At 67.8% G+C, this 115343-nt stretch carries 79 protein-coding genes (2 of these 79 only partly in view); 49 read left to right on the top strand and 30 right to left on the bottom strand.

The annotated features are described in order from the left end of the window. Positions 1–297, top strand: partial view of a transglutaminase family protein gene (locus tag QZ951_RS17465; protein ID WP_293002942.1) — the final stretch only. It extends 579 nt beyond the left edge of the window; the window shows 297 of its 876 coding nt (coding positions 580–876); its start codon lies beyond the left edge, outside the window; it ends in the stop codon at positions 295–297. A 57-nt stretch (positions 298–354) separates the two neighbouring features. Here QZ951_RS17465 and lipA read toward each other — a convergent pair whose 3' ends face one another. The 7 genes from lipA to QZ951_RS17430 all read right to left on the bottom strand — a co-directional run bounded on the left by lipA (position 355) and on the right by QZ951_RS17430 (position 8807). Further along, a complete protein-coding gene (lipA, locus tag QZ951_RS17460) occupies positions 355–1308 on the bottom strand; it encodes a lipoyl synthase (protein WP_366943977.1) in 954 nt (317 codons plus the stop codon). A gap of 146 nt (positions 1309–1454) precedes the next feature. Continuing rightward, the gene (locus tag QZ951_RS17455; protein WP_293002940.1) at positions 1455–2222 is read right to left on the bottom strand and encodes a 1-acyl-sn-glycerol-3-phosphate acyltransferase; all 768 of its coding nucleotides are present in this window, start codon (positions 2220–2222) and stop codon (positions 1455–1457) included. Continuing rightward, the gene (locus QZ951_RS17450) at positions 2206–3003 is read right to left on the bottom strand and encodes a GNAT family N-acyltransferase (RefSeq protein ID WP_293002938.1); all 798 of its coding nucleotides are present in this window, start codon (positions 3001–3003) and stop codon (positions 2206–2208) included. The genes QZ951_RS17455 and QZ951_RS17450 overlap by 17 nt, the downstream gene beginning before the upstream one ends. Positions 3004–3076: 73 nt before the next feature. Continuing rightward, entirely contained in the window at positions 3077–5584 is a 2508-nt protein-coding gene (mdoH, locus tag QZ951_RS17445) for a glucans biosynthesis glucosyltransferase MdoH (RefSeq protein ID WP_293002936.1), read from the bottom strand. A 17-nt stretch (positions 5585–5601) separates the two neighbouring features. Beyond that, positions 5602–7155, bottom strand: coding sequence for a glucan biosynthesis protein G (locus QZ951_RS17440; protein WP_366943973.1), 1554 nt, complete (start codon positions 7153–7155; stop codon positions 5602–5604). A 106-nt stretch (positions 7156–7261) separates the two neighbouring features. Next, on the bottom strand, positions 7262–7933 hold the full coding sequence (gene rnt / locus QZ951_RS17435; RefSeq protein ID WP_293002931.1) for a ribonuclease T: 672 nt from the start codon (positions 7931–7933) through the stop codon (positions 7262–7264). Between the two features lie 127 nt (positions 7934–8060). Beyond that, positions 8061–8807: a transposase gene (locus QZ951_RS17430; RefSeq protein WP_293002929.1), complete on the bottom strand. Its 747-nt coding sequence runs from the start codon at positions 8805–8807 to the stop codon at positions 8061–8063. A 177-nt stretch (positions 8808–8984) separates the two neighbouring features. Here QZ951_RS17430 and QZ951_RS17425 point away from each other — a divergent pair, with 177 nt between their 5' ends. From QZ951_RS17425 to QZ951_RS17410, 4 genes are all read left to right on the top strand, one after another. Continuing rightward, positions 8985–10073 carry a hypothetical protein gene (locus tag QZ951_RS17425; RefSeq protein ID WP_293002927.1) on the top strand — a complete coding sequence of 363 codons (1089 nt, stop codon included), beginning with the start codon at positions 8985–8987 and terminating at the stop codon, positions 10071–10073. Between the two features lie 645 nt (positions 10074–10718). After that, a complete protein-coding gene (locus QZ951_RS17420; RefSeq protein WP_293002925.1) occupies positions 10719–11105 on the top strand; it encodes a hypothetical protein in 387 nt (128 codons plus the stop codon). Further along, the gene (locus QZ951_RS17415; protein WP_293002923.1) at positions 11102–11269 is read left to right on the top strand and encodes a hypothetical protein; all 168 of its coding nucleotides are present in this window, start codon (positions 11102–11104) and stop codon (positions 11267–11269) included. The genes QZ951_RS17420 and QZ951_RS17415 overlap by 4 nt, the downstream gene beginning before the upstream one ends. 75 nt (positions 11270–11344) lie before the next feature. Then, positions 11345–11923 carry a SprT-like domain-containing protein gene (locus QZ951_RS17410; protein ID WP_293002921.1) on the top strand — a complete coding sequence of 193 codons (579 nt, stop codon included), beginning with the start codon at positions 11345–11347 and terminating at the stop codon, positions 11921–11923. 107 nt (positions 11924–12030) lie between these two features. Here QZ951_RS17410 and QZ951_RS17405 read toward each other — a convergent pair whose 3' ends face one another. Then, positions 12031–13308, bottom strand: coding sequence for an NAD(P)-binding protein (locus tag QZ951_RS17405; RefSeq protein WP_293002919.1), 1278 nt, complete (start codon positions 13306–13308; stop codon positions 12031–12033). A gap of 66 nt (positions 13309–13374) precedes the next feature. On the opposite strand from QZ951_RS17405, the gene QZ951_RS17400 reads away from it, so the two are divergent. After that, complete coding sequence (locus QZ951_RS17400; protein ID WP_293002917.1) at positions 13375–14196, top strand: hypothetical protein; 822 nt, start codon at positions 13375–13377, stop codon at positions 14194–14196. 24 nt (positions 14197–14220) lie between these two features. Here the strand turns inward: QZ951_RS17400 and QZ951_RS17395 are convergent, their stop codons facing one another. Continuing rightward, positions 14221–15846, bottom strand: a complete 1626-nt coding sequence (locus QZ951_RS17395) for an HDOD domain-containing protein (RefSeq protein ID WP_293002915.1) — start codon at positions 15844–15846, stop codon at positions 14221–14223. Between the two features lie 103 nt (positions 15847–15949). Continuing rightward, positions 15950–16219 (bottom strand): metal-sensing transcriptional repressor, encoded by a 270-nt coding sequence (locus tag QZ951_RS17390; protein WP_293002913.1) that lies wholly within the window; start codon positions 16217–16219, stop codon positions 15950–15952. A gap of 123 nt (positions 16220–16342) precedes the next feature. On the opposite strand from QZ951_RS17390, the gene QZ951_RS17385 reads away from it, so the two are divergent. The 5 genes from QZ951_RS17385 (at position 16343) to QZ951_RS17365 (ending at position 19795) form a co-directional block, all read left to right on the top strand. Next, positions 16343–16780 carry a YeeE/YedE thiosulfate transporter family protein gene (locus QZ951_RS17385; protein ID WP_293002911.1) on the top strand — a complete coding sequence of 146 codons (438 nt, stop codon included), beginning with the start codon at positions 16343–16345 and terminating at the stop codon, positions 16778–16780. Further along, entirely contained in the window at positions 16777–17244 is a 468-nt protein-coding gene (locus tag QZ951_RS17380; protein WP_293002909.1) for a YeeE/YedE family protein, read from the top strand. Before QZ951_RS17385 ends, QZ951_RS17380 begins: the two co-directional genes overlap by 4 nt. After that, the gene (locus QZ951_RS17375; protein ID WP_293002907.1) at positions 17241–17936 is read left to right on the top strand and encodes an MBL fold metallo-hydrolase; all 696 of its coding nucleotides are present in this window, start codon (positions 17241–17243) and stop codon (positions 17934–17936) included. The genes QZ951_RS17380 and QZ951_RS17375 overlap by 4 nt, the downstream gene beginning before the upstream one ends. Before the next feature lie 234 nt (positions 17937–18170). Further along, on the top strand, positions 18171–18986 hold the full coding sequence (locus tag QZ951_RS17370; RefSeq protein ID WP_293002905.1) for a glucose 1-dehydrogenase: 816 nt from the start codon (positions 18171–18173) through the stop codon (positions 18984–18986). A gap of 32 nt (positions 18987–19018) precedes the next feature. Beyond that, positions 19019–19795, top strand: coding sequence for a glucose 1-dehydrogenase (locus QZ951_RS17365; RefSeq protein WP_293002902.1), 777 nt, complete (start codon positions 19019–19021; stop codon positions 19793–19795). A gap of 46 nt (positions 19796–19841) precedes the next feature. Here QZ951_RS17365 and QZ951_RS17360 read toward each other — a convergent pair whose 3' ends face one another. Beyond that, a complete protein-coding gene (locus QZ951_RS17360; RefSeq protein WP_293002900.1) occupies positions 19842–21398 on the bottom strand; it encodes a long-chain fatty acid--CoA ligase in 1557 nt (518 codons plus the stop codon). 152 nt (positions 21399–21550) lie between these two features. On the opposite strand from QZ951_RS17360, the gene QZ951_RS17355 reads away from it, so the two are divergent. From QZ951_RS17355 to QZ951_RS17325, 7 genes are all read left to right on the top strand, one after another. Next, positions 21551–22774, top strand: coding sequence for an acyl-CoA dehydrogenase family protein (locus tag QZ951_RS17355; RefSeq protein WP_293002898.1), 1224 nt, complete (start codon positions 21551–21553; stop codon positions 22772–22774). A 122-nt stretch (positions 22775–22896) separates the two neighbouring features. Next, complete coding sequence (locus QZ951_RS17350) at positions 22897–24429, top strand: CoA-acylating methylmalonate-semialdehyde dehydrogenase (RefSeq protein WP_293002896.1); 1533 nt, start codon at positions 22897–22899, stop codon at positions 24427–24429. A gap of 173 nt (positions 24430–24602) precedes the next feature. Beyond that, entirely contained in the window at positions 24603–27320 is a 2718-nt protein-coding gene (locus QZ951_RS17345) for a LuxR C-terminal-related transcriptional regulator (RefSeq protein ID WP_293002894.1), read from the top strand. Positions 27321–27453: 133 nt separating this feature from the next. Continuing rightward, positions 27454–28593 carry a fatty acid desaturase gene (locus QZ951_RS17340; protein ID WP_293002892.1) on the top strand — a complete coding sequence of 380 codons (1140 nt, stop codon included), beginning with the start codon at positions 27454–27456 and terminating at the stop codon, positions 28591–28593. Between the two features lie 29 nt (positions 28594–28622). Then, positions 28623–29711, top strand: a complete 1089-nt coding sequence (locus QZ951_RS17335) for a 2Fe-2S iron-sulfur cluster binding domain-containing protein (RefSeq protein WP_293002890.1) — start codon at positions 28623–28625, stop codon at positions 29709–29711. A gap of 145 nt (positions 29712–29856) precedes the next feature. Further along, positions 29857–30648, top strand: a complete 792-nt coding sequence (locus QZ951_RS17330; protein WP_293002888.1) for an enoyl-CoA hydratase-related protein — start codon at positions 29857–29859, stop codon at positions 30646–30648. Positions 30649–30663: 15 nt separating this feature from the next. Continuing rightward, positions 30664–31794: an acyl-CoA dehydrogenase family protein gene (locus QZ951_RS17325; protein ID WP_293002886.1), complete on the top strand. Its 1131-nt coding sequence runs from the start codon at positions 30664–30666 to the stop codon at positions 31792–31794. Between the two features lie 98 nt (positions 31795–31892). Here the strand turns inward: QZ951_RS17325 and QZ951_RS17320 are convergent, their stop codons facing one another. Further along, positions 31893–32240, bottom strand: a complete 348-nt coding sequence (locus QZ951_RS17320) for a hypothetical protein (RefSeq protein WP_293002884.1) — start codon at positions 32238–32240, stop codon at positions 31893–31895. Positions 32241–32391: 151 nt separating this feature from the next. Further along, entirely contained in the window at positions 32392–33432 is a 1041-nt protein-coding gene (locus QZ951_RS17315; protein WP_293002882.1) for a sigma-54 dependent transcriptional regulator, read from the bottom strand. A gap of 344 nt (positions 33433–33776) precedes the next feature. Here QZ951_RS17315 and QZ951_RS17310 point away from each other — a divergent pair, with 344 nt between their 5' ends. The 8 genes from QZ951_RS17310 (at position 33777) to QZ951_RS17275 (ending at position 41174) form a co-directional block, all read left to right on the top strand. Then, entirely contained in the window at positions 33777–34295 is a 519-nt protein-coding gene (locus QZ951_RS17310; protein WP_293002880.1) for a BON domain-containing protein, read from the top strand. Positions 34296–34396: 101 nt separating this feature from the next. Then, positions 34397–34747 (top strand): hypothetical protein, encoded by a 351-nt coding sequence (locus QZ951_RS17305; protein WP_293002878.1) that lies wholly within the window; start codon positions 34397–34399, stop codon positions 34745–34747. 4 nt (positions 34748–34751) lie between these two features. After that, the gene (locus QZ951_RS17300) at positions 34752–35216 is read left to right on the top strand and encodes a phage holin family protein (protein WP_293002876.1); all 465 of its coding nucleotides are present in this window, start codon (positions 34752–34754) and stop codon (positions 35214–35216) included. Beyond that, positions 35213–35800, top strand: coding sequence for a hypothetical protein (locus tag QZ951_RS17295; protein WP_293002874.1), 588 nt, complete (start codon positions 35213–35215; stop codon positions 35798–35800). The genes QZ951_RS17300 and QZ951_RS17295 overlap by 4 nt, the downstream gene beginning before the upstream one ends. Before the next feature lie 93 nt (positions 35801–35893). Then, positions 35894–37297, top strand: coding sequence for a sigma-54 dependent transcriptional regulator (locus QZ951_RS17290; protein ID WP_293002872.1), 1404 nt, complete (start codon positions 35894–35896; stop codon positions 37295–37297). Between the two features lie 95 nt (positions 37298–37392). Next, positions 37393–39465, top strand: a complete 2073-nt coding sequence (locus tag QZ951_RS17285; RefSeq protein WP_293002870.1) for a PAS domain-containing protein — start codon at positions 37393–37395, stop codon at positions 39463–39465. Between the two features lie 137 nt (positions 39466–39602). After that, a complete protein-coding gene (locus QZ951_RS17280; RefSeq protein ID WP_366943976.1) occupies positions 39603–39923 on the top strand; it encodes a BON domain-containing protein in 321 nt (106 codons plus the stop codon). 93 nt (positions 39924–40016) lie between these two features. After that, entirely contained in the window at positions 40017–41174 is a 1158-nt protein-coding gene (locus tag QZ951_RS17275) for a glycosyltransferase (RefSeq protein ID WP_293002866.1), read from the top strand. A gap of 64 nt (positions 41175–41238) precedes the next feature. Here the strand turns inward: QZ951_RS17275 and rpoN are convergent, their stop codons facing one another. Continuing rightward, positions 41239–42837, bottom strand: a complete 1599-nt coding sequence (gene rpoN, locus QZ951_RS17270; RefSeq protein ID WP_293002864.1) for an RNA polymerase factor sigma-54 — start codon at positions 42835–42837, stop codon at positions 41239–41241. A 298-nt stretch (positions 42838–43135) separates the two neighbouring features. Continuing rightward, a complete protein-coding gene (locus QZ951_RS17265) occupies positions 43136–43336 on the bottom strand; it encodes a CsbD family protein (protein ID WP_293002862.1) in 201 nt (66 codons plus the stop codon). Between the two features lie 350 nt (positions 43337–43686). On the opposite strand from QZ951_RS17265, the gene QZ951_RS17260 reads away from it, so the two are divergent. The 6 genes from QZ951_RS17260 (at position 43687) to QZ951_RS17235 (ending at position 58217) form a co-directional block, all read left to right on the top strand. After that, positions 43687–44106, top strand: a complete 420-nt coding sequence (locus QZ951_RS17260; RefSeq protein WP_293002860.1) for a BON domain-containing protein — start codon at positions 43687–43689, stop codon at positions 44104–44106. A 91-nt stretch (positions 44107–44197) separates the two neighbouring features. Continuing rightward, positions 44198–44722: a hypothetical protein gene (locus QZ951_RS17255; RefSeq protein ID WP_293002858.1), complete on the top strand. Its 525-nt coding sequence runs from the start codon at positions 44198–44200 to the stop codon at positions 44720–44722. Positions 44723–44793: 71 nt separating this feature from the next. Next, positions 44794–45264, top strand: a complete 471-nt coding sequence (locus QZ951_RS17250) for a hypothetical protein (RefSeq protein WP_293002856.1) — start codon at positions 44794–44796, stop codon at positions 45262–45264. A gap of 28 nt (positions 45265–45292) precedes the next feature. After that, positions 45293–54205: a glycoside hydrolase family 94 protein gene (locus QZ951_RS17245; RefSeq protein ID WP_293002854.1), complete on the top strand. Its 8913-nt coding sequence runs from the start codon at positions 45293–45295 to the stop codon at positions 54203–54205. Positions 54206–54477: 272 nt separating this feature from the next. Then, on the top strand, positions 54478–55638 hold the full coding sequence (locus QZ951_RS17240; RefSeq protein ID WP_293002852.1) for an AI-2E family transporter: 1161 nt from the start codon (positions 54478–54480) through the stop codon (positions 55636–55638). Continuing rightward, positions 55635–58217: a cation-translocating P-type ATPase gene (locus QZ951_RS17235; RefSeq protein ID WP_293002850.1), complete on the top strand. Its 2583-nt coding sequence runs from the start codon at positions 55635–55637 to the stop codon at positions 58215–58217. The genes QZ951_RS17240 and QZ951_RS17235 overlap by 4 nt, the downstream gene beginning before the upstream one ends. A 33-nt stretch (positions 58218–58250) precedes the next feature. On the opposite strand, the gene QZ951_RS17230 is transcribed toward QZ951_RS17235, so the two are convergent. Both QZ951_RS17230 and QZ951_RS17225 read right to left on the bottom strand, forming a co-directional pair. Beyond that, positions 58251–60071 (bottom strand): DUF1302 domain-containing protein, encoded by a 1821-nt coding sequence (locus tag QZ951_RS17230; RefSeq protein WP_293002848.1) that lies wholly within the window; start codon positions 60069–60071, stop codon positions 58251–58253. Positions 60072–60121: 50 nt separating this feature from the next. Then, positions 60122–62488 (bottom strand): hypothetical protein, encoded by a 2367-nt coding sequence (locus QZ951_RS17225; protein WP_293002846.1) that lies wholly within the window; start codon positions 62486–62488, stop codon positions 60122–60124. Positions 62489–62730: 242 nt separating this feature from the next. Here QZ951_RS17225 and QZ951_RS17220 point away from each other — a divergent pair, with 242 nt between their 5' ends. After that, positions 62731–63345: a hypothetical protein gene (locus QZ951_RS17220; protein ID WP_293002844.1), complete on the top strand. Its 615-nt coding sequence runs from the start codon at positions 62731–62733 to the stop codon at positions 63343–63345. 32 nt (positions 63346–63377) lie between these two features. On the opposite strand, the gene QZ951_RS17215 is transcribed toward QZ951_RS17220, so the two are convergent. From QZ951_RS17215 to QZ951_RS17180, 8 genes are all read right to left on the bottom strand, one after another. Further along, positions 63378–64532 carry an acetate kinase gene (locus QZ951_RS17215; protein WP_293002842.1) on the bottom strand — a complete coding sequence of 385 codons (1155 nt, stop codon included), beginning with the start codon at positions 64530–64532 and terminating at the stop codon, positions 63378–63380. Next, positions 64529–66943, bottom strand: a complete 2415-nt coding sequence (locus QZ951_RS17210; protein WP_293002840.1) for a phosphoketolase — start codon at positions 66941–66943, stop codon at positions 64529–64531. Before QZ951_RS17210 ends, QZ951_RS17215 begins: the two co-directional genes overlap by 4 nt. Before the next feature lie 101 nt (positions 66944–67044). After that, positions 67045–68502: a phospholipase D-like domain-containing protein gene (locus tag QZ951_RS17205; protein WP_293002838.1), complete on the bottom strand. Its 1458-nt coding sequence runs from the start codon at positions 68500–68502 to the stop codon at positions 67045–67047. Further along, complete coding sequence (locus QZ951_RS17200; RefSeq protein ID WP_293002837.1) at positions 68499–69302, bottom strand: endonuclease/exonuclease/phosphatase family protein; 804 nt, start codon at positions 69300–69302, stop codon at positions 68499–68501. The genes QZ951_RS17205 and QZ951_RS17200 overlap by 4 nt, the downstream gene beginning before the upstream one ends. 51 nt (positions 69303–69353) lie before the next feature. After that, a complete protein-coding gene (locus QZ951_RS17195) occupies positions 69354–70229 on the bottom strand; it encodes an OmpA family protein (protein WP_293002835.1) in 876 nt (291 codons plus the stop codon). After that, a complete protein-coding gene (locus tag QZ951_RS17190; RefSeq protein ID WP_293002833.1) occupies positions 70226–70750 on the bottom strand; it encodes a DUF4398 domain-containing protein in 525 nt (174 codons plus the stop codon). The genes QZ951_RS17195 and QZ951_RS17190 overlap by 4 nt, the downstream gene beginning before the upstream one ends. A 151-nt stretch (positions 70751–70901) precedes the next feature. Continuing rightward, the gene (locus QZ951_RS17185) at positions 70902–71720 is read right to left on the bottom strand and encodes a GGDEF domain-containing protein (RefSeq protein WP_293002830.1); all 819 of its coding nucleotides are present in this window, start codon (positions 71718–71720) and stop codon (positions 70902–70904) included. 115 nt (positions 71721–71835) lie between these two features. After that, complete coding sequence (locus QZ951_RS17180; protein ID WP_293002828.1) at positions 71836–71982, bottom strand: lmo0937 family membrane protein; 147 nt, start codon at positions 71980–71982, stop codon at positions 71836–71838. A 266-nt stretch (positions 71983–72248) separates the two neighbouring features. Between QZ951_RS17180 and QZ951_RS17175 the strand changes: the two genes are divergently transcribed. Then, on the top strand, positions 72249–72974 hold the full coding sequence (locus QZ951_RS17175) for a Crp/Fnr family transcriptional regulator (RefSeq protein WP_293002826.1): 726 nt from the start codon (positions 72249–72251) through the stop codon (positions 72972–72974). A 174-nt stretch (positions 72975–73148) separates the two neighbouring features. Continuing rightward, positions 73149–73829, top strand: coding sequence for a Crp/Fnr family transcriptional regulator (locus QZ951_RS17170; protein ID WP_293002824.1), 681 nt, complete (start codon positions 73149–73151; stop codon positions 73827–73829). A gap of 90 nt (positions 73830–73919) precedes the next feature. On the opposite strand, the gene QZ951_RS17165 is transcribed toward QZ951_RS17170, so the two are convergent. Together QZ951_RS17165 and QZ951_RS17160 are read right to left on the bottom strand one after the other, a co-directional pair. Further along, positions 73920–75302: an NAD-dependent succinate-semialdehyde dehydrogenase gene (locus QZ951_RS17165; RefSeq protein WP_293002822.1), complete on the bottom strand. Its 1383-nt coding sequence runs from the start codon at positions 75300–75302 to the stop codon at positions 73920–73922. Next, on the bottom strand, positions 75299–75892 hold the full coding sequence (locus tag QZ951_RS17160) for a DNA starvation/stationary phase protection protein (RefSeq protein WP_293002820.1): 594 nt from the start codon (positions 75890–75892) through the stop codon (positions 75299–75301). Before QZ951_RS17160 ends, QZ951_RS17165 begins: the two co-directional genes overlap by 4 nt. Positions 75893–76188: 296 nt before the next feature. Here QZ951_RS17160 and tagH point away from each other — a divergent pair, with 296 nt between their 5' ends. The 7 genes from tagH to QZ951_RS17125 all read left to right on the top strand — a co-directional run bounded on the left by tagH (position 76189) and on the right by QZ951_RS17125 (position 103527). After that, positions 76189–77529 carry a type VI secretion system-associated FHA domain protein TagH gene (gene tagH, locus QZ951_RS17155; RefSeq protein WP_293002818.1) on the top strand — a complete coding sequence of 447 codons (1341 nt, stop codon included), beginning with the start codon at positions 76189–76191 and terminating at the stop codon, positions 77527–77529. A gap of 153 nt (positions 77530–77682) precedes the next feature. Continuing rightward, complete coding sequence (locus QZ951_RS17150; RefSeq protein WP_293002816.1) at positions 77683–78405, top strand: PP2C family serine/threonine-protein phosphatase; 723 nt, start codon at positions 77683–77685, stop codon at positions 78403–78405. A 35-nt stretch (positions 78406–78440) separates the two neighbouring features. After that, positions 78441–82760, top strand: a complete 4320-nt coding sequence (locus QZ951_RS17145; RefSeq protein WP_293002814.1) for a bifunctional serine/threonine-protein kinase/formylglycine-generating enzyme family protein — start codon at positions 78441–78443, stop codon at positions 82758–82760. Further along, positions 82757–83488 carry a hypothetical protein gene (locus QZ951_RS17140; RefSeq protein WP_293002812.1) on the top strand — a complete coding sequence of 244 codons (732 nt, stop codon included), beginning with the start codon at positions 82757–82759 and terminating at the stop codon, positions 83486–83488. The genes QZ951_RS17145 and QZ951_RS17140 overlap by 4 nt, the downstream gene beginning before the upstream one ends. A 485-nt stretch (positions 83489–83973) precedes the next feature. Next, positions 83974–85791, top strand: coding sequence for a ShlB/FhaC/HecB family hemolysin secretion/activation protein (locus tag QZ951_RS17135; protein WP_293002810.1), 1818 nt, complete (start codon positions 83974–83976; stop codon positions 85789–85791). A gap of 68 nt (positions 85792–85859) precedes the next feature. Next, entirely contained in the window at positions 85860–102692 is a 16833-nt protein-coding gene (locus tag QZ951_RS17130) for a filamentous hemagglutinin N-terminal domain-containing protein (protein ID WP_293002808.1), read from the top strand. Next, positions 102685–103527 carry a SapC family protein gene (locus QZ951_RS17125; RefSeq protein ID WP_293002806.1) on the top strand — a complete coding sequence of 281 codons (843 nt, stop codon included), beginning with the start codon at positions 102685–102687 and terminating at the stop codon, positions 103525–103527. The genes QZ951_RS17130 and QZ951_RS17125 overlap by 8 nt, the downstream gene beginning before the upstream one ends. Positions 103528–103659: 132 nt before the next feature. Here QZ951_RS17125 and QZ951_RS17120 read toward each other — a convergent pair whose 3' ends face one another. From QZ951_RS17120 to QZ951_RS17110, 3 genes are read right to left on the bottom strand one after another with little or no spacing between them, the layout of a single operon-like run. Continuing rightward, positions 103660–103836: a rubredoxin gene (locus tag QZ951_RS17120; RefSeq protein WP_293002804.1), complete on the bottom strand. Its 177-nt coding sequence runs from the start codon at positions 103834–103836 to the stop codon at positions 103660–103662. Between the two features lie 22 nt (positions 103837–103858). Beyond that, positions 103859–104791 (bottom strand): fatty acid desaturase, encoded by a 933-nt coding sequence (locus tag QZ951_RS17115; RefSeq protein ID WP_293002802.1) that lies wholly within the window; start codon positions 104789–104791, stop codon positions 103859–103861. Positions 104792–104816: 25 nt separating this feature from the next. Further along, positions 104817–105506 (bottom strand): TetR/AcrR family transcriptional regulator, encoded by a 690-nt coding sequence (locus tag QZ951_RS17110; RefSeq protein WP_293002800.1) that lies wholly within the window; start codon positions 105504–105506, stop codon positions 104817–104819. A 367-nt stretch (positions 105507–105873) separates the two neighbouring features. On the opposite strand from QZ951_RS17110, the gene QZ951_RS17105 reads away from it, so the two are divergent. The 7 genes from QZ951_RS17105 to QZ951_RS17075 form a co-directional block, all read left to right on the top strand. Next, complete coding sequence (locus QZ951_RS17105; RefSeq protein WP_293002798.1) at positions 105874–106935, top strand: LacI family DNA-binding transcriptional regulator; 1062 nt, start codon at positions 105874–105876, stop codon at positions 106933–106935. 64 nt (positions 106936–106999) lie between these two features. Continuing rightward, positions 107000–107455 (top strand): MAPEG family protein, encoded by a 456-nt coding sequence (locus QZ951_RS17100; protein ID WP_293002796.1) that lies wholly within the window; start codon positions 107000–107002, stop codon positions 107453–107455. 258 nt (positions 107456–107713) lie between these two features. After that, positions 107714–110209 (top strand): TonB-dependent receptor, encoded by a 2496-nt coding sequence (locus tag QZ951_RS17095; RefSeq protein WP_293002794.1) that lies wholly within the window; start codon positions 107714–107716, stop codon positions 110207–110209. Between the two features lie 133 nt (positions 110210–110342). Continuing rightward, the gene (locus QZ951_RS17090) at positions 110343–112262 is read left to right on the top strand and encodes an alpha-amylase family glycosyl hydrolase (protein ID WP_293002792.1); all 1920 of its coding nucleotides are present in this window, start codon (positions 110343–110345) and stop codon (positions 112260–112262) included. A gap of 105 nt (positions 112263–112367) precedes the next feature. Continuing rightward, positions 112368–113690: an MFS transporter gene (locus QZ951_RS17085; protein ID WP_293002790.1), complete on the top strand. Its 1323-nt coding sequence runs from the start codon at positions 112368–112370 to the stop codon at positions 113688–113690. Further along, complete coding sequence (locus tag QZ951_RS17080; RefSeq protein ID WP_293002788.1) at positions 113687–114673, top strand: glucokinase; 987 nt, start codon at positions 113687–113689, stop codon at positions 114671–114673. Before QZ951_RS17085 ends, QZ951_RS17080 begins: the two co-directional genes overlap by 4 nt. Further along, positions 114670–115343: the 5' portion of a carbohydrate kinase gene (locus QZ951_RS17075; RefSeq protein WP_293002786.1), read on the top strand. Its footprint extends 247 nt past the window's final position; only the first 674 of its 921 coding nucleotides appear in the window; its start codon is at positions 114670–114672; its stop codon lies off the right edge, out of view. Before QZ951_RS17080 ends, QZ951_RS17075 begins: the two co-directional genes overlap by 4 nt.

Below are 115343 nucleotides of genomic sequence, written 5' to 3'. Positions count from 1 at the left end.
CGCAGCCTCGGGCTCGCGGCGCGGTTCGTGTCCGGCTATCTGTACGACCAGAACCTGATGGGCGCCGATGTCGGCGTGGTCGGTGGCGGCGCGACGCATGCGTGGGTGCAGGTCTATCTGCCGGGCGCTGGCTGGGTCGAGTTCGATCCGACCAACGCGCTGTTCGGCGGCCACAACCTGATCCGCGTCGCGGTGGCGCGCGATGCCTCCCAGGCCGTGCCGCTGGCCGGCAGCTACACCGGTGCGGCCGAGGACTACGTCGGCATGACGGTCGACGTGAAGGTGACCGTCGCCTGACGCCCGCGCCGCGGCGGCGGAATGCCGCTGCGGCGCGAGACGCGAACTACCGGACGCTCAGCCCTGCGCCGCGGCCTCCGCCAGCACGCCGTGCGCCTGCTGATCGGCATGGTAGGACGAGCGCACCATCGGGCCGCTGGCCACGTGGTCGAAGCCCATCTCTTCGCCGAGCACGCGCAGACGCTCGAATTCGTCCGGGTGCACGTAGCGCACCACCGGCAGGTGGTGCTTCGACGGCTGCAGGTACTGGCCCAGAGTCAGCATGTTCACGCCGTGCGCGCGCAGGTCGCGCATGACCTGTTCGATTTCCTCGATCTCCTCGCCCAGACCGAGCATCAGGCCGGACTTCGTCGGCACGGTCGGATGCAGGCCCTTGAAGCGTTCGAGCAGGTCCAGCGACCAGTCGTAGTCCGAACCCGGGCGGGCCTGCTTGTACAGGCGCGGCACGGTCTCGAGGTTGTGGTTGAAGACGTCCGGCGGGTTGTCCTTGAAGATCGCGAGTGCCGGGTCCATGCGGCCGCGGAAATCGGGGACCAGCACTTCGATCACGAGCTTCGGCGAAGCCTTGCGCGCCTCGGCGATGCACGCTGCGAAGTGCGCGGCGCCGCCGTCGCGCAGGTCGTCACGGTCGACGCTGGTGATCACGACGTAGCGCAGGCGCATGTCGGCGATGGTGCGGGCGAGCTTGGTCGGCTCGTCGGCATCGAGCGCGTTCGGGCGGCCGTGGGCGACGTCGCAGAACGGGCAGCGCCGGGTGCAGATGTCGCCCATGATCATGAACGTCGCCGTGCCCTTGCCGAAGCATTCGGACAGGTTCGGGCAGCTCGCTTCCTCGCAGACCGTGTGCAGGCCGTTGGCGCGCAGGGCCTGCTTGATCTTGGCGACTTCGGTCGATTCACCGAGCTTGGCGCGGATCCAGGCCGGCTTGCGCAGCGGCGTGACCGTGGGTTCGATCTTGATCGGCACACGCGCCATCTTGTCGGCGGCGCGGAGCTTGACGCCGGTGACGATCGACGCCAGCGGAACGGCAGGGGGCTGAACGGGACGCTCGTTGGGAGGCTGGGACACCAGAGAACTCGGGAAGCCGGGATGCCGCGTAGTTTACGCCGCCGTTTCCGAACGAGGACCCGCAACAGCGTCCCCGAGCCCGTCGAACCTCAGGCCGCGATGGCCTTGCGGGCGTCGCGCGGGGTGACGGTGCGGACCGAATCCGGCGCGATCGCGAGACAGATCGCGGTGTGGGTCTCGTGCGCGAGCGCGGCGCGGTCGAAGCCTTCCGGCGAAATCACCGGGCAATAGATGATTTCGGCCGTGATCGGACCGTTCTTCAGCAGCCGATAGATGTTGCTGACCAGATCGTCGTCGCCGACAAACGGTGCGGTCTTCGTGCCATTGGCGGCCGGGCTGTAGCGCAGCGCCACCGGCTGCACCGGGCGCTGGGTCTCGATGGCCGTCGCGAACAGGCGCGGCTGGAACTTCAGGACGATCGAACCATCGGTCGTCGTGCCTTCCGGGAAGAACACGATCGAATCGTGGCCGAGATGGTCGTCGATCGCCTCGATCAGCTGTTTGGTGCCGCCCGAGCCGCGACGGATGTAGAACGTGCCGGCGGCGTTCGCGAGCCAGCCGATCACCGGCCACTCGCCGACCTCCGCCTTCGACACGAAGCGCGTGGCTTCGAACGCGGCGACCACCGGGATGTCGAGCCACGAGATGTGGTTGCAGACGATGACGCGGGTGCCGGTCATCGGCGTGCCGCGCACTTCGAGCTTCACGTCGAGGATGCGCAGCAGCACGCGATGCCACCAGGTGCTGAGGTTCTCGCGCGAGAAGCGACCGCGGCCGTCGAGGTTGACGAGGGCTGCGAGAAACAGCCCGACGATCAGGTGCGAGACGATGCGGAGGCTTTTAAGCGTGACCCGCAACAATCGTGTTCTCCTCGATCTTCGAGCGGTCCATGAAGTGCCGGGCGTAGCGGGGATGCAGGTCGGACACGTTCAGCAGCACGAAGACATCGGCGCAGTTGAAGTCGCGATCCCAGTACGGCTCGCCGCAGGCCTTGGCGCCGAGGCTGAAGTAGGCCTTCAGCAGCGGCGGCAGGCGCGGCGCGCGGTCACCGGCCGGGCGGGCATCCGCCACCGGCAGCGGAATCAGCGGGCGGACGCGCTGCCACGGCTCGGCCATGTACTTCTGCTTGATCTGCTCGAGCAGGGCGTGGGCGTTGGCGCCACCATCTTCCAGCCCGATCGACGCGCAGCCGAACAGGTAGTCGAACTCGTTGCGGATGATGAATTCGGCGAGCGCCTGCCACAGCACGGCGATCACGGCACCGCTGCGATATTCGGCGTCGACGCAGGTGCGGCCCACTTCCATGACTCGGCCGCGCAGCGAATCGATCATCTTCAGGTCGAATTCGCCGGCCGAATAGAAGCCGCCCGCGAGCGGGGCCTTGTCGTCGGTCAGGATGCGGGTGCAGGCGACCAGCCGGTTGCTGCCGCCTTCGCGCACGGTGAGGTGGCGGCAGTAGGCGTCGTAGTGGTCGGTATCGAGGCCTTCGTCGCCGCCGTCGATGTCGGCACCCATCTCGCCGGCAAAGATGCGGTAGCGAAGGCGCTGCGTTTCGGCAATTTCCGCCGGCGTGACGGCAAACCCGGCATAGAAGCGGGGCGTGCTTTCGGCGTTGCTGGTTTCAATCACTGCGGACATGAATCGCTCCGACGAACGTAGGCTGCACTCTATGAACGTCGCGTTGAATTGTGATGACTTCGGCTTGAAGCATTTATGACACGGCCGGGTGCGGTTTGGTGCCCCAGCTCTCGTTGGCCTCAGCCGATGTCCAGACCAGGTGGTGCAGTCTTGATAAAGCGATTGAATCCGTCAACAGCGTGTTCTTTTGCATCAAGCTGAGCGATTCCGGCCCGTTGACCAGTGCGGTGTGCAGCAAATCGCGCCGCTGGGCCTTCGTCGCCTCGGACTGGAAGGCCCGCGCCGTGCCGGCGGCGCAGACCAGCGCGTTGGCGATCGGGTCGGCGACGGCGGCCTTGAAGTCGCCGTATTCCGGGGCGCGCTTGAAGCCGAGCGCGGTCCAGCGCAGTTCGCGCGGCGGCACGGCTTCTTCGGGGATCAGGAAGAAGCGCCCGGCCCGGAAGCGGCGGCCGAGCGTGACCTTGCTCGACCAGACCGACAGCGGGATCGCCAGCATCAGGGCGCCGACGACCGGCAGCAGCCACCACAGGAATGCCGGTTCCAGGTAATAGACGAGCGCGGCCCAGGCGATGCCGAGCACCGTGCCGGAGCCGTGGCGGGCAATCGCTTCGGACCACGGCGTCTGCGAATCCTCGCGCGGCGGCGATTTCCACTGGATGCCGATGCCGAGCAGCGCTGCGGTGACGAAGTGCGCGTGGAACAGCATGCGCACCGGCGCCAGCATCGCCGAAAAGATCAGTTCCATCAGCATGCTGACGGTCAGCGTGACGCCGCCGCCGAAGTTGCGGGCGCCTTTTGCGAGGATGACGACCACGGCGAGGATCTTCGGCAGGAACAGCAGGGTCGCAGTCGCCGAGAACAGCGCGATCGCCCACTCCGGATGCCATTCCGGCCACGATGGGAACAGCTGGTTCGGCTCGGTGAAGTACTGCGGCACCGCCAGCGTCTGGACCGCCAGCAGCGCCGTCGACAGCACCAGCGACGTGAACCACAGCGGCGCCGACAGATAGGCCATGACGCCGGTCATGAACACCGCGCGGTGCGCCGGGTGCAGGCCGGAGGTCAGAAACAGCCGGAAATTCATCAGGTTGCCCTGGCACCAGCGGCGGTCGCGCTTCAGTTCGTCGAGCAGGTTCGGCGGCATTTCCTCGTAAGAACCGTCGAGGTCGTATGCGATCCACACGGCCCAGCCGGCGCGGCGCATGAGTGCCGCTTCGACAAAGTCGTGGCTCAGGATCTCGCCGGACAGCGCACCGCGGCCTTCGAGGCGGGGCAGGGCGCAATGCTTGATGAACGGGGCGACGCGGATGATCGCGTTGTGGCCCCAGTAATGGCTTTCGCCAAGCTGCCAGAAGTGCAGGCCGGCGGTGAACAGCGGGCCGTAGACGCGGGTCGCGAACTGCTGGATGCGGGAATACAGCGTTTCGCGGCCGGCGGCGCGCGGCGCGGTCTGGATGATGCCGGCGCTCGGGTTCGCTTCCATCAACTGCGCGAGGCGCACGAGGCAGTTGCCGCTCATCACCGAGTCGGCATCGAGGATGACCATGTACTTGAAGCGCGAACCCCAGCGCCGGCAGAAGTCGGCGATGTTGCCGCTCTTGCGCTTGATCCGGTGGATGCGGCGCCGGTAGTGGATGCGGCCGAAACCGCCGACCTCGCGGCACAGCGTCAGCCAGGCTTCCAGCTCGGCGACCCGGATGTCCGGGTCCGACGTATCAGAAAGAATATAGAAATCAAAGGCATGGCCTTGCCCGCTGCGCATGACGGAATCATAGGTCGCGCGCAGGCCGGCGAACACGCGGGCGGTGTTCTCGTTGCAAATCGGCATCAGGATCGCGGTCATCGCGCTGTCCGGCAGGCGCGTATCCGGCACCGACGACGAGTTGATCGTGTAGCGGTCCTGCCCGATCAGCAGTTGCAGGAAGCCCATCATCGCGGTCCAGAACCCGGCCGAGACCCAGCCGAACAGCACGGCATACAGGATCAGCATCAGCACTTCGAGGAAGTGCGTGCCGTGATACGGCAGCACCGCCGTCATGTAATACGTGGCGACAATCGTCTGGGCGATGACGAGGAAGACAAGGATGAAGCGGCGGATCGACGCCGCGACATGCCAGCGGCCGACCGGCTCCGGCGAATCCGGGGCCGGCACCGTCGCCGCTTCCACCGCCGCGATCGGCCCGCGATTGCCGAGCAGCAGCCGGCCGATCGCCCGGAACAGCTGCTTCATCGGATTCGGCGACCACGGCCGGGTACTGAACGACGCCCGCTGCACCGGCGGCATCGTCGCCAGCCGGACGCGTCCCTGGACATCGGACGTGAATGCGAGATTTTCGTGGACCTCGCTGCCGCCGCGCTTGGCGCCGACGAGTGCCTGCTTCAGGCGCGGGGCGATCGAGCCGAACGACGGGTTCTGCGAATCGAAACTGTCGCCGGCCAGCTGCGCATGGATGTAGGCCAGCGGATCGGCCGCCTGCTCAGCGCCGGCCAGCAGCGCGTCATGCAGGTCTTTCGGCAGCCGCAGCCGATCGAGATAGGCGGCAGCGGCAGACGCGGGCGGCGACGAGGGCAGGGCAGTCATGAGGCGAGCGGTCCGCGTCAGTTCGCGGGCAGCACGTAGCTCCAGGTTTCGGACAGCGTGTTGTTGTCGCCGCGGAGGTAGGCCCGCATTTCCACCGGCTTGTCGTTGTCGACGCGTTTCAGGCGCAGGCTCACGCGCCAGCCGCCGGTGGCGTCATTGCGATAGGTCTGACGTTCGAGCAGCTCGCCGTTGCCGTCGACCGAGACCACACCTTCCACCTTGGCGTCCGGCCCTAGCTTGTCGAGCGCCGGTCCGGCGAAATCGATGACGAAGCCGATGCTGCCGTCGTTCTGCTTCTGGTAGCCGCCGCGGCCACGCCGGGTCTGCTGCACCCAGGCCGTCGGTGGCCGACGATCCTTCTCCATCTGCCAGCGCATCGTGTAATCGAAACTGATCGGCGCCCCGGCGGTGGCCGGCGCATCCGGCACCCAGTAGGCCACGATGTTGTCGTTGGTTTCGTCCGGCGTCGGAATCTGCACCAGTTCGACCCGGCCCGTGCCCCAGTTGCCCTTCGGCTCGATCCACAGGCTCGGCCGCAGTTCGTGGCGCACTTCAAGGTCTTCGTAGTGATCGAACTCGCGGTCGCGCTGCATCAGCCCGAAGCCCTGCGGGTTCGACATCGTGAAGCTCGTCACCAGCAGTCGCTTCGGGTTCACCAGTGGTCGCCAGATCCACTCGCCGGTGCCGGAAGCGATCGAAAGACCGTCGGAATCATGCACTTCCGGGCGATAGTCGTCGTTGTCCGACGGCTGGTTCTCGGAGAAGAAGAACATGCTGGTCAGCGGCGCCACGCCGAGCTTCGACACGTTTTCGCGCAGGAACAGGCGGGATCTCGCGTCCATCACCGTCTCGCCGCCCGGCTTCAGCACGAAGCGGTAGGCGCCGGCCGCACGGCGCGAGTTCAGCAGCGCGTAGATCACCAATTCCTTGGCGTTGGCTTCCGGCTTGACGATCCAGAATTCGGTGAAGCGCGGGAACTCCTCGCCGGAAATCAGCCCGGTGTCGATCGCGAGCCCCCGAGCCGACAGGCCGTAGCGCTGGTTCTTGCCGAGCGCCCGGAAGTAGCTGGCGCCGAGGAACACCAGCACCTCGTCCTTGTACTTCGGCGTGTTCAGCGCGTAATGCACGCGGAAACCGGCGTAGCCGAGGTCGCGGAACGTTGCCGGGTCGACCTTGTTCTCGCCGTAGTCGAAGTCGTCCGGATTGAACTTGAGTTCGCGCACCGCGCGGCCGCTGACTTCGTGGATCTTCACCGGGCGGTCGTAATACAAGCCCTGGTGGAAGAACTGCAGCTCGAACGGCAGTTTTTCGGCACGCCACAGCGCCCGCTCGCCCTTGAAGCGGATGTCGCGGTAGCGGTCGTAGCCGAGTTGCTGCAGTTCCTTCGGCAAGCGGCCTTCCGCACGCTGAAAAGGCTGTGCCGCCAAGGCCTTGGCGCGGGTGGCGACATCATTCAGATCGAACGCGGACGCAAGACCGGGCAGCAGCAAGGCGCAGCACAGCGCGGCTGCGCGAACGATTCGGCCGCAGAAAGCGGGCGGCGGGGGGTTCCGTCGGTCGGATGGGGTCATCGGGAGGTGTCGGAAACCGGGTTGCAATCCCACATTTTACGGCAAGGCGTGCGCCGCATCGCAGTGCAGCAAGGCGCCCGTCGCTGGTTATTTCAACCTTCGAGGGCTAGCCCGCGTCGCCCGCCGCTGTCACGAACGATTCATGCACCGGCCGCAGCCGGTTGATCAACAGACAGAAAAGATCGGCCGTTCGTTCCGCATCGTAGATCGCCGAATGCGCTTCCTTATTACTGTAGGGCAGGCCAGCCGTTTCCAGCGCCCGCGCCAGCACCGTCTGCCCGAGCACCGCGCCGCCGAGTGTGGCGGTATCGAACGCCGAGAACGGATGGAAAGGATTGCGTTTGACATCGCACCGAGCCACCGCCGCATTCAGGAAGCCGAGATCGAAGTGCGCGTTGTGCCCGACCAGGATCGCCCGGGTGCAACCATGCTCCGACACCGCCTGCCGGATCGGCTTGAACACCTTGGCCAGCGCCTCACGTTCCAGAATCGCGCCGCGCAACGGGTTGGTCGGGTCGATCCCGTTCACTTCCAGCGACGCCTTCTCGATGTTCGCGCCCTTGAACGGCTCGACATGCGCCGCGTGGGTCTCGTCCCGTACCAAGTCGCCATTGCGATCGAACTTCAGCAGCACCACCGCGATTTCGAGCAAGGCATCGGTCGCGTTGTTGAACCCCCCGGTCTCGACATCGACCACCACCGGCAGAAACCCCCGGAACCGCTGACCGATGCGCGGGGCAGGCTTGAACGCTTCGAGCAAGGCAGGCGGGAGTTCCATGGGCGGCCGGGGTGGGAGACGGCGGCACTATAGCGGATGAGGGTGGTCGGGCTGGCTGGGCTTGCCCGCCGCCTTCTGCCCGGCGCGCCGACGGACTCGGTCTCACGTCGGCGCGCAATGGCAACTGTCAGAACGTCACCAGGGCCTGCCGTTGGGACTGAGCTTGGGACTCGGATTGGGACTGCGCGACAGCGCCCGTGAGCTTCCTCGGCCGCCCACGCGGCCGAGCCTCCCGCCGGACCCCCATCATCTGCTCGATCCGATCCAGAAACAGCGAATCCCCCAGCGGCTGTGACTGGTTCAGCGCCAGCCGAATATTGTTGATCGCCTCTCGATCCAGTTCCGACTGGAACAAGGCTCGATAAGCCGTCTGCCGCGATTCCGCATCCGTCCCCAGTCCGAGATACAGCGGATGCGGCGTGACCAAGGGCTGCGATAGCGCAGAAACCGGATCGCCCGCACCCAGCGCATGGCCGCGATAACTGCTCCACCGGTAATGGGCCGGGTCATCCATTATTCCGGCGCGCACCGGATTCAGCTCGATATAACGCTGGCAGCTCAGCAGGTAAGCCTCGCTCTGGATGCTCGACGACTTGTAACGGCTATCCCACAAGGTGCCGGTCCGCCGATAAGCCTTGTTGATGTACTGCACGTAGCGCCGCCCGAGCATGATCAACAGTCGCGGCACGGACTCCACTTGCGCTGGCGGCGTCAGCAGCAGATGCACGTGATTGGTCATCAATACGTAGGCGTGCAACTGGCAGCCGGTGTTGCGCAGCCCATCGGCTAGCCAAGTCAGGTAGGCGCCGTAGTCCTCATCGCAGAAGAAACAGGCGTCCTGGTTGTTGCCGCGCTGCGCGATGTGCAGCGGCACTTCGGGCAGGTGGGTGCGGGCGGCGGGGCATAGTTGAACCCTAGCACCGGGGTTTGAGGGTGGTCCTCTTCTGGGCGGTGCAGAATGTGAAATCCGTCACGGATTTTCGGATTTTGGGGTGAGGGTACTTGCTTTTTGGCAGTGACACGCTGAGTTGAGTCATTGTACGGTCGAGACGTGGGAAAAGAAGTTGCGGATTTAATTGAACCTGCCTCCTTTAATCCGGCCAAATCGGGTCTGGCTCCTTTAATCCGCATCGAGAAACCGTGTCGAAATTTGTGGGGAAAGAGCAGAGCCTGGCCCTTATTATTACTTCATATATCATCGTCAACTTCTGTTCAACAGGGAGAATATAAAATGAAATATCTTGTATTTTTTATATTTTTTGGCATTGCTGGCTGTTCAAACTTAAGCAAATACCAACCGATAGCTATTTCGCATTATCCTGACTTTGAAGCAACTACTGAGCTTCTCCAAGGTGCTGATGATGCCGAAAAGAAAGACATAAGAAAGAAGGTAAAAAATGCTGGGTCTGTCTATGTCTGGCAGCCCTATACAAGCGCCGCTATTGTTGACGCGCAAGGTAATAGATGCGTCCTTGCAGCCAGCGGCGCCAAGACAATTGATGCATCAAGCGAAGTTCTTATAAAATTAGCGGCAAAGATTAAGTCGGTAGACATCACTGAGTTTGATAGCAAATTTAGCGAAGAATTGAAAGAAGCGTTTACAAAGACATCTGAAGCGGATGCTCGATCAGCGTTTGCCGACATCGCCCTTTTTCACTTGTGCCTACTCGATCAAAACGGAACATTTGGGGTAATCGAGAAGCCAGATTGTAAGGCTCCAGATGTAAAACTCCAAAATGACCCTAATATTATTAAAGCATGGAGTGAGTGCGTTGTTGCTGATTATGACTCCCAACGCGGTATGTTGAAGCCAAAAGCTTTACTTGTCCTCAAAGCGTATGAAGAGACTATCAAGACTGCAGCTACCTTGGTCGTAGGATCGTCATCGACCTCACAATCGTCGACAACGCCGACATCGACTACAACGCCGACATCGTCGACAACGCCGACATCGACTACAACGCCGACATCGTCGACATCGTCGACAACGCCGACATCGACTACAACGCCGACATCGACTACAACGCCGACATCGTCGACATCGTCGACAACGCCGACATCGTCGACAACGTCGACAACGCCGACATCGTCGACAACGCCGACATCGACTACAACGCGGTCGACGGCCCCGCGTCCATAATTGCTTAGCACCAATTAAAGAAGCTCTGGGGGAGTTAAACCCAAATAAAGAGGCCAAGCTGAATTTAGTTTAAGGAAATTAAAGGGGCCAGGCTCAACTAAATTCTGGCGAAACATAAAACGCCCGCACCTACGGGCTCTTTTTTATCGAATGGCATTTTTGACTCTGAGTCTTGATTAAGCTCTTGGTGTAGACGGGCCGCTGAAATTGTCTTCACCGACAGGCTTGTTCGGGGTTCCAAACGTCCGCGCAGCGCGGCATCATCGCAGGCAACCCCGAGCCGTGAAACTTGAATGATCCGGTCGCAAAGATCTCATCGCGATTGCCCGTCGCCCATCCGTGCCGGATAACGCCGGTTGCGAGCTGTAATTATAAGGGGCCAGGCTCAATTTAAATTGAAGTAGAATTAAAGGGACCAGGCTCAATTTAATTCTGGCGAAACATGAGACGCCTGCGCATACGGGCGTTTCATGTTGATCGAATGGTATTGCCGACTTTGAGTCTTGATGAGGCTCCCGGTGTAGATGAGCCGCTGAAATTGTCTTCACCGACAGGCTTGTTCGGGGTTCCAAACGCCCGCGCTGCGCTGCATCATCGCGAAACGGTGATGCATCACCGCAGGCAGCCCCAAGCCGTACAACTTGAATGATCCGGTCGCAAAAATCTCATCACAGTGCCAGCGATGCAGCCGCGAGCGATCACATCGTGATTGCGCGTCGCCCGTGCGTGCCGGATAGCGGCGGTTGCGAGCTGTGTACGCGGCCACTGGAACTGACCTTCCACCACCTGATCCCCCGCCATCTTCATCACCGGCGCTGGTTTCGCGAGCGGTACACGGTGATGGAGATGCGGTTGCGGGGGGCTTGGCTGTGTCGGGAGTGCCATGCGTTCATTCATGAGCATTTCGATGAGGCGACCTTGGGGCGGCGGTTGAGTACGGTCGAGGCCTTGAAGAACGAGCCATTGATCGCGCGGCATGTCGAATGGGCGGCTCGGCAGCGGGTAGCGGGTCGGGGGAAGGCGCGTCAATGAAGACCAAGGCTTGCGATCGCTGTCTGCAGGAGGTTCGGATCGCGTATCGCTTCCAGATCGCGCCGAGCAAGACCTGGCAGTTCGCGTGTGCGGAGTGCCTGAAGCTCGAGAAGGCGCGGCCGGGATATCGCTATGGCGGGACCTGGAATGGGGCTCGGCATTGAGCGCGGCGAGGCTGTCTGCGGGCTCTGCTGATCGATTTACCGCCGGGTGTCGTTTTTCGGCATGATCCGCGCCGAATGACGCGACGACCTGCCCGCCCCGACGATTTCTGGAACCAGCCGCTGACGGCGCCGTGGGCGACCGTGCCGCTGGTTCGCGATGCCGGCGGAACCGAGTGGGAAGCAGGTGCCGACGGTCGCAACCCGTTGAAAGTGCGCGGAAGGTTGGAGGCAGCGGTCGATCACTGGATCGACCGGGCGCGGGCGATTCCGCATCTGTCGCAGCTCGGCGCGCCGATTCCTCGGCCGAAGGTGCATTACGACCTGAAGGGCGGCATCGCCGGCATGGCGGCGACTATGGTGCGACCGCGGGCGCTGCCCGAGCAGTGGATCCGCATCCACCCCGAGCTGCTGAACCGCTATCCGGTGCGGATGATCCAGCAGACGATCCCGCACGAAATCGCGCATCTGGTGGTCGACTGGTATCTGCCGAAGGTCCGTGAGCCGCATGGCCCGGAGTGGATGGCAGTGATGATCTACTTCGGCCGCCCGCCGGTTGCGTTCCACGACATGAAGCCGGCGGCGCCGAGGCGCGGGCGAGCGTCGGTCACGGCGGCGCAGTCGGTGCTGTTCGAGGCGCCGCACGGGCGGCGATGACCTTGCTTGGCAGTCCGTTTAACTGACGGATCCCATTGGGTTTATTGCTGCAGTTTCAGTACAGATCGGATAAATCCGGGCCAGCGAATAACGCGCTACTTATCGTGTCAGGCGTTATCGATGTTGGCGCCGATGAGCGCTGCAGCGGCTTCACCGGCGCTCAGGGCCTGCGCGACATTGCTGCCGAGACAGGCGTCGCTGGCGTAATACAGCCCCGGGGCGAGTTCGAAGGCGGCAACACCGATCGGCTGTTCGACGAAGGCGTAGCGCCAGCGGTGGGCGGAGGCGTAGATCGGTCGGGCGTCTGCCGGCAGACCGAGCACTTCCGCGGCGATGCTGATCAGTCGTGCGGCGACTTCATCAGCGGGACGCTCGAGGTGCTCGATCGACCACGCTGCGCTCGCCTGGATCGTCAGCCGGGGCGGGCCAACGCGCCCGGGTTTCAGGTCTTCGCGGGCGAGCCAGGCAATCGGGTCGTTGGCAGTGCCAGCCCAATGGTCAGCGGTCGGCGGAAGCGGGATCGACGGGGTCCACATCACGGTCCAGTTCGGCTGGTAGCGGACGGCGGACAACGCCGCGTTTTCGATACCGGCCGTGCCAAGCAGGGCAAGCGCCTGCGGCGTCGGGATGGTCAGCAGCACCTGATCGAACAGCGCGTCGTCCTGTTCGCGATCAAAGCCGAGCCGCCATTGATGACCGTCGCGGGCCAGGCCGGTCACGGTGACGCTGCAGCGGCAGTCGAGGCCTTGCGACCAGGCTTGCGCCAGCCGATTCATCGTCGGCTCGGCAATCCATGACGGGCTTTCAGACAACGAATCGGCCGCGGGCCAGGCGCGCAGGGTGCCCGCGCCATGAATCTGTGCCGCGGGCTCGCCGAGCAGCGCGCGCTGCACGCCGTGATCGAAGCTGCCGAATTCGGTTTCGCGCGAGGCGAGGCGACCGCCGGGGCGTCGGCCCTTGTCGAACAGGCACAACGAAGCCGCGCCGAAGGCCGGGTGCGCAGCGAGCGAGCGGGCGGTGCTGAGGCCGGTGATGCCGGCGCCGATGATGGCGAGACGGGGCATGCGGAACGTGGGCGACGAAGGACCGTGGGATTGTCGCTGATCGTCAGCGTCGCACGCGGTGGCGCGCTCTTTTTTTGCCGCAGCGATTCGGTCAAAGTCCGTCTGCCGTGATGGCGCGGCCATGCCGACCATTGCGATCTGAACCTGTCTGCAAACCCGTTGACGAGTCACGCCATGCGACCGAACACCCGCCTGCTGTCCCTTGCCGCGCCGATGCTGGCTGCAACGCTGCTGGTGGCAACGACCGTCACGATTGCCGCGCCCGCGCAACCGGACGCATCGCCAGCCGGAATCGAAAGCGTTCGCCGCGGCACGGCGCACGACGCGGTCTTTGCGATGTCGATGGCGGCCGACGGGCGGGGTCTAGCCGTCGGAGCGGCAGGGACGATGCTGACGACCGCCGATCATGGCCAGACCTGGGTCGAGCAGAAGCCGGTGACCGGTCTCGGCCTGCTCGGCGTGGCGACCGCGGGCGCGCGGCAGATTGCGGTCGGGCAGGGCGGCACGGTGCTGGTGCGCAGCGGCGGCGGCGACTGGCGGACGGTCGACAGCGGCAGCGATCAGCGCCTGTTTGCCGTGGCCATCGACGAGGCAGGCGTTGCCATCGCGGTCGGCGCGTTCGGCACCATCCTGAAGTCGGCCGATGGCGGCGGCACGTGGTCGGCTTTCAAGCCGGACTGGGCGGTGATGTCCGAGCAGGGCATCGAGCCTCATCTCTATGCGGTGTCGCTCGGCACCGATGGCACCGTGACCGTGGCGGGCGAAGGCGGCTTCATCCTGCGCAGCGCAATTAGCGGCGCGGCAGAGTGGAAAGTGCTGCATGTCGGCGATCTGGCGAACCAGAAGGGCGACGCCTCCCTGTTCGCGCTGAGCCTGACGCCGGGCGGACGTGGCTATGCCGGCGGACAGGATGGTGCGCTGCTGATGACGGCCGATGGCGGCGCGAGCTGGCAGCCGATCGATTCCGGCACCCGCGAAATTCTGCTCGGCGTTGTCCCGGTGGGTGACGGCGTGCTGGTCTGCACGACCTATGGCCTGCGCCGCGGCACGCCGGACGATGCCGGCAAACTGCGCTGGCAGGCGGTGGCGGACGACCGCATCGGCGGCGGCTGGTATGCCGCGATGACGCCGGCCGGCGACGGGAATTCGGTGCTGCTGGCCGGTCACGCGGGCCGCATCGTCCGGGTCTCGCCGGCCGCGCTGCGCTGAACCTCCAGCGCTGCGCGAGGCTGCTCAGCGCTGCTGCTTGATCGCGAGCACCAGCTGATTGCGCAAGGTGCGCAGCAGCGCGAAGGTTTTCGGCGCGATCTGCAGGGCGCCTGCCGCCGCGACATCGGCATAGAGCATCGCGACGCTCGACTGCCGCAGCCGCATCGGCATCACCAGAAAGCTCGGCGCATCGAAGTGCGCGCGATACCAGTCCGGCAGCCGCTCGCGGATCTTCGCGTCGGCCGCGTTCGCGACCAGCACGTCGATGTCCTGCGCCAGGATCAGGTTGAACAGTGGCGCATCGGCGGCGTTCTCGGCCGGCAGCGGGAACTGGAAGCGGCCGGGCGGCTGGGCGGGGTCGTCGCCGAACGCGAGGCGGCCGACCATGCGCTGCGTGCGACCGTCGCGCAGGCACAGGATCACCCGGCGCACCGTCAGCGCCCGGAAAACCGTTTCCGCGCCGATGCGCAGGATGTCCGCCAGCGGGCCGTCATCGAGCAGGGCGTTGCTCAGTTCCTGGATGCCGGCAGTCAGCAGCGCATCGCAGTCGTTGATCGGCTCGGCGCGCAGCGGCTCGTCGTGGACCAGCGCCGCGTCCGGTTCCGGTTCGGCCGGGACCGCGAACGGCGGTGATGCCGGCGGTGCGGCGGCGGTCCTGCGCGCCTGCCGCAGCGGTTCGCCGAGCGGGCTGCGGGCGATGTCGAGATTGAAGATCGCGGCCAGATCGAACAGTCCGTCGATCGCGGCTTCGGTGGCGCCGTCGACCTGTTTCGGCGTCAGGGTCAGATAGTCGCGATAGCGCCGGCACAGGCGCTCGATCGCCGCGCTGCGCTCGGCCGGGAGGGTCGATTCGATCAGTTCCGCCACGGTGGCGCTGAAGCTGCTCAGCGCACGCAGGCCATCGAGCGGATGGCCGGGCGACGGATCGCGGCCGGGCACGAGGCGCTGCAGGCTGTGCACGATGCTGTCCGGAAAGCCCCAGCCCTGCGCCACCGCCATGCCGAGCGCCTCGTAGCTGACGCCGAGCACGCGGGCCGCGGCCTGATCCTCGTCCAGATGTTCGCGTTCGCGCAGGTGGCGGATCGACTGCGCCTCGTCATGGAAATAGCAGCAGGCGATGATCCGGCCGAGCGAATGGAACAGGCCGCACAGATAGGCTTCTTCGGCGTTGCCGCGAATCGCGATCGGGCACAGCGCGCGGGCAATCAGTGCGGCGAGGCTGGCGCGCAGGAACTCGATGGCCAGCGACTCGGCGCGCGCCCGGTCGCGAATCTGGTCGAACAGCAGCAGCGACACCGTCATGCTGCGGATGGTGTCGACGCCGAGGATCACGATCGCGCGCGAAATGGTCGAGACCCGCTGGCCGGCGAACTGCCCGTACGGCACCGAGTTCACCAGCCGCAGGATGCGCTTGGTCAGCGCGTAGTCCTTGAGGATCGCCGACGCGAGCGTGGTGGCATCGCCGTCTTCCGACGACGCGACACGGTTGATCGCGACGATGGCGGCAGACGCCGCCGGAAAGTCGCTGCGGCGCTGCATCTGCTGCAGCAGCGCAGCCAGCGCGCCAGAAGCCGCACCCGTGGCGGCGCCCGTGACGGCGACCTTGGCGACGGCAATTCCGGGCGCGGGCGAGGCTGGCGCTGGCTTCATCGGGCGGGGTGACCGCGTGGCGACGCGAACGCGCGTCAATCCGGGCGTATCGGCCGCGATCAGTGCAGCTTGAGCGCCGGATGCTGGACTGGCGTCGGGTGCTTCAGCCTAAGCGCGCCAGCATTCGCGTCATCTGTCCGGCCACGGCCTGGGCGGAAGCGAGGTCGGGTGCCGCATCCATCTGCGCGCGCATCGCGCAGGCCATCATCTCGTAGAACGCCTTGTCCAGCGCCTTGCGTGCAGCGGCGAGCTGCTGAGCAACCTTTTCGCAGTCCGCACCGCCGTCGATCATCGCCTGGATGCCGCGCACCTGACCTTCGACGCGCTTGAGCCGCGTGATGATGGCCTTGCGGTTGTCGTCATCGAATGTCATCAGAACTTCCTCGCGCGGACGCTACCGTCGGCTTGCATTTTCAGTATACCCCCCTGAGTATATTTCCGTACCGCCGGATGGCCCGGCGGGGCCGGCCGACCTGATTCCGGAGTGAACCCCGACATGAATGTCCTGATCGATTTCGACGCCTGGCAGCGAGGCCTGATCGGCGGGCTGCTGATCGGCCTGTCCGCTGCGATGCTGATGCTGTTCAGCGGCCGCGTGGCCGGCATCAGCGGCATCGTCGGCGGGCTGCTGTTCAATCGCGATCCGGCCGACGCGCTGTGGCGCAAGCTGTTTGTCGTCGGTCTGCTGCTCGGGCCGCTGCTGCTGGCCGCGTTCGCCGGTGCGCCTGCGGTGAGCCTGCCGACCGGCTGGCTGGCGCTCGGCCTCGGCGGCGTGCTGGTCGGCTTCGGCACGCGACTGGGCAACGGCTGCACGTCCGGGCACGGGGTCTGCGGCATGGCGAGGTTCTCGAAGCGCTCGATCATCGCGACGCTCACGTTCATGGCCTTCGGCTTCCTGACCGTGTTCGTGCTGCGGCACGGGGTGACGTCATGAACGCGTCGATCGAGACGCCGGCTGCCGTGCCGAACGTCGCGCTGCGCAACGGGCTGGCGGCGCTGGTGGTCGGACTGCTGTTTGGGCTGGGCCTGAGCTATTCCGGCATGACCGATCCGGCGCGCGTGCAGGGTTTCCTCGATCTGGCCGGGCGGTGGGACCCGACGCTGGCCTTCGTCATGGGCGGGGCGCTGCTGGTCAACATCCCGGCGTACTGGCTGACGCGGCGCACGCGCACGCAGCCGCTGTTCGATACGCGCTTCACGCTGCCGACGCGCCACGATCTCGATGGCCGCCTGCTGCTCGGTGCAGCCTGTTTCGGGATCGGCTGGGGCCTGTCCGGCTTCTGCCCGGGGCCGGCGCTGGCGTCGCTGTCGAGCGGCGCGCTGCCGGTGCTCGGTTTCTGCGCGGCCATGGTCGCCGGCATGGCGCTGGCAGCATTCGTGCAGAAGACACCGGCATGATCCTGCAGCAATTCTTCGATCCCGAATCGAGTACCCACACCTATCTGCTGGCCTCCGGGCGCGGCCGCGAGGCGGTGCTGATCGACCCGGTCAAAGAGCGCGCGGCGGAGTATCTGGCGGCGATCGCGGCGCTCGACCTGAAGCTGGTCAAGGCGATCGACACGCACACGCACGCCGATCACATCACCGCGCTGGGCGACCTGCGCAGCGCAACCGGCTGCGTGACGGTGATGGGGGCGTACACCAAGGCCGAATGCGTGTCGATGCAGGTCCATGACGGCGACGTCCTCGACATCGACGGCGTCCGCCTGCAGGCGGTCTACACGCCGGGCCACACCGATGAATCGTTCAGTTTCGTGCTCGATCCGGCGCAGCCGAAAGGCGTGTTCACCGGCGACGTGCTGCTGATCGGCGGTACTGGCCGCACCGACTTTCAGGGCGGCGATCCGCGCAAGAGCTGGGATTCGATCGTCAACAAGCTGTTCCGCCTGCCGGATGAGGTGATCGTCTATCCGGGGCACGACTACAAGGGCCGGCTGGCGTCGACCATCGGCGCGGAGAAGCGCGACAACCCGCGCCTGGCCGGCAAGACCGAGGCCGAGTACATCGCGATCATGAACGCGCTGAACCTGCCGAATCCGCGGCTGATGGATGTCGCGGTGCCGGCCAATCTCGCCTGCGGACGGGCCTGAGCCGGCACCGCTGTCGCGCCGCTTCCCGCGCTGCGCGATCTGGGCAACACTAGTCGGGCATGAATCGAAGAGCCGGTGCCCACGAGCACCGCCCGACGGTCACGCTTCACCACAGAAGCGTGCCGGTGCAGGAGGAGAAGCCCGAATCGCGATGGCCTGCCGCGCCGCGGCAGGCCTGCGCTCGCCTACCGAATGCCTCGGCCGCACAGCCAGCACTCTTGCGGAGCAGACACGATGAGCGATTACAGCAAGGCCTTCCGACTCGACGGCAAGGCAGCCCTGGTCACCGGCGGCGCACGCGGCATCGGTGCCGCCATTTGCGAGGCACTGGCGCAGGCCGGGGCTGCCGTGCTGGTGACCGATGTCCTCGAAGCGGAGGGCCAGGCCACCGTCGCGAAGCTGCGCGCGGCCGGCGGCAAGGCCGCCTTCCTGCGGCAGGACGTCACCGATGAAGCGCAGTGGGAAGCGGCCACCGCCGCGGTCATCGCCGAATTCGGCCGCTACGACATTCTCGTCAACAACGCCGGCATCGAAACTGCGGCGCTGATCGCGAACTGCACGCTGGACGACTTCAAGCGCGTGCAGGCGGTCAATGTCGACAGCGTGTTCCTCGGCATGAAGCACGCGGTGCGGGCGATGTCGCCGGGCGGCGCAGCCGGCCACGGCGGCGCCATCGTCAACCTGTCGTCGGTCGCCGGCATCATCGGCACGCCGGCGCACGTCTCGTATCACAGCTCCAAGGGTGCGGTGCGCCTGATGACCAAGGCCACGGCGATCGAGTGCGCGGCGCTGAAGTCGGGCATCCGCGTGAACTCGGTGCATCCGGCGATCGTGGAGACCGACATGGGCGACAAGTTCGTCGCCGATTTCGTCACGCTCGGGCTGGCCCCGGATGTCGCGACCGCCCGCGCCGGCATGGAGGCGATCCACCCGATGGGCTTCGGCCGGCCGGCGGATGTCGCCTGCGCCGTGCTGTATCTCGCCTCCGACGCCGCGCGCTGGGTCAATGGCAGCGAGCTGGTGATCGACGGCGGCCTGACCGCCGCCTGAGCCACGACCATCCCGCGAACGGAGCGAACGACATGGCTGGACGGGTTCAGGACAAGGTGTGCGTGATCACCGGCGGCGCGCGCGGGCTCGGCCTCGCGTCGGCCGAGCGGCTGCTGCAGGAAGGCGCGAAGGTGCTGCTGACCGATCTCGATGCGACGGTCGGCGAACAGCAGCGCGAACGCCTCGCCGCGCTCGGTTTCGACGTCGCGTTCCAGCGCCACGACGTGACGGTCGCGGCCGACTGGGAGGCGGCGCTGGCGTTCGCGCAGGCGCGCTGGGACCGGATCGATGTGCTGGTCAACAATGCCGGCGTGGCCTGGCTCGGCACGGTCGAAAGCCTGAGCTTCGAACTCTGGCGCAAGACGCTCGGCGCGAACCTCGACGGCGTGTTTCTCGGCATCCAGCAGGTGATTCCGGCGATGAAGGCGAGCGGCGGCGGCTCGATCATCAACATCGCGTCGATCGAAGGCCTGATCGGCGAGGCGCAGCTGCCGGCCTACAACGCCAGCAAGGCGGCGGTGCGGCTGCTCAGCAAGTCCAGCGCGATCCACTGCGCGCGCACCGGCACCGGCATCCGCGTGAACGCGGTGTGCCCCGGCTTCGCGGCGACGGAGATGGTGTCGAACGGGCTCGCGCAGCTCGGCGACGACGGCGCGGCCGCGTTCGCCGCGGCGACCTTGGCGCGGATTCCGCTCGGCCGCTTCGCCGAGCCAGTCGAGATCGCGCACGCCGTGCTGTTCCTGGCGTCCGACGAAGCCAGCTATGTCACCGGTGCCGATCTGGTGGTCGACGGCGGCTTCACCGCCTGACGAGGCATGACTGAGCAGGCGCCGGCCATCGGGGCCGGCGCCGGATTCAGCTGACCGCGCGCTCGCGGTTCTCCCAGTGCGGCTTGCGCAGTTCGGTCTTGAGCACCTTGCCGGCGCCGGAAATCGGCAGGCTGGCACGGATTTCAAGACTGCGCGGGCACTTGTAGCCGGCGATCAGCGACTTGCAGTGCGCGTACAGCTCGTCCTGCGTCAGGCTGGTGCCCGGCCGCAGCACGACGGCGGCGTGCACCTTTTCGCCCATCTCCGCACACGGAATGCCGATGACGGCGACCGCCGCGACCGACGGATGGCGCGCGACGGCGTTCTCGACCTCGACCGAATAGATGTTCTCGCCGCCGGAGATGATCATGTCCTTCAGGCGGTCGACGATGTAGACGTAGCCGTCGGTGTCCATGTAGCCCATGTCGCCGCTGTGCATCCAGCCGTTGCGCAGTGCCGCGACGGTGGCATCCGGCTTGTTCAGGTAGCCCTGCATCACGTTCGGGCCGCGCGCGATGATCTCGCCGACCTCGCCGCGCGGCAGCTCGCGATCGTCACCGTCGACGACCTTGACCTGCACGTGATAGCTGGCTCGGCCCGCGGCGCGCAGCCGATTGCGGGCGCGGCCTTCCGGCGTGTGCATCAGCGGCGGCAGCACGGTCATCACCGCCGATACCTCGGTCATGCCGTAGACCTGCGACAGCGCCGCGGTCGGCAGCGCCGCCATGGTCCGGTCGAGCAGCGCTTCCGACACCGGCGAGGCGCCGTACAGCAGCCGCTGCACCGACGCGGTGTTGCGGCTGCGGATGCCCGGGAAATCGACCAGCATCTGCAGCATCGTCGGCACCAGCAGCAGATCGGTGACCTGGCGCGATTCGATCAGATCGATCACGGACTCCGGCCGGAACATCGGCAGCATCACGTGCTGGCCGCCGCGGAGCAGCAGGCCGGTGGTCATCATCATGCCGGCAAGGTGGAACATCGGTGCGGCATGCAGGCCGACCGCGCCGTCCGGAAAGGCCCCTTCCGCCAGCAGCGACAGCGCCGAACTGGTGATGTTCAGGTGCGTCAGCATCACGCCCTTCGGCGCGCCGGTGGTGCCGCCGGTGTAGAAGATGCCGAACAGCTCGTGGCCGCCGATGCCGAGATCGGCGATCGGCGCATGGCCGGCGACCAGCGCGTCGAGCGAATGCGCGCCGTCCGGCACGGCACCGTCTCCGGCGTGGATCACCGTGCGCAGCGTCGGGCAGTCGTTGCGGATCGCCGCGAGATGGCCGGCGAACTGGTCGTCGACGATCAGCGCGACGCATTCGGAATCCTGGATCGAGTAGCTGATTTCGGCCGCGCTCCAGCGGAAGTTGGCCGGGTTGACCACGGCGCCGATCCACGCCAGCGCGAGGTAGCTTTCGAGGTAGCGGTCCGAATTCAGGGCGAGGATGCAGACGCGGTCGCCGCGGCCGATGCCGAGCGTGCGCAGGCCCCCGGCAAGGCGCGCGACCCGGTCCTCGAGTTCGATGAACGTGTGGACGCGATCCTGGCAGACCGTCGCCACGGCATGTGGCGTCTGCTGCACGGCACGGTGCAGTCCCTGAGTGAATTGCATGCGGCACCCCCTCGCAGTTCTCGCTTGACAGCGCTTGTTGGACGCTCATGTTCGTCGCGGCGTGCGCGCGGCAGGCCGAACCTAAGTCGGGTGTCGCCCATCCGTTCGTCGATACAGTGCTCGCTCCCTTCGTGGCTCTTCTCCCGTTCTCCATGACCTTGCCCCGCCGCCGCGCCGACAGCCTCTACAGCGACATCTTCCTGCCCGAGGAGACCCAGGCGATCCGGCGTGAAGTGCGGGCGTTCTGCGACGCCGTGCTGGCCCCGGTCGCGCATCGGCTGAACACGACGCCGGAAGCCAAGGAAAACTTTCCGCACGAGATCATGGCGGCCATGGCCAAGGCCGGCATCTACGAGATTCCGTTCGCCAAGGATGTCGGCGGCCGCGGCCTCGCATATCCGACCCTGGCCACGCTGACCGTGCTCGAGGAACTGGCCTACTACTCGCCGTCGCTCGCTTCGGCGCTGTACGACGGACAGGCGATCCTCGTCGGCAAGACGCTGGATCGCGCCCCCGAGCACCTGCGCAGCCGCTATCTGCCGCAGCTGATCCGCGGCGAGTTCGTCGGCTGCTTCGCGACCAGCGAGCCGGAAGCGAGCACCGATCTGTCGGTCGCGTCGATGCAGACCACGGCGACGAAGGTACCGGGCGGCTACCGGGTCAACGGCGTCAAGCGCTGGATCACGAACTCCCCGGTCGGCGACCGGATTCTGGTGCTGTGCAAGACCGGCGAGACGCTGACCATGCTGCTGGCCGACATGCACGACCCCGGCATCAGCGTCTCCGCACCGGACCAGAAGATGGGCAACCACGTGCAGCTGACCGCGGATGTCACGTTCGACAACGTGTTCGTCGCCGACGATCACGTCGTCGGGGCCAAGGAAGGCAGCGGCCTGCGGACCGCCATCGGCGCGCTGGTGCAGGGTCGCATGGGCATCGGCGCGGTGGGCGTGGCGATGGCGCAGGCGGCGTTCGATTTCGCGACCGACTACATGAGCCGGCGCAAGGTCTTCGGCAAGGAACTGGCGCGGATGCAGCACTGGCAGTACAAGTTCGCCGAATACGCGATCCAGCTCGAAACCGCGCGCAGCCTGTACCAGAAGGCCGCGATCCGGTTCGACAAGGAAGGCGGTGCCGACATCGAGGCGGCGATGTGCAAGGTCGTCGGCTCGCGGCTGGCCTGCGACATGGCACGCGACGCGATCCAGGTCTGCGGCGCCTATGGCTTCGTCAAGACTTTGTCCGGCCCCGGCACGCACTTCCCGCTGGAATCGATCTATCGCGACGCCAAGATCGGCGAAATCTACGAAGGCGCGAACGAGATCCAGACCTGGGTCATCGCGCGCCACGTGTTCGGGCGCGAATACACCGGCTGAACCCAGCCGAGCCTCGGGCCGCGACCCGCGCGGCGGCGGGCGGGTCAACGGCCGCTGGTTGTCGGCACGCGGCATCGGTACATTCGACGGGCCGCGCCGTGAGCGCCCTGCCGAGATTGCCGATGAACGCTGCCGCCCCGCCAACCCTGGCCGCCGTGCCGACCGTCAAGCTACTGATCGACGGCGCGTTCGTCGAATCGCGCAGCACCGTCTGGCGCGACATCGTCAACCCGGCGACGCAGGAAGTGCTGGCGCGCGTGCCGTTCGCCACCGCCGAGGAGGTCGACGCGGCCGTACAGTCGGCCCGGGCCGCGTTCCGCAGCTGGCGCAAGACGCCGATCGGCGTGCGCGCCCGCATTTTCCTGAAGTACCAGCAGCTGATCCGCGAGCAGATGAAGCCGCTGGCGATGCTGCTGACGGCCGAGCAAGGCAAGACGCTGCCGGATGCCGAGGGCGACATCTTCCGCGGCCTCGAAGTGGTGGAGCACGCGGCGAACATCGGCAGCCTGCAGATGGGCGAGCTGGCGAACAATGTCGCCACGGGCGTCGACACCTACACCTTGCTGCAGCCGCTCGGCGTCTGCGCCGGCATCACGCCGTTCAACTTCCCGGCGATGATTCCGCTGTGGATGTTCCCGATGGCGATCGCCACCGGCAACACCTTCGTGCTGAAGCCGTCCGAACAAGACCCGCTGGTGACGATGCGGCTGGTCGAGCTGGCGCTCGAAGCCGGCATCCCGAAAGGCGTGCTGAACGTGGTGCACGGCGGGCCGGACGTGGTCAACGGCTTGTGTGATCACCCGGACATCAAGGCGATCTCGTTCGTCGGCTCGACCCGCGTCGGCACAGAGGTGTACCGGCGCGCCACGCTGGCCGGCAAGCGCGCGCAATGCCTGATGGGCGCCAAGAACCACGCCGTGGTGCTGCCGGATGCGAATCGCGAGCAGGCGCTGAACGCGCTGGTCGGCGCTGCATTCGGCGCGGCGGGCCAGCGCTGCATGGCGGTTTCCGCCGTGGTGCTGGTCGGCGCGGCGCGCGACTGGATCCCGGAACTGGTGGCCAAGGCGCGCCGGCTCAAGGTCGATGCCGGCTTCGTGCCCGGCGCCGACCTTGGCCCGCTGATCTCGTGCGCGGCGCGTGACCGCGTCGTCGGCCTGATCGAACAGGGCGTGGCCGATGGTGCGGTGCTCGAACTCGACGGCCGCAACCCGGTCGTGCCCGGACACGAGCGCGGCAACTTCGTCGGGCCGACGATCTTTTCCCGCGTGCAGCCCGGCATGTCGATCTACCGCGAGGAAGTGTTCGGCCCGGTGCTGGTGATCCTCGACGCGGCGACGCTCGATGACGCCATCGCGCTGGTCAACGCCAACCCGAACGGCAACGGCACCGCCGTGTTCACGCAGTCCGGTGCGGCGGCGCGCAAGTTTCAGGAGGAGATCGACGTCGGACAGGTCGGCATCAACGTGCCGATCCCGGTGCCGGTGCCGCTGTTCTCGTTCAGCGGCTCGCGCGCCTCCAAGCTCGGCGATCTCGGTCCGTACGGCAAGCAGGCCATTGCGTTCTACACCCAGACCAAGACGGTGACGCAGCGCTGGTTCGAAGACGACGGCAACGCCGCCGCTGCCGGCCCGAACACCACGATCAGCCTGCGCTGACGGCAGGTCGCGACGGACGCTGCCGTGCCATCGGGAAGACAGTGCCGTTACAATCGGCGACCGAGGACATATAAAGGGCAGGTCAGATGGCAAACGACCTCACGATGCCCGCGCGCGACGTGCGTGGAGGGAACGCCGGACAATTGGAGCCACCGAGCTTCGCGTTCTCTTTGGTGCGGACCCGCCTGCTCGATGAACTGACCCGCAGCAACCAGCCGCCGGTGAAGCTGGTGTCGGTGATCGCGCCGACCGGCTACGGCAAGACGGTGTTCTCCACCGCGCTGTTCAATGCCTTCCGCGCCCGCGGCGGCCATACCTGCTGGGTCGCGCTGGAAGATCGCGACACCACGGTCGAGCGCGTCATCGGCCTGCTCGAAGCGAGCCTCGGTGCGCGCGATCGGGCCGAACATCCGACGCAGGCACTGATCCGCGGCGATGAACTGCTCGAAAGCCGCATCGCCGTGCTGCTCGATCGCGTCGCGCGGCTGCCGGATCCGGCGCTGATCTTCATCGACAACCTCGGCTACTGCACCGACGACACGATTGGCTACCTGCTCGATCGCCTGATCTTCCGCACGCCGTCGACCGTCCGTTTCATCTTTTCGAGCACCGACCGGCTGCCGATCAACCTGACCCGGGCCAAGCTCGAAGGCCGCGTGCGCGAGATCGGCCTGACGGACCTGAGCCTGCGGCCGACCGAAATCCGCGAACTGCTGGGCCCGGAGCTGTGCCTGCAGCTTGGCGAGGCGGCCGTCGAAGGCATCGTCCGCCAGACCGAGGGCTGGCCGGCCGCAGTGCGGCTGGTGCAGATCATCCTGTCCGGCGCCGATCGGCCGATGGACGTGCTCGCGCGGTTTTCCGGGGCCGACGAGGACCTGTCGAACCTCCTGAACCGGCAGGTGCTGGCCGGCTTTTCGCCGGAAATCCGGCAATTCCTGCTGCAGATCGCGCCGCTGCGCAGCTTCTGCGTCGATCTCTGCCGCGCCGCCACCGGCGATGGCGAAGCGGTCCGGCATGTCGATTTCCTGCTGCGGCGCAACGTCTTCATGATCCCGCTCGATCGCAACCGGAGCTGGTATCGGCTGCACGGCCTGTTCCGCGAATTTCTGGTCGAAGAAAGCCAGCGGACCTTGGCGGCCGAGCAGCGCAACCGGGTGCTGGTGGCGGCGGCGGCGTGGTGCGAGCGCAATGGCCAGTGGCAGGACGCGGTCGACTACGCGCTCGCCGCCGGCGACGCGGACGCCGTCATCGCGATCCTCGAACGCGTCGCCGCGCTGTTCGTGCGCGATCGGGGCGATCTTCGCCAGTACATCGAATGGATCGACCGGATCCGGGCCGATGGCCTGAACGTCGGCTGGGAAGCGGATTTCTGGTACGTCTGGGCGCTGGTCATGCACCGCCGCTACGACACCGCGCGGCGCGAGAACGAACGGCTGCTGGCGCGGGTCGAGCGCGAGCGCGAAGCGGTCGGCGATGCCCTGCAGATCGCCGACATCCAGCGCCGCACGGCGATGATCGCGGTCTGCATCGACGTGCTGTCCGATCAGCTTCCAAGCGGCCTCGAACGCGCCATGCAGTGGCTCGGCGACCGCGGCACGGCGCATCCGTTCGATGTGGCCACCGTTGCCAGCGCCGCCAGCATCGCGCTGAACAGCCACCATCGCTTCGTCGAGGCGCGCCAGGTCATGCGCACTGCGCAGGCCGCGATCGCGCAGGCGGAAAGCGCGTACGGCATCGGCTGGGTGTCGGTGCTGTCGGTGATGGTGCCGCTGTTCGAAGGCGACTACGCCGGCACCTGGAACGACATTTCCGCAGCGCTGTCACGAGCTCGCGCGAGCCTCGGCGACAACGCCGGCATCACCGGCACGATCGCGCTGGTCGCGGCCAAGTGCGCGGTCGAGATGGGGCTGGACGACGAGGCGCGCAGCCTGCTGCTGCTCGGCCTGCGCTGGCCGCAGCCGCACGGCATCGTCGATACCGCCGCCGTGGGCCTCGATGCCGCCGTCAAGCTGTGGAGCGGTCGACCCGACGATGTCGTCTCGGTCGGCCAGCTGCGCGAGATCGCCAGCGCCTACCCGCCGCGGCTGGCGCTGATGCTGTCGTGCCTGCTGATCCAGCGGCTGGTGCGTCTGGGCCGGCTGGAAGACGCGCTGGCCGAAGCAGCGCAGATCGGCCTCAGTGCCGGGCAGACGGCGGCGGTCGGCGGCGGCCAGATCGTGGCACCGATCAGCGAATCGACCCGGCTGGCGCTGCAGGGGCTGGAATCGCCTCACGCGCGCGACCTGTACGCCGCGGCCGAGATCGATCTGCTGATCGCGGCCGGGCAGCTTCGGCAGGCCAATCTGCAGATCGCCGACGAAACCCGCATCGCCCGGCAGGAAGGGCGCATCGCCCGGCTGGTGGAACTGGCGCTGGCCGAGATGGCGACCGCGAACTGCTCGCACAACCCGCAGCCGGCCGCGCGGCATTTCGTGCGCGCGATCGGGCTGGCGGCGCGGCGGCGCATCATCCGGCCGTTCCGCGACCGCGCCGAAACCATTGCCGGGCTGGTCAACGAGACCAAGGCCAGCGCCTGGGGTTTCGCACTCGATGAGGAGCGCAAGTTCTTCGCCGAGATCTGCGCCGGCCTGCCGCTGACCAACTCGTTCCTCGTCGAGCATCTCGACCAGCTGCAGGGCGAGAGCCCGCTGCTGGAAACGCCGACCGCGCGCGAACTACAGCTGCTGAGCCTGATCGAAGCCGGCCTGTCGAACCCGCAACTGGCCGATCGCCTGAGCCTGTCCGTGTCGACGGTGAAGTGGCATCTGTACAACCTCTACACCAAGCTCGGCGTGTCGAGCCGCTCGGCGGCGCTGGCCCGGGCGCGCGCGCTGAACCTGTTGTCGCGATAGGGATTTCCGGCGGTCGCTGCGGCCGCAGACCGGGCCGTCAGTCCCCGCCAAACTATCGGATGGCCCCGCTCGACAGGCATGCCCTGACAATCCACCGACCTTATTTCAGGCGATCGTCACGGGAGTTACCGCCATGCTGATCAAGCTCGACTACTTCAAGTACCTGCTGTCTCCGGTGATTCTCGCGTCGCACGCCTATGGCCTGTGGCTCGGCGGCAACCACACCTGGGTCGGCCTCGGACTGCTGCTCGGCGTGCTGTTCTTCGATGCCTTCCTGAAGCCGGACTATTCGGTGCGCGATCTGACGCACGCGTGGATCTACGACGTGATCGTCTCGATCACGGTGCTGGCCAGTTTCGTCAACATCTTCTTTTACTCGTGGCTGGTCGGCATCGATCATTTCGCGACGACCTCGTCCGCCGTCGGCGCCTTCGTCAGCACGCTGTTCATCGGCTTCGTCATTGCGGCGCCGCCGGTGCACGAGCTGTTCCACCGCGAAGGCCTGTTCCTGCGCTGGCTCGGTCGCATCGGCCAGTGCCTGGTGTTCGATCCGTGGCGCGAGATCACTCACGTGGTGACCCATCACATGCGCGTGTCGACGCCGGACGATCCGGACTACGCGCGTCGTGGCGACACCGTCTACGGCCACTTCCTGCGCACGTTCCCGGCGCAGTGGAAGGAGTCCTATCACCTCGAAAAGATGATGTGGACCAAGCGCGGCCGCAAGTGGTACGACCCGCGCAATGCCTGGGTGTTCAAGGCCGGCTACTTCAGCCTGTTCCTGTTCGCGCTGTTCGCCGTCGGTGGCCTCAAGGGGTTGGTACTGGCGTCGGCCACGCTGTTCTTCGGGCCGCGCGTGCTGCTCGAAGTGTTCAACTACTGCAACCACTACGGCCTGATCTCGGCGACGCCGGGCCGTTTCGAGAAGCACCACACCTGGAATCACATCACGCCGCTGGTGCGCATCCTCGCGCTGGAAATCACCAACCACGCCGGCCATCACGACGACAGCTACAAGCCGTTCTACGCGCTGGAACCGGATCCGAACGGTCCGCAGCAGCCGCAGTTCCTGATGTGCGTGCTGCTGGCGCTGGTGCCGCCGCTGTTCTTCATGATGATCAAGCCGCTGCTGAAGGATTGGGATCGCCGCTATGCCACGCCGCAGGAGCGCGAGATCGCTCGCCGCGAGAACGCCCGCGCCGGCTGGCACGAGCTGAACGACGACGAGCCGGTCGAGACTTCGACCCGCCGTCCGGCGATGGCCGCAGCCTGATCGCGAATTCCGCTCACAGGACGCCTGCCATGTCGGTTGTCGAAGTTCCGCCGCCGGTCACCGCGCCGACGCGCAGCGGCCACTGCCGCATCACCGTCCGCGGTCGTGACGGCCGCGAGACCACGTTCGACGTCAAGAAGAACGACATGCTGCTGAAGGCGGCGGTCGAGCAGGGCATCGACTACCCGCACAACTGCCGGGTCGGCGTCTGCGGGACCTGCAAGACGCGTCTGGTCGCCGGCCGGGTCAGCCCGATGGTCGATCTGGCGCTGTCGCCGCTGACCAACGAGCAGATCGAGGCCGGCTTCGTGCTGGCCTGCCAGGCCAAGGTGCGCAGCGATCTGGTGATCGAGGCCAAGCTGGGCAATGGCACGCAGCTGCCGGTCAAGACGGTGTCATCGCGCGTCAGCCAGTGGCAGAAGCTGCCGGGCGACGTCATCGACCTGCGCCTGACGCTGGACGAGCCGGTCGCCTTCAACGCCGGCCAGTACTGCACGATCGCCGAGTCCGGCTCGTTCACGCGCCGCAACTATTCGTACTACGACGTGCCGCCGACCGGCGACAGCGCCGGCGCGCGCGAAATCGGCTTCCTGATCAAGCGTCTGCCCGGCGGCAAGTTCTCCGAGTGGCTGTTCTCGGAAGACCGCCGCGACACCAAGATCTGGGTCGAAGGCCCGTTCGGGATCATGGGCATCGACGATCTCGATCGCGATGGCCTGTGCGTGGCCGGCGGCACCGGGCTGGCGCCGATCCTGTCGATCGTCGGCGATCGCCTGCGCCGTTCGAAGACCGCGAAGTTCACCATCGTGTTCGGCGTTCGCACCGCGAATGATGTCTTCGCGAACGCCCGCCTGAACGAACTGCTGGCGGAAGGCGAGGGTCGCGTGCGGCTGATCACGATCCTGTCGCACGAGCCGGCCGGCTCGTCGTGGACGGGCCCGCGCGGGCTGGTCACGGCGGCGCTGACGCCGGAGCTGGGTGTCGATTTCACCGAAACCGCCGCCTTCATCTGCGGCAATCTCGGCATGGTCGAGGCGGTCGAACGGCGCCTGCTGGAACTGGGCGTGCAGCCGGACCGGATCCACGCCGACAAGTTCGTGCCGTCCGGCACGCCCTGAGCCGTTCCGGATTCGCTCGGGCGCACCGGTTCCGGTCGTTCGACCGGTCGATGCGCGCCGAACCCCTTCCCCGCGAGTCTGCCGTCGCCGCCGGGCAGTCCCGGCAGCGAGGCACCCGCCTGTGCCGTTTTCACTGGAGTTGCCGATGAGCCTTGCCGAACGATCCCTCGATGCCGCCACCGGCATCGTCACGATCACCCTCAATCGTCCCGAGGTGTTGAACGCCATCGACGTGCCGCTGGCCGAGGCGCTGCGCGATGCCGTCGTGCCGCTGGCGGGTGACCCCCGCGTGCGCGCCGTCGTGCTGCGCGGCAATGGCCGGGCCTTCGTCGCCGGGGGCGATCTCACCGGCTTCGCCAAGGACTTCGACGCAGCACCCGGCGTCGTCGATGCGCTGCTCGATTCGCTGCATGCGGTGGTCGAAACCCTGCGCGGTATCGACGCGCCGGTCATCGCCTCCGTGCACGGCGCGGTGGCCGGCGCCGGCTTGTCGCTGATGGCGGCCTGCGATCTGGTGGTCGCCGCCGCCGGCACCCGCATCCTGCTGGCGTACGACCGCATCGGTGCTGCGCCGGACTGCGGCGGCACCTATTTCCTGCCGCGTCTGCTCGGCCTGCGTCGCGCGGCACAGCTGATGTTCCTGAGCGAAACCCTCGATGCCGATGCCGCGCTCGCGGCCGGTCTGGTGACGCGCGTGGTGCCGGCCGATCAGCTGGCAACGGCCACCGACGAGCTGGCACGCCGCATCGCCAGCGGGCCGACGCAGGCCTTCGGCAACTACAAGCGGCTGGTCGAAGGCACTTTCGACCGCAGCCTGCCGGAGCAGCTCGAAGCCGAGCGCGCCTGCTTCAAATCCGCCACCCTGACCGCCGACTTCCGCGAAGGCGTCAGCGCCTTCCTGGCGAAGCGTCCGGCGACGTTCAAGGGTTCCCACTGACCGAGGTTGCGCACCATGCTCACCGCTGACCAGATCCAGATCGAAGATGCTGCCCGGCGCTTCTCGCGCGAGGTGCTGGCGCCCGGCGCCGCCGCCCGCGAGAAGGCGCAGGCGATCGAACCCGCCGTGCTGTCCGGCCTCGCCGAGATGGGGCTGCTCGGCATGACGGTGTCGCCGGACTGGGACGGTGCCGGCGCCGACTACGTGTCCTATGCGCTGGCGCTGATGGCGGTCGCCGAGGGCGATGGCGCGGTGTCGACGATGATGTCGGTCCACAACGCGCCGTTCTGCGCGATCCTCGAGCGCTACGGCTCGGACGCGCAGAAGGAGGCGGTGCTGAAGCCGGCTGCACGCGGCGAATTCATCGGCGCCTTCGCGCTGACCGAGTCCCATGCCGGCTCCGATGCCAGCGCGCTGCGCACGCGCGCGGTGCTGAAGGGAGACCGCTACGTCATCAACGGCGCCAAGCAGTTCATCACCTCCGGCAAGATCGCGCGCTACGTCATCGTGTTCGCGGTCACCGACCCGGAAAATCCGAAGCGCGGCATCACCGCGTTCCTGGTGCCGACGTCGAGCCCGGGCTTCTCGGTGTCGAAGCTCGAGCACAAGCTCGGGCAGAAGGCGTCGGACACCGCGTCGCTGAACTTCGATGACCTGGAAGTGCCGGTCAGCCTGCGCATCGGTGCCGAAGGCGAGGGCTACCGCATCGCGCTGTCGTCGCTGGAATCCGGCCGCATCGGCATTTCGGCGCAGGCGGTCGGCATGGCGCAGTCGGCGCTCGATGCGGCGATCCGCTACGCCGGCGAGCGGCGCTCGTTCGGCAAGGCGCTGCTGGAACATCAGGCGGTGAGCTTCCGGCTGGTCGACGCCAAGACCAAGCTCGAAGCCGCGCGGCAGCTGGTGCTGTCGGCGGCGCGGATGAAGGACGCCGGCGTGCCCTGTCTGGATCAGGCCTGCATGGCCAAGCTGTTCGCATCGGAAGTGGCCGAGGAGGTCTGCTCGATCGCGATCCAGACCTTCGGCGGCTACGGTTACGTCGAGGATTTTCCGGTCGAGCGCATCTATCGCGACGTGCGCGTGTGCCAGATCTACGAAGGCACGTCGGACATCCAGAAGATCATCATCGGCCGCAGTCTCGCCGCGTAAGGCACTGCGACCGCCGCACCCGCGCCGCGCCGACAAGCCTGCCGGCGCGGCGCGAGCGTCACGCTGGTATGAGCGCGGGACGCGCGGCCCCGCGTGCTTCAGAACGCTGCGCCGTACAGCAGATACAGGCCAAGACTGCCGGCACTGCCATGGACCGCGACCAGCGCCAGCGGCGTGCGGTCCTTGAACAGCACGCGGAACAGCAGCAGGCCGCCGATCAGCCCGCCGAGAAAGACCACCAGCGCCCACCACGCCAGCGTCGGCGTGGCATCGCCACCGTGCAGGTTGGCGTAGAACAGCGTGCCCAGCGCGGCCAGACCGCCGAGGCCGTGGCCCGGTCCCATGAACGACGGAATCTTCAGCCCGATCGCGATCATCGCGGCCATCGTCGCGCCGCCGGCAGCGATCGCGGCAAAGAAATAGAAAGCGATCTGCAACAGTGACATGCGGTTCTCCCCGGCTGGCATCTGGCCGCGTCCGGCAGCGCCGGTCGGCACTGCAGCGCGGCGCTGGTATGAGTCGTGAGGCTAGAAGCTGGTCGGCATGCGATGACAGATCAAAAGTCTGGCAGTGCGTCGATCGCGCGACATTCGCGCCTCAGCCCGGCGATTCGCGCCCGGCCGGGGCGCTTCCGCCGCGATAGCTTTCGAGGCGGTTGTACAGCGTCTTCAGGCTGATGCCGAGTGTCTGCGCAGCGAGGCGCTTGTCGCCACCATGGTGATCAAGCGTCGCGACGATCATCGCCTGCTCGGCGTCTGCCAGCGGCGCGCCGATGCCGATCCGCAGCCGGCCGTCCTGCAGGCTCGCGGCGCTGGCGGCCGATGCCGCGGCAGCGCCGGCGAGATCGTGCCGCGACGGGGCTTCGAGCGTGTCGTCGCCGAGGATGAACGCGCGGCTGACGGCATTCTTCAGCTCGCGGACATTGCCGGTCCAGGTCTGGTGCCGAAGCTGTGCCAGCAGGCGGCGCGAGAAGGTCTTGCGGGTGCCGGCGCGCTGGTTCAGCTCATCGAGGAAATGTTCGGCGAGCAGCAGCACGTCGTCGCCACGCTCGCGCAGGCTCGGCACCGACAGCGGAAACACCGCGAGCCGATACATGAGGTCCTCGCGGAAGCGGCCATCGCGGACAGCGCGTTCGACATCGCGATTGGTCGCGGCGAGCACGCGGACATCGACCGTCACCGGCAGGCTGCCGCCGACGCGCTGGAAGGTGCGCGACTCCAGCACCCGCAGCAGCTTGACCTGCATCGGCAGCGGCATCTCGGTGATTTCGTCGAGAAAGATCGTGCCGCCGTCGGCGCGCTCGAAATAGCCGGCGCGCTGGCGCTCGGCGCCGGTGAAGCTGCCTTTCTCGTGACCGAGCAGTTCGGCTTCGATCAGGCTTGGCGAAATCGCGCCGCAGTTCACTGCCACGAACGGCCGATCGGCCCGGCGGCTCAGCGCATGCAGGCCTTCGGCGACGCGTTCCTTGCCGGAACCGCTTTCGCCGACGATCAGCACCGTGGCCTCCGTCGGCGCCACGCGTCGCATCTGCTCGTACAGCGCGCGCATTGCCGGCGAGCGGCCGACCAGCGCGACGGTCGGCGATGCGGCGTTGGCATCGGCATCCGGGGCGGACGGAGCAACGGGGGTATCAGCCATGCCGATCACTCCAGATAGACGCGGGGCCCGCTGCGTCGCGGCGATCATAGAGCATTGCTGTCGCGGGGCCGCCACGGGGGCAGCCGCGCACGGCAAGCGTGCCGGTAGGAATTACGCGCCGCCGGTGTTCGCGGCATCGCGGCGTCGATGCACGCGTTCCCAGCGCCGCCAGCAGGCGCCTTCAGCGCGGGCACGGCGGCTGCGAACTCGGGTTCAGCGCCGTCATTGCGGCGCGCCCCGAGCCCCCTTCGATGAATCGATCCCGCCGGTCCGCAGTTCCCAGCATCGCCAGCCGTGCCCTTGCACGGCCTGAGCCGGAGGCCCGCGGGCATCGGACGACCGCCTTGCTGGCGCTGAGCGGTCTGGTGCTGTGGCTGTGGCTGGCCGCCTGCGAAGCCGAGCCGCAGCCGAACCGCTACGTGCTGCCGCCGACCGTGGCGATCGCAGGTGACGGCACGCCGCCGATCCAGGCGGGTCGCACCCTTGGCAGCCGCGTCTACTCGGACACGCAGGACATCGGCATCTCGGTGCCGGCGCCATTTCGCGCCACGCCGGAATCCCGCAGTGGCGGCGCTGCCGCCACCGACCCGTACGTGCCGCTGGCACTGCGCGAGGGCACGCCGCCGGACGATGCCAGCATCACCGCCAGCGCCGAAGCGATGCTGCGGGCCACCCCCGGGCTCGATGGCGGCACGATCCGCGTGGAAACCCATGACGGCTCGCTGCTGCTGAGCGGCGAGGTGGCCAGCGCTCGCCTGAGCAACCGCGCATCTGCCGTCACGCGCGGCGTCGACGGCGTCAGTCATGTCGACAACCGCCTTGTCGTCAGTCCCGCGCCGCTCAAGGCGCCATCGTCCTACTGAGCGGCCACGGCGACCGCCGTCCGATCAACCCCGCTTTCACGCGGCGGCGGCCATCGCCGCCGTCCCATCTGCAGCATCCAAGCACCAGGAGCATTTCCTATATGAGCGATCTCAACCGACAACAGGACAGCACGGTCCGCGCCGACGGCGCGGATTTCGCCGCCACCACGCGTGAAGCGACCCGCGATCTCGCGCATCACGCCGAAGCACTGCTCGAGGGCACCTCGACCATCACGCATGACGGCATCGCGGCACTGCGGACGCGACTCGACGACAGTCTGAAGGCGACCAAGGCACAGATCGACCACGCCCAGCAGTACGCGCTCGAAAAGGGTCGGGAAGCCGCCAGCGCCACCGACACCTACGTTCACGAACGGCCATGGCAGGCGATTGCCGCGGCGGCCACGCTGGGGCTGGCGATCGGCTTCTTCCTGCGTCGCTCGCGTCGCTGACGCGATGGCTGTGCCGCCTCTCACGCCTGCACCACAGCCGCGCGCATCGGTTCGGGCGGAACCGGCGGCGCAGCCGTCGGAACCGCTGGCCGAGCTGTTGTGGACGCTCGCGCGGCAGCTCGCCGATGGCGTGCAGTGTCGGGCCGCGCTGGCCGCCTGCGAGCTGGCGACGGAGCGGCTGCGGCTCGGGCAGTCGCTGCAACGCGGCGCGATCGTGGCGCTGCTGCTGTTCCTCGGCGCGCAGGTGCTGATCCTGCTCGCCGTGGCGCTGGTCTGGGACACGCCGCAGCGGCTGCCGGTGCTGATCGGTCTGGTGCTGGCGATCGTCATCGCGGCCGGTGTCGCAATCGCACGCTATCGGGCCGTGGCGCATTCGACGCTGTTCGACGCGACCCTGGGCGAGATCGCGCGGGATCTCGGCACCCGCGAGCGCCGGCCTGACGGCGTGCCGGCGGGAGCATCGCGATGACCGCGCCCGACAAGCGGGATCGGTCGGCGCCGGATGGGGTCGCGCCATCCGATCGCACGCTGCCGGAGGCGGTGCGGCACAGCCCGGCCGGGCGTGCGCTGCTGCTGGCGGACGTGCAGGCGCGCATCGGCCGGAATCGGGAGGAACTGCGCGACAGCCTGCAGCGGCTGGAGCCGCCGGTTCGAGCGATCGAGCGGGCCGGGCGTCGCGTGATCGCGTGGTGGCCCGGCTGGCCGGCGGCGCTGGCGCTGCTGGCGGCGATCTGGCTGTGCCGCCGCCTGCTGCGCAGCCCGATGCTGCCGGGTCAGGCCCGCCAGCGTCAGGGCTGGAGCAGTTGGCTGCAGCAGGCGCTGGCGCTGTGGCAGATGGCGCGACAGCTGCGGGCGCTGGTCTCCGCAGCAACCGCACCGCTGCGGCTGCCGAAGCCGCCCTTGAGCCGCACACCGGCGGCGATACCGACGGCGACCCGCGCCGAGATCAATCGCTGGGACAGCGATGGCGGGCAGGGATCGACGACGGCCACCGGACCGCCGGGCGATCGGACAGCGCCGCGCGGACCGGATCAGCCCGTGCCGCGGAATTAATGATTCGTGCGTTAACGAACACAGCGTAGCGCCTTCATCTGTCACCGTCGTCGGGTGTCGCGCCAAGCGCGGCCTTCGTCCACGGGGACACGAATGGCACATGTCCTTATCGTCGATGACGATCGGAACACGCGGGAAGCGATGGCCGCGCTGGTCGAGGCGGAAGGATTCACCACCACGGCAGCCGGCACCCTGCGCGATGCCCATATCCAGCTGACGCGTCAGCATCCGGATGTGGTCCTGATCGACCTGCATCTGCCCGATGGCGAAGGACTGGAGCTGATCAAGGCGATGGATGCCCGGCGGCCGACCGAGATCATCGTCATCACCGGCAATGCCACGCTCGACAGCGCGATCGCCGGCCTGCGCGCCGATGCCGCGGACTATCTGGTGAAGCCGGTCAATGTCGAGCGGCTGCGGGCGATCCTGTCGCGCGTCGCCAAGGCCTGTGATGCCAAGGGCCTGAACGGTCATGCCCGGGAACTGCCGCGCGCCGGCTTCTTCGGCCATCTGCTCGGCCGCTCGCCGTCGATGCTGGCGCTGTACGACCAGATCGCCCGCGTGGCGCCGACCGATGCGACCGTGCTGCTGATCGGCGAAAGCGGCACCGGCAAGGAACTGGTCGCGCAGACGCTGCACGACATGAGCCGGCGCCCGCGCCAGCCATTCATGGCGGTGAACTGCGGCGCGATCTCGCCGAACCTGATCGAAAGCGAGATGTTCGGCCACGAACGGGGCAGCTTCACCGGCGCCGAGCGCCAGCATCGCGGCTATTTCGAGCGCGCCAACGGCGGCACGCTGTTTCTCGACGAGATCACCGAAATGCCGGTCGATCTGCAGGTGAAGCTGCTGCGCGTGCTCGAAACCGGCAGTTTCATGCGCATCGGCACCGATCGCGAAGTCGAGTCCGATGTCCGCGTGATCGCCGCGACCAACCGCGATCCGGAAGCCGCAGTCGCCGCCGGCCGCTTTCGCGCCGATCTCTACCATCGCCTGAACGTGTTCCCGATCCGGATGCCGCCGCTGCGCGACCGCGAAGGCGATCTGCAACGGCTGGCGGAGCGCTTCCTCGCGGAGCTGAACACCCAGCACGGCACGGCGAAGGCATTCGCGCCCGGCGGGCTTGCGCGACTCGCCGAGCATCACTGGCCGGGCAATGTCCGCGAGCTGCGCAACTGGGTGCAGCGGGCCTGGATCATGGGCGATGCGCTGATCGACGCCGATCACTCGCAGCGCTTCACGATCGCGCCGGTGGTCGTGGCGGCGGAATCGGTGGTCGAGATCCCGCTGGGCATGTCGCTGGCGGATGCCGAGAAGCAGCTGATCCTCGCAGCGCTCGAACAGTGCGGCGGCGTTCGCAAGTACACCGCCGAGCAGCTCGGCATCAGCCTGAAGACCTTGTACAACCGGCTGGAAGCCTACGGGCTGCAGCCGCACGGCGGTGTCTTGCCGGCGCTCGCGGGTGGCGATGCCATGTCGGCCACCGGGCCCGATTGAACGGCCCGCCTGCCGCCGCCGGCGGCGCGCGCCGGTCGGCGCCGCGACCGGACGCAGCCGACGACGCGGCGGTCACGGACGGCAGCGGCGCCGCGATGCGGTCGCCGGACGCGCTGCAGGCCGCCAACCGGGTGCTGGCCGCGCGCCTGAAGGCGTGCGAGCAACGCCTGTTCGATTGCGAGAGCGAGCTGCGGATCGTCACCAGCGCCGTGCCGGTCGGCATTGCCCGGATCGACCGCGACCTGCGCTACCGCTTCGTCAACGCCGCCTATCTGCGCAGCCTGTCGAAACGCAACGCCGACGACGTGATCGGCCAGCCGATGGCGGAGATTCTCGGCGATGCCGCGTTCAAGGTCGTGCTCGGCCGACTCGAGCAGGTGCTGGCCGGCTGGACCGTCGACTTCGAGGCAGTCCGGCCGACGCCGTCCGGACCGCGCCACATTCACGCGACCTATGTGCCGGAATACGACGAGCAGAACGCGATCCGCGGCTTCGTCGCCGTGATCGAGGACATCACCGAGCGCAAGATCTCGCAGGGCCGGCTGCACGAGCGCGAACGCGAGTTCAAGACCTTGTCCGAGAACGCACCGGACACCATCGCCCGGCTCGACCGCGAACTGCGCTATCTGTACCTGAACCGGGCCGCCGAAACCGCGTTCGACGTGCGCGCCGAACAGTGCGCCGGTCTCACCGCCCCGGAGCTCGGCTTTCCGGACCGCTACGTCGTGGCGACCACCGACATGGTGATCGAGGTGTTCGCACGCGCGGCCGAGTGCTCGGCCAGCTTCTCGATCGACTCTCCATCGGCCAATGAGACCCGGCATTTCGTGGCGCGCGGCGTGCCCGAGTTCGATCGCGACGGTGCGATCGAATCGGTACTGCTGATCGTCTACGACTTCAGCGAACGCATGCGCACGCAGCACGAGCGCGACCGCCTGCTCGACAGCGAGCATCTCGCGCGACGGCAGGCGGAAGCCGCGGCCCGCAGCCGCGACGAGTTCCTCGCCATCGTTTCGCATGAACTGCGCTCGCCGCTGAACGGCATCCAGAGCTGGGCCCACGTGCTGGAATCGCAGTGGCGCCGGCCCGTCGATGCGCCGGCCGATGCCTCGGCGCTGCTGGCGCGGCGCGCGGTGGCCGGCATCCGCACCGGCGTCGAGCAGCAGGTGCGCCTGATCGACGATCTGCTCGATGCCACCCGCATCGTCGCCGGCAAGCTCAGCCTGAGCCTCGGGCCGCTGCTGCTGACGCCGATCGTGCTGGCCGCCGCAGCCAGCGTCGACGTTCGCGCGCGCGAGAAGCGCATCGAGTTTCACGTCGACCTCGCGCTGGCCGATGCGATGCTCGATGGCGATGCCGACCGCCTGCAGCAGATCGTCTGGAACCTGCTGTCGAACGCGATCAAGTTCACGCCGGCCGGCGGCAACGTCTGGCTGAGCGGCCGCTGCGGCGAAGACAGCAGCGGCGCCCACGCCGTGATCCGGGTCCGCGACGACGGCCGCGGCATCCGCGGCGATTTCATTCCGCACCTGTTCGACCGCTTCCAGCGCGACGAGACCGGCAACAGCCGCGGCCACGACGGCCTCGGCCTCGGCCTGATGCTGGTCCGGCATCTGTGCGAACGGCATGGCGGCAGCGTCGCCGCGCACAGCCTCGGGCCGGGGCAGGGTGCGACGTTCACCGTATCGCTGCCGCTGCGTGCCGATGCCGCCGCTGCGCCGCGTGCCTGCGCGCAGCCGGCACCGCTGTCGGGGTTGCCCGGTCTCGATGGCGCGCGCCTGATGCTGGTCGATGACCACCATGAGGCCCGCGACTCGCTGGCCGTGCTGCTGGTGCAGGCCGGTGCGGTGGTCGATGGCATCGAATCCGGCGACGAAGCGGCGCGGCGCTTCGAGCCCGATTCGTCGTGGCCGCGGCCGGACGTGCTGATCTGCGACATCGCCATGCCCGGCACCGACGGCTACGAAACGCTGCGCCGCATCCGCCTGACCGAGCGGCTCGCCGGCAGTGATCCGGTGCCGGCGATCGCGCTGACCGCGTTCGCGCAGAACGAGGACCGGATCCGCGCGCACGACGCCGGCTTCGTCATGCATCTGGCCAAGCCGGTGATGGTCGGCGAGCTGATCGCCACGATCGCGGCGCTGGTCCGGCATCGCCAGAGCGGGTGACTGGCGGCTGCGCTGCGGCACGGTCGCGCGATCGCGCGCGGGGTCGCGGGAACGGCAAGTGCGGTGGAGGCAGCAGAGCCAACCGTGGCTCGCAATCCCTGAACCGCACCATGAACGATTACGCCCCGTCGCCCACGATGACCATTTCCCGCCGCCTGATCGCGGCATCCGTGTTCGGGCTGTGCCTTATCAGCGCCGTCGGCTGCGCGGCGACCCGCACCACCGAAAGTACCGGCGAGTACTTCGACGACACCGCGATCACCACCAGCGTCAAGGCGGCGCTGCTGGCGGAAGCGGACATCAAGTCGTTCGACATCAACGTCGAGACCTTTCGCGGCGATGTCCAGCTCAGCGGCTTCGTCAACAGCCAGAACCAGATCGAACGTGCCATTGCCGTGGCCCGGCAGCAGAAGGGCGTGAAGTCGGTCAAGAACGATCTCCGGATCAAGACCAGCTAACGGTCCGTCGTCGGGCAGACGGCGGTAATTCCTGCGGGCTCCGGATCGATCTTGCCGATCGCGCCGCCGGTCCGCGGCAGGCAGGGGACGTCGATGAATCTGAATGATGGCGACGAGCGTCCGGACGAGGCCTGGCAGGCGCACATGCCGGCTCGGCCACCGGATCCGGCACCGGGCCTCGCGTCGGTGGATCGGGCCGATGCGGCCCCGGCGTCCGCGGAGCCGCCGCCGGCGACGGCGCCGCCTGCAGCGTCAGTGTCGTCAAGGCCGATGCCGAGGGCGTCGGTCGTGGTCCCGACCTGCCTGCGGCCGGACTTCCTGCTGCGCTGCCTGCATGCGCTGGTGCAGCAGGATCTGCCGAAGGAGCAGTACGAGATCATCGTCGTCGATGCCTGTGCCAGTCAGGAAACCCGCCGCATCGTCATGGCGGTGGCCCGACGCTGCAACGGCACGCCGGCGGTGCAGTACCTGATCGCCGACGATGCCTCCGGCCTTGCCGCGGCGCGCAATCGCGGCTGGATGTACGCGCGCGGTGCCGTCATCGCATTCACCGATGACGATGCCGTGCCGGACAGCGACTGGCTGCGGCAGGGCATGGCCGCGCTGACGCCGAACATCGCGGCCGTCAGCGGCGATGTCGTGGCACCGCTGCCGGTGGCGGCAGGCCATCATGAGCGTCAGGTTGCCGTCCAGCGCGAGGGCGAGTTCATGTCGGCCAACTGCTTCGTCCATCAGCGTGCGCTGTCCACGGTGGGCGGCTTCGACGAACGCTTCAGCGAGGGCTGGCGCGACGACGCCGATCTGCACTTCAGCCTGATGGAGCGCTTCGGCGGCCAATTGCGCATCCGCCACGAGCCACGCGCGCGCGTCGTCCACGCCGTGGCGCCGGCCGCATGGGGCGCGAGCCTCGCGCAGCAGCGGCAGTTGCAGTTCGATGCCCTGCTGTACCGCAAGCATCCAGGGCTGTATCGCTCGAGAATCCAGCAGCTGCCGCGCTGGGATTACTACGCGATCGTGATCGCGGCGGCGTTGGCGCTGGCGGCCGCTCCGTTCAGCGGCCTGTACACGGCCGTGATGGCGGCATCGGTCTGGAGCGTGCTGACGGTGCGCTGCTGCATCGAGCGGCTGACCGGCTCGCCGCTGACCGTGCGCCATACCGTGCAGGCCATCGGCGCAGCCGTGGCCGTTCCGCCGCTGGCGGTGTTCTGGCGGGTGGTCGGCGCGCTGCGCTATCGCAAGCTGCTGGCCTGAGCGCCGGTCCGGCCGCAGCCGGCGCGCGCGGAGGCAGGTTGATCGAACCGCGACACACCGCCGCTCACGGCAGGTGGCGCAGTTCCCACGGCGGCAGCTTCAGCTGATTGCGGTACTTCGCGACCGTGCGGCGAGCCACACAGATGCCGCTCTCGCCGAGTCTGCGCGCGACGGTGACATCCGACAGCGGGTCGTCCGGCCGTTCCGATTCGATCATCTCGCGGATCAGCGCCCGCACCGCCGTGGCCGAGCAGGTCCCGCCGGTTTCGGTGGCCAGCGTGCGCGAGAAGAAATGCCGGAACTCGTACAGGCCGCGCGGCGTGGCCATGTACTTGTTCGACGTCGCGCGCGACAGCGTCGACTCGTGCAGCCCGAGCTCATCGGCCACTTCGCGCAGCGCCAGCGGCTTCAGCGCCACTTCGCCGTACTCGAAGAACGCCCGCTGGCGAACGACGATGACCTCGGCCACGCGCTTGATCGTGACGTGGCGCTGCTCGGCGTTGCGCAGCAGCCAGCGCGCCTCCTGCAACTGATGGCGCATGCCGGGATGGCGGGCATCGTTCGAGCGCCGCAGCAGTTCGATGCAGCCCTGATTGAGCCGCGCCTTCGACAGCACCGCCGGATTGATCGCCGTGCTGAGGCCATCGGCACCATGGCTCACGAGCACGTCGGCGACGACGTAATCGGTGCGGGCATCGCGGAAATGCCCCGCCGGCCGCGGGTTCAGATGCCGGATGAGGCCGTGGGCGACGTGCAGCGCCGCGGCCGAGCAGTCGAGACGTCGCTGCAGCCCGCCGTAGTCATGCCGCGCCAGCAGTGGCAGATGCTCGCGCACCAGTGCCTGCGCCAGACGCAGGCCAGGCGTGCTCGCGGGACACGCCGCCAGCTGCAGGCCGAGGCATTCGACCAGGCTGCGCGCGGCGACGCCGACCGGGTCGAACTGCTGGACGATGGCGAGACCGATGTCGAGCTCGGCCTCGGTCAGCGGGGGCTCGCCATCATTCGGCACGGCATCGGGCAGCAGGGCTTCGCGCAGGTAGCCATCGTCGTCGAGCGTCTCGATCACGACCATCGCTGCCCGCTGCGCGCGAGGTGACAGCCGGGCGCCGGCGAGCTGTTCGTACAGATGATCGCGCAGGCTGGTCTCGGCGTGCAGGCCGTTGAACGGGTCGGGCGCCAGACCGTCGTGGCGCGGGGCACCGTCGCCATCGGCGGCGGTCAGTGCCCGCTCGTGGGCGCTGTCGGGCTCGTCGGCACCATCGCCGTGGCTGTCGCGATCATCGCCGGTGTCGGTTTCGCGCTCGGCGCGGCTGTCATCGGCATCAAGGGCCAGCGGAGTGCGATCGCTGCCGGTATCGGACGACGATCCCGCCACGGCGCGATCGAACGGCGTCAGTTCGGGCCGCGCCTCGGCCAGCGTGGAGCGGCCGTCGTCATGCGTGATGGCGGTCGAGATCTCGCTGGCGATGTCGTTCTCGCCGTTCGCCTCGTTGCCGGCGTCACCGCTGTCGCCTTCCTCGAGGAACGGATTGTCGGCGAGCTGCTGCTGCACTTCCTGCTGGAACTCGATGGCGGACATCTGCAGCAGCCGCACGGCTTGCTGCAGGCGAGGCGAGACGGTCAGCGACTGCCGGGTGGTCAGCGCAAAGGCGGGTGCGGTCATCGGTCATTCCTGTCGGATTCGCGGGCGTGCCGGCTGAGCGGCAAGGCCGGTGCCATTGCGACAAGCTATTGATGCAGAAAGCCTTGATCGCAGTCACGCCGGAACAGGCGACATGCAAACTTTCCGGATCGCGTCCGGCAGCCGTCAGGCTTACCGACATGGGCCGGGGCGGGTCCGGCGTGCAGACAAAAAAAGACCGGTGTCCGCCGGGGAAGCGGACAGCCGGTCAACAGGGATCGACGTTGGCGGCCTTCTCGCTGTGGAAGGCTCGCCGGCGGCTTCGGGGGAAGCCGCTGCGCTAACGCTTGTTGTTCATGAAGTCGTTGACCTGCTTGCGCGCCTGGTCATGGCTGATGCCGTAGCGTTCCTGCACGAGGCCGGCGAGACGGTCGACATTGCCTTCGGCCTGCGTCAGCTCGTCATCGGTGAGCTTTCCCCACAGGGTCTTGGCCTTGCCCTTGAGCTGCTTCCACTGTCCTTCGATCGTGTCTTCGTTCATGGCATCGCCTGCTGGTGGGAGTCGAGGTACTCCTCCAATGAATTCTCACGATCGATGCCTGCGCTGCGTGCTGCGGCAACGCGATCGATAAAGTTCAATCCAGACAAGGCCCTGGCACGGCCGATGGCTGCAGCGCGCGCGTCCGGCGCGACTGCGTTCGGCAAAAGCTGCGGGTAGACCGCTCCGGATTTACCGGCGCGAACGCCTGCGTGCCGCCGACGGGCGCGCGCGGCCTGCGGCCCGCGCGTCCCTCGCACCTATTCGGTCAAGCATCCCCCCCCGCAACGCGGGTACGACGGATGCGAAGCCGTTCTGCGAGCCGCGTCGCCGACGCGTTCCGGAGCCGATAGATGAATGACTGCAAGCCGAACCGTTCCTCGCCGCTGCTGCTGGCCGTGCTTGGGCTCGGCATGACCGTCGCCAGCACGGCCACGGCGGACAAGTTGCCCAAGCCTGAAGCCGCTGCCGCTGCGCCAACCGCGGTCGACAACAGCGCGATCAACCGGCGTGACCGGATGAGCCAGACCCTGACGCCGCCGAACCAGAGCGACGCGCCGGAGGACATCGAACTGGTGGCGGCACTGCGCCGGTCGGTACTGGATACACCGGGCCTGTCGGTCGATGGCCAGAACATCAAGATCATTGCCCACATGCGGCTGGTGACCCTGCGCGGCCCGGTACGCGACTACGAGGAGCGCATGAGCATCGAGCGTGCGGTCCGCCGCGTGGTCGGCGACGGCGCCATCGACAACCAGCTGCAGCCGAACTAGCGCGGCAGTGCCGGCGACCGTCGCAAGCACGCCGGACGCCGCCCGCACGGCAGCGACCGATTCCCCGAACCCCATCATCAAGGAGCCATCCATGGCCAACGCCATCTTCTGCATCGCCAAGAGTCCGGTCCAGGCCGAACGCATCGTCGACCTGCTGCGCACCACCGGCGGCGTCAACGAGAAAGACATCTCCGTGCTGTTTCCAGACCGCGACGGCAGCCGCGACTTCGCGCACGAGCACAACACCAAGGCACCGGAAGGCGCGATCACCGGGGTCGGCGCCGGTGGCCTCACCGGCGGCGTGCTCGGCCTGCTCGCGGGCATCGGCGCGCTGGCCATTCCCGGTGTCGGGCCGCTGATCGCCGCGGGCCCGATCATGGCCGCGCTCAGCGGCGTGGCGGTGGGCGCGGCCGTCGGCGGCATCGCCGGCGCCCTGATCGGCATGGGCATTCCGGAATTCGAGGCCAAGCGTTACGAGGACATGGTCAAGGGCGGCAACATCCTGATGTCGGTGCACTCGGAAACGCCCGAGCATTCGCGCCGGATCAAGGAAATCTTCCGCACCGCCGGCGCCGAGGACATCTCGACCACGCACGAATCGGCAACGGTGGACTGACCCGGACATCCGTCATCAGCTCCGCGTGACCGCGCCCAGCCGCGGTCCGCGACGTCATCAGGAGTGCCTCGATGATCGAAGACCTCACGGCGGCCGATCGCGCCGTCATCGAGATCGAAGCGGTGATCCGGATCCGGCTGCCGACGGACGCTGCCGTGCGCTTTGCGAGCCATGGCAGCCGAGCCGGGCCGGATCCGGTCGTCGTCGATTGCGTCGGGCTGTATTGCCCGTGGCCCCGGGCGACGGTGCGGTCTTCCACGGCCGTCGCGCCAGACCCTTCCCAGCAGGAGCATTCCCCCGTGACCGCAATCGGCAAGGCAGCAACCGGCAACGCGCCGTGGCATCGGTTGATCGACGAGGCGCAGACCGTCTGGGAGTCGGCGCCGGCCATCGATGGCGAATGCCGCGACAGTCGCTTCCGCCGGCTCGTGCAGCTGTTCCAGCTTCGCCGCCGGATCAGCGAAGCCGAGTCCGAGCAGCGCCTGCGCAACTTCTTCAGCCGACATTTCCCGGTGAGCGGAGCGCCGTTCCGGCGCGAATGAGCGTGTCGGCAGCAGGCCTCGCCTGCGCATGAGCCCTCTTCAGTCAGGGCCCGCGTCGATCCGTGAATGGCTCGAAGGCCTGCGCCAGCGCCTGCGGGATACGCGGCGGCTGGCCGCGAGCGATGACGATGGCGAGCAACTGCCGCTGCGGGCCGAGCTGTTCAGCCTCGAGCAGATGGAAGCGCACGGCAAGGCGCTGGCGGCGCTGCATCGGCTGTCGTCGGGCGCGCGCGGTGATCTGCTGCTGAAGCGGCTGGCATCGAACGAAGCGACGCTGCGCGAAACCGCGGCCGTGCTGGCGGAGGCGGTCAAGGCGCGGCAACGGATCGCACCCGCCGGCGAGTGGCTGCTCGACAACTTCTACCTGATCGAGGAGCAGATCCGCACGGCGCGTCAGCATCTGCCGGCGGCCTACAGCCGCGAGCTGCCGCGGCTGGCCGAGGGTCCATCCGCGAACCTGCCGCGGGTCTACGATCTGGCGCTGAACGCGATCTCGCACGGCGACGGGCGGATCGATGCCGAGATCCTCGGCCGCTTCATCACCGCGTATCAGACGCTCGAGCCGCTTGCGCTCGGCGAGCTGTGGGCGATCCCGATCATGCTGCGACTGGCGCTGATCGAGAACCTGCGTCGCGTCGGTGCCCACATCACCGCGACGCGACAGCATCTGGATCAGGCGCAGGACTGGGCCGACCGGATGATGGCGATGGCCGAAAGCGACCCGAAAAGCCTGATCCTCGTGATCGCCGACATGGCACGCTCCGATCCGCCGATGGTCAGCACCTTCGTCGCCGAACTCGCGCGCCGGCTGCAGGGCCACGGCCCGGCACTGGCCTTGCCGCTGACCTGGATCGAGCAGCGGCTGGCCGAGTCGAGCCAGACCATCGAGCAGCTGGTACTGCAGGAAAACCAGCAGCAGGCCGCCGATCAGGTGTCGATCAGCAACAGCATCGGCAGCCTGCGCCTGCTCGGCGCGCTGGACTGGCGCGTGTTCGTCGAGACCATGTCGAAGGTCGAGCAGGTGCTGCGCGAGGACAGCGATGGCCACGGCGATGGCGACTACGCCGGCATGGACTTCGCGACGCGCGACCGCTATCGCCACGCCATCGATACGCTGGCGCGCTGCAGCCCGCATGCCGAGATCGATATCGCGCGGGCCGCCGTGGCGCTGAGCCGACTGGCGCGTCGCCAGTACGGCGACGGCGATCATCGCGGGCATGTCGGCTACTACCTGATCGACCAGGGCCAGCCGCAGCTCGAACAGGCGATCCAGGCGCAGCTGCCGCCGATCGAACGGCTGCGACGGGCTGCCGCGCGTTCGCCGCTGGCGATCCACCTCGGCGTCATCGCGCTGCTGACGATGGCGGTGACCGCCGGCCTGCTCCGGGTCGCTGCGGGCGACGACGTGCCGGACTGGGCGCTGGCACTGCTGGCGGTGGTGGCACTGCTGGCCGCCAGCCAGATGGCGACGGCCCTTGCGAACTGGCTGGTCACGCTGCTGATGACGCCGCAGCGGCTGCCGCGCATGGACTATGCGCGTGGCCTGCCGCCTTCGATGCGGACGCTGGTCGTGGTGCCGTCGATGCTCGCCACGCCGGCCGGCATCGATGCGCTGCTGGAAGCGCTGGAAGTCCGCTACCTCGGCAATCGCGATGACAACCTGCATTTCGCGCTGCTGACCGATGTCGTCGATGCCGATGATGAAACAACGCCGGACGATGAAGCGCTGGTAAAGCGCGCACGCGACGGCATCCTTGCGCTGAACCAGCGTCATGCCGAGCCGGACACGACGCTCGGCGACCGCTTCCATCTGCTGCACCGGCCGCGCTTCTGGAATGCCGGCGAACGGCTGTGGATGGGCTTCGAGCGCAAGCGCGGCAAGCTGTCGGATCTGAACGCGCTGCTCCGCGGGCACGGCGAGGACCGCTTCGCCTGCATCGTCGGCGACAGCCGTCGCCTGCGCGACGTGCGCTACGTGATCACGCTCGATGCCGACACGCTGCTGCCGCGCGACACGGCGCGGCAACTGGTCGGCGCGATGGCACACCCGCTGAACCGGCCGCGCTTCGATCCACGGGCGCAGCGCGTGACCGGCGGCTACGGCATCCTGCAGCCGCGGATGGCGGCGAGCCTGTCGGCCGCACCGCGCTCGCGATATGCCGACATGGCCGGCAGCGAGCCGGGCATCGATCCGTACACGCGCTCGGTGTCCGACGTCTATCAGGATCTGTTCGGCGAAGGCTCGTTCATCGGCAAGGGCATCTACGATGTCGATGCCTTCGAGCAGGCGCTCGACGGCCGTTTCCCCGACAACCGCATCCTCAGCCACGACCTGCTGGAAGGCTGTCACGCGCGCTCCGGCCTGCTCAGCGATGTCGACCTGTTCGAGGAATACCCGGCGCGCTATCTGGCCGATGCCCGGCGGCAGCACCGGTGGATCCGCGGTGACTGGCAGATCGCCCGCTGGCTGCTGCCGAACGTGCCGGGGCCTGCCGGCACACGGCTGCACAACCCGCTGTCGGCGCTGTCGCGCTGGAAGCTCGCCGACAACCTGCGGCGCAGCCTGACCGCGCCGGCGCTGGTCGCGATGACGCTGTGCGGCTGGCGCTGGCTGCCGTATCCGGCGTTCTGGACCGCGACGGTGCTGGCGCTACCGCTGCTGCCGCTGCTGCTGGTGAGCGTCGTCGATGCGCTGCGACGCCCGGACGACGTGCGCTGGCATCGCCATCTGCCCGGCGTCGGCCGCAACGCCCGGCGCAGTCTCGAACGCGTGCTGTTCCGCGTGGCCTGCCTGCCGTTCGAGGCCGCGTACAGCCTCGACGCCATCGTCCGCACGCTGTGGCGGATGCAGGTCTCGCATCGCGGCCTGCTCGAATGGCAGATCGCCGGCGAACCCGGCGCGGCCGCTGCCGAGTCGTTGGCCACGTCGCTGGCCGGCACCTTGCGGCGCATGGCGATCGCGCCGCTGCTGGCCATCGCCGTCATCGCCGTGCTGATGCTGGCGCGTCCGGCCGCGCTGCTGGCGGCTTGGCCGATCCTCGTGCTGTGGCTGGCGGCGCCGTGGCTGGCGGCATGGCTGAGCCACCCACCGCAGCGCAGCGAAGCATCGTTGTCCGACACGCAGACGCGCTACCTGCGCCGCATCGCGCGCAAGACCTGGGCGTTCTTCGAGCGCCATGTCGGCGCCGAGGATCACCATCTGCCGCCGGACAATCATCAGCAGCATCCGGGGCCGATCACCGCGCACCGGACCTCGCCGACCAACATCGGCATGGCGCTGCTGGCCAATCTGGCGGCGCATGACTTCGGCTACGTCAGCACCGGCACGCTGCTGCGGCGCACTGCGGCCAGCTTCGCGACGCTCGCCGTGCTGCCGCGCCATCTCGGCCATTTCTACAACTGGTACGACACCCGCACGCTGGCGCCGCTGCCGCCGCGCTACATCTCGTCGGTCGACAGCGGCAATCTGGCCGGCCACCTGCTGACCCTGCGCGCCGGGCTGCTGGCGCTGCCGGATCAGCCGATGGTCGACCGCAGCGTCTACACCGGCCTGATCGACACGCTCGACCTGCTGATCGACGTCCGCACGGCGAGCCGCGACGACGACGCCATCGACACGCCGGACGGCCTTGAAAGGCTGACCGCGCTGCGCCGCACGCTGACCGCTGCCAGCCACGCCGAGAACGCCAGCCTGCGCCAGCATCTGAACTGGCTGCGGGCAATCGCGTCCGAGCGCACCGATGCCGCCGCTGCCAACGGGCTTGATCCCGAGGCGCAGCCGATGCCGGGATCGGGCGGCGATGCCGTGCGGCCGGCTTATCCCGATGCCCACGACGACGCCACGTACTGGGCCATCGCCTTCGACCGGCAGTGCCGCGATGCGCTGACCGATCTCGTGCAGTCCGCGCCCTGGCTGCTGCTGGCCGAAGCACCGGGCGGCTTCGTGGCGCTGGCCGATCTGGCGACCGTGCCGAGCAGCCGCAGCTTCCCGGCCGCCGCCGCGGACTGGTTGGCAGCGCTCGATGACCAGCGTCGGCACGAGCTGTCCGCCTACCAGCGCGGCTGGCTGTCCGAGCAGCGCGCCGCCGTGCTCGAAGGCCTCAGTCGCTGCGCCGAGCGGATCGCCGCCTGCGATCAGCTGGCGCAGCAGGCCACCGGCTTCGCGACGATGGACTACGGCTTCCTGTACGACCGCACCCGGCATCTGCTGGCGATCGGCTACAACGTCGACGAGTTCCGCCGCGATGCCAGCTACTACGATCTGCTGGCCTCGGAAGCGCGGCTGTGCAGCTTCGTCGCCATCGCGCAGGGCCAGTTGCCGCAGGAAAGCTGGTTCGCGCTCGGCCGGCTGCGCACCACCGTCGACGGCGAGCCGATCCTGGTGTCGTGGAGCGGCTCGATGTTCGAGTACCTGATGCCGATGCTGGTGATGCCGACGTATGCCGACAGTCTGCTCGACCAGACCTGCCGCGCCGCCGTCGCCCGGCAGATCGCCTACGGCGAGCAGCGCAGCCTGCCGTGGGGCGTGTCGGAATCCGGCTACAACACGGTCGATGCCGGCCTGAACTACCAGTACCACGCGTTCGGCGTGCCGGGTCTCGGGCTGAAGCGCGGGCTGGGCGACGATTCGGTGATCGCGCCGTATGCCTCGGCGCTGGCGCTGATGGTGGAACCGGAAGCGGCCTGCAGCAATCTGCAGCGGCTGTCGGCGGACGGACTGGAAGGCCGCTACGGCCTGCACGAGGCGATCGACTACACGCCGTCGCGGATGCCGCGCGGGCAAAGCCGGGTCATCGTGCAGTCGTACATGGCCCACCATCAGGGCATGAGTCTGCTGGCGATCGCGAGCCTGCTGCTGCAGCAGCCGATGCAGCGCCGCTTCGCGTCGGACCCGCAGTGTCAGGCGACCCTGCTGCTGCTGCAGGAGCGGATCCCGAAGCACGCGGTGTTTCTCGATCGCAGCGCCGATGCCGAGCAGACCTCGGTGTTCGCCGATGCCGCCGAAGCGGCGACCCAGGCCCCGTTCCCCGCTGCCACGCCGACTCCGGAAGTGCAGCTGCTGTCGAACGGCCGCTATCACGTGATGGTGACCAGCGCCGGCGGCGGCTACAGCCGCTGGAACCAGCTGGCCGTGACCCGCTGGCGCGAGGACGCGACGAGCGACGCCTGGGGTTCGTTCCTCTATCTGCGCGACATCGCCAGCGGCGATGTCTGGTCGGCCGCGCACCATCCGACCGGCCGCCGCGCCGACCGCTACGAAGCGACGTTCTCCGAAGGCCGCGCCGAGTTCCGGCGGCTCGATCACGAGATCGAGACCTACAGCGAGATCGTGGTGTCGCCGGAAGACGACATCGAGCTGAAGCGCGTGCGCATCACCAATCGCTCGCGCAGCCGCCGCACGATCGAGCTGACCAGCTATTCCGAAGCGGTGCTGGCGACCCCGGCCGCCGATGCCAGCCATACCGCGTTCTCGAACCTGTTCATGCAGACCGAGATCGTGCCGGAGCGGCAGGCGGTGCTCGGCACGCGGCGGCCGCGCTCGCTCGGCGACGCCCGGCCGTGGATGTTCCATCGACTTGCCGCGCATGGCACCGACGTGCGCGGCCTGTCGTTCGAAACCGACCGCGTCCGCTTCATCGGCCGTGGCCGCACGGTGGCGGCACCGGCCGCCATGGTCGGCGACGCAGCGCTGTCCGGCACCGCCGGGCCGGTGCTCGACCCGTGCATGGCGATCCGCTGCCGCATCGTGCTCGAAGCCGAAGCGTCGGCGACCATCGACTGGGTGTCCGGCGCCGCTGACAGCCGCGAGGCCTGCATGCTGCTGGTCGACAAGTACCAGGACCGGCACATGGCCGATCGCGTGTTCGATCTGGCCTGGACCCATGCCGGCGTCACCCGCCGCCAGATCAACGCCAGCGAGGCCGATGCCCAGCTGTATCGCAAGCTCGCCGGCTCGGTGATCTACGCCAACGCCGGCCTGCGGGCGGAGGCCGGCGTGCTGATCCAGAACCGTCGTGGCCAGTCCGGCCTGTGGGGCTATGCCATTTCTGGCGACCTGCCGATCGTGCTGCTGAAGATCGCCGATACCGCGCACATCGAACTCGCGCGGCAGCTGATCCAGTGCCATGCCTGGTGGCGGCTGAAGGGGCTGGCGGTCGATCTGGTGATCTGGAACGAGGATCACGTCAGCTATCGACAGCGGCTGCAGGATCAGATCATGGGGCTGATCGCGACCGGCATCGAAGCCCATGTCATCGACCGCCCCGGCGGCATCTACGTGCGCTCGGCCGAGCAGATTTCGAACGAGGACCGCATCCTGCTGCAGGCCGTGGCCCGCGTGATCATCGCCGATGGTCGCGGCGATCTCGGCGAGCAGGTGCATCGGCGCGCGATCGTCGATCCGCGCGTGCCGCGGCTGATCGTCAGCCGCAGCCATCGACTCGAGCCGATCGCCGAACTGCCGCCGCCGATGCCGGACCTGATCCTGTCGCATCCGCTCGGCGGCTTCAGTGCCGATGGCCGCGAGTACCGCATCGCGACCACGGCCGCACGGATGACGCCGACGCCGTGGGTCAATGTCATCGCCAATCCGCACTTCGGCACCGTGATCGCCGAAAGCGGATCGAGCTACAGCTGGAGCGAGAACGCGCACGAGTTCCGCCTGACGCCGTGGCACGACGATGCTGTGGGCGCCAGCGGCGGCGAAGCGCTGTACCTGCGCGACGAGGAAAGCGGCCATTACTGGTCGCCCACGCCGTTCCCGGTGCGCGGTGCGATGCCGTACATCGCCGCCCACGGCTTCGGCTACAGCCGCTTCGAGCACACCTGCGGCGGCATCCGCTCGGAGCTCACGGTCTATGTCGATCTCGAGGAGTCCGTGAAGTTCTCGGTGCTGAAAGTCCGCAACGGTTCCGGCCGCGCGCGGCGGCTTTCGGCCACCGGCTATGTCGAATGGGTGCTCGGCGACCTGCGCCCGAACACCGCGATGCAGGTGGTCACCGAGATCGATGCCGCGAGTGGTGCGCTGTTTGCCCGCAATGCCTACAACACCGAGTTCGAGGGCCGCATCGCGTTCTTCGATGTCGACGATGCTTCGCGCACCTTGACTGGCGATCGCGGCGAATTCCTCGGCCGCAACGGCTCGCTGCAGACCCCGGACGCCATGAGCCGCGCCCGGCTGTCCGGCCGGCTCGGCGCGGCGCTGGACCCGTGCGGCGCGATCCAGGTGCCGTTCGATCTGGCCGATGGCGAAAGCCGCGAGATCATCTTTCGCCTCGGTGCCGGCCATGATCGCGACCAGACCCGCCGGCTCGCGCAGCGCTTCCGGCGCACCGGCGCTGCGCGCAATGCCCTCGACAATGTCCACCGCTACTGGCTCCGCACGCTCGGTGCCGTGCAGGTGACCACGCCGGATGCCGCATTCAACGTGATGGCTAACGGCTGGCTGGTCTACCAGACGCTGGCCTGCCGCCTGTGGGCCCGCAGCGGCTACAGCCAGTCGGGCGGCGCCTTCGGCTTCCGCGATCAACTGCAGGACACGATGGCGCTGGTGCATGCCGAGCCGGCGCTGGTGCGCGAGCACCTGCTGCGGGCGGCGGCGCGGCAGTATCCCGAAGGCGATGTCCAGCACTGGTGGCATCCGCCGAGCGGCCGCGGTGTGCGCACGCGCTGCTCGGATGACTACCTGTGGCTGCCGCTGGCCACGGCGCGCTACGTCGGCGCGACCGCCGATACCGGCGTGCTCGACGAGCCGGTGTACTTCATCGACGGTCGTCCGCTGAATGCCGACGAAGAATCGTGCTACGACCTGCCGATACGCTCGGGCGAGCCGGAAAGCCTGTACCGGCATTGCCGGCGGGCAATCGAGCATGGCCTGCGCTTCGGCAGCCGCGGTCTGCCGCTGATGGGGTCCGGCGACTGGAACGACGGCATGAACCTCGTCGGCATCGAAGGTCACGGCGAAAGCGTCTGGCTAGGCTTCTTCCTCGTCGACGTGCTGAAGCGCTTCGCGCCGATCGCCCGCGATCATGGCGATGCCGGGTTCGGCGACCGCTGTCTGGCCGAAGCGGCAGCGCTGGCCGTGCGGCTCGACGCCGTGGCCTGGGATGGCGAGTGGTTCAAGCGCGCGTGGTTCGATGACGGCACTGCGCTCGGCTCGGCCGGCAATGACGAATGCCGGATCGATTCGGTGACGCAAAGCTGGGCGGTGCTGTCCGGTGCCGGCGAGCCGGCGCGCGTGCGAATCGCGATGGACAGTGTCGATCGCCTGCTGGTCAAGCGCGACGTGCCGGGTGGCGGGCTGGTGCAGCTGCTCGATCCGCCGTTCGACCGCTCCGGGCTGAACCCCGGCTACATCAAGGGCTATCTGCCCGGCGTGCGCGAGAACGGCGGCCAGTACACCCATGCCGCGATCTGGGCCGCGATGGCGTTTGCTGCGCAGGGCGATCAGGCGCGCGCCTGGGAACTGTTCGGCATCATCAACCCGGTGAATCACGGGCGCACGGCAGCCGATGTCGCGATCTATCGCACCGAGCCGTACGTCGTCGCAGCCGATGTCTACGCCGTGGCGCCGCATGTCGGCCGCGGGGGCTGGAGCTGGTACACCGGTTCGGCCGGCTGGCTGTACCGGCTGATGCTCGAATCGCTGCTGGGCCTGACCCGCGACGGCGACCATCTGCGGATCGCGCCATGCCTGCCGCGGCACTGGCCGCAGCTCGGCCTGCGCTATCGCCATCGCGGCAGCAGCTACCGAATCGAAATCAGCCAGCGCACCGAACCGGATGCAGTGCCGTCGATCACGGTGATGCTCGATGGTGAACGCCTGCCGCAGCCGCTGATTCCGCTGGCCGACGATCACCGCGAGCATCGGGTCACGGTCGAGATCGTGCACGGAAGCACGATGCCGATCTCGCCCCGGACCCGCGCGCAGGCAGACCCGTAGCAGCGCGGCGCTGACACAGCGGACACCTGAGCAGCTATATGCATCTCCCGATCGTCTGGACTCGATTCCAGGCGGGCCCGGCGCGCCGCACGCGAGCGTTCCCACGCCGCAGGCCGATTTGCGGTCGAAGAGCCTGCGTGCGGCTGCGTACCGATTGCCGCGCTGCGCGCCGCGCATCGTGAGCCTCCCTCCGACCGGTGCTCGCTGATGACTCTGACTGCACACTGGCCTGTCGGCGGGAATGATCGGCTGCCGATCACGGGCACCGGCCGGTGATCGAATCCGACGGCAGCCGCTCGGGTGGCCGATCGATCGTGCGCCGCCGTCCGGATGGCGGAGAGCCGCGCGGGCAGGGCCTGATGACGCGACGGCTGATCAGTCGCGATGCGCTGACCGCAGCGCTGCTGGCACTGCTGACCGCGGCGGGGCTCTATCTGTGCGGTCGCATGGCGCTGCCGTTTCTGACGCCGCTGGTCTGGGCCACGGCGCTGGCGGTGATCTTCGCGCCGATGCAGCAGCGGCTCGAACGGATGCTCGGCTCGGCCAATCGCGCGGCGCTGGCATCGGTCTTCGTCATTGGCCTGCTGGTGGTGGCGCCGGCGGCCTTCGTCGGCCAGCAGCTCGCGGTGCAAGCCATGGTCGGTGCCGCCCGCGTCGAGGCCGAAGCCGCCTCCGGACAATGGCGACAACGCTTGGCCGAACAGCCGCTGCTGGCGCGACCTGCGGCGGCGATCGAGGCCCGGATCGATCTGGCGCAGACGGTCAAGCTGCTGACCGATCGCTTCGGCAACGCGGCGGGCGCGATGGCCCGAGGCTCGGCGGTGCAGATCATCGGCCTTGGCCTCGTGTTCTACCTGCTGTTCTTCCTGCTGCGCGATCGCACGATGGTGCTCTCAGCCGTGCGGCGACTGACGCCGCTGGGCCCGCGCGACATGGACACGATGCTGCCGCGCATCGATGACTGCATTCACGCCACGGTCTACGGCACGCTCGCCGTGGCCTCGGTCCAGGGCCTGCTCGGCGGACTGATGTTCTGGGCACTCGGCCTGCCGGCCCCGCTGCTGTGGGGCGTGGTGATGATGGTGCTGGCGATCGTGCCGGTGCTCGGCGCCTTCGTGGTCTGGATTCCGGCGGCGCTGTTCCTGGTGGTCGAGAATCGCTGGGCCGCCGCGCTGGTGCTGGTGCTGTGGGGCGTGCTGGTGGTGGGCACCATCGACAACCTGCTGCGGCCGATGCTGGTCGGCGCGCGGCTGAAGCTGCACACGGTGCCGGCGTTCATCGCGATCGTCGGCGGCTTGCTCGTGTTCGGCAGCGCGGGTCTGATCCTCGGCCCGGTGATCCTGAGCGTGACCCTGGCCCTGCTCGATGTCTGGGCCCGGAACGGCAACCCGTTGCCGGCAGCCAGCCCGCATCCCGAGCCACCGCCGCGATGATCGACGCCGAAGCCCGCGAGGCGGGCGAACAGGGGCTGAGCGCCGCCGAGGCTGCGCGGCGACTGGCGACCGATGGCCCGAACGAGATCGCGTCGGCGGCCCGGCGCAGCGTGTTCCGGCTGCTGTTCGATCTGCTGCGGCAGCCGATGTTCGCGCTGCTGATCGGCGGCGGCATCGTCTACCTGCTGCTCGGTGACCGCACCGAGGCGATCCTGCTACTGGCCTTCGCATCGCTGTCGGTGACGATCACCTGGGTGCAGGAATCGCGCAGCGAAAACGTGCTCGGGGCCTTGCGCCGGCTGGCGAGCCCGCGGGCAACGGTGATCCGCGATGGCGAGCGGCAGACGATCGCCGGCCGCGACGTTGTCGTCGGCGATTGGCTGGCGCTGGGCGAGGGCGATCGCGTCGCGGCCGATGCCCGCCTGATCGACGCGCAGGATCTGCTGGTCGACGAATCGTTGCTGACCGGCGAATCGGTGCCGGTGCACAAGCGCGCGGCGACGGCGGATGACGAGGCGGTCGCGCCGAGCGCCGGTGGCGACCCAGTGCGACTGATCTTCGGCGGCACGCTGGTGGTGCGCGGCAGCGGGCGTGCCTGCGTCATCGCGACCGCCGGACGCAGCGAGCTCGGCAAGATCGGCAGCGCCATCGGCGGCATCGAAACCGGCCAGCCGCATCTGCAGCAGCAGATCGGCTGGTTCGTGCGCGATTTCGCGATCATCGGCCTGATTGCCGGCGTGCTGACGGTGCTGCTGTACGGCTGGCTGCGCGGCTCGTGGCTGCAGGCGCTTCTGGGCGGCATTGCCATCGGCATGTCGCTGCTGCCGGAAGAATTCGCGCTGGTCATGGCCGTGTTCATGGCGATGGGCGCGTGGCGCATCTCGCAGGCACGGGTGCTGACGCGCCGCGCATCGGCGATCGAGACGCTCGGCGCGACCACCGTGCTGTGCACCGACAAGACCGGCACCCTGACCGAGAACCGCATGTCGATCGCCGCCATCGTCTGCAGCGATGATGATCGCTGGCAGATCGCGACCGATGGCGCCTTGTCGCCCGGCTGTCGCGACACGCTCGAAGCGGCCCGCCTGGCCAGCGACGAGCAGCCGACGGACCCGATGGATGTCGCGCTGGCCGGCTTCATCGAACGGCAGCTGCCGTCGCGGATCGCGCCGCTGGCTGCGCGCGTCCGTCGTCATCGCCATGGTCTGCGGCCCGCGCTGATGGCGGTGACGGTCATCGTCGACGATGACACCGGCGGCGGCGCGACCGCCTTCACCAAGGGCGCGCTCGAAGCGGTCGCGTCGTTGTGCGCGCTGCCTGCCGAGCGGCTCGACGCGGCGCGCCAGCAGGCCGACGCGATGGCGGCCGCCGGCATCCGTGTGCTCGGCGTTGCCCGCGCCCGGCTGACGCCCGCGCAGGTCGCGACACCGGCCAACAGCCCGCGCGGTCTTCCGTTCGAATGGCTGGGCCTCGTCGGCTTTGCCGATCCGCTGCGCGCCAACGTGCCGGCGGCGGTGGCCGAATGCCGCGCGGCCGGCATCCGCGTGGTGATGATCACCGGTGACTACGCGGCGACCGCGATCGCGATTGCCAGCCAGGCCGGCATTGACGCCGGTCGCGTGCTGTCCGGTGCCGAGATCGAGGCGATGTCCGACGTCGAACTCCGGCAGGCGCTGGCCGATACCGCGGTCTTCGCCCGCATCCGGCCGAACCAGAAGCTGCGGCTGGTGCAATGCCTGAAGGCCGCCGGCGCAGTCGTGGCGATGACCGGCGATGGCGTCAACGACGCGCCGGCGATCAAGGCGGCGGACATCGGCATCGCGATGGGCGGACGTGGCACCGATGTCGCGCGTGAAGCCGCCGCGCTGGTGCTGCTCGACGACGACTTCGGCTCGGTGGTGAAGACGATCCGGCTCGGCCGGCGCATCTACGACAACCTGCGCAAGGCGATCGAATACATCGTGGCCGTCCACATCCCGATTGCCGGGCTGGCGCTGCTGCCGCTGCTGCTCGGTCTGCCGTTGATGCTGACGCCGATCCACATCGCTTTCCTCGAGATGCTGATCGATCCGGCGTGTTCGGTGGTGTTCGAGGCCGAGGGCGAGGAGGACAACGTCATGACCCGCCCGCCGCGCGATCCGGGCAACGCCCTGCTGCTGCGGGAGCGCATCGTCTGGGCGGTGATGCAGGGCGGCGTGGTGCTGGCCGTGCTGGCGGCGCTGCTGGTCGGCGCGTCCCGTGCCGGACTGGACGAAGCCACGATCCGCGCGCTGGTGTTCACCGTGCTGGTGCTGGCGAATCTCGGGCTGATTCTCGTCAACCGCTCGTTCGGCGCGTCGCTGATCGAGGCGCTGCTTCGGCCGAACCGGGCGCTGCGCTGGCTTGGCGTGGCGGTGCTGGCGATGCTCGGCGTCTCGCTGGCGGTGCCGGCGGTGCGCGAGCTGTTCCGTTTCGCGCCGCTGAGTCCGGTGCAACTGGCGCTGGCGCTGGCCTGCGGCACGGGTCTGCTGGTGCTGCTGGAAACGATGAAGGCCGGCTGGTTCCGCAGCCGGCCTTCGTTCACGCAGTCGCCCGGTTGAGCAGGCGCCGATCGGGCACTGATCGTTGGCGGATCAGAACGAGTACTTGACGTTGGTCTGCACGAAGTCGCGATCGCGCAGCAGGTTCTGCTGGCCGCCGCCGAAGAACATCGTGTAGCCCACTTCGAAGCTCAGGCTCTGGCCGTAGCGCATCTGCATCAGCGGCGTCAGCGTGCGGCGGTCGCGCACGAAGTTGGTCAGCGGCGTCGGCGTGATGCCGGCGACATCGTGCTGCCAGACCACCGTCGGCTGGAAGATCAGCTGGCCGACGAGGAAGTTGTTGTAGGTCGGCCGCAGCAGCACGCGGTAACCCCAGCTCATCTTGGTCGGGAAGCTCGCCGGGTCCTGCACCGGCAGGCCCAGCGCCGTCGCCGTCGGCCGGTCGCCCGGCAGATAGGCGGCCGGGCCTTCGTAGTACAGGCCATCCGGCGACTGGCTGGGCAGCCCGTGCACGTAGGTGTAGCCGACTTCGGCGAGCAGCAGCAGATCGTCGTAGCCGAACATCCTGTTCGGCGCGAACAGCTGGGTGATGCTGACATTGCCCTGGCTGACATTGCTGCGCCGGTAGCCACGGATGTACTTGTTGCCGAGCGAATCACCGGGAATCGGGTCGATCTGGCTCGGCTGGCCCAGGCCGGTCAGCAGCAGTTCCACCGCCTGCAGCTGCAGCGGCTGCCGATGCTTGAAGCTGTACTCGCCCTGCAGCGCGAAGCCGAACGGGATCAGCGTGTTGAACGAGGCACCGACCATCTCGATGCCTTTCGGATACTCGCTGAAGTAGTTGGCATCGCTTGCCGGCGAGCTCGGCGTGGCCCGGGATGTTCCGCTGAACAGCGGCAGACGGCTGTGATAGCGGGTGGCGTAGAACGTTAGATCGGTGTTGTGGAGCGCTGGCACGTAGGCGTGCAGCGCCGCGCCGTACTGGCCACCCGAGCCGGGCGTGCGGTCGGCCGCGCGCGGCACGCTGTTGCCGAACGGCACGCAGGTTGGCGCGCCGGCCGGCAGGCCGGCGCACGACGAACCGGCGACGGCGTTCTCGCCGGCGCGGCCGAAGTCGATGTAGGCGCGGGTGCCGCCGATGCCGGCGAAGTCGTTGCTGCCGAAATAGCTGCCGGAGGCATGGATGTTCGTCCGCTGCCAGCCGATCTGGTAGAAGCCGTCGAGGCTCACGTTCGGGAACAGCGTGGTGCTGGCGAAGATCATCGGCACCGGCACGGTGATCTCGTTCAGCTCGAAGCCCGGCGTGGTCAGGCGATTGGCATCGAACGACACGAGGCTGTTCAGGCCGTTCTGGATGAACGTCGACTCGCCCCAGTTCAGGATCTGGCGGCCGACTTTCAGGGTCAGTTCGTGATCGAGCACCGAGAAATTGCCGTAGGCGAAGGCATCGAGAATGCTCGCGCGCGAGCCGTTGTGGCTCTTCACCGCCTTGCGCTTCGCGGCCAGTTCCGACAGCGGCGCTTCCGTGCCCGGGCCGTAGTCGGATTCGTCGAACAGGTTCTTGCCGGCGACGGTGGGGTTGGTGAACGCCAGCGAGCGGACGAAGAAGCCGTAGTCCTCGTATTTCACGCTGAGGTCGGTCTTCAGCTGCAGGATGCTGGACGTGATGGTGCCCTTGCGGAAGTTCAGGTTGCCGTCGTCCTCGTTGATCGAATACGCGGTGCCGCCGTTGGCGATGCCGATCAGGCGCGGATCGGCGCCTTCGACCCGCATGGCGGCGCCGGCGGTCACGGCGTTGTCGACGGTGATGCGGACGTCGCGCCATTCGGTGGTCCAGGCCGAGGCGGTGGTGCAGGACGGGATCGCCGACGCGATCAGCGTGCGGCGCAAGACGGGAACGAGTGGGGCGGTCATGGCCGGGCTTCCAGATTCGTGGGGATCGAGGGCGGAGGTCGGGGCGCGGCTCATGGGCAGGTGCCTCCGACCGGCAGCGCGGTGCCGTTGGTCGCGAGGAAGCTCGCGGTCTGACGCTGCATCTCGCAGGTCACCGCCGCGTTGACGTTGCCGCCGCTCGGATCGAGGATCGAACCGTGGTTGCCCTGCGTGAAGCGGGCGACGAGGCCGAGGCTGGCGCCGGTGATCGGCGCCTGCGCGGCAAGCGGAATGGTCAGTGGGCCGACGGTCGTCAGGCCCATCGTCCGTACCAGCGGATCGGTGCCGGACAGGAAGCCCGCGATCAGCACGCGATCGGCCGCGGCGTTGTTGCTGCAGGTGAGCCCGGTCGGTGCCGACGTGCAGTTCGACGGCACGGCGTTCGGCACCACGGTGTCGTTCTGCACTTCGATCAGGTAGATCGGGTGGGCGGCACGCGCGGCCACCGCGTAGTTCTGCGGATCGCCGGAATCGACCAGGGTCTGGGCGAAGCGGAGGAAGGTTTCGTAGTCATCCGTGCCTTCGCGCACGCCGGACGCCTGCAGGCCGGCGGCGATGCGCGGCCCGAACGACGCCGAACCATCGAGCAGCTTGCCGATGCCGCCACCCGGGTTGGCGAGTGCCGCGGCATTGGTGTTGCTGCTGACGCCGAGGAAGGTGGTGCCGACGATCGCGCCGAGCGAATGTCCGAAGAAGCGGATCTGCGTGGTGTCGATGTCGCCCGCGTTGTCGCCGTCGAGATCGAGCCCGGCCAGCGTCTTTTCGAGGGTCAGCAGGTCGGACACCGCCTGCCGGATGTTGTCTCGGCTGGTGACGAGGCTCGGCAGGTTGATGAACCAGCTGCCCGAGGTGTCGGCGCGGCCATCCGGTCCGGCGGCGCCGGTGGCGTTGCTCTGCAGGTCCAGATCGAAGGTCCGCTCGCCGGTCTGCAGGGCTGCGGCCGGCGAACCGGCGAACAGGCCGTTGCGATACAGCGGATCGGTCGGCTGCGGCAGCAGCGGGTCCGGCGGGGCGACACCGTGCAGCGGCAGGTCGATCGCCACGGCCACGAAGCCGGCCTGCGCCAGCGTGTCGGCGACGGCGAGCAGGTCCGCGCGGTTGCGGGTGATGCCGTGCTGGAAGATGACCACCGGCCAGCCAGTGACCGGGCGGACGCGACCGCTGGCCGGGCTGGGCACGGTGACCAGCACCGGGATGGTCTCGGTCGTTGCCGTGGCGATGTCGACGGCCGGGAAGCAGCCGGTGGTACTCGGGCTTGGACTCAGGCCCAGACCGGCGGCCGGCGTGAACGCGGCGCAGGGCACGGGCTGTGCCGACAACTGCGTTGGCGCGAACACGCCCGGATCCGGACGCGTCGGATCCGCGCGCCAATAGCCGGTCAGCGGCGCCTGCGACTGCGGATTGGCCGGCGTGCCGGCGTTGTTCAGGTAGTACGGCACGGTGGTGATGCCGGCATACAGGCTGGCCAGCCCGAAGCCGCCGACGGCCTGCGTGGTCAGACCGGTCGGCACTGCCCGGATCACGCCCGGTGTGGCGCGCGCCGCGACCGAGCGCAGGGTCCTGTCGATCGACTGCGTGGTGAAGCTCCACGCGATGATCACCTGTTCCTCGGTCAGTCCCGCGCCACCCTGCGCCGGTGGCGCGGTCAGCACCTGCACCAGCGGCCGGATCAGCTGGCTGCGCACCGCTTCCAGCGTGGTGCGCTGCGCCGGCGTCAATGCCGCGGCGAAGTTGCCGGTCTGCGAGGCCACCGGTGTCGCGCTGCGCACGGCGCGGAAGTAGTCGCTGGCGACGATCGGCAGGCCATCGCGGCTCTGGATCGCCGGCGTCAGCGCCACGATGTAGGTCGTCGACGGCGCCAGCGGCTTCAGCGGCTCGATCAGGATGCGCGTGCGTTCCAGATTCAGCGGCACGCCATCGCTGCCGATCGCGGTCGAGGTCTGCACCGTGTAGTCGCTGCCGTAGACCAGCGGCTGGCCGGTGCGGCCATTGATCACCAGCAGGCCGCGGGGCACGGTCGCGAAATCGATGAAGCCGGCGAAGTCGGTGAAGATCGAGGCGGTGGTCGAGAAGCCGTCCTGCAGGTTGGCCGAGACCACCAGCGCATTCGCCGGGTTGGCCGGATTGGCGGCGTCCGGCAGCGGGATGTTCAGCGTCGGCGTCGGGCTGTTGGCGAACAGGCCGTCGAACGGGAACGGGATGATCGCGCTGCCCGGCGTGGCGGTGTTGCTGACGCCGGTTGGATCGAACAGCGAGAACGCGGATGACGGACTGGCCAGCAGGCCGCCGTCACCGCCATTGCCGCTGCCGCAACCGGCGAGCAGCGCCGTGGCGGACAGCGCGGCGGACAGGATGACGAACAGACGGGAACGGACCATCGGGCGCACGGTCGAGCGCATGGGAACCTCCTCCAGGGTGTGAAGCGCGCCGTGGCGTCGCCTCGTTCTTATGAATGACTGCGTGCTATTCGTCAATGGGACCATCCCACTCGAGTACCGGGTGCTCCGTGCGCCAGCACACGTAGCAGCGGCCCTGCTGCGCGCTGCCGTACAGACCGGGCGCTGTCGGCGGGCGAGGCTGCAGTGCGCACAACGTCATCCGGCCGTCGGCCGGCGCGGCGTGCGCCTGCAAGGAGCACGCGATGTCGACCCTGATCACCGGCAACTTCCAGAACGCGGAACAGGTGCGCCTGGCGCTGGCTGAACTCGATGGCGCCGGCTTCGCGCGCACGGGCACGGCGTCGCTCGTCGTCGCCGGTCTGCCGCCGGCCCAGCCGGCGACGGCGGAAGAATCGCCGTCGGCAACCGCAGCGCCACCGGCAACGACGACGGTCGAACAGCTCGAATCGCCCGGCGACGATCCGGCCGCCGGCGGTGCACTGTCCGGCGCGGCGATCGGCGGTGCGGTCGGCATTGCCGCCGGCCTGCTGACAGTGCCGTTCCTCGGTCCCGGTGCGGCCGTCGCCGGTGCGGGAGCCGGTGCCTACGTCGGCTCGCTGGTCGGTGCCTTGAACAAGCTCGGCGATCCCGCCGACCCGGATCATCGCGACGAGCAGCAGACACCGCCCAGCAGCCTGCAGCGCCAGCCCGGCACCTTGATCGCCGTGACCGCCAGCGACGCCGCATGGCAGCTATCGGCGATCCGCATCCTGCAGGCGCATGGGGCCACGGACATCGATGCCGCCGAAGGCATCATCGATGCCGGGCAGTGGATCGATTTCGACGCGACGGCGCCGTTGCGGCGGGTCAACGGCTGACGCCGCTCGCGATGCGGAGCGGGCTCCGCCGCTCACGCGGCGTCCGCCGCATGACGCGCGATCTGCTCGTCTTCGCGACAGGGGACCACTCGAATGGCGCAGCGCGAGGCGGGACCGTGGATCACGGCGTTGCCGGCAGCGTTGCGCCCGCCATCCAGGCTGATGCCGATCCAGCCGAGATGCGCGCAGATGCTTTCGCGCACGGCGGCATCGTGTTCGCCGATGCCGGCGGTGAACACCAGCAGGTCGAGGCCGTCGAGCACCGCGATCATCGCCGCGATCGGGCGCGCGACCGACAGGCAGAAGGCCTCGATCGCGAAGGCCGCATCGCGGTTGCCGCGGTCGGCGGCGGCGCGAATCGCGCGCAGGTCGCTGGACACGCCGGAAAGACCGAGCAGGCCGGATTCATGCTCGAGCAGGCGGCTCAACGCCGCGCCATCGAACTGCCGCTGCTGCAACAGATGCAGCAGCACGCCGGGATCGAGATCGCCGCAACGCGTGCCCATGATCGCGCCGCCGTTCGGCGTGAGCCCCATGCTGGTGTCGATCGAGCGGCCATCGCGCACCGCGCTGATGCTGACGCCGTTGCCGAGATGGGCGATGACCACACGAGGTGGGCAGTCCGCACCCAGCGTGTCGAGCACCGATTCGCATGACAGACCATGAAAGCCGTAGCGGCGCAGGCCGCTGTCGCGCAGCGCTTTCGGCAGCGGCAGGGTCGCGCCGAGCGCCGGCATGGCGGCGTGGAACGCGGTGTCGTAGCAGGCCACCTGCGGATGTCCGGGAAACAGGCTGCCGCAGTGGCGGATCAGTGCCAGCGCCTTGGCGGCATGCAGCGGCGCGAACGGTGCCGCGGCTTCGAGTTGCTGCAGCACCTGCGCATCGATCCGTCCATGGCGATGCCGATGCGGCCCGCCGTGAACGATGCGGTGGCCGATGCGCTGCGGTGGCGGCAACGCGGCCTCGGCCAGTTGCCGGACGATCGCGACGATCGCCGCCAGCGGGTCGGCATCGGCATCCTCGATGATGCCGTCGTTCAGGCAGTCGATCCGCCACCGGCTGACGCGATACAGCCCGTGCTTCAGGCTCGAGGAGCCGCTGTTCAGCACCAGCACCACGATGCTGCCGCCGTCAGCCGTCGCTTCGGCCTGCGCCGCGCCGAGCGCCTGTCCGATCGCCGCACTCATGGCCGCGACCAGCGCCAGTCGCGGATCTCCGGCAGGTCTTCGCCCCACTCGCTGATGTGGCGCTTGTGCCGGGCGATGCGCTCCCAGTAGAGATCGATCGCTGCCTCGAGCGTCGACGCCAGACGCGGCACGTGGCGGATGGCATCGAGCGCGAGCCGATAGCGGTCGAGGCCGTTCAGCACGACCATGTCGAACGGAGTGGTCGTGCTGCCTTCCTCGCGGTAGCCGTGGGCGTGGAAGCCGGCGTGATTGCGGCGCCGGTAGATCAGCTTGTGGATCAGCGCCGGATAGCCGTGGAACGCGAAGATCACCGGGCGGTCGACGGTGAACAGCGCATCGAACGTCGCATCGTCGAGACCGTGCGGATGCTCGCTGCGCGGCACCAGCGCCATCAGGTCGACGACGTTGACCACGCGGATGCGGATGCCCGGCGCATCGGCCCGCAGCAGCATGACGGCGGCCAGCGTCTCGACCGTCGGCACATCGCCGGCGCAGGCCATGACCACGTCCGGATCGTCATCGTCGTTGCCGGCCCAGCGCCAGATGCCGATGCCGTCGGTGCAGTGCCGCGCGGCGTCGTCGATGGTCAGCCACTGCCAGCACGGCGCCTTGCCGGCGATGACGACGTTGACGTAGTCGCGGCTGCGCAGGCAGTGATCGACGACCGACAGCAGGCAGTTGCTGTCCGGCGGCAGATAGATGCGAACGACACCGGACTTCTTGTTCGCGACATGGTCGATGAAGCCCGGATCCTGATGCGAATAGCCGTTGTGATCCTGCTGCCAGACGTGCGACGTCAGCAGATAGTTCAGCGAGGCGATCGGTTCGCGCCATGCGAGCTCGCGGCTGCGCTTGAGCCACTTCGCATGCTGGTTGAACATCGAATCGATGATGTGGATGAACGCCTCGTAGCACGAGAACAGACCGTGCCGGCCGGTCAGCAGATAGCCTTCCAGCCAGCCCTGGCACAGATGTTCGCTGAGCACTTCCATGACCCGGCCATCGGCAGCGAGATCGCGATCGACCGGCAGCAGTGGCTCGAGCCAGGTCTTGCCGGACACCTCGTAGACCTCGGCGAGGCGGTTGGAGGCGGTCTCGTCGGGGCCGAACAGCCGGAAGTTGCCGGCAGCCGCGTTGGCGCGCATGACGTCGCGCAGATAGCTGCCGAGCCGTCGCGTGGCTTCGCCGCGCGCGGTACCCGGTTCATCGAACTGGATGGCGTGTTGGCGGAACGACGGCAGCACCAGCGGCACCAGCAGGCGGCCACCGTTGGCATGGGCATTGGCGCCGATGCGGTGGCGGCCGGTCGGCGCCAGTGCCGCCAGCGCCGGCAGGAAGTGACCATCGGCATCGAACAGTTCCTGCGGCCGGTAGCTGCGCAGCCAGTCCTCAAGCAGCTGCAGCTGCCCGGGCCGACTCGGATCGGTGATCGGCAGTTGATGGGCGCGCCAGGTGCCTTCGACCGGCAGGCCGTCGACGACCTTCGGGCCGGTCCAGCCCTTCGGCGTCGCGAACACGATCATCGGCCAACGCGGGCGGGTGAGGGCCGCGCCTCGATCCGGCCGCCGGGCTTCGCGCTGGATCTGCTGGATCGACGCCAGCACCGTGTCCAGTGCTGCGGCAAGCGCCTGATGCACGATCAGCGGCTCGTCGCCTTCGACGAAATGCGGCTCGTGGCCGTAGCCGCGCAGCAGGTCGATCAGCTCGCTGCGCGGGATGCGCGCGAGCACCGTCGGATTGGCGATCTTGTAGCCGTTCAGGTGCAGGATCGGCAGCACCGCGCCATCGCGGATCGGATTCAGGAACTTGTTCGAGTGCCAGCTGGCCGCCAGCGCGCCGGTTTCGGCTTCGCCATCGCCGATGATGCAGGCCGCGATCAGCCCCGGATTGTCGAACACCGCACCGTAGGCATGGGCCAGCGAGTAACCGAGCTCGCCGCCTTCATAGATCGACCCCGGCGTGTCGGCCGAGACATGGCTCGGAATGCCGTTCGGCCACGAGAACTGCCGGAACAGCCGCTCGATGCCGCTGCGGTTGTTGCCGATGGCCGGGTACCGCTCGCTGTACGTCCCTTCGAGCCAGCTCTGGGCAACGATGGCCGGTCCGCCGTGACCGGGGCCGATGATCGCGAGCAGATCCAGCGCATGGGCCTTGATCAGCCGGTTCAGATGCACGTACAGGAAGTTCAGGCCCGGGGTCGTGCCCCAGTGACCGAGCAGGCGCGGCTTGATCTGCGACCGTTGCAACGGCTGATCGAGCAGGGCATTGGCTTTCAGGTAGATCTGGCCTGCGGCGAGGTAATTCGACGCCCGCCAGTAGGCATCGAGGCCAGCCAGTTCCTCGGCGGACAGCGGTCCCGGCGGCAGCATCGCGGCCCCGCGCGGGCCGGTGGAGATCGGCGGTGAATCCATGGCGTCGTCGGATCGGTGGGCTCGCGCGCGAGCGACGGTCGAGCGTCGGCGCGTGCCTGGCGCCCGTCTGTCCGCTGGCACGCACAGCGTTCCGGGCGCCGCTACAGATACGGCGAGAACAGCCAGCACAGGCCATCGAGCAGGCGCGTCGGCAGGCTGCGCGCCCGAAGCTCTGCTGCATCGACCCGCAGTGATCGCCGGCGAATGTCGAGCACGTGCAGGGCCAGCTGCGCCACGACCGCCGGATCGAACACTTCGATCACCAGTTCGAAATTCAGGCGCAGGCTGCGCTGGTCAAGATTGGCCGAGCCCAGCAGCAGGTAATGGTCATCGACGATGAACAGCTTGCCGTGCGCGAACGGTGCCGGCTGCAGCCAGATGGCAGCCCCGCGCAGCAGCAGCGCCTGCTGGAAGCGGCGCGATGCGCGATCGACATAACGCTGATCGCTGCGCGCCGGCAGCACGATGTCGACCGCGACACCGCGCAGCGCCGCCGCTTCGAGCACGGCCAGCAGCGACAGCGTCGGGATGAAGTACGGCGTCATGATCAGCACGCGGCGGTGGGCGCTGCCGATCGCGGCGATCAGCAGCAGGGTCAGCTTTTCGAGGTCCTCGTTCGGGCCGGTGGTCACCGGGCGGCACGCGCTGCCGCCGGCTGCTTCGGCGGGGACTGCGTCCGGCAGCGCCTCGCCGGTGGTGAACTGCCAGTCGCGCGCGAAGATCGCCGCGAGCGGTGCCACCACCGGGCCGGACAGGCGGAAATGCAGGTCGCTGGTGCTGTCCGGCCGAGGTGGCTTCAGCATCTGGCGATCGCGGATGTTCATGCCGCCGGTGAACGCGACGCGGTCGTCGATGATCAGCAGCTTGCGGTGGATGCGGGTGTTCAGCCTGAGCATCGGCGGGAACAGTCCGGGCTTCAGGAAGCGCGCGGTCGGCACGTTGAGCTTGCGCAGCCGTTGGCGGATGCGGCCTGCGAACAGCAGCTCGGCCATGCCATCGACCAGCACCAGCACGTCGACGCCGCGGGCCTGCGCCGTCGCGAGCGCGGCAATGAAGCGATCGGCGCTGGCGCCGGCTTCGAAGATGTAGGTGCACAGGCGGATCGAGCATCGGGCATCGGCAATCGCGCGCAGCAACGCCGGGTAGGCTTCGTCGCCGTTGTGCAGCACGTCGATGCGATTGCCGGGGACCGGCAGCAGCCCGGTCAGCCGCTGGCCGACACGCACCTGTTCCGCCATCGAACGCTCGCAAACGGGCGTAATCGCCAGCGGATCGAGGCCCGGTGCCGTCGGCGCGTTCGGCAAAGGCTGCGGTTGCAGGCGGTTGATGCCGAACAGGTAATACAGCGTCGGCCCGGCCAGCGGGAACAGCCAGCAGGTCGCGATCCAGCCCCAAGCGGCGCGCGAATCGCGCTTGGTCAGCAGCGCATGGACCGACGCAAGGCCGGCGGCCAGCAGCGCCAACGCGGCGTTGATTGTGGCGATCAGCGCCCAGATCTCGGGATCGAGCAGCGCCTGCGCAATGCTCGGCACCGATGCGTCCGGCGCGACGGCGGTCACGGCAGACGCGCCGGCACTTCGATGTCGGCTGCCAGCGGCAGGTGATCGGAGATCGGCACCGGCAAGGCCTGCAGCCGATGCAGCCGGACCTCGGCGCTGTGCAGGATGTGGTCGAGCGCAAGCCGCGGCTGCCAGCTTGGAAACGTGGCCGGCGGGTGCGCGCTGACCAGCAGACGGCTGCCGCGCCGCGCGCGCAGCGCTGCGGCCCCGCAGTTCAGATCCCCGAGCAGCAGCACCGGGCCAGCGACGGGCACCAGGGCATCGACGAAGTCGAGCTGTCGGCGACGGGCACGGGCCCCGAGCGACAGGTGCGCGACCAGCACGTGCAGGTGACCGGCGTCGGCACCGAGATCGATGCCGACCACGCGTCGGCCCGGCAGACTCGATGGCAGCACGTGCTCGACCACCCGCGTCGGCCGGTATCGACTCAGGAAGCCGAGCGCGTGACAGGCGATCGGTCGCAGGTCGCGAGTCACCGACAGGCCCCAGGACGCGAAGCCGGCGGCGCCCGCCAGATACTCGATCTGGTTGACGAAGCCCGTGCGCAGGCTGCCGGCATCGGCTTCCTGGATCGCGACGAAATCGAAGTGGCGCACGACCTCGGCCAGCCGGTCCAGATGCGCCGGCATGCCGCTTCCGGGCAGGGCATGGCGCCACGCCCGGGTCAGATAGTCGCCGTACCTGGCAGTCTGCACGCCGATCTGGATGTTGTAGCTCAGCACCCGCAGCCGGATCGCCCGGTCAGGCAGCGCCTTGCCGATGGACGTGGTGTCGCCCGCTGTGGCGCCGAGCAGCAGCACGGCCGCCGGCTGCCGTGCCTGGCTGCCCGCTGCGCCTGCCGCGAGCGGCCGTTACGGCGCCACCGGGTTCTCGATCGTGACCTCGACGCGGCGGTTCAGTTGCCGGCCTGCCGGGATCTCGTTGCCGGCCACCGGGAATGCTTCGCCGCGTCCGGTCGCACTCAGGCGCGAGGCATCGACGCCGTGCCGGCTCAAGTAACCGGACACGGCATCTGCGCGACGTTGCGACAGCGCCTGGTTCGAGGCTTCCGAGCCCTGACTGTCGGTGAACCCTTCGATCACGACCTTGCGATCGGCACTGCCCTGCAGCGCCAGCACCAGCTTGTCGAGATTGCCGACCGCCCCGGCCTGCAGCTCGGCGCGACCGCTGGAGAACAGCACGTCACCCAGCGTGATCTGCACGCCGCGGTCGGTCTTCTTGGCCTTGAGGTCGGCCAGTTCCGCGAGCAGGGCGTCGTTGCGGTCCTGCGCGGCGCTGCTTTCGACCCGCGCCGCGCTGGCATCCTGCCGGGCGCGATTGGCGTCGTTCCGGGCCAGATCGGCTTCACGGGTGCGGGCTTCAAGCCGAACCTGCTCGCTCTGGTCGGACAGCGCCTTGCGCTGCTCGATCGCCGCCTGCGCCAGCGAAAGCGACTTCGCGGTCTGCACCTTGCGATCGGCCACGTAGACCCGGTGCGCGGTCAACGCGGAATCGGCATCCGGACGCTCGGCCAGTTCGACCGCGCGCTCGGCGTTCTGCAGCGCGATCGGCGCCTTGGTCGCCAGTTCCGGATTCGACTGCAGCGCCGAGAGATCGGCACGCACCCGTGCGGAGGCGGGGTCCCGCGTTGGTGTGGCCGCACAGGCGGCGAGGGCTGCGGCGACGGCCGCAACGCCGAGCAGGCGGATATGGGCAGCCGACAGCGATGCGGGGCGAAGGTCGTTCATGTCGGCGCTCCCGACTTGCGCTGCAGTTCCAGCTTCAGGGTCTCGATGTTCTTTCTCAGTTCGGCGTTGACGGCTTCGGCGCGAGCGCTGCGGGTACGTGCGGACGCCAGCTCGGCATCGGCCTGCGCCTCGTTGGCGAGCTGCCGGGCGCGCTCGATGTCGCGTGGCTCCGGATCCCGGCCGACCGCCGCTCGCGCGGCGACGATCCGTTCACGGGCCGATTTCAGCTCCACCGGCGCGAACTCGGCGGCCTTGTCCTGATCGGCATTGGTGATTGCGATGTCGGCCGCCTGAAAGGCATCGGTCGGCGGCAGCGGGGTGCTGGCGCAGCCGCCACTCGCAAGCAGCATCAATCCGCTGGCCCAGGCCGCGATCACAAGGGTTCGATTCATCGTGTTTTCTCCAGTAGCGGTGTCATGGGCGCAGGATTGGCGCGTGCAGGTTTGCGTCGTCGTGGGCTGAAATCGTTGGCTGCCACCCGAATCGGCGGGCGTGTCGACGTCGTCGAGCACGTCGTCCATCCGGCGGCAGCGCTCGGTGCCGGTAGCAACCTTCATCGGTGCACCCCTCGCACGGTCGGTATCGACACCTTGTCGCTGATCGCAGCCGCTGCGGTCTGTCCGCTGGCGCGCTTAGCGCCGACTGCCGCCGTGGTCGTGCGTGCCGTGCCGCTCAGGCACGAGCGCGCAGCGACCGCACGCGGCTGCGGCGTTTGGGTTCCGGTTCGGCCGTGGCTGCGGCCTTGCCGACCGCCAGCGCCTGGCGCGCCATGCGGGCCGACTTGTTTCGATACATCGAGGCGTCCGCCACCTCGAGCAAGGTATCGTGGTGTTCGCCATCGACCGGATACAGCGCCATGCCGATCGATGCGCTGATGGTCAGTTCGATGCCGTCGATGCAGTAGCGGCCTTCGACCTGCCGCCGGATCTCGTCGGCCAGCCCCACGGCCAGCGAGCCGTCGTGCAGGTTCGACAGCATCACGACGAACTCGTCGCCGCCGTAGCGGCACGCAACATCGTCGGACCGGACGCAGCCGACGATGCGTCTGGCAACCACACCCAGCAGCTTGTCGCCGGTGGTGTGGCCGTAGCGATCGTTGACCACCTTGAAGCCATCGAGATCGATGAACATCAACGCCAGGTGCTGCTGGCGGACAAAGGCGTCGGCGATGCCGTCCTGCAGACGACGCAGCAGCATCAACCGGTTCGGCAGGCCGGTCAGCGCGTCGTGATGAGCGAGGTGGTGCGCCTCGCTGTTCTGACGAGAGACATCGGACAGCGCCGTCATCAGGCGCTGGTTGCTGACGCGCAGAAGCTCGTTTTCACGCAGCGTCCCGTGCAGCTGTTCTTCGGCGATGGCGAGCGCGAGGGCCAGGTCGATGCCGCTGCCATCGGCCAGTGCCATCGTCGAGACCGGTGCCGCCGGCCGTCTTGCGACGGGCCACAGCGCCGGGCGAACCGGGGTGGGTGCGAAATCCTTGAAGCTCGGCATGTCGGACGCTCCGTCGATCGGGGGATCGGCTTCATGTCCGTCACTTTCGCTGCTGTTGGTCCCGAGGTCTGTGCGCCATCGAACCGGGCCCATTTGATCGCTCGAAGGACCGCGGTCAGATCCGCCGGCCCTGCACCACGCGGATGATGATCAGCACGATCGCGACGACCAGCAGGATGTGGATCAGGCCTCCGAGCGAATAGGCGGAGACCAGCCCCAGCGCCCACAGCACGAGCAGCACGACGGCAATTGTTTCAAGCATGTCGATGATCCTTGGAAACGGTCGTGGCGACCTTCGGAGATCGACGGTGCGAGCAGCGCAGGACAGGGTCTGTACGGTATCGAACGCATGTTCTCGCGCGGCGATTGCATACTGATCGGGCGCCGACGTTCAATCCGCACTGTTGTTTCAGCTGCATGCCGGTGCCATTTGTACGATAGCGCACATAAGAACAAATCAAGACTGGGTAAGCTGGCTCTACAGGGACGGAGTCTCTTACTTGCGAGGTTTTGCGATCAGTCGCTTCAATGCCCCTGACCTACAATCCGCAACACAATCACCTTCTGGCGGCACTGCCGGAGTCCGTGCAGGCCCGCCTGTTTCCTCATCTGAAACTGATTCCACTGCGACTCGGCAAAGTCGTCTACGAGTCCGGCGATACGCTCAATCATGTCTACTTCCCGACCGATGCCATCGTGTCGCTGCTGTATGTCATGAAGAGTGGAGCATCGGCCGAAATCTCGGTTGTCGGCAACGATGGCCTGATCGGCATCGCGCTGTTCACGGGTGGCAACAGCACGCCGAGCCGCGCCATCGTGCAGAGCGCAGGCTATGCCTATCAGCTGGCCAGTGGCCGCTTCAAGGAAGAGATCAATCGACACAGTGATCTGATGGATCTGCTGCTGCGCTACACGCAGTCGCTGATCACGCAGATGGCGCAGACCGCGGTCTGCAATCGGCATCACACGATCGATCAGCAACTCTGCCGATGGCTGCTGCTGTCGCTCGATCGTCTGCCCAGCAACCAGTTGTCGATGACGCAGGAACTGATCGCCAACATGCTGGGCGTGCGCCGCGAGGGCGTGACCGAAGCGGCGAGCAAGCTGCAGAAGCTGGCAGTGATTTCCTACAACCGCGGGAAGATCACGGTACTCGATCGGTCGCGCCTCGAACGGCTGTGCTGCGAGTGTTACAGCGTCGTGAAGATCGAGACCGATCGCCTGCTGCCATTGCTGAAGTCGACCGCGCACTGACGTTGGTCGCGGCTGCGCGGCGCGACGCGGACTCTGTGCCCTGACGCACCGAAACCCGGCATCGATGGCGCTATGGTGCGGGTGCGTGGCGGAACTGGCAGCTGTCGCGTGCCATCTCCGGCGTCGGGACTGCTTGCAGAGGCGCTGATGTCTGCCATCGATGTACGGCCTGTCGTGAATACCCTGATCCAGCGTCTGCCGCCGGCCGAGCGCAAGGCTCTGCTGGCGCGGTGTCAGACCGTCGATCTGACGTTCGGCACCATCCTCTGCGAAGCGCATGGGCCGCTGCGGCACGTGCATTTTCCGCTGACCGCATTTCTGTCGCTGGTGGCCAGTGTCGATGAGCGGCCGCCGATCGAAATGGGCATGATCGGCAGCGAAGGCGCCCTCGGCGCCACGATGCTGCTCGGCGTCACCAGCATGCCGCTCCGCTGCATCGTGCAAGGGGCCGGGCAGTCGCTGAGGCTGACGCCGAGCGCATTGCGCAAGGCGCTTGACGAAAGCCCGATGCTACGGCGAACACTGAACCGCTACCTCTACGTGCTGATGGTGCAGTTGTCTCGGACCGCGGCCTGCCTGCACTTTCACGAGATCGGCCAGCGCCTGGCACGGTGGCTGCTGATGACCCATGACCGCGCGCACGGCGATCACTTCCACCTGACCCACCAGTTCCTGTCCGAGATGCTCGGCGTGCGGCGCAGCGGTGTCACCACGGCGGCGTCGGTGATGCAGGCGAATGGTCTGATCGAGTACTCGCGCGGCGATATCCACATTCTCGACCGTCAGGGGCTCGAGGCCGTCAGTTGCGAGTGCTATCGCGGCGTCAACGAAGAGTATTCGCGGCTGCTGAGGTAGCGGGTCGGCAGCCGCCGTCCGGGCTGCATGGACCCCCTGCCGCGCGGGTCGCGACAGGGGGCGAGGTGATGCCGGGAAGCGGCCCGCTGCTCAGGGTGCGTCGTCGATCGAGGCCACCCGGATCAGCTTGCGGTTGACGAACTCCTGGATGCCGGCGCGCGACAACTCGCGACCGTAGCCCGACTGCTTGATACCACCGAACGGCAGATCGGCCGCAGTCCACGTCGGCTGGTTGACGAACACCATGCCGGTTTCGATCCGTCGGGCAATGGCCTGACCCTCGGCAATGTCGCGCGTGAACACCGAGCCGCCGAGTCCGAAGCTGGAATCATTGGCGAGCGCCACCGCGGCATCGGCATCGGCCACCCGGAAGAACAGCGCGACCGGGCCGAAGAATTCCTCGTCGAACGCGGGATTATCGCGCGTGATGTGCGACAGGATCGTCGGCTGCATGAACGAGCCCGGCCGGTCGATGCGGCCACCGCCCATGACCCGGGTCGCGCCGTGAGCGACGGCCCGGTCGACTTGTGCGACCAGCGTCAGCAGCGCCGCTTCCGTCGACAACGGCGCCAGGGTGGTGGCCGCATCCATCGGGTCGCCCGGCGTCAGCCGGGTCATGGCGTCGGTGAACGCGGCGAAGAAGGCATCGGCCACCGCGTCGACCGCGATGAAGCGCTTGGCGGCGATGCAGCACTGGCCCATGTTGTTGAGCTTGGCCCACATCGCCCACTTCACGGTCTTGGCGATGTCGGCGTCGGCCAGCACGATGAAGGCATCGCTGCCGCCGAGTTCCATCGTCGACTTCTTCAGGTTCTGACCGGCACGGGCGGCGACTTTCCTGCCGGCATCGGCGCTGCCGGTCAATGCCACGCCCTTGACTCGCGGGTCATCGATCAAACGGGTGATCTGGTCGTAGCTCGCGAAGACATTCGTGTAGGCCCCGGCTGGCGCGCCGGCATCGCGCCACAGCTGTTCGAAGCGCAGCGCGCATTGCGGCACGGTGCCCGAATGCTTGACCATCACGACGTTGCCTGCCATCAGGTTCGGGGCGGCAAAGCGGGCGAGCTGGTAATACGGGAAGTTCCATGGCTGCACGCCGAACAGCAGGCCGATCGGCTCGCTTTCGACGTGGGCCTCGCCCGCCTCCGGCTGCAGGATTTCCGGTGCCAGAAAGCGTTCGGCGTGGATCGCGTAGTAGTCGATGATGTCGGCGCTGAGCGCGACTTCGCCGCGGGCTTCGCTGATCCGCTTGCCCATCTCCTGCGTCATCGGGCGGGCATGGTCCTCCGCCTGCTGCCGCAGGATCGAGGCGGCGCGCGTGGCAATGGCCGCGCGCTCGGCGAAGGCGGTCCGGCGCCAGGCCTCGAAGCAGGTTTCGGCGGTGGCCACGGCCTGCTCCAGCGCCGCGTCGCCGATCTCGTCGAACTCCGCCATCACGTCACCGTTGTACGGATTGACGCTGCGATAGCTCACGTGGCCTTCACCAGCGGCATCGCCACCAGATGTTCGGACAGGAACCAGACCTGCAGCTCGTTGGTGCGCAGGACCGTACCGGCCAGCAGATCGTTGGTGCCGAGATCGCCGGACTCGGCCGCTGCAGTGGCCACGCTGCGGGTCGCGAGAATGATCAGCTCGTGCGCTTCGAGCAGCCGCGACAGCTGCACCGGCACTTCCTCGCGGCCACGCGGCGGGCGCGGAATCATCGTGACCTCGCCGACGTCGGCGCCCATCGCCAGCGTGATTCCGCCGAGCAGCTGGATGCGTTCCGCAATCAGGTCCACCAGCAGCACCTGTTCATCGAAGTGCTTGTCGTACAGCAGATGCAGGGCGTTGAACGTGGGCCCTGAAACCTGCCAGTGATGCTTCTTGTACAGGTCGCGCAGGGTCATGGTGTCGGCCAGTAGCTGGTTCAGCAGGTCGACGCTGCCGCTGCAGACCTGCTCGCCAAGCGCGATCGGCAGCTTGACCAGCTGGCCGAAGGCCTGAGTCTCGTGCGAGTGCTGGTGCAGGTGCGGGCGGGCCTTGCTGCTGGCCGGTGTCGGCGCGGGGGTCTTGAGAGTCATCGGATGCTCCGGTGCCGTGCGCGGGGCGTGCGCGGGGGCGCAGGCGATCGCGGCACGGGGAGCCGGAGCATCGCCATCGGGGGCCTGGACTGCGGTGCGTTATCGAACAAAGACCTGGCGCACGGAGCGGCCCCGCTTGCCGGCAGGCGGTAGCCGCTGCCGGCTTCGATGGCGGGCGGGCGGGGCATCGCGGGGGGCAATGCCAGTGCTAAGGTATGTCGACTTCGCCGTCGGTCGGTTCGATCGAAACCGCGGTGAAGCCCGATCTTGCCTCCGATAAGGATACCGGTGCGAGCGTGGCAACCATCCCGATACTGAACCTGCAGGTGGCCGGCCGTCAGGCCGCGCAATTCGGCGCCCAGGCGTCACGGACGTTCGAAGGACACGGCGGCAGCATCGGCCGCTCCGACGATTGCGACTGGGTCCTGAGCGCTTCCGGCGTGTCGCGGATGCACGCCCGGATCACGGTGCTCGGCAACCGCTATTACATCGAGGATCGCAGCACCAACGGCATGCTGCTGAACGGCGCACCGATGGTGCACGCCCAGCCGAGCCTGCTGCAGGACGGCGACCGCGTTCGCATCGATACCTTCGAGCTGGAAGTGCGGATCGGCAATGCCGAGCGGCTGGCCGCCGCGGCGCGCGATGACCGGTACGAGCGCGAGCCCTCGCAACCGCGCTACGCCGTGGCCGATGCCGCGTTCGCGCCGCCGCCGTTGCCGCGGGTCGAGCCGCTGCCGACGCATCTGACCGACCCCTCGTGGTCACGGGCGCAGGCTATGGAACGCGCGTTGCCGGATCCGGTTCCGGCACGTCCGACGGTGCCGCCACCGTCACCGTTCGGAAGCCTTGGCCTGCTCGATGACGAGCCGTTCCCGTCGCGCCATGCCGATGCCGCCCCAGTCTCGCTGCCGCGCGATCCGTGGCCGTCGATACCGCCATCGGCTGCCGTATCCGCGCTGTCGGCCCCCGCTGCAAGCGCGCATCCGACGCCGTTTCCGGCCCCATTTCCAAATTCGTTCCCGGCGCCGGCTGCCGCACCGGCACCGTACGCGCCGTTTACCAGCGCATCGCCGCCGCCGGCATCGGCTGCGGTGCCAGCGTGGAACGACGTGCCGCCGGCTGCCGATGCGCTGTTCCGGCGGGCCGTCGACGGTCTGATGGAGGCGCTGCGGACGCGGGCCGAGATCAAGAATGCGCTGCGCGTGCCGGTCACGATCATGCAGCGCAGCGGCAACAATCCGCTGAAGTTCGCGGCCAACGCCGATGAAGCCCTGAGCCGGCTGCTGGCGCCGCCGGGCAGCGGCTACCTGTCGGCCGAAGCCGCATTCGACGAAGCGTTCGAGGAACTGCGCTGTCATCAGCTGGCGATGGTCGGCGCGCTGCGCGAGGCGTTCGACGCGATGCTGCGGCAGATCGGCCCGGATGCCTTCGAGCACGACGCGGATCACGGCAGCAAGCGGCCACCGCTGCTCGATTTCGCAGGCAAGGGCCGCCACTGGGAGCGCTATCGCGAGCACTTCGACCGGCTCGGGCGCGATCCGGACGAGCGGTATCGCCGCCTGTTCGGGGATGAGTTCGCGAAAGCCTACGAATCGCAGTTGTCGAGGCTGCGAGGCGGACGGACAATCCGCTAGCGCTGCGCGCGGCGCGTTTCAGGGAACCACGACGGCTCGCCGACCCGGCGCGCCCGTCCAGACTGCCGGCCCAGGGATGGGGCCCACGATGACTGCTTCGAGATCATGCTTCCGCTGCGGCGGGACACGCGAAAGTGCTGGCCGGAGGCGGGCATGAGCGCTGCCCCGCGCGGCTATCGCTCGGCCGGGCGCACCGATGTCGGCAAGCTGCGCGGCCACAACGAGGATGCGCTGCTGATCCGCGACGATCTGGGGCTGTGGGTCGTCGCCGACGGTCTGGGTGGCCATTCGGCAGGCGACGTGGCCAGCGCGCTGATCGTCGAACGGCTGGCGGCACTGAGCCGAACCGGCACGGTGCACGACTTCATCGAAGCGATCGAGGATGCGCTGATCCGCACCAATGACGATCTGCGTCAGGCCGCACTCGAGCGCCGTGTCGACCTGATCGGCTCGACCGTCGCGCTGCTGGTGCACCACGACGCATTCATGCTGTGCGGCTGGGTCGGCGACAGCCGCGTCTACGCCTTCGAGGGCAACCGCCTGCGACAGGTCACGCGTGATCACGCGCAAGGCGGGGACGACGACACCGACTACGGCCGCCGCCGTCCGGTGCCGGCCGGCAATGCCGTGCTGACGCGCGCGATCGGGGCCGAGGAGCGGCTGGCGGTCGACTGGCTGATCACCGGCCATCGCCCGGGCATGCAGTTCCTGCTGTGCTCGGACGGCGTCAACAAGGAGCTGGGCGATGCCGAGCTGGAAGCCGCGTTCCGCTCGCCCGCCAGCCCGCCCGAGCTGATCGAGCACATCGTCGAGACCTCGCTGGCACGCGGTGCGCGCGACAACGTCACGGCGATCGTCGTGCGGCTCGGCAGTTGAGTCCACGTCATGACCTTCGGCCGGAACGCTGATCGATGAGCCACCTGCACGATGCCGCCCGCGCGTTCGTCGAGGGCCGCCTGAGCCTGCGCCAGTGGTTCGAAGTGCTCGACGCGCGTGGCACGCAGCCCGATGCCGATCATCAGGCCGACCTGGCCGCGCTGGAAGCGCTCGAACGCGATCGCCGACTGCCGCCGGATGTGGCGCGCGCACTGCGACGCAAGCTGCTGACGCTGCAGGAAGCCGCTGCGAGTGGCGAGGCCGACGACGCGACCCGGCTGGCGCCGCGCCCGTCGGCGCCGGCGCCGGACGCGCCTGCGACGTCCGATGTCACCGTGTTCTCGCCGATCGAGATTCCGCCGCCGTCGGACCTCACCATGATGCAGCCGGTGACCGGCGACCAAGGCACACGCGGTGCAACAGCGATGCGGGGCCCTGCGACCGGCCCGAATACCGGTTCCGGCACCGGTTCCAGCACCGGCGGCGCGGCCAGCAGCGGCAGCAGCAGCGCGACCTGGCGGCGGCTGGCGGCGGCCGAGGTCGGCGAAACGGTGGGCATCGGCTCGGTGCTGAAGGGCCGCTTCACGCTCGAGCGCGAACTGGGCCGCGGCGGCATGGGCGTGGTCTACCAGGCGCGCGACGAGCGCAAGGTCGAAGCCCGTGATCGCGATCCGTACATCGCGGTGAAGGTGCTGAACGACGAGTTCCGTCGGCATCCGGATTCGCTGATCTCGCTGCAGCGCGAGGCGCGGCGCAGCCAGCAACTGGCGCACGACAACATCGTGCGCGTGTTCGATTTCGACAAGGATGGCGCCATCGTCTTCATGACGATGGAGTACATCGACGGCGCCGACCTCAAGACGCTGATCCGCGAGCAGGGCGGCATCGGCCTGCCGCTGGCGAAGGCGATGCCGCTGATCGACGGCATGGCGCGCGGGCTGGCGCGCGCGCACGAGGCCGGCATCGTCCATTCCGACTTCAAGCCCGGCAATGTGCTGGTGACCCGGACCGGCGTACCGAAGGTGTTCGATTTCGGCATTGCCCGGGCCGGGCAGGGGCTTGGCGACGCGACCGGCGAGCAGACCGTGTTCGATGCCGGCACGCTCGGCGCGCTGACGCCGGCCTACGCCTCGCTGGAAATGATCCTCGGGCGCGAACCGGAGCCCTCCGACGATCTCTACGCGCTGGGCTGCGTCATCTTCGAACTGCTGACCGGCAGCCATCCCTACGGCAAGGCCAGCGCCGAGATCGCCCGCAAGGATGGCCGCGTACCGCCGCCGGTGCCGGGCCTCAGCCGCCGCCAGTACCGGGCGCTGTGTGCGGCCGTGGCGTTCACCCGCGAACAGCGGCTGGCGAGCGCCGACGCGCTGCTCGAGGGCCTGCGCGAGCGCAGCCTGCGCGAACGCGCGCTGCCGGCGTTGCTGCTCGGCGTGCCGGCGCTGATGCTGATCGGTGCCGGTGGCCTTGCGCTGCTGAATCACCGCGACCAGCAGCGGCTGGAGCGGGTCATCGCGCGCTTCGATGTCGGCCAGCCCGGGCATTTCGCCGATGAGGACGAAGCCCGCGCCGCGCTCGACAGCCTCGACAGCGACCAGCGCAACGCGTTGCTGGTCTCGCGCAGCGATGTTCTCGAACGTTTCCTGCTGGCGCGCATCGGCGCCGCCTGGGAGCCGAATCAGGGCCGCTACGACTATGCCGGGGCGCTGAAGGCGCTGGCGCTGCGCGATCGGCTCAAGTTCTACTCGCCGCCGCTGGACCAGAAGCGGCAGGATCTCGACCGCAGCCGCAATGCGCTGCTGAACACGCTCGACAGCCAGCTCTCGGCCCAGATCGACGCGGACGCACTGTTCGACGATCGCCCGGACAACGCAAGCGCGACGCTGGCGCGGATTCAGGCCATCGATCCGGGCAGCAGCCTGCTGCGCAATCCGCAACTTGAACTGAAGTACGACATGGCGATCGGCCGCTCGATCGCCGGCGGCCGGCTCGACGAGGCGCAGCAGCGCCTGACGGTTGCCCAGCGCTGGTTCCCGGAATCCGCTCGCCTCGGCGATCGTCAGGCACAGGTCACCGAACTGGCGGCCACCGTGGCCGCCGCGCAGCAGCAGGAGGCGGCTGCGCGCGCTGCGTTGCAGGAACGGGCTGCCGCAATCGAGCGACTGACCGGCCTGATCGACCGCGCCGTCGACGACGCGGGCTGGCGGCAGCAGGCGGCCGCGGCCTATCGCGAGGCGGCGGCGCGGGTTGGCGACAACGCGCTGCTCGATGCCCAGGCCGCGCGCCTGAAGTCGGTGCTGGCCGCGCAGTCGGCGGCGGCGCGCGAGCCGCAGACCGCGATCGACATCGCCGGCTTCGCGGTCGATCTGTTCCCGGCCGATGCGGTCCTCGCGAAGGCGCGCAAGTCACTGATCGACGAGCAGAACCGGCTGGCGCAGCTTGCGCAGACCGAGGCCGAGCGGATCGCCCGGGCGCGCATGCGCGTCGCGGCGCTGCTGGCGCAGCCGGGCGCGACGGTGATCTGGCTGCAGGACCTCGCCAGCGCGCTGGACACGCTGCGTCCGGCGCTCGGTGGCGATGCCGCGGGCTTCGCGAGCACTCGCGCGGAAGCCGGCCGCGCCTTGACGCAGCGCATTCGCGACGAACTCGCCCGCGGCAAGCTGGACGAGGCCGAGCGCATCGCCCGTGCGGCGCGGCAGATCGAGGCCGCCACCGGTGGCGCCGACTTCGGCATCGCCGCCCTGCAGTCCGAGATCGCCAGCGCCCGCGTCGCGGCACAGGCTCGCGTCGCACAACAGCAGGCGCAGGCCGCCGCCGAGGCGCGGCGCACCCTGGCCGAGCGGATCGCGACGCCGACCCTGAGCGCCGAGTGGCAGGCGGCCGTGTCGCAGGCGTTGGCAGCGCTGAAGGACGATGCCGGCAGCGAAGCGCAGCGCAGCCGCGTGGCGCTGACCGAGGCGATCGCCGCCGAAGCCGTCAGGCTCGGCGCAGCGCAGCAGTTGCCGCAGGCGCGCGCCGCACTCGACTTCGGCCTGAAGCAGTTCCCGAAATCGCCGCGCCTGCTGGCGGAGCGGACGAAGATCGATCAGCTGCAGCAACTGACGCAGGCGAGGCTCGATCAGGACAGTGCCGATGCCGAGGTCAGGGCCCGCATTGAGTCGGCGCGCAGCGCAGCGGCGGCGAACGACATCCAGAAGACGCGCGAGTCGCTGGCGCGAATCCGCAGCCTGAAGCCGGACGAGCCGTTCCCGCGCACCGAGGGTCTGCAGCTGCTGTCCGACGCGTTCCAGCGGCTGGCGGCGGAAGCGTTTCAGCGCCGCAACGATCAGGTGGCGACCGATCTGATGGCGCAGGCGCAGAAGGTGGTCGGCGATCGCGCCGAACTGCGGCCGCTGAAGGCGCGCTACGAACTCGTCGTCGCGATCCGCAAGGCGGGCCCGGGCCCGCTGGCGGCGGCCGAGCACGAGCGCCTGAAGCGCCAGCTCGACGACACCCGGCGACTCGACACGGCTGCGTTCGACCAAATGGAACGGGATCTGTTCGCCGCCGGCCAGTTGCCGGAGAAGACCTTCGCGGCGCGGCTCGACAAGCTGAAACCCGTCGCCGGTACCGCCCCGGCGCCGGCGGCAGGTTCGGTTGACGCCCGACCATCCGCGGAACCGGCGAATCCGCCAGCAGCTGCCGCCGCGACCACGCCCGAGCCGGAAGCGCCGTTTGTCGCGACCGGTCCTGACCCGTGCAACAAGCCGGAGCTGATCGGCCATGGCAAGACCTGTGTCGACCTGCTGGCCGGCGGGCGTCGGCCGCCGCGGCTGATCGTCGTGCCGGGTGCCGAGGGCGGCAGTGCCTACGCCCTGTCGCGCAGCGAGGTGTCGATCGCCAACTACAACGAGTTCTGCGCCGCCACGCGCAGCTGTGCGGCACGCCCGGCGACGGACGAGGACTTCGCCAACGCGCCGATCACCGGCATCTCGGCGACGCAGGCCACGGCCTATGTCGCCTGGCTCGGCAAGGCCAGTGGCGGCTACCGCTACCGCTTGCCGACCGAGGCCGAATGGACGCACGCGGCGAGGGCGGGCGGCGGGTTCCGTCAATCGGAAACCAGCAATTGCCTGTTGCCGGGGGCGGCACCTGGCAGCGGTTTTGCGGTGTCGGCGAAGGGACGCGACCCGAACCCGTGGGGGCTGGTGCACATGAGCGGCAATGTCTGGGAGTGGGCGACCGCCGGCGGCGGACTCGTGGTGCGCGGCGGCAGCTTCAACGAGTACTGGTCGGCCTGTACGGTGGATGCTCGACGCGACGACAATGGCCGCGGCGAAAAGGATGTGGGATTCCGCGTGCTGAGAGAGCTCAAGTGAACAACCGCGAACGGTCGGTCAATCAAGCCTTGCAGAAGCTCGGTGATGCCTACCGCTTCGGGCGCCTGAGCCTCGATGACTATCGGCTGAAGCGTCGCGAGCTGCTCGGCGCGCTGCGCCCGGGCGATACCGAGACCGAGCGCAACCCGCTGTTGCCGGACGAACTGGATGCAGCACCCGGCAGCGCGCTGGCATCGCACCTGCCGAAAGCCTCGCGCGTGGCCGGCCACGCCGCGTCGACGTCATCCCGGCGCCTGTGGTGGCTCGGCGGCGCGGTGTTCGCGCTCGGGGTGCTGGCGCTGGCGGCCTTGATCGTCACTGAGCCGTCATCGCAGGCCGTGCCTGCGGCGAACGGCGACCCCGCGCCGCCAGCGGGGACGGCCGGGCATGCCGAGGTCCCGCTGGATGCGGCAACGGCTGCGGCCGAACGCGCGGCGCAGGCGCTGGTCGATGCCAATGACTGGCAGGCGCTGGCCATCGCGCAATGGCTGGCGCAGTGGCAGGCGCTGTCTGCCGATGGACGGCGGCAGTTGCGCGCGCGGCCGGCGTTGCAGGGCCTGCGCGATCAGGCGCGCTATCGGCTGAGCGTGGACCGGGCACTGGCCATCGGCGATCTTGGCACGTCCGACGCGGCCAGCGATTCGGCCAGCGATTCGGGCAGCGACGGAGCCGCGGCGCGCACCCGGTCGCTGCAGGCGCTGCTCGACGCGATCGATGCCGGGCCGTGAGCCCTGAACAGGCGCCGCTCGCTGACGCGGGCGTCATCGGTGCGCCAGATCACAGTCAGCCCCGGCCATTGGTCGTGCCGGGGTTTACGGTTCGTCGAACGAGTGCTTAGAGTTCAGGTGGTACGGCTCAGGGATTGAGCTGCATGCATGCGAGGCCCGCCCTTCGGCGCGGCTCGCGGGTTTCGCAGGATGCTGGAACCGGAGATTTCCCGATGGATCGGGTAAGCAGCAGGCAGGATGCCGTGTGCCCCAACGGGCCAACTGTGGTCGACCCGATGCTGGCACCCGCGTGCGGGGCGCATGGCCATCGTCACGTCCCCCATTCCGCGATCGCTGATGCGCCGCGCGTCGTGGCCCCAGTGCTGGTAGCCGCCATCGCGCGCATCCGCCTGCCCGCGTCGCTGATTGCCGAAGCGCCAAATTCCCAGCCCACTTCCGACCGTGCGGCGGGTTCCGCGCGGCCGTTTTTCGTTCCGGAATCCTTCATGCACGACTGGCTGCCCGCGACTGCCTGCCCGGCATCGCCGCTCCCGCTGCGCAAGCGCCTGCTGTCGATCCTGGCCGCAGTGTTGACCGCAATGACGGCCGTTCCGGTCGCATCGGCCGAGACCGCACCGCCGCCGGGCGGCTACATCGACCCCTCGGATTGCCCGGACACGCGCTACGAGCCGCTGCCGCCGGGTGCGATTGCCGCCAATCGCGGCCTCGTGCCGCCGCTGAAGGATCGCAATGCACCGGGGCAGCAGGCGGCAACGATCGCGGTGCGCGGCTTTCGCGTCACCGGGGTCGCGACGCACCCTGATCTCGGCATCACGCCGGCAGGCATCCAGGCGATTGCCGATGCCGAGTACGCGAAATTCGTGGCGACGCAGGGGGATGCTGGCGTGAAGCTCGGCTTTGCCGACATGCAGGCGGTGGCCGCGACGATCACCGAAGCCTACAAGTCCGCCGGCTTCATCCTGAGCCGCGCGTTCCTGCCGGCGCAGTCGATCGGCGACGACAAGATCGTTCGGATCGATGTTGTCGAAGGCCGGCTGGCAAACGTCATCGTCAAGGGCAACCGGCGGTATCCGGCCAGCACCATCGCCGAGCCGATCCGGCCGCTGCGCGACCGGCCGCTGATCAAGTCCGATGTCGAAACCGCGCTGCTGTATGCCGACGATCTGCCCGGCGTCACCGTCACCTCGACCTTCCAGCCCGGTCGCGACACTGGCGATACCGATCTGGTGCTGCTGGCCAACGAGGATGCGCGCCCGCTTCAATTCTCGATCGGCGGCAACAACTTCGGCACGGAATTCACCGGGCGTTACCGCGCGCAGGCCGGCATCCAGTGGAACAGCCCGTTCGGCCTCGGCGATACCTTCAACGGCCTGTTCGAATACGGGCTCGATCCCAGCAACAACATCTTCGGCACCGCCAGCTACCGCCTGCCGGTGCAGCGCGTGCGCGGCCTGTCGAGCGTGGTCGGCTACAGCCGCAATCAGCTGCAGATCAACAACGGTCAGTTCCAGCAGCTGTCGATCACGGGCCCGGCGTCGAACTACTACGGCGGCTTCGACTGGAAGTTCGTCAACACGCCGGATCTGAAAGCCACCGGCAGCCTGCTGCTCCTGTACGAAAATTCGAAGCTCAGCAGCGCTGCCGGCCTGATCTCGAACGACCGCTTCACTGTCGCCAACGCCCGGTTCTCGCTGAATCGAACAGACAAGCGATTCAAAGGTGTCGACATCGTCGACATCGGCATCCGCAAGTCCATCAACGATCGTTCGATCGACACGCAGTTTGCCGACAACGACTCCAGTTTCGTGCTCGGCACGCTGAGCTACACCCGTCTGCAGTTCCTCACGACCGATCAGCGCCTGATCGTCAAGGCGGTCGGCCAGTACACCGGCGATGCGCTGATTCCGATCGAACAGTTCGGCGTCGGCGGCCCGGACAGCGTTCGCGCCTATCCGGTGGTCGATGTGCTTAACGATCGCGGCGTTTACGGCGCGCTCGAGTATCACGTCAATGCGCCCGGCTTCGGCGACGTGATCTCGCCGTTCTACGGTCGGCCATGGGCCGAACTGCTCGAGTTCGAATTGTTTGGTGACTGGGCGCGTTCCGAGGCGGCCGGCCAGCACCGCACCGCGAATGTCTCGAATGCCGATACCCGCAGCGGTGTCGGTGGCGGCGTGCTGTTCCGTCTGCCGCGCTTGTACCAGATGCAGTTGCACCTCTCCGGCGCCGTGCCGCTGAGCAATGCCCAGTCGTCGGATGGCGACGATTTCCACATCTACGGCCAGATCGGCTTCACGTTTTGACAGGTGACCTCATGAACCAGCAGATCGCAGTGCGCGCTGTCCGTCACAGGTCGTCATCGATATCGTCAGTGTCGGGATCTGAATCGAGGGAGCAGCCGCCGCCGGTCATCTGGCCGGCTCGTCGGCAGTTTCCTTTCGCGGCGTACTTCCTCGGTGTTGTCATCAGCGGCAGCGCGCTGCTGCTGGCTACCGATGCAGAGGCGGGGCCCACGGGCGGCGTGGTCGTGGGCGGCAGCGGCACCATCGGCAGCAGCGGCAGCACGACGACGATCAACCAGACCTCGCAGCGCCTGTCGCTGAACTGGCAGACGTTCAATCTGAATGCCAACGAAACCGTCAACTTCCTGCAGCCGTCGGCATCGTCGGTGGCGCTGAATCGCATTCTCGATCAGAAAGCCAGCCAGATTTTCGGACAGATCAATGCCAACGGTCAGGTGTTCCTGATCAACACGCACGGCATCCTGTTCGGGGCCACGGCGAAAGTGAATGTTGCGGGTCTGCTGGCCAGTTCGCTCGATCTGAGTTCCGATGATTTCCAGGCAGGGCGCTATCAGCTCGATGCGCGCGGGGGGCTCGGTGCCGTTGTCAATCACGGCATTCTCGCGGCAGCCAATGGCGGCACGATCAGTCTCGTCGGCAGCAAGGTGGTCAACGACGGGCTGATCGTCGCGAACTACGGCCGAATCAACCTCGACGCCGCCGACCGCGCCTTTCTCGATTTCGACGGCAATGGTCTGATCAACATTGAAGTCACCGGCGAGCTGCGCGCGCGGCTCGATGCCGCGGGCCCGGCCGTCAGCAACACTGGCGAACTGCGCACGCAGGGCGGAACCGTGGTGTTGCAGGCGTCCGCGGCCCGCGATCTGTTCACCAACCTCGTCAACAACAGCGGCCTGATCGACGCCGGCGGCATCAGCGATGACGGCGGCGTGGTTCGGCTGGTCGCGAGCGGCGGCAATGTCGAGCACAGCGGGCGGATCGTTGCCAGTGGCAGCCGCGGCGGTGATGTGCAGGTGCTCGGCGATCGCGATGTGCTCGTGACCGGCTCGGCAGTGATCGACGCTTCCGGCCGCGATGGCGGCGGCACGGTGCGGATCGGTGGCGGGCTGAGCGGCGGCGAGGGTCTGGTGCAGCCGGAGCGGGCACTGGTGGCGCCCGATGCCGTGATCACGGCTGACGCCAGCGGCAATGGCAACGGCGGCTCGATCGTCGTCTACTCGAAGGACAACACGGTGATCGCCGGCACGCTGTCGGCGCAGGGCGGCCTCGAAGGCGGCAACGGCGGTTTCGTCGAAACCTCCAGCGGCGGCGGATTCTCGATCAGCAGCACGCCGAAGGTCAGCGCACGGACCGTGAACGGCATTGGTGGCGAATGGCTGATCGACCCTTACAACGTGACGATCGTCGCGACGGGCGGCAACAACACCTACGACAACGCCAACCCGTTCAACGCGACGGCCAACAACACCTCGATCAATGTCGCATTGCTGATCAGCGCTTTGAATGGCGGGAACACCGTGACGGTATCGACCGGCGCTGCCGGCTCGCCCGGCACCGATGCCGGCGACATCACGCTGGCGACCCAGCTGAACTACAACGGCACGGGCAACGGCACGCTGAACCTGAATGCCGCCAACGACATTCTGATCAACGCGGCCATCCTCGATGGCACGCCGGGTGGCGATTCGCTGAACCTGAACCTGCAGGCGGGACGCAGCATCGCACTGAACGCCAACATCGACCTCGGCGCAGGCGATGCAACGCTGAATGCCACGACTGGCGCGATCACCCGCAGTGCAGGCACGACCCTGACAGCCGACGACCTGACGGCCAGGGCCGACAGCGGCATCAGCCTGATGACCAACGTCAATTCGTTGAACGTCATCAACAACGGCGCCACCGGCAACATCGACATCACCGAAGTCAACGGCCTGACCGTGGCCATGCTGCGCCAGAGCAATGCCGCCAACGTGACCGGCACGGTCTCGCTGATCTCGAACAGCGGAAACCTGATGCTCAACAACGGCGCCGTGCTGAGCCAGGGTGGCCTGATCACGCTGACCGCAACGGCCGGTGCGATCAGCGATAACGACGGCGGCACGGCAGCCAGCATCACCAATGCGACCGGGAATGCCGTGCTGACGGCGCGAGACGGCATTGGCGCTGCGGGTGCCGGCGCGATTGATACCGACCTGGCCGGCTTGTCGGCTTCCGTGACCGGCACGGGCTTGATCAACGTCGCGGAAGCGAACGCGATCACGCTGAACAGCATCCGCACGATCAATGGCGACGTCACGGTTTCCGCCGGCGGTGAACTGACGGCCACGCTGGTTGTCGCCGCCGGCAACAATCGCGATGTGACGCTGACCACGACTGCGGGCAATCTCATTGCCGGCGCGATCACGGCCGATGGCGACGCGGTGACGCTGACATCGGCCGGCTCGATCCTCGACGACACCATCGACACGACGCTGATCGACGCCAACACCGTGAACCTGACGACGGCCGGTGCCGCTTCCACGATCGGCAGCGGTGGCGGCGCGACCACATCCGGCATCCCGCTCGGCTATCTGGATTTCACGGGCCTGCCGGACATCAACCTCGACGGCGCGCCCGCGGGCGTGTTCGTGCGCTTCGTGACGACGACCAACGTCAATGCGGGCGCGTCGCAGTTGAACGAGCTGACTGAGGCGACGCAGGACATCGGCATCGCCGTCGATGGCGCGGACTTCAACTTCAACACGACGCGGTTCCAGGATATCGGCACGCGGAATCTGTCGGTCATCGCCGACGGCATCACGCTCGGCCTGCTGACGCAGCAGGAAATCGGCACCAGCGGCGATGTCCTGCTGCGTGCTCGCGACGGCTCGATTGTCGACAGCGTCGAAGCGCCGGCTGCAGCCGACATCCGCGCCAACAGCCTGACCCTTGAAGCAACCCAAGGCATCGGCAACGGTACCGGGGGGGCGATCGAAACCGACGTTGCCAGCCTGAATGCGAGCGTCACCGGCACCGGAAGCCTGTCGATCATCCAATCGAACGCCTTGCTGCTGAACTCGGCGACCACCGTCAATGGCGCGATCAGCATCACCACGAGCGCCGGCAATTTGAGCGTCGGCTCGGTCAGCGCAGGTGCCGGTGCGGGTGCTGCGGGTCAAGGCAACGTCAGCCTGACCGCGACAGCGGGGTCGATCACTGAAGCGACGCCGGATGCCGCCGTCGACATCGCCGGCGGTAACGTCACGTTGACGGCAGCCAACGGCGTGGGCACGACGACGGAAGCGATCGAAACGGCAGCCACCACACTCAGTGCCACATCGAGCGGAGCCGGCAGCATCAACCTTGCCGAACTGGATGGCGTGACCCTGACCTCGGCCACGACCAGCAACGGCAGCATCGCCGTGACCGCCGGCGGCAGCATCGTCGCCAGCACTGTCGCGGCAGGCAGCGGCACGGTGTCGCTGACCGCTGACGGTGCCACCAGCGACATCATCGGCACGACCTTGAGCGGAACGACGATCAACCTGATTGCTGGCCGCAACATCGCGACGGGTGCGGTCACTGCGGCAAACGATCTGGCGACGAGCAATACCGGCACGCTCAGCTACGGCACCTTGAATCTGGGCGGCAATCTGACGTCGACGACCAGCGGTGCCGTGACCCAGACCGGCGCGGTGAGCGTCAACGGTACGAGCAACATCGACGCCGGCAGCAGCACCATCACGCTGACCACCGCGACCAACAACTTCATCGGCGCGGTATCGCTCGCGGGCGGCAACGTCAGCATCCGGGACGCGAACCAGTTGACGCTCGGGACGCTGGATACCGCCGATCTCAGCGTTCAGAGCGCCGGGGCGCTGAACCTTGGCGCCGGCATCATCGCCGGCAATCTGGTCGCCACCAGTGGTGGCGATGCCATCACGCAATCGGGCGCACTGACCGTGGCCGGCACCAGCGCGCTGACGGCGACCGGTGCCGCGATCATGCTGAACAATGTCGGCAATGATTTCGACGGCGCGGTCTCGGTGACCGGCGCCGCCACGACCTTGGTCGATGCCAACGCGATTGTTCTGGGCGCTTCCACCGTCAGCGGTGCGTTGAACGTCAGCAGCAACGGCAATATCACCCAGACCGGTGCGATCGTCGCAGGAACCACCACCACGCTGAATGCCGGCATCGGCAACGTGACGTTGGCCAACGCCGCCAACAACTTCACCGGCGCGGTCTCGGCCACCGGCAACGCGATCAGCTTGCGCGATACCAATGACCTGACGGTATCGACCTTGGCCAATGGCGCCAATGGTGCCGTCAGCCTGATTGCCGGCGGCAACCTCACGCTGCCAGCGGGTGCGATCAGCACGGGCACCGCTGACCTCGTGCTGGCGGCAAACGGCGGCAGTTTCAGCACCGGTGGCAGCTTGTCCGGCGCCAATATCAGCCTGACGGCGCGCGACGCACTTGGGATCGGTCACGCCATCACGACGTCGGGCGCTCTGACGCTGACGTCGACAACGGGGGCCATCAACCAGACCGCGGCAACGATCACGGCCGGTACGTTGACCGGATCGTCGTCCGGCACAACGACCCTCGGCCAAGCCAACAACATCGCGAATCTCGGTCCCTTCACCGCGACAGGCTTCCAGCTGTTGAATGCGTCGGCCCTGAATGTCAGCGGGGCAGTGATGGGCGGCACCGGGAACACGAGCCTGCGAGCACAAGCCGGCAACTTGTCGGTAGGCACGGGTGGGTCGGTGGCCGGGAATGCCGTCACCTTGCGGGCCGATACCGGCGCCATCACGCAGGCCACGGGTACGGCGGTCAATGCCACGACCTTGAACGTGCAGGCGGCGAATTCCGTGGCACTGAATTCGACGGCCAATCAGATCGCGACACTATCCAGCGCCGCCTTCACGAGCAGCCTCGACATCAACAGCGGACGCGCATTCACGGTGGCGTCGACGATTGCCGCGACCAACGGCGAAACCGTGCGCCTTTCGACCGCTGGCGGCACCGGTAACTCGCTGACGATCACGGCACCGATCACGATCACCGGCGGCGCGGGCGGCACGCTGCAACTGGCATCGGCCGGCAATCTGATCTTGAGTGGCAATGTCGGCGGTGGCACGGTCGATCTGCAATCCGGTGCGGCGATCACGCAGACCGGCAGCGCACGGGTGACCGCCGGCACCCTGACCGGCAGCGCAGTGGGCAGTGCCACGCTGAATCAGGCGACCAATGCAGTTTCGACGCTCGGCACGTTCACGACAGGTGCCGGTTTCAGTCTGGTCAGCGCGGCCTCGCCGGCCGTCGCCGGCGCACCGGCACTGACGGTCTCCGGGACCGTCAGCGGCGGCACCAGCACCACGATCACGACGACCACGGGCGATCTGCGCATCGAGGGCCTGGTCAGCGGCACGGCGATCAACTTGAGTGCGACGACCGGCGCCATCGTCGATGGCAATGGCAATGCCCGCAACGTGTCGGGCGGTACGCTGACGGCCTTGGCACTGACCGGCATCGATCTCGATACCGATATCGCGGCACTCGATGCCAGCGTCACCGGCGCCGGCGCGATCAGCATCGACGAACTGAATACGATCAGCCTGACCGACGTCGATACCGCGAACGGCAACATCGCCATCACTGCCGGCGGCACGCTGACGGCCACCGATGTCGCCGCGACCAACGGAACGGTCAGCCTGTCCGCAACGGGCAGCGGCAGCGACCTCGCGGCCGGCGTCATCAGCGGCACGGCCGTGAGCCTCAACGCTGGCCGTGCGATCACCGATGGCAATGGCATGGCCGTCAACGTCACGACGGTGGGCGTGTTGACCGCCGATGCCGTGACTGGCATCGACCTCGACACGGCGGTTGCGCGTCTCGATGCCAGCGTCAGTGGCGTGGGCGCCATCGCCGTCGACCAGACTGGGGCGATCCAGCTCGACGATATCGATACCGCAAACGGCGATGTCCGTGTCACCGCAAGCGGCACGATCACCGCGCTGGATGTCGCCGCGACCGGTGGGACGGCACGCCTGACCGCCAACGGTGCTGCCAGCGATCTCGTCGTCGGCACGATCAGTGGCAGCAATGTGGTGCTGGCCGCTGGCCGTGCAATCACCGATGGCAATGGCGCGGCAGTCAATGTCAGCACCGGCCTGCTGACCGCCGATGCGGTGACCGGCATCAATCTGGATACCAGTGTCGCCAGCCTCAATGCCAGTGTCAGCGGCGCCGGCAATCTGGTGATTCGCGAAGCCAACGCGATCACCCTGACCGATATCGATACCGCCAACGGCAACATCGACGTCACGGCACTCGGCACGATCACCGCGAGCGATGTTGCGGCCACCGGCGGCACGGTGGCGCTGACCGCCAGCGGCGCCACCAGCGACATCGTCGGGGGCGTGCTGCGCGGCAACAGCATCACCTTGAACGCCGGTCGCGACCTGTCGACCGGCACCATCAGCAACACCGGCAATCTGACCACCAGCAATGCCGGTAGCCTGGTCATCGAGGGCGTCACCCTGACCGGCAATCTCGTGGTCGCCAACAACGGTGCGGTCACGCAGACTGGCGCGCTGGTGGTCGCGGGCACCAGCCAGATTGCTGCCGGAGCGGGCGCGATCACCCTCGGCAACGCCGGCAACGACTTCGGCGGCGCGGTCACGGCATCCGGCAGCGCCGTGACACTCGCGGATCTCAACGCGATCACCCTTGCGAATGTCACCACCACGGCTGGCAACGCCGTGGTCACCGCGGGCAGCACGATCACCGCGACTCGGGTGGAAGCCGGCGGCACTGGCGACATCCAGCTGACCAGCACCGGTGGCAATGTCGATGTCGATACGCTGGTTGCGCTTGATGACGACGTGCGGCTGAGTGCGCTCGCTGGCCAGATCCGCGACATCAACGGCGCTGCGATCAACGTCAGTGCCGCAAACCTAGTGGCCGATGCCGCAACCGGCATCGACCTCGATACCAGCATCGCCAGCCTTGATGCGAGCGTCAACGGCACCGGCAATCTCGCGATCGATGACGCCGATGCCGTAAGCCTGACCGATGTCTCGACCAATGCCGGCAACATCACGATCAACGCAGGCGGCACGATCACGGCCACCAGTGCCGTCGCGCGCGGCGGCAACCTTAATCTGAGCGCGAACGGCGTCACCAGCGACATCGTGGCTGGCGTGCTGGGCGGCACGCTGGTGAATCTGACGGCTGGCCGCGCAATCGGTGACGGCAACGGCGGCAGCAACAACGTCACTGCGACGCAACTCAATGCGACGGCTGCTGCCGGCATCGCGCTCGGTACCGATGTCGACGTGCTGAACGTGCGCAGCACGGGCGCGGCAGGCGATATCGCCATCAGCAACGTCGGCACCGTCGCCGTGCAGGCCTTGCAGGCTGCTGGCACCGGCAGTGTGCAACTGAGCACCAGCGGCGGCGGCGACATTGCGCTTCGCGATGGTTCGGTTTTGACGCAGGGCGGTGCTGTTGCACTGTCAGCGGCTGGCGCGATCGTCGACGCCGATGGTGGCAACATCACCAGCATCGCCACCAACGGCGGCAACCTCGTGCTAGATGCCGCCACCGGCATCGGCGATGCGGATGCCATCGATACCGAAGTGGCCACGCTGGCGTTCAGCAACGGTGCCAATGCCGTTCGGGTGATCGACCGCAGCAGCGCAGGCTTGACCGTCCGCAATTCGCTGAACAACAACGGCGCGATCGATCTGACCAGTACCGGTGCCGGCGGCCTGACTCTGGCAGCGGGGAATAGTCTGCAAGCGAGTGGTGGCGCGATCAGCCTGGGCGCCACCGCCGCCAATGCGGGTCTGGTCATCGGCGGGCAGATCAGCACGACCTACCTCGGTGCACCGGGCTCGGGGGTCACTCTGGTGGCTGACAACCTTGATCTGACGGGAGCCACGATCGCCGCTGGGAACGGCACGGTGGCCATTCGCCAGACCACCAACGGCCGCGCCATTTCACTGGGCACCGAACAAGCCAACGAGCTGAGCCTCAGCGATGCCGAACTGGACACGATCAGCGCCGCAACGCTGGCCATCGGCAACGGCGACAGCGGCGATCTGAGCTTGCGCAACGCCATCAGTCTGGGCAACGTTGCAACCCTCGCGTTGACCACCGGCGCTGCCATCACCACGGCCAACGCCGGCGGGGCGGACGTGACGGTTGCCAATCTGATCGCGACGGCGGCCAGCGGGTTCACGCTGAACACAGCGGTCGGCTCGCTCGATGCCAGCGTCACCGGCACCGGCAATATCGTCATCAACGAGCTCGATGCCATCCGCTTGGTGGATGTCGATACCGCCAACGGCAGCATCACGATCAACGCCGGTGGCCGTATCGCCGCTGCAGACGTTGCAGCGCTGGGCGGCAATGTTTCATTGACCGCCACGGGTGCGGCCAGCGATCTCGAAGCCGGCAGCATCAGCGGCAACAACGTGCTGCTGTCGGCGGGTCGGGCGATCACTGATGGCAACGGCACCGCGACCAACATCAGCGCCACGCGACTGACGGCCGATGCCGCGACCGGCATCGACCTCGACACCGCAATTGCCGAGCTCGATGCCAGCGTCAGCGGCACGGGTGCGCTGCTGATTCGCGAGCGCGATGCCATCACGCTGATCGATGTTGATACCGCAGCGGGAGGCATTGCCGTGACGGCCGGCGGCACGCTGACGGCCAGTGATGTCGCAGCGACCGGCGGCAATGTCGATCTCACGGCGAACGGCGCGGGTAGCGACTTCATTGGTGGCGTCGTCAGCGGCATCAATGTCAGCTTGACCGCTCGCGGCAATCTGTCCACCGGCAGCGTTACGGCTTCCGGCAACATCGCTGCCAGCAGTGCTGGCGACCTGCGCTTCGATACGATCACGCAGGGCGGCAACCTGCTGGCCAGCACGCAGAACGGCACGATCACGCAGACCGCGGCACTCGTTGTCGGTGGCAGCACCACGCTCGACGCCGGTGCCGGTGCCATCACGCTGGATCGCGCCGACAACGACTTTCAGGGCGTGGTCAACATCGCCGGTGCCAATGCCACGATCGTCGATACCAACAACCTGACGCTCGGCACGCTGACGACCGGCAACCTCAATGTCACCAGCACTGGTGCCTTGAATCTCGGTAGCGGCTCGGTCGCCGGGCTGCTGTCCGCAGTCAGCAACGGCGGCGTGATCACGCAGACCGGAGCGCTGAACGTCACCGGTGCGAGCGCGATCAACGCGGGCAGCGGCACGATCACGCTGGCGAACGCCGGCAATGATTTCCGGAGTCAGGTCGTCGCGACCGGCAGCGCGATCAGCCTGCGTGACGCCAACAGCCTGGATGTGCGAATTACAGCAAGTGGAGCGGCGGATGTTCGTGCGTTGACGGGTGCCTTGTCTGTCGGCGGCAATGCCGCCGCCCTGACCACGGTCAGTGGAACCGGGACACGCTTCGAGACCTTGAGCGTCGCCAGCGTCGACAGCGCAGCCGGTGGCGAGATCACGCAAGGTGGTGCGATCGCCGTCGCCGGGAATGCCGCGCTCAATGCCGGCAGCAACGCGATTGATCTGTCGACTGCCGGCAATGATTTCGGTGGCGTGGTCACCGCCAGCGGATCGAACATCGCATTGCGTGATGCCAATGATCTGGTCGTCGGCAATCTTGACGCGGGCGGGGTAGTGGCACTGACTGCTGGCGGTACGCTGACGCAAGCGGCCAGCACCCGAGTCGCCGTCGGCACCCTGAGCGCCGTGTCCGGTCTGGCTACCACATTGACCAACGCCAATCTCATCGGACAGCTGGGCGATGTCACGGCCAACGGCTTCAGCCTGAGCAATGCCCAAGCCCTGACCGTCAATGGCGTGGTCAACGCCGGAGCATCCGGCAACCTGACCACGACCGCTGGCGATCTGGCGATCAACAATACGGTGACCGCGACCAATCTCGTGCTGAATTCCGCGGGCGCGATCAGCGAAGGTGTTGGCGGCCGACTTGTCGCCGCGAACCTGAGTGGTCAGTCGGTTGGCGCGACCAGTCTTGCTGGCAACAACAGCATCACCAATCTGGCCGGCTTCACCGCGACGGGCTTCACGCTCAACAACGCCCAGGCGCTGAATGTCACGGCTGCCGTCAACGGTGGCAGCGGGGTGGCGCTGACCACCACGTCGGGCGGCATCGCCATCGCTGCCAGCATCACCGGCGCCGATACGCGCCTGAACTCTGCAGCCGGCATCACGCAGACCGCAGGCACGGTGAACGCAGTGGCGCTGACCGCGACGGCCGTCGGCGGCATTGCGCTCAATACGGCCGTGACCACTGCTGATCTCGCCAGCATCGGCAGCGGTTCGATCAGCGTCACCGAACTGGATTCGATCACGCTCGGTACCGTCAACACCAACAGTGGCGACATCGCCGTGACGGCTGGCGGCGCGCTGACCTCGGCGCTGCTCACGGCCGGCGGCGATGGCGACGTATCGCTCGATGCGCGGGCCGGAAGCTTGAGCGTCGGCACGATCAACGCGGACGGCAACGAAGTTTCGCTTTCAGCGAGTACGTTCGTCGTTCAGGCAGCGGACGGTGTGATTACCGCAGGCGGCGTCAGCGGCACCGGACCATCCGGGTTCAGTCTCACGGGGCAGAACCGCATCGACCGTCTGCACGATGTCACCGCTGGCAACCTCAGCGTGCGCAACGTGACCGATCTGCGAGTGGAGGGCCCGATCAATGTTTCGCCGACCGGTGACGTGACGCTTCAGGTGGTCGGTGCCGGCAATGATCTGACCATCCTGTCCGACATCAGTGCCGGTTCGATCTCCGCGCGTGTGCTTGGAGAGCTCGTCCTCGGTGCATCGCTGTCTGCTTCGGACAGCATCGGTTTCGATGCCGGAACCATCACGCAGAATTCGGGGATCATCACCACGCCGCTGCTCCGGATTGCCGCCGGTGGCCGTGCGGTGCTGGACGGCGCCAATCGGATCGATGCGCTTGGGCCGGTGTCCGTCGGCAGCCTGAGCCTGACCAACGCCCAGTCGCTGGCGGTCAACGGACCGCTGGTCATCGGCTCCGGCGCAGGCGATCTGAGCCTCCGCACGACCGCAGGCTCGCTGTCGATCAATACCGAAATCGTGGCCGACGACATCGCCTTGAACTCGGCGACCGATCTGCTGCTGAGCAATGCCGTCACCGGCAACACGCTGGACCTGCGATCCGGCGGCGGGATCAGCCAGACCTCGGCGGGCATTCTCGATGTCGTCGTACTGACCGGCAGTTCCGTCGGCAGCACCACATTGAACGCCGCCAATCTCATCGACACGCTTGGAGGATTCACCGCCGCCAATCTGAGCCTGAGCAATTCCCGGGCGCTGACGGTCAACGGACCGCTGACCATCGGCGGCGGGCTCGGCGATCTCAGCCTGCGAACCAGCGCAGGTGGCTTGACCGTCAATACCGACATCGTCGCCGATGACGTTGTGCTGGCGTCTGCCACCGATCTGACGCTGACACAGACCGTAGCTGGCAACACCGTCAGCCTCGATGCCGGCGGCGACATAGCGCAGACCGCGAACGGCGTGATCGATACCGGCCTGCTCGATCTCCGCTCGGATGGCGATACCCGCCTGACCGGTGCCAATCGGATCGATGCACTTGGCACGATAACGGCAGCCAATCTGACGCTGAACAATGCACAGTCGCTGGCCGTGAACGGGCCTCTGACGGTCGGCGTTGGCGGGGTTCCCGGCGATCTGAGCCTGAGCACGTCGGCAGGCACGCTGACCATCAACACGGCGCTCACCGCCGATGCGCTGGCGCTCGGCTCGGCCACCGACCTTCTGCTCGCCAACGCGGTCACTGCGAACTCGGTATCGCTGACGTCTGGCGGCACGATCACGCAAACGGCGGCCGGCATCATCGACACGGCACTGCTGACCGGGCAGTCAGCCGGCGACAGCACGTTGACGGCCGCGAATCGCATCGATGTGCTCGGGAACTACTCGGCGCCGAACCTCAACCTGAGCAACGCTCAGGCCCTGATCGTCAACGGCACGCTGAGCAACGGGCTGCAGGCGCCGCAGCGCGTGCGGCTGGCGACGACTGTCGGCGGCTTGACCGTCAATTCGGCACTGACCGCAGTCGACATCGCGCTGGATTCCGCGGCGGATCTGCAGCTCACGCGCGCAGTGAATGCGGCTTCGACCTTGGACCTTCGCGCTGCCGGCAATCTGGGCCAGACAGCGGAAGGCGTGATCGAGACCGCGCAGCTGAGCGGCCGCACCGGTGGCAATGCGACGCTGGAAGCCGGCAACCGGATCGGCACGCTGCGCGATTTCTCGGCTGCGAACCTGAGCCTCGTCAACGGTCAGCGACTCACGGTCGGCAGCGGCGTGGCCATCGGCGATGGTGCCGGCGATCTCCGACTGCAGACGACGACCGGGGACATCGACGTGCAGGGCGATCTGGCCGTGCGCAATCTCGATCTGGCATCCGCTGCGGATCTGATCCTGACCTCGAACCTCAGTGCCGACACTTCGCGGCTGGTGGCCGCCAGCGCGATCACGCAAGCCGGCAATGCCGGGCTCACCACGCGGCTGTTGACGGGCAGTGCCGGCGGCGTCGCCGCGCTCACCGGAGCCAATGCCATCGCGGAGCTCGCGAGCTTCACCGCGAACGGGCTGGACCTCGTCAACACGCGCGCGCTGACGATTTCCGGATCCGTTGACGGCGGCATTCGCACCACGATCCGCAATGCCGGGGATCTGAATGTGACCGGCGATCTGCGCGGGGTCCGGACGGCGCTGGATGTCACTGGCAGTGTCGTGCAGACCGCCGGTGTGATCACCGCCGAGATCTTGAGCGGGCAGGTCAGCGGCAGTGCGACGCTTGATGGCCTCAACGATATCAGTCGCGTCGATACCTTCACGGCGCAAGGTTTGAGCCTGAGCTCGGCTGCGAACGGCTCGCTGACGATCAACAACGTCGATGGCGGCAACCGCACGGTGATCACCGCGCGCGCCAGCGATCTGGTGCTCGGCACCGGCACCGTCCGCGGAGTCGACGTGTCGCTGACGGCCGGCGGCGCGATCATTGGCACGGTCGATTCGCGGGTCGAGGGCCAGTCGCTGACCACCGTATCCGGCGACCGCACGGTTCTGAATACCGCCGTTGACCATTATTCCGGCCTCGTCACCGGGGTCGGCGATCTAACCATCAACGAACGTGACGGCATCACTCTCGATTCGGTCACGGCGGCTGACGGCAACATCCGCATCCTCACCCGCGAAGCGGGAGACGTCACCGCCACCGATGTCACGGCGCAGCGCGGCAATGTCCAGATCGTCGTCCTCAACGAAAGCAGCGAGCTCGCAGTTGGCAGCATCGCCGGCAATTCGGTGAGCTTGCAGGCTGGAGCAATTGTGGCTGCCGACAACGACGCTAGCGCCGACATCCGTGCCGCGAACATCACGCTGGCCAGCGCGACCGGCATCGGCACTGGCAGCCAGGGTGCAATCGACTTGACCTTGACCGGCGGCGGCCAATTGTCGGCGTCAGCGTTCTCCGGCGGCGTCTACCTCGATAGCCTCGCAACCACCGCTGTCACGGTTGCCAACCTTACTGCGCGCAATGGCGATATCCGCTTCAACCAGACCGGCAACCAAGATCTGAAGGTGATCCGCGCGGAGAACCAGCAGAGCGGCTCGACCACGATTCAGAACGATGGTGCGAGGCTGACGGTCGAGAATGCGACGATCGGTGCGTTTGCGGGCAATACCCTGCCGACCGTGCAACTGAGCAGCGCGGGCGACCTGATCGTCGGGACGGTTGTTGGCGGCGCGCGGGCTCTGCTGCAGGCCGGTGGTGCCATCACGGCACTCAGCAACAGTCTTGACGCAGGGGTCATTGGCCTCGATGTCGTTCTCGAGGCCGGCCGCGGGATTGGCAACGACGCCAACGGGGCGTTGAACGTCTACGGTGCAACGCTGTCGGCGACCAGTGTCAACGGCAATATCGATCTCAACAGTCAGGGCTTGTCGGAATCCGGCACCTTGGTCGTCAGCCGTCTGGCGACCGGCATCGGCAGCATCACGCTCGATCAGACCGGTGGCCAGGCCCTCATGGTGCAAGACGCCAGCACGGCCGACGGGGCGATCAGCATCAGCAACGCCGAGGGGCAACTGACCGTGAACCGCGCGACGGCCGGTGGCAGCGATGCCAGCGACAACCTGACCTTGCTGACGACCGGCAGCGGCGATATCGCGGTCGGTGACGTTCAGGCCCTTGGCAATGATGTGCGCGTGACGGCTGGTGGCTCGATCATCACGATCGATGCCGATGCGGCTGCCGACATCTCGGCCGCCAACGTGTTGCTGACGGCCGGCAGCGGCATCGGCAATGGTGCCAACGGCGCGCTGGGCGTCAGCACTGGAAACCTGACCGCGCGCAGCACCAACGGCAACATCGATCTCGATAGTCTTGCGACGTCGACGGTCACCGTCGCCGAGCTTCGCACCGGCAACGGTACGATCCGATTCGACCAGACCGGCGGTCAAGCGCTGAACGTATCCAGCGCCAGCACCGGCAACGGCGCCATCGCGATCAGCAACGATCGCGGCACGCTGACCGTGACCGCCGCCGATGTCGGGGGGACCGATGACGACGACGATCTGCAGATCGCCACCACCGGCAGCGGCAATCTGGTGATCGGCGAACTGCGGGCCCTCGGCAATGACGCGCTGCTGAGCTCGGCGGGCGCGATCGTCGATAGCAACGGCGCTGCGGTCAATGTCACGGCCGATCGCCTCGTCGCCACTGCCGTCACCGGCATCGGCGCCGGCGGTGATGCGCTGGAAACGGCGGTGGCCGCATTGAGCTTCGATACCGCCAGCGGCGACGTCGCGATCGGAAACGCGCAGGCCCAAGGCGTGGTCGTGGATGGCAGCAGTCGCGGCGGATCGATCGTGGTGACCGAGACGCTGGGCAATCTCACGGTCGGCGGCGATATCAGCGCCAGCGGCAACACCCGCCTGACCGCGAGCGCCGGCAGCATCCTGCGCATAGCCGGGACCGTGCGCGGCGGCACCGTGACCTTGATTGCGGGCGGCAGCGGCACGGCTGGTGGCTCGATCGGCGGCTCGATCGGCGGCAACCGTGCGCCGATCGTCACCGATGCCGACGCCATTGTCTTCACCGGCGCCGGCAGTGGCAGCGTCGACATCAGCGAGATCAACGGCGCGACGATTTCCGGCAGCACCGGCAGCGGCGACATCCGGATCAGTGCCGCGGCGGGCAATCTGGTCGTCGGCGGCAATGTCGGCAGCACCGGCAACACGGCGCTGACCGCGAGCAGCGGCAGCATCCTGCGCGCGGCTGGCACGGTCAGCGGCGGCACGGTCACGCTGACCGCCGGCGGCGCCAACGGTGCCATCGGTGCCGCGGGCGCTGCGATCCTGACCGATGCCAACGCCGTCGCTTTCCTCGGCACTGGCAGCGGTACGGTCGACATCGTCGATGCCAACGGCGCCGGCTTCTCCGGTGCCACCGGCAGCGGCAACATCGCACTGGCCACGCAGACCGGCGACCTGACCGTGGCGGGTGACATCGCCACCCGCGGCGATGCCAGCCTGACCGCGACCGCCGGCAGCCTGCAGCGCACCGGCGGTACCGTTCGCGCCAATGCCCTGAGCCTCATCGCTGGCGGCAGCAACGGTGGCATCGGCAGCGTGGCAGCGCCCGTGCTGACCGATGCCGCGACCATCGCGTTCACCGGCAATGGCAGCGGCGCGATCAACATCGTCGAAGCGAATGGTGCGTCGATTCGCGGCAGCACCGGCAGCGGCGATATCCGGGTGGAGTCCACGTCCGGCGATCTGACCGTGGATGGCGCGGTCAGCACGGGCGGCGATGCCCGACTGACCGCAGGCCGAGACCTTGCCTTGAACGCTGCGGTCAGCGCTGACGAAGTGGTGCTGAACGCGCGCGGTGGTGCGATTCGGCAGTCGAATGCCGGCGTCATCACCGCCGACACGCTCAGCGGCAGTTCGCAGGGCGCAACCAGCCTGCTGGCGGCGAACCGCATCGATCGGCTCGGCGCGTTCACGACCAATGGCTTTGCACTGAGCAATGCCCAGGCGCTGACGGTCGCCAGCAATGCCGTGGTCGACGGCGGCACCGGCAATGTCGCATTGACCACGACGCAGGGCGGTATCGCGATCGACGGCACCTTGCGCTCGCAGCATGCGGTGACGGTCGACGGCACGGTGACGCTGAACTCGGCCGGCACGATCGTCGAAGGCGTGGGCGGCCGCATCCTGGCCGACGTCCTGACGGGCCGCTCGCTGGGCAGTGCCTCGTTCGGCAGCGAGAACAGCTTCATCGCCAATCGGGTCGGCACCGTGTCGCAGTTCCAGTCGCGCGGCACCTTCAGCCTGACCACCGAGGGCACGCTCGGCATCTTCAACCTCGATGCCACCGGCTTCACCACCTACCTCGGCGTGATCGGCGGCGACCTGCTGCAGCTTCGCGATTCCGAGATTCGCAACACCACCGGCCGCTACTTCGTGCCGGACGGCGGCATCGGCCGCCGCGGCAATGGCGAGGGTCAGTCGCTGCGCGTCACCGGCACCGGCAACCAGACCATCATTGACGTCCGGATACGGCCTGCTTACGTTACCGCCCGCACGGCCAATGGCACCTTCCTGCTGCTCGATGGTGTCGGCGGCTTCAATTCGGAAATCGCCGGCAGCACCGGCTCGGCGCAGCAGTCGAACAACGTCAGCGATTCTTACATCGATCCGGCGTTGATCAGCGCCCGTTTCCGCACCTATGGCATCGTCCCGTCAGGCATGCGTCTGCCCGAGGACCAGATCGAATCGAAGGAGTCCGATGATGAATGACGCAAGCGCGCCGGCTGCTGCCGCCACTGCCACGCCGCCTCCGCGCGATGCCGCTGCCGCTGCGGCCGCGCAAGGCCTGCCGCTGTTCTTCCGCAGCATCGAAGCGCTGGATTCCAGCGTGCACCGGATGTTGCGGCGCAAGCCGCGCGAGAGCTACCAGTTCGCGACCGGCACCAATGCCATTCCGATCGTGTACGGCGAGCTGCCGCGCATCGCGCAGGAATACCCGGTGGTGTTCGCCGGCGACGGTCCCAACCTGCATCTGGTGGCGCTGGTCGGCCTGACCAATGCCGAAAACCTGTTCGTCGGCGCCGATGGCCGATGGCAGGGTCGCTACGTGCCGGCCTACCTGCGCTGCTATCCGTTCGCGCTCGCGCGCGGGCCCGAGCAGTCGCCGGGCACGTTCACCGTGGCGATCGATCGGGCTTGTCCGGAGTTCAGCAATGTCGACGGCGCACCGCTGTTCGACACGGCCGGTGAAAAGACGGCGTACCTGAACCAGATGCTGGAATTTTTGCAGCACTACGACGCGCAGATGGAACAGGCGCGGCGCTTCGCCACGCGGATTGCCGAGCTGGGCCTGCTGGTGTCGGTCAATGCCGAGGCGCGGCTGCGCAATGGCGAGCAGTTCGCGATGTCCGGCTTGCGCGTGATCGAGCGCGGGGCCCTGTACAAGCTGTCGAACGAGGCGAAGCTGGAACTGCTCGACAACGAGATGCTCGAGATGGTCTACCACCACTTCGCCTCGCTGCAGGCGTTCTCGCAGATCGTCGACCGCCTGGCGATCCAGCGCGGCACCAGCGTCAGCGACGTCGACCCGTCGATCAAGGCCTGAAGCCGAGGCTGCCGGCGGCGGTCGGCACGACTGTCGTCGGCGCGGCACAGGCACGTCTGTCGAGGTCTGGTCGGCGTGTCGCGGCCAGGGGCGTGTCGAGCAGCCGCTGGGCTTTGCCGGACCCGACCCTGATCAGGCCTCGATCAGATCGTAGTCGCCCTTGCCGGCACCGCATTCCGGGCACATCCAGTCGTCCGGAATGTCTTCGAAACGGGTGCCGGGTGCGATGCTGCTGTCGGGATCGCCCAGCGCTTCGTCATACACGTGACTGCAGTAGCGGCAGCGATAGCGGCGAGTGGCAGCGGGCATGGCAGCGTCTCGTGTCAGTGGATCAGGCGGCCGCGGCCGCGGCGGTGGCCGTCGGCAACGTCGCGGCCGGTGCCGGATAGATCGTCGGCTGGATCGCAAAGCCGTGCTGGATCGCCAGATCCTGCTGGCGCAGCGCCGGCTCCAGCAACTGCCACACACGCAGGTTGTTGTAGAACGGCGTGGTCGGATACAGATGGTGGATCAGGTGGTAGTTCTGATACTGCAGCACCGGCGTCAGCAACCACTCGTGACCCAGGCGGATGGCGGTGGCCTTGGTGAAGTTGACGTCCTGCCGGGTGTCGTGCGGAACGTGCGGCAGCCAGAAAAAACTGAAGCCAAGCGCGAGAAAGATCATCCGCGACGGCACGAACCACAGCATCAGCACGTGCCAGCCGTAGCCCATCGCGGTGAATGAGCCGAACACGATGACGGTGCCGAGCGTCATCCACAGTGACGTGACGAGATAAGGCTTCGACACCTTGTCGCCATGCCGGATCGAGTGGATCAGGTAGATCACGTCGATCAGCAGCCAGCGGAACGGCAAGGTCCAGGTCGCGCCGTGCAGCACGATGTCCGGATCGCGCGGGCCGCTGGTGTAGCGGTGGTGAAGGATATGGGCCCAGCGGAACAGCTTCAGGTTGACGTAGGGCGCGCCGAGGAAGACCGCGCTCTGGCCGATCCAGTCGTTGACGCGGGCGTTGGTCGAGATCGCCCGGTGGATCGAGTCGTGAACGACGCTGAACGCGAGATAGCCGATGGCGCCGTTGACGAGCATGCCGAGCCATAGCGGAATCGTGCCCAGTACCGACAGCACATCCGAGCCGATGTAGACCGTCATCACCAGCGCCCACAGCCAGACCGTCGGCCACGCCAGTATCGGTGCCGTGGTCAGCCTGCGGAACTCGGCTTTCTGTTGCGGATCGAGGTGCGTGGTCAGGACAGGGGCAGCGCTCATGGCGATGACGATCGGCGAGGGTTGGTCAGGCGGTTGGCTTGCGCCGGCGCGGGGCAAGGACGATGACATCGGCGGATGCCGGAGCCGGTTTCGAAGCGGCCGGGCCGGGCGTCGGCGCGCTCGTTGTGGTCTGGACCATGCGGGTCACCAGCGGCGCGATCAGCGCCTCGAGCGTCAGGCCGTGCACCAGCTGGCCAGCGGCGTGCAGCGTCATCAGGCCGTGCAGCGAAATCCAGAACAGGTGGGTGAGCACCCGCGCATCGCCGTGCAGCACGCCGGCATCGATCGCGTGCTGCACCACCGATACCGCGTGCTCGAACAGGCTGCGGCGCGCGGCGAGCAGATCCGGGTACTGGTTGATCGCTGGCTGATGCGTCGAGAAGATCAGCTGATAGTCGGCCGGATGCGCCCGCACGTACTCGACGTAGGCCGCCGCGAGCGACTCGATCCGCGGCATCGGTGCCGCCTGCGACGGCTCGCGCGCGCGGACGAACTGCTCGAAGTGTTCCATGCACTGCACGCGCAGGGCGACCAGCAATGCTTCCTTGCTGTCGAAATAGCGGTACGGCAGCGTGTGGCTGATGCCCGCGGCTTCGGCGAGTCGACGGAACGAAATCGCGTCCAGCCCTTCAACGCGATAGATGTCGAGCGCGAGCGCGGCCAGACGCTGGCGGGTGGCATCGACGGCGGCAGGGCTGTGCTGGGCGCGGGGCATGAACGTAAATTAACACCGTAAAATTTACAGTGTCAACATTTGCGTGAAGTCCGCTCTGCGCGCAAACACGTCGGGCAACCGGTCGGCAGCCGGCACGCGGGAAGTGGCTGCGGGCAACCCGATGCGGATCGCAGGCCGGCATCGCGTTGCCGCGTTCCGCAGGCGCCGCGACCTGGTCAAGACATCGTCTTGGTCGACTCGAATGGGCGAGGTCGGATCGCTCCCGCCGCGCGGTCGGGCCTCCAGCGACGCGCGTCTGCGCGAGCGGAAATGCGGCTGGCACCCGGCTTGCGTGCCGGATCGGCGGCAGCGCCATCGCGGGTCGGCGGCATTGCCGCGCCGGCTCCACATCCGACAGACTTGCAGGATGACCAACAAGCAATCTCGGAAGACCCCGACACCGCCCGGTGCCAAGCCCCGGCTGCAGATGGTCGACATCGCCAAGATGGCGGGCGTGTCGACGGCCACCGTGTCGCGTGCGCTGAACGACAGCCCGCTGGTGACACCCGAGACCCGCGCCCGGATTGCCGAGCTGGCGCGGTCGATGAACTACACGATCAATGCCGGCGCCAAGCACCTGCGTCTGGGGCAGAACAAGACCGTGGCGCTGGTGCTGCCGTACGAACGCGACTCGCGCCAGAGCGTGTCGGATCCTTTCTTCCTCAGCATGTTCGGCGCGATCGCCGATGCCCTGACCGAGCGCGGTTACGACATGCTGGTGTCGCGGGTCGATGCCAGCGAGCTGGACTGTGCCGCGCAGCTCTACAATGCCGGCCGCGCGATGGGCATCATCCTGATCGGCCAGTGGCGCCATCACGAGCAGCTGAAGGCGATGGCCGAGCGCGGCGTGCCGCTGGTGGTGTGGGGCGCGCAGATGACCGACGGCGGCTACTGCACGGTCGGCTGCGACAACATCGCCGGCGGCGAACTGGCAACCGAGCATCTGATCGCCTGCGGTCGCCGTCGCATCGCATTCATCGGCGATACCGTGTTCCCGGAAGTCGCGCAGCGCATGGAAGGCTATCGCCGGGCGCTGGCACGGCACGGCATCGTCGCCGACGAGCGATTGTCGATTGCGGCGTCGTTCCTCGCCGATGGCGCACGTCAGGCGATGGCCGAGTTGAAGCGCCGGCAGGCGCCGTTCGATGCCGTGTTCGCCTGCAGCGACCTGCTGGCGCTGACCGCCATCGGCGCGCTCGAACAGCAGGGCCTGAAGGTCCCGCGCGATGTCTCCGTCGTCGGGTATGACGACGTTGCGATGGCCAGCTACTTCCATCTGCCGCTGACCACGGTCCGGCAAGACATCGAAGCCGGCGGCCGGGAACTGGTGGCGGCGCTGATCGAGCGCATTGGCCATCAGGAACCGGCATCGCGTGTGGTCGCCACCGAGCTGGTGATCCGCGAAACCAGCCGCGTGCCGGCCGCCTGAACGCCGGGCTTGCAAGCCGCCGGTTCGCGGCGCGGCGCGCTGCCAGCACCCATCAAGAGCGCTGATGCCGCCCGTCGTTGCTCTGCGCCTGCTTGAAGACCTGATCCTGCCGATGGCTGCGCACGTTGCGCTGTCCACCGTGCTGTACGCGCTGCTGACGGTGGCGCGCGCACCCGCCGTGTGGGGGTGGGGCCGCGCGCCGGACGGGCGCAACCCGTGGGCGGCGGTCGAGCCACGGATCAGCGCCAACCTGTCGAACCAGTTCGAGTGGCCGCTGTTCTTCCACATCGCCTGTCTGCTGCTGATGGTGATGGGCAATGCCGTCGACGGTCGGGCTGCCGTCGGGCTGGCCTGGGTCTTCGTCGCCGGCCGCGTGCTGCACAGCGCGGTGCAGATCGCGCTGCCGAATCTGCGGCTGCGCGGGCTCGTCTTCACCATCAATTTCGTCGCGGTGCTCGGGCTCTGGGCGATGCTGCTGCTGGCCGTTGTCGGCGGTTCACGCGGCGCGGGCGGCGGCTGAGTTCGCGACGGGCGAACCGGACGCGTCTGGAATCCTGATGCGCTTTTCACCCGCAGCTTGGGTGAAAACTCTAGTTGCAATCGATTTCATCGCCTCGCATACTCCGGTGCAATCCAATCGTCATCGTTCCGCGTGAAAGCGCGCACAGCGGTGATCGACCTGACGAAAGCCGCCGGCAGCCGTGCTGTGGCGAGTGGACGCAGACCAAAAAAGCGGCACCAGAAGACAAGACCAAACCGTCGTACGTGGAGGAGAGCCATGCACAAGCCGTCCGTTTTGAAGCCGCGCCTGATCGCTGCCGCTGCAGCGTCGCTGTTCCTGATCAACGCAGCGCCAGCGCTGGCTGCCGACGAAGCCGCCGCGGCCGCCACTACCCCGACCGACAAGGCCGCTGACGGCAGCACGCCGGCCGATCCGGCGAAGCTCCAGGAAGTCGTCGTCACCGGTGTTGCCCGTCCGGTCAACCGACTGGACTCCAGCGTTTCCACCAGTTCGCTCGATCTCGAAGCCGCGGCCCGCGTTGCGCCGCGCTCGACTGCCGAACTGTTCCGCAGCCTGCCCGGCATTCGTGCCGAATCGTCGGGCGGCGAGGGCAACGCCAACATCACCATCCGCGGCATTCCGCTGGCCACCGGCGGCTCGAAATATCTGCAGCTGTGGGAAGACGGCCTGCCGGTGCTCGAGTTCGGCGACCTGAACTTCGCCAATGCCGACAACTTCATTCGCCTCGATGGCTCCGTCTCCCGCGTCGAATCGATTCGCGGCGGCTCGGCTTCGACCTTCGCCAGCAACTCGCCCGGCGGCATCATCAATTTCATCAGCAACACCGGCGAGAACGAAGGCGGTTCGATCGCGCAGAGCGTCGGCGTCGACTACACCAGCTACCGCACCGATTTCTCGTACGGCGGCAAGGCCACCGACACCATCAGCTATCACGTCGGCGGCTTCTACCGCACCGGCGAAGGCGTGCGTCACACCGGCCTGACCGGCGACAACGGCGGCCAGATCAAGGCCAACATCACCAAGCGCCTGGATGGCGGTTTCCTGCGCTTCTACTTCAAGCACCTGAACGACCGCATCTCCAGCTACCTGCCGTCGCCGGTCACCTACAAGGGCAGCGGCGAGTTCGGTGGCGTGCCGGGCTATGACGCCAGCCGAGACACGCTGTTCAGCCGCTACCAGTCGCAGATCGTCACGTACGACGCCTTCGGCAACCGCCGCAACCGCGATCTCACCGATGGCATCCACGCGCTGGTCACCGCCTACGGCTTCGAGTTCGACAAGGACGTGGGCGACGGCTGGAAGGTCAACAACAAGTTCCGCAAGTCCGATGTCGGCGGCGGTTTCATCTCGCCGTTCACGGCGGGCGTCGGCAATGCCCAGACCCTGGCCAATGGCCTGTGCGACGCCTGCGCCGGCTCGACCGTCCGCATCGGGCAGGGTCCGAACCGCGGCCAGGCCTACAACGGGCTGGCATTCCAGAACCTGCTGTTCGATACCTCGTTCAAGGACGTCGGCTTGCTGGTCAACGACCTGAAGCTGTCGAAGACCTTCGCCGGCATCACCGCGACGGCCGGCTTCTACTACTCGCACCAGAACGTCTCGATCGACTGGAACTCGTGGCAGTTCCTGCTGCAGACCGTTGGCCGTGATCCGGTCGGTCTGGCCGTGACCGCGCCGAACGGCGACCAGATCGCGAACAACCAGGGCCTGTACAACCCGGGCCTGCTGTCGTGGTCGTGGGATCTGAACTACGACACCACCGCGCCGTATCTGAACATCGGTGGCCAGTTCGGCGCCAACAACGAGTTCAGCTGGGATGTCAGCGGCCGCTTCGACACCATTCGCGCCCGCGGCACGCTGTACCAGACCAGCGGCGGCACGCCGATCGACTACAACGGCGACGGCACGATCAGCCCGGGGCTGGAAACGGTCGGCGCGGCGTTCGTCGGCGGCTTCGATCCGACCGGTCGCGTCAACTATCGCGCCGATCACTTCGAGTACTCGCTTGGCGGCGCCTACCGCATCGATCAGCGCTCGTCGGCGTTCTTCCGCTACAGCGTCGGCGCCCGCTTCAATGCCGATCGTCTGTTGCAGATCGCCGGCGCCGTGAATGCCGACGGCTCGCTGGCCTCGACCACCAAGGGCTACGACACCGTTCGCCAGATCGAAGGCGGCTACAAGATCCGGGCACGCGGCTTCACGTTCTACCCGACGGCGTTCTACACGATCACCGACGAGACCAACGCCGATCTGACCAACGGCCAGACCTTCCTGCGCACCTATGCCGCCTACGGTCTGGAACTGGAAAGCAGCTACCGCCTGCCGGGCACCGGCTTCGAGATCGCCGGCAACACGACCTACACGCACGCCGAGATCGACAAGGACCGGCTGAACCCGGCCGTGGTCGGCAATCGTCCGCGCCGTCAGGCCGAGCTGATCTGGACGGTGAGCCCGCGCTACCGCGCCGCGAACTGGACCGCCGGCATCACGCTTCAGGGTTCGACCGGCTACTTCCTGAACGACGACAACCAGCAGGCGAACGCGCTGAAGCAGCAGGCCTACACGCTGGTCAATGCCTACGCCGGGTACAACCTGACGCAGTCGATCTCGATCTCGATCAGCGCCAACAACCTGCTCGACGAGTTTGTCGTCACCGAAGCCGAAGAGGCGACCGGCGCGCCGGGCAGCATTGTCCGAGCACGTCCGCTGAATGGCCGCTCGCTGCTGGGTTCGATCCGTTACGACTTCTGATCGCGGCCTGCCGTGATCAGTCCGGGCCCGGGTGCGCGAGAAGAGAGGCTCGCGCGCCCGGTGCCCGTTTTGAACGTTCCGCCATTGCCCACCCCGCGCCTTGCCGGCGTCCCCGAGGATGGACCCTCTGTCGATGAAGCCTGAACATCCCGACTTGCTGGCCGCGCTCCGCCGCAGCCTGCTGTCCGCGCTGCCCATGGACCGCCAGGCGCTGGCCGAGGTCCGCTTCGATCGCCACGTTGGCGCGCTGGTCGGCACCTTGCAGGCCTTGTACGGCAAGGACGACGCCACAGGCTTTGACGGCTGGCTGGGCGAACTGCTGCAGACCATCGGCCAGTGCCTTGCCGCGCGACCGGCGGAACTGCTGGCGCTGGACGAAGATCGGCTGGCGCATCCGGACTGGTTCCTGCAGTCGCGGATGCTCGGCTACTGCGCCTATGTCGATCGCTTCGCCGGCACGCTGGACGGCGTACGGCAGCGCGTGCCGTACCTGCGCGAACTCGGCGTGACCTACCTGCACCTGCTGCCGTTCCTGAAGATGCAGGCCGGCGACAACGATGGCGGCTTCGCCGTCGCCAGTTTCGAGGCGATCGAGCCGCGCCTCGGCACGATGGCCGATCTCGATGCGCTGACGGCGCAGCTGCGAGCGAGCGGCATCAGCCTCTGCGGCGATTTCGTGCTGAATCATGTCGCCAGCGACCATCCGTGGGCGCAGGCCGCGCTGCGCGGCGAGGCACGCTACCGCGACTACTTCCATGTGTTTCCCGACCGCAGCCTGCCGGATGCCTATGAAGCGCAGCTGTCGCAGGTGTTCCCGGAGGTCGCCCCCGGTAACTTCACCGCGGTGCCGGCGCTGGGCGGCTGGGTCTGGTCGACGTTCTATCCGTACCAGTGGGACCTGAACTACGGCAATCGCGCCGTGTTCGCCGACATCGCCAAGGCCCTGCTCGGCCTCGCCAACCACGGCGTCGAGGTGTTCCGTCTGGATTCCTCGCCGTTCCTGTGGAAGCGGCCGGGCACGTCCTGCGTCAACCAGCCGGAAGTTCATCTGATCCTGCAGGCGCTGCGTGCGGTGATCGAACTGGCGGCGCCGGGCGTGCTGCTGAAGGCCGAAGCGATCGTGCCGACGGCCGAGCTGCCGCCGTACTTCGGCAGCGGCGAGGCCCGTGGTCACGAATGCCATCTGGCATACCACAGCAGCCTGATGGCGGCCGGCTGGGCAGCGCTGGCCGAGCAGCGCACCGACCTGCTGGCGCGGGTCATCGACGGCACGCCGGAGCTGCCGTCATCGGCGACCTGGCTGACCTACGTGCGCTGCCATGACGACATCGTCTGGAGCACGCTCAAGCCGGAAATCGCGGCCGGCGGCGAAAGCTTCTCGCAGCGGCTGACGCCGGTCTCGCGCTTTCTGGCCGGCGAAGTCGACGGCAGCTTCGCGCGCGGCCAGGCGTTCCAGACCAGCGCCGAGGTGCCGGTGTTCGGCAGCAATGGCATGACGGCGGCGCTGACCGGCCTGAGCACGGCGACCACGGACGACGAGATCGTCCATGCCGAACGCCGCATCCGCCTGTTGTACGCGCTGGCGCTGAGCTTCGGTGGCCTGCCGCTGATCTACATGGGCGACGAGCTGGGGCAGGGCAATGACGAATCCGACGCCCACGCCGCGCTGCGCGATGCCGATGGCCGCTGGCTGCAGCGGCCGTTGCTCGACACCGCACGCTGGATCGCGCGCGACCGCCCGGGCAGCCCGTCCGCGCGCATCCATGCGCTGCTGCGCGAGCTGGTGCAGGTCCGCAAGCAGCTGCCGATGCTGGCGGCCGATCAGCCGCGTCGCCGCCTGACGACAGCCGATCCGTCGCTGCTGGTGCTCGCGCGTGGCGACGCATTCGTCGCGGTGATGAACTTCTCGGCGCTGCCGAAGACGCTGCCGTTGTCAGCGCTCGGCGACATCGACAATAGTGCGCCGTGGTCCGATGCCTTCACCGGTCAGGCCGCCACCGCGGCGCTGTCGCTGGCGCCGTGGGATCTGTGCTGGCTGGTGCGGCAGCCATGATCGCGGGCCGCAAGCGGCTGGTGCCGTTGTCGCCGATGCCGGTCGCCGCGCTGCCGGCCTGATTCCGCTTCCGCCATTCGAACCCAACCCGCTCCGAGCCCCGTCATGCGCAAGCCTCGCCTCAACTTCGCGCAGATTCTCGCGATGAACTTCGGGTTCTTCGGCATCCAGTTCAGCTTCGGGCTGCAGCAAAGCAACATGAGCCCGATCTACCGCTATCTCGGCGCCGACGAGGCCAGCCTGCCGTACCTGTGGCTGGCCGGGCCGATGACCGGGCTGCTGGTGCAGCCGATCATCGGCGCGATGAGCGATCGCACCGTCACCCGCTGGGGGCGGCGCACGCCGTACTTCCTGATCGGCGCGATCTTCTGCAGCCTGGGCCTGTTCGCGATGCCGTTCAGCCAGACCCTGTGGATGGCGGCCAGCCTGCTGTGGATTCTCGATGCCGCGAACAACGTCACGATGGAGCCTTATCGCGCCTTCGTCAGCGACAAGCTGGATTCGTCCCAGCATTCGCTCGGCTTCCTGACCCAGAGCGCGTTCACCGGCCTCGGTCAGACCTTGGCGTATCTGACGCCATCGTTGCTGGTGCTAATCGGCATGAACAAGGATGCGGTCAATGCCAGCAACATCCCGTACATCACGATCGCCGCGTTCGTCACTGGCGCCGTGTTCTCGATCGGCTCTATCGCGGTGTCCCTGCTGACCACGCGCGAGCACCCGATGACGGCGGATGAAATCGCCGCCGCGCGCAACGCGCCGCGCGGAGCGATGGCCACGCTGCGCGAGATTGCCGCCGGCATCGTCGACATGCCGCAGACGATGCGGCGGCTGTTCCTCGTCTGCCTGTTCCAGTGGTACGCGATGTTCTGCTACTGGCAGTACATCGTGCTGTCGCTGGCGCAGACGCTGTTCGGTACGTCCGACCAGACCTCCACCGCGTTCCGCGATGCCGGTCTCGTCAATGGCCACATCGGCGGCTTCTACAACTTCATTGCCTGCATCGGCGCGTTCGCGATGGTGCCCGTGGTGCGGCGGATCGGCGCCGCGCGGATGCACAGTGTCTGTCTGGCGCTGGCCGGCATCGGCATGCTGGCGATTCCGATGATCCACAGCGAAGCGCTGCTGTTCATCCCGATGATCGGCATCGGCCTTGCGTGGGGCAGCATCATGGGCAACCCGTACGTCATGCTGGCCGGCAGCATTCCCGCGCACCGCACCGGCCTGTACATGGGCATCTTCAACATGTTCATCGTGATCCCGATGCTGATCCAGATCGTGACCCTGCCGCTGATCTACCACCGCTGGCTCGACGGCAATCCGGAGAACGTGATCCGTCTCGCTGGCGGCCTGATGATCGCTGGTGGCATCGCCGTGCTGTTCGTGCGGCAGCCGGCGCCTTCGCTCGCGGCGGTCGCGCGCGGATGAACGCCCCGCACAGCGACGGGCCGCGCCTGCTGGCCGACATCGGCGGCACCAACGCCCGCTTCGCGCTTGAACGCGCACCGGGCCTGATCACGGATGTGCAGGTGCTGGCCTGCGCCGCGCATGACACCGCGGAATCGGCCATCCGCGCCTATCTGGCCGCCGTCGGCTCGCCGGCCGTGCTTCATGCGGCCATCGCCATCGCCAATCCGGTCGATGGCGATGCCGTGCGCATGACCAACCACCACTGGCAGTTCTCGATCGAGGCGCTGCGCGCCGCACTGGGCCTCACCACCTTCCGCGTCCTGAACGACTTCACCGCGCTGGCCCTGTCGCTGCGCCACCTGCGCGATGACGAACGGGTCGCCATCGGTGGCGGCGAGCGTCGCGCGGAGGCCGCCATCGGCCTCGTCGGCCCCGGCACCGGGCTCGGCGTGTCCGGCCTGATTCCGTCCGGCGATGGCCGCTGGACGCCGCTGGCGAGCGAAGGCGGCCACACGACGTTCGCGCCGGCCACGGCGACCGAGCGCGCGATTCTCGAATTCGCGCAGCGCGAGTTCGCCCATGTGTCGAGCGAGCGGCTGATCTCCGGGCCGGGTCTGGTGCTGATCCATCGCGCGCTGTGCACGCTGCGGGGTGAGGCGGTCGAGCCGCTGACGCCGGCCGACATCGCCCGCCGTGCGCAGTCGGGCGAGTGCCCGCAGTGCCGCGAGACCGCCACCGTGTTCAGCGGCATGCTCGGCACCTTTGCCGGCAATCTCGCGGTGACGCTCGGCGCGCTCGGCGGCGTTTATCTGGGCGGCGGCGTCATCGGCGGGCTCGGCAGTGCCTTCGACCGCGGCGAATTTCGCCGACGGTTCGAAGCCAAGGGCCGCTTCGAGGCTTATCTGCGCGGCATCGCGACGGTCGAGATCACGGCCGAGCAGCCGGCGCTGCGCGGCGTGGCCGCGGCACTCGCGGCACAACTCGACGGGCCGCGCGCGTGAGCCCGGCACCGCTGGCGCGCTACGCCGTGTTCGGCGAAGCGCTGACCGACATGATCCGCGGCACAGACGGCCGCTGGCTCGATCGGCCCGGCGGCTCGTGCTGGAACGTCGCGCGCGTCGGTGCGCGGCTCGGCATCGCCACCGGCTGCGCGACCGCGGTCAGCCAGGACTACTTCGGCGACGCGATCGTCCGCGCCAGCCGTGACGACGGCCTGGACCTGCGCTACCTGCAGTCGCATGCGCGTTCGCCGCTGCTGGCGATGGTGACCTCGACCCAGCCGCCGGAATACCAGTTCGTCGGCGATGACAGTGCCGACCTGCACTTCGATCCCGCCCGCCTGCCGTCCGGCTGGCTCGACGCGGCCGAGGTCCTGCATTTCGGCGGCATCAGCCTTGCGCGGCCGCGGCTGGCCGCGACCCTTTTGCCGATCGCCGACGCCGCGTTCGAGGCCGGCAAGGCCATCGCCTTCGATCCGAACTGGCGCCGGCCGATGGCTGATCCGGCCTATCGGCCGGTGTTCGAGCATCTGTTGCGCCGCGCCGCGTTCCTGAAGTTTTCCGACGATGACCTGCAGGCGCTGTATCCCGGGCTCGATGAGTCTGCGGCGGTCGCCGTCATCCGCGCGCAGGCGCCGGCGGCCGCGCTGATGATCACCCGCGGCGTGCGCGG

Origin of the sequence: Nevskia sp. (genome assembly GCF_021732705.1) — a bacterium.
Taxonomy (GTDB): Bacteria; Pseudomonadota; Gammaproteobacteria; order Nevskiales; family Nevskiaceae; genus Nevskia.
The sequence above is the reverse complement of the archived record's forward strand: the minus strand, read 5'-3'. Positions and strand labels throughout refer to the sequence as shown.

Excerpts from the sequence above, each read along its gene's own strand:
- QZ951_RS17160 (WP_293002820.1), bottom strand. The coding sequence starts at position 75,892 with ATGACTCTCAAGACCCCCGCGCCGACACCGGCCAGCAGCAAGGCCCGC.
- QZ951_RS17090 (WP_293002792.1), top strand. The coding sequence starts at position 110,343 with ATGAAGCCTGAACATCCCGACTTGCTGGCCGCGCTCCGCCGCAGCCTG.
- QZ951_RS17125 (WP_293002806.1), top strand. The coding sequence starts at position 102,685 with ATGAATGACGCAAGCGCGCCGGCTGCTGCCGCCACTGCCACGCCGCCT.
- QZ951_RS17095 (WP_293002794.1), top strand. The coding sequence starts at position 107,714 with ATGCACAAGCCGTCCGTTTTGAAGCCGCGCCTGATCGCTGCCGCTGCA.
- QZ951_RS17185 (WP_293002830.1), bottom strand. The coding sequence starts at position 71,720 with ATGCCGAGCTTCAAGGATTTCGCACCCACCCCGGTTCGCCCGGCGCTG.
- QZ951_RS17295 (WP_293002874.1), top strand. The coding sequence starts at position 35,213 with ATGACCGCGCCCGACAAGCGGGATCGGTCGGCGCCGGATGGGGTCGCG.
- QZ951_RS17210 (WP_293002840.1), bottom strand. The coding sequence starts at position 66,943 with ATGGATTCACCGCCGATCTCCACCGGCCCGCGCGGGGCCGCGATGCTG.
- mdoH (WP_293002936.1), bottom strand. The coding sequence starts at position 5,584 with ATGACTGCCCTGCCCTCGTCGCCGCCCGCGTCTGCCGCTGCCGCCTAT.
- QZ951_RS17335 (WP_293002890.1), top strand. The coding sequence starts at position 28,623 with ATGTCGGTTGTCGAAGTTCCGCCGCCGGTCACCGCGCCGACGCGCAGC.
- QZ951_RS17105 (WP_293002798.1), top strand. The coding sequence starts at position 105,874 with ATGACCAACAAGCAATCTCGGAAGACCCCGACACCGCCCGGTGCCAAG.
- QZ951_RS17225 (WP_293002846.1), bottom strand. The coding sequence starts at position 62,488 with ATGCGCTCGACCGTGCGCCCGATGGTCCGTTCCCGTCTGTTCGTCATC.
- QZ951_RS17320 (WP_293002884.1), bottom strand. The coding sequence starts at position 32,240 with ATGTCACTGTTGCAGATCGCTTTCTATTTCTTTGCCGCGATCGCTGCC.
- QZ951_RS17085 (WP_293002790.1), top strand. The coding sequence starts at position 112,368 with ATGCGCAAGCCTCGCCTCAACTTCGCGCAGATTCTCGCGATGAACTTC.
- QZ951_RS17110 (WP_293002800.1), bottom strand. The coding sequence starts at position 105,506 with ATGCCCCGCGCCCAGCACAGCCCTGCCGCCGTCGATGCCACCCGCCAG.
- QZ951_RS17325 (WP_293002886.1), top strand. The coding sequence starts at position 30,664 with ATGCTCACCGCTGACCAGATCCAGATCGAAGATGCTGCCCGGCGCTTC.
- QZ951_RS17365 (WP_293002902.1), top strand. The coding sequence starts at position 19,019 with ATGGCTGGACGGGTTCAGGACAAGGTGTGCGTGATCACCGGCGGCGCG.
- QZ951_RS17255 (WP_293002858.1), top strand. The coding sequence starts at position 44,198 with ATGGCCAACGCCATCTTCTGCATCGCCAAGAGTCCGGTCCAGGCCGAA.
- QZ951_RS17250 (WP_293002856.1), top strand. The coding sequence starts at position 44,794 with ATGATCGAAGACCTCACGGCGGCCGATCGCGCCGTCATCGAGATCGAA.
- QZ951_RS17440 (WP_366943973.1), bottom strand. The coding sequence starts at position 7,155 with ATGACCCCATCCGACCGACGGAACCCCCCGCCGCCCGCTTTCTGCGGC.
- QZ951_RS17215 (WP_293002842.1), bottom strand. The coding sequence starts at position 64,532 with ATGAGTGCGGCGATCGGACAGGCGCTCGGCGCGGCGCAGGCCGAAGCG.
- QZ951_RS17235 (WP_293002850.1), top strand. The coding sequence starts at position 55,635 with ATGATCGACGCCGAAGCCCGCGAGGCGGGCGAACAGGGGCTGAGCGCC.
- QZ951_RS17305 (WP_293002878.1), top strand. The coding sequence starts at position 34,397 with ATGAGCGATCTCAACCGACAACAGGACAGCACGGTCCGCGCCGACGGC.
- QZ951_RS17390 (WP_293002913.1), bottom strand. The coding sequence starts at position 16,219 with ATGACATTCGATGACGACAACCGCAAGGCCATCATCACGCGGCTCAAG.
- QZ951_RS17260 (WP_293002860.1), top strand. The coding sequence starts at position 43,687 with ATGAATGACTGCAAGCCGAACCGTTCCTCGCCGCTGCTGCTGGCCGTG.
- QZ951_RS17350 (WP_293002896.1), top strand. The coding sequence starts at position 22,897 with ATGAACGCTGCCGCCCCGCCAACCCTGGCCGCCGTGCCGACCGTCAAG.
- QZ951_RS17380 (WP_293002909.1), top strand. The coding sequence starts at position 16,777 with ATGAACGCGTCGATCGAGACGCCGGCTGCCGTGCCGAACGTCGCGCTG.
- QZ951_RS17175 (WP_293002826.1), top strand. The coding sequence starts at position 72,249 with ATGCCCCTGACCTACAATCCGCAACACAATCACCTTCTGGCGGCACTG.
- QZ951_RS17410 (WP_293002921.1), top strand. The coding sequence starts at position 11,345 with ATGACGCGACGACCTGCCCGCCCCGACGATTTCTGGAACCAGCCGCTG.
- QZ951_RS17195 (WP_293002835.1), bottom strand. The coding sequence starts at position 70,229 with ATGAACGACCTTCGCCCCGCATCGCTGTCGGCTGCCCATATCCGCCTG.
- QZ951_RS17115 (WP_293002802.1), bottom strand. The coding sequence starts at position 104,791 with ATGAGCGCTGCCCCTGTCCTGACCACGCACCTCGATCCGCAACAGAAA.
- QZ951_RS17285 (WP_293002870.1), top strand. The coding sequence starts at position 37,393 with ATGCGGTCGCCGGACGCGCTGCAGGCCGCCAACCGGGTGCTGGCCGCG.
- QZ951_RS17315 (WP_293002882.1), bottom strand. The coding sequence starts at position 33,432 with ATGGCTGATACCCCCGTTGCTCCGTCCGCCCCGGATGCCGATGCCAAC.
- QZ951_RS17120 (WP_293002804.1), bottom strand. The coding sequence starts at position 103,836 with ATGCCCGCTGCCACTCGCCGCTATCGCTGCCGCTACTGCAGTCACGTG.
- QZ951_RS17395 (WP_293002915.1), bottom strand. The coding sequence starts at position 15,846 with ATGAAGCCAGCGCCAGCCTCGCCCGCGCCCGGAATTGCCGTCGCCAAG.
- QZ951_RS17245 (WP_293002854.1), top strand. The coding sequence starts at position 45,293 with ATGAGCCCTCTTCAGTCAGGGCCCGCGTCGATCCGTGAATGGCTCGAA.
- QZ951_RS17450 (WP_293002938.1), bottom strand. The coding sequence starts at position 3,003 with ATGTCCGCAGTGATTGAAACCAGCAACGCCGAAAGCACGCCCCGCTTC.
- QZ951_RS17275 (WP_293002866.1), top strand. The coding sequence starts at position 40,017 with ATGAATCTGAATGATGGCGACGAGCGTCCGGACGAGGCCTGGCAGGCG.
- QZ951_RS17230 (WP_293002848.1), bottom strand. The coding sequence starts at position 60,071 with ATGACCGCCCCACTCGTTCCCGTCTTGCGCCGCACGCTGATCGCGTCG.
- QZ951_RS17135 (WP_293002810.1), top strand. The coding sequence starts at position 83,974 with ATGCACGACTGGCTGCCCGCGACTGCCTGCCCGGCATCGCCGCTCCCG.
- QZ951_RS17340 (WP_293002892.1), top strand. The coding sequence starts at position 27,454 with ATGCTGATCAAGCTCGACTACTTCAAGTACCTGCTGTCTCCGGTGATT.
- QZ951_RS17290 (WP_293002872.1), top strand. The coding sequence starts at position 35,894 with ATGGCACATGTCCTTATCGTCGATGACGATCGGAACACGCGGGAAGCG.
- QZ951_RS17400 (WP_293002917.1), top strand. The coding sequence starts at position 13,375 with ATGCTGACGACCGCCGATCATGGCCAGACCTGGGTCGAGCAGAAGCCG.
- QZ951_RS17150 (WP_293002816.1), top strand. The coding sequence starts at position 77,683 with ATGAGCGCTGCCCCGCGCGGCTATCGCTCGGCCGGGCGCACCGATGTC.
- QZ951_RS17370 (WP_293002905.1), top strand. The coding sequence starts at position 18,171 with ATGAGCGATTACAGCAAGGCCTTCCGACTCGACGGCAAGGCAGCCCTG.
- QZ951_RS17300 (WP_293002876.1), top strand. The coding sequence starts at position 34,752 with ATGGCTGTGCCGCCTCTCACGCCTGCACCACAGCCGCGCGCATCGGTT.
- QZ951_RS17420 (WP_293002925.1), top strand. The coding sequence starts at position 10,719 with ATGATCCGGTCGCAAAAATCTCATCACAGTGCCAGCGATGCAGCCGCG.
- QZ951_RS17415 (WP_293002923.1), top strand. The coding sequence starts at position 11,102 with ATGAAGACCAAGGCTTGCGATCGCTGTCTGCAGGAGGTTCGGATCGCG.
- QZ951_RS17280 (WP_366943976.1), top strand. The coding sequence starts at position 39,603 with ATGACCATTTCCCGCCGCCTGATCGCGGCATCCGTGTTCGGGCTGTGC.
- QZ951_RS17375 (WP_293002907.1), top strand. The coding sequence starts at position 17,241 with ATGATCCTGCAGCAATTCTTCGATCCCGAATCGAGTACCCACACCTAT.
- rnt (WP_293002931.1), bottom strand. The coding sequence starts at position 7,933 with ATGGAACTCCCGCCTGCCTTGCTCGAAGCGTTCAAGCCTGCCCCGCGC.
- QZ951_RS17145 (WP_293002814.1), top strand. The coding sequence starts at position 78,441 with ATGAGCCACCTGCACGATGCCGCCCGCGCGTTCGTCGAGGGCCGCCTG.
- QZ951_RS17080 (WP_293002788.1), top strand. The coding sequence starts at position 113,687 with ATGAACGCCCCGCACAGCGACGGGCCGCGCCTGCTGGCCGACATCGGC.
- QZ951_RS17360 (WP_293002900.1), bottom strand. The coding sequence starts at position 21,398 with ATGCAATTCACTCAGGGACTGCACCGTGCCGTGCAGCAGACGCCACAT.
- QZ951_RS17100 (WP_293002796.1), top strand. The coding sequence starts at position 107,000 with ATGCCGCCCGTCGTTGCTCTGCGCCTGCTTGAAGACCTGATCCTGCCG.
- QZ951_RS17385 (WP_293002911.1), top strand. The coding sequence starts at position 16,343 with ATGAATGTCCTGATCGATTTCGACGCCTGGCAGCGAGGCCTGATCGGC.
- QZ951_RS17190 (WP_293002833.1), bottom strand. The coding sequence starts at position 70,750 with ATGGACGACGTGCTCGACGACGTCGACACGCCCGCCGATTCGGGTGGC.
- QZ951_RS17220 (WP_293002844.1), top strand. The coding sequence starts at position 62,731 with ATGTCGACCCTGATCACCGGCAACTTCCAGAACGCGGAACAGGTGCGC.
- rpoN (WP_293002864.1), bottom strand. The coding sequence starts at position 42,837 with ATGACCGCACCCGCCTTTGCGCTGACCACCCGGCAGTCGCTGACCGTC.
- QZ951_RS17265 (WP_293002862.1), bottom strand. The coding sequence starts at position 43,336 with ATGAACGAAGACACGATCGAAGGACAGTGGAAGCAGCTCAAGGGCAAG.
- QZ951_RS17355 (WP_293002898.1), top strand. The coding sequence starts at position 21,551 with ATGACCTTGCCCCGCCGCCGCGCCGACAGCCTCTACAGCGACATCTTC.
- QZ951_RS17180 (WP_293002828.1), bottom strand. The coding sequence starts at position 71,982 with ATGCTTGAAACAATTGCCGTCGTGCTGCTCGTGCTGTGGGCGCTGGGG.
- QZ951_RS17330 (WP_293002888.1), top strand. The coding sequence starts at position 29,857 with ATGAGCCTTGCCGAACGATCCCTCGATGCCGCCACCGGCATCGTCACG.